102 protein-coding genes and 1 tRNA gene (2 of these 103 cut by a window edge) are annotated in these 114,911 nt (G+C 71.7%); 51 read left to right on the plus strand and 52 right to left on the minus strand.

The genetic code is table 11. The features are described from left to right. From J3486_RS11205 to J3486_RS11285, 17 genes are all read left to right on the plus strand, one after another. Nucleotides 1–484, plus strand: partial view of an aldehyde dehydrogenase gene (locus tag J3486_RS11205; protein WP_207820059.1) — the 3' end only. The gene continues 1,001 nt to the left of window position 1, outside the view; 484 of the gene's 1,485 nt are visible here — the last part of the coding sequence; its start codon lies off the left edge, out of view; its stop codon occupies nt 482–484. 22 nt (nt 485–506) lie between these two features. Further along, entirely contained in the window at nt 507–1,433 is a 927-nt protein-coding gene (locus J3486_RS11210; protein ID WP_207820060.1) for a VOC family protein, read from the plus strand. Beyond that, nucleotides 1,430–2,227, plus strand: a complete 798-nt coding sequence (locus J3486_RS11215; RefSeq protein WP_207820061.1) for an aspartate dehydrogenase domain-containing protein — start codon at nt 1,430–1,432, stop codon at nt 2,225–2,227. The genes J3486_RS11210 and J3486_RS11215 overlap by 4 nt, the downstream gene beginning before the upstream one ends. Beyond that, complete coding sequence (locus J3486_RS11220; RefSeq protein WP_307804777.1) at nt 2,224–3,048, plus strand: alpha/beta fold hydrolase; 825 nt, start codon at nt 2,224–2,226, stop codon at nt 3,046–3,048. The genes J3486_RS11215 and J3486_RS11220 overlap by 4 nt, the downstream gene beginning before the upstream one ends. A 5-nt stretch (nt 3,049–3,053) precedes the next feature. Further along, nucleotides 3,054–3,575 (plus strand): cupin domain-containing protein, encoded by a 522-nt coding sequence (locus tag J3486_RS11225; RefSeq protein WP_207820062.1) that lies wholly within the window; start codon nt 3,054–3,056, stop codon nt 3,573–3,575. Continuing rightward, entirely contained in the window at nt 3,568–4,323 is a 756-nt protein-coding gene (locus tag J3486_RS11230; RefSeq protein WP_207820063.1) for a 3-oxoacyl-ACP reductase family protein, read from the plus strand. Before J3486_RS11225 ends, J3486_RS11230 begins: the two co-directional genes overlap by 8 nt. Before the next feature lie 19 nt (nt 4,324–4,342). Next, nucleotides 4,343–5,119: an SDR family oxidoreductase gene (locus J3486_RS11235; RefSeq protein WP_207820064.1), complete on the plus strand. Its 777-nt coding sequence runs from the start codon at nt 4,343–4,345 to the stop codon at nt 5,117–5,119. 9 nt (nt 5,120–5,128) lie between these two features. Next, the gene (locus tag J3486_RS11240) at nt 5,129–6,745 is read left to right on the plus strand and encodes a thiamine pyrophosphate-binding protein (RefSeq protein ID WP_207820065.1); all 1,617 of its coding nucleotides are present in this window, start codon (nt 5,129–5,131) and stop codon (nt 6,743–6,745) included. 12 nt (nt 6,746–6,757) lie between these two features. Then, entirely contained in the window at nt 6,758–7,702 is a 945-nt protein-coding gene (locus tag J3486_RS11245; RefSeq protein ID WP_207820066.1) for a PDR/VanB family oxidoreductase, read from the plus strand. 15 nt (nt 7,703–7,717) lie between these two features. Beyond that, on the plus strand, nt 7,718–7,948 hold the full coding sequence (locus J3486_RS11250; protein WP_207820067.1) for a recombinase-like helix-turn-helix domain-containing protein: 231 nt from the start codon (nt 7,718–7,720) through the stop codon (nt 7,946–7,948). 7 nt (nt 7,949–7,955) lie between these two features. After that, entirely contained in the window at nt 7,956–8,954 is a 999-nt protein-coding gene (locus J3486_RS11255) for an aromatic ring-hydroxylating dioxygenase subunit alpha (protein WP_207820068.1), read from the plus strand. After that, nucleotides 8,951–10,204 (plus strand): MFS transporter, encoded by a 1,254-nt coding sequence (locus J3486_RS11260; RefSeq protein WP_207820069.1) that lies wholly within the window; start codon nt 8,951–8,953, stop codon nt 10,202–10,204. Before J3486_RS11255 ends, J3486_RS11260 begins: the two co-directional genes overlap by 4 nt. Before the next feature lie 151 nt (nt 10,205–10,355). Further along, the gene (locus J3486_RS11265; RefSeq protein ID WP_207820070.1) at nt 10,356–13,316 is read left to right on the plus strand and encodes a hypothetical protein; all 2,961 of its coding nucleotides are present in this window, start codon (nt 10,356–10,358) and stop codon (nt 13,314–13,316) included. A 56-nt stretch (nt 13,317–13,372) separates the two neighbouring features. Beyond that, nucleotides 13,373–14,044, plus strand: coding sequence for a FadR/GntR family transcriptional regulator (locus J3486_RS11270; protein ID WP_207820071.1), 672 nt, complete (start codon nt 13,373–13,375; stop codon nt 14,042–14,044). Between the two features lie 143 nt (nt 14,045–14,187). Beyond that, nucleotides 14,188–15,159: a PAC2 family protein gene (locus tag J3486_RS11275; RefSeq protein ID WP_207820072.1), complete on the plus strand. Its 972-nt coding sequence runs from the start codon at nt 14,188–14,190 to the stop codon at nt 15,157–15,159. Between the two features lie 316 nt (nt 15,160–15,475). Continuing rightward, complete coding sequence (locus tag J3486_RS11280; RefSeq protein WP_207820073.1) at nt 15,476–17,215, plus strand: S8 family peptidase; 1,740 nt, start codon at nt 15,476–15,478, stop codon at nt 17,213–17,215. Nucleotides 17,216–17,253: 38 nt separating this feature from the next. Next, the gene (locus tag J3486_RS11285) at nt 17,254–17,883 is read left to right on the plus strand and encodes a hypothetical protein (RefSeq protein ID WP_207820074.1); all 630 of its coding nucleotides are present in this window, start codon (nt 17,254–17,256) and stop codon (nt 17,881–17,883) included. A gap of 125 nt (nt 17,884–18,008) precedes the next feature. On the opposite strand, the gene mshC is transcribed toward J3486_RS11285, so the two are convergent. The 5 genes from mshC to J3486_RS11310 form a co-directional block, all read right to left on the minus strand. Next, nucleotides 18,009–19,238, minus strand: a complete 1,230-nt coding sequence (gene mshC, locus J3486_RS11290) for a cysteine--1-D-myo-inosityl 2-amino-2-deoxy-alpha-D-glucopyranoside ligase (RefSeq protein ID WP_207820075.1) — start codon at nt 19,236–19,238, stop codon at nt 18,009–18,011. A 104-nt stretch (nt 19,239–19,342) separates the two neighbouring features. Then, the gene (locus J3486_RS11295; protein WP_207820076.1) at nt 19,343–19,780 is read right to left on the minus strand and encodes an SRPBCC domain-containing protein; all 438 of its coding nucleotides are present in this window, start codon (nt 19,778–19,780) and stop codon (nt 19,343–19,345) included. 69 nt (nt 19,781–19,849) lie between these two features. Then, the gene (locus tag J3486_RS11300) at nt 19,850–20,689 is read right to left on the minus strand and encodes an SCO1664 family protein (protein ID WP_207820077.1); all 840 of its coding nucleotides are present in this window, start codon (nt 20,687–20,689) and stop codon (nt 19,850–19,852) included. Continuing rightward, nucleotides 20,653–21,243, minus strand: a complete 591-nt coding sequence (locus J3486_RS11305; RefSeq protein ID WP_207820078.1) for a DUF3090 domain-containing protein — start codon at nt 21,241–21,243, stop codon at nt 20,653–20,655. Before J3486_RS11305 ends, J3486_RS11300 begins: the two co-directional genes overlap by 37 nt. A 108-nt stretch (nt 21,244–21,351) precedes the next feature. Continuing rightward, nucleotides 21,352–22,038, minus strand: coding sequence for a histidine phosphatase family protein (locus J3486_RS11310; RefSeq protein ID WP_207820079.1), 687 nt, complete (start codon nt 22,036–22,038; stop codon nt 21,352–21,354). Nucleotides 22,039–22,100: 62 nt separating this feature from the next. Between J3486_RS11310 and corA the strand changes: the two genes are divergently transcribed. Further along, the gene (gene corA, locus J3486_RS11315; RefSeq protein ID WP_207820285.1) at nt 22,101–23,108 is read left to right on the plus strand and encodes a magnesium/cobalt transporter CorA; all 1,008 of its coding nucleotides are present in this window, start codon (nt 22,101–22,103) and stop codon (nt 23,106–23,108) included. A 16-nt stretch (nt 23,109–23,124) separates the two neighbouring features. On the opposite strand, the gene J3486_RS11320 is transcribed toward corA, so the two are convergent. Together J3486_RS11320 and J3486_RS11325 are read right to left on the minus strand one after the other, a co-directional pair. After that, nucleotides 23,125–23,913, minus strand: a complete 789-nt coding sequence (locus J3486_RS11320; protein ID WP_207820286.1) for a ferritin-like domain-containing protein — start codon at nt 23,911–23,913, stop codon at nt 23,125–23,127. A 282-nt stretch (nt 23,914–24,195) separates the two neighbouring features. After that, nucleotides 24,196–25,260, minus strand: coding sequence for an LLM class F420-dependent oxidoreductase (locus tag J3486_RS11325; RefSeq protein WP_207820080.1), 1,065 nt, complete (start codon nt 25,258–25,260; stop codon nt 24,196–24,198). A gap of 144 nt (nt 25,261–25,404) precedes the next feature. On the opposite strand from J3486_RS11325, the gene J3486_RS11330 reads away from it, so the two are divergent. Then, nucleotides 25,405–26,388, plus strand: a complete 984-nt coding sequence (locus J3486_RS11330) for an aldo/keto reductase (protein WP_207820081.1) — start codon at nt 25,405–25,407, stop codon at nt 26,386–26,388. Further along, entirely contained in the window at nt 26,385–28,595 is a 2,211-nt protein-coding gene (locus J3486_RS11335) for an ATP-dependent RecD-like DNA helicase (RefSeq protein WP_307804778.1), read from the plus strand. Before J3486_RS11330 ends, J3486_RS11335 begins: the two co-directional genes overlap by 4 nt. 414 nt (nt 28,596–29,009) lie before the next feature. On the opposite strand, the gene J3486_RS11340 is transcribed toward J3486_RS11335, so the two are convergent. Beyond that, nucleotides 29,010–29,687 carry a hypothetical protein gene (locus J3486_RS11340; protein ID WP_207820082.1) on the minus strand — a complete coding sequence of 226 codons (678 nt, stop codon included), beginning with the start codon at nt 29,685–29,687 and terminating at the stop codon, nt 29,010–29,012. A gap of 47 nt (nt 29,688–29,734) precedes the next feature. Here J3486_RS11340 and J3486_RS11345 point away from each other — a divergent pair, with 47 nt between their 5' ends. Continuing rightward, nucleotides 29,735–29,923, plus strand: a complete 189-nt coding sequence (locus J3486_RS11345; RefSeq protein WP_207820083.1) for a DUF5703 family protein — start codon at nt 29,735–29,737, stop codon at nt 29,921–29,923. Nucleotides 29,924–30,031: 108 nt separating this feature from the next. Here the strand turns inward: J3486_RS11345 and J3486_RS11350 are convergent, their stop codons facing one another. From J3486_RS11350 to J3486_RS11360, 3 genes are all read right to left on the minus strand, one after another. Beyond that, nucleotides 30,032–30,805 (minus strand): chaplin, encoded by a 774-nt coding sequence (locus J3486_RS11350; protein ID WP_207820084.1) that lies wholly within the window; start codon nt 30,803–30,805, stop codon nt 30,032–30,034. Nucleotides 30,806–30,981: 176 nt separating this feature from the next. Next, a complete protein-coding gene (locus J3486_RS11355; RefSeq protein WP_207820085.1) occupies nt 30,982–31,215 on the minus strand; it encodes a chaplin in 234 nt (77 codons plus the stop codon). A gap of 199 nt (nt 31,216–31,414) precedes the next feature. Beyond that, on the minus strand, nt 31,415–32,740 hold the full coding sequence (locus J3486_RS11360) for a M20/M25/M40 family metallo-hydrolase (protein ID WP_207820086.1): 1,326 nt from the start codon (nt 32,738–32,740) through the stop codon (nt 31,415–31,417). Nucleotides 32,741–32,936: 196 nt separating this feature from the next. Between J3486_RS11360 and J3486_RS11365 the strand changes: the two genes are divergently transcribed. Then, nucleotides 32,937–33,021: transfer RNA gene (locus tag J3486_RS11365), tRNA-Leu, on the plus strand. Nucleotides 33,022–33,092: 71 nt separating this feature from the next. Here the strand turns inward: J3486_RS11365 and J3486_RS11370 are convergent. The 17 genes from J3486_RS11370 to tkt all read right to left on the minus strand — a co-directional run bounded on the left by J3486_RS11370 (nt 33,093) and on the right by tkt (nt 55,294). After that, nucleotides 33,093–34,268 (minus strand): MFS transporter, encoded by a 1,176-nt coding sequence (locus J3486_RS11370; protein ID WP_207820087.1) that lies wholly within the window; start codon nt 34,266–34,268, stop codon nt 33,093–33,095. 289 nt (nt 34,269–34,557) lie between these two features. Continuing rightward, a complete protein-coding gene (locus J3486_RS11375) occupies nt 34,558–35,721 on the minus strand; it encodes an ROK family transcriptional regulator (RefSeq protein WP_207820088.1) in 1,164 nt (387 codons plus the stop codon). Beyond that, nucleotides 35,718–36,722: an ABC transporter ATP-binding protein gene (locus tag J3486_RS11380; RefSeq protein ID WP_207820089.1), complete on the minus strand. Its 1,005-nt coding sequence runs from the start codon at nt 36,720–36,722 to the stop codon at nt 35,718–35,720. Before J3486_RS11380 ends, J3486_RS11375 begins: the two co-directional genes overlap by 4 nt. Further along, nucleotides 36,719–37,690: an ABC transporter ATP-binding protein gene (locus tag J3486_RS11385; protein WP_207820090.1), complete on the minus strand. Its 972-nt coding sequence runs from the start codon at nt 37,688–37,690 to the stop codon at nt 36,719–36,721. The genes J3486_RS11380 and J3486_RS11385 overlap by 4 nt, the downstream gene beginning before the upstream one ends. Further along, complete coding sequence (locus tag J3486_RS11390) at nt 37,683–38,564, minus strand: ABC transporter permease (RefSeq protein WP_207820091.1); 882 nt, start codon at nt 38,562–38,564, stop codon at nt 37,683–37,685. Before J3486_RS11390 ends, J3486_RS11385 begins: the two co-directional genes overlap by 8 nt. After that, on the minus strand, nt 38,561–39,544 hold the full coding sequence (locus J3486_RS11395) for an ABC transporter permease (RefSeq protein ID WP_207820092.1): 984 nt from the start codon (nt 39,542–39,544) through the stop codon (nt 38,561–38,563). The genes J3486_RS11390 and J3486_RS11395 overlap by 4 nt, the downstream gene beginning before the upstream one ends. Nucleotides 39,545–39,554: 10 nt before the next feature. After that, entirely contained in the window at nt 39,555–41,255 is a 1,701-nt protein-coding gene (locus J3486_RS11400; RefSeq protein ID WP_229377831.1) for an ABC transporter substrate-binding protein, read from the minus strand. Between the two features lie 132 nt (nt 41,256–41,387). Beyond that, nucleotides 41,388–43,088 carry a fibronectin type III domain-containing protein gene (locus tag J3486_RS11405; protein WP_307804779.1) on the minus strand — a complete coding sequence of 567 codons (1,701 nt, stop codon included), beginning with the start codon at nt 43,086–43,088 and terminating at the stop codon, nt 41,388–41,390. Between the two features lie 174 nt (nt 43,089–43,262). After that, nucleotides 43,263–44,963 carry a methyltransferase gene (locus J3486_RS11410; protein ID WP_207820093.1) on the minus strand — a complete coding sequence of 567 codons (1,701 nt, stop codon included), beginning with the start codon at nt 44,961–44,963 and terminating at the stop codon, nt 43,263–43,265. A 66-nt stretch (nt 44,964–45,029) separates the two neighbouring features. Then, nucleotides 45,030–46,247, minus strand: a complete 1,218-nt coding sequence (locus J3486_RS11415; RefSeq protein ID WP_307804780.1) for a 4-hydroxybenzoate 3-monooxygenase — start codon at nt 46,245–46,247, stop codon at nt 45,030–45,032. Between the two features lie 85 nt (nt 46,248–46,332). Further along, nucleotides 46,333–46,914, minus strand: coding sequence for a histidine phosphatase family protein (locus J3486_RS11420; RefSeq protein ID WP_207820094.1), 582 nt, complete (start codon nt 46,912–46,914; stop codon nt 46,333–46,335). Nucleotides 46,915–46,988: 74 nt separating this feature from the next. After that, entirely contained in the window at nt 46,989–47,867 is an 879-nt protein-coding gene (gene gnd, locus J3486_RS11425) for a phosphogluconate dehydrogenase (NAD(+)-dependent, decarboxylating) (protein ID WP_207820095.1), read from the minus strand. Nucleotides 47,868–47,910: 43 nt separating this feature from the next. Then, nucleotides 47,911–49,560 (minus strand): glucose-6-phosphate isomerase, encoded by a 1,650-nt coding sequence (gene pgi / locus J3486_RS11430; protein WP_207820096.1) that lies wholly within the window; start codon nt 49,558–49,560, stop codon nt 47,911–47,913. After that, complete coding sequence (opcA, locus tag J3486_RS11435; protein ID WP_207820097.1) at nt 49,553–50,494, minus strand: glucose-6-phosphate dehydrogenase assembly protein OpcA; 942 nt, start codon at nt 50,492–50,494, stop codon at nt 49,553–49,555. Before opcA ends, pgi begins: the two co-directional genes overlap by 8 nt. Beyond that, complete coding sequence (gene zwf, locus J3486_RS11440) at nt 50,491–52,023, minus strand: glucose-6-phosphate dehydrogenase (RefSeq protein WP_207820098.1); 1,533 nt, start codon at nt 52,021–52,023, stop codon at nt 50,491–50,493. Before zwf ends, opcA begins: the two co-directional genes overlap by 4 nt. Beyond that, a complete protein-coding gene (gene tal / locus J3486_RS11445) occupies nt 52,020–53,168 on the minus strand; it encodes a transaldolase (RefSeq protein ID WP_207820099.1) in 1,149 nt (382 codons plus the stop codon). Before tal ends, zwf begins: the two co-directional genes overlap by 4 nt. Nucleotides 53,169–53,197: 29 nt before the next feature. Beyond that, the gene (gene tkt / locus J3486_RS11450) at nt 53,198–55,294 is read right to left on the minus strand and encodes a transketolase (protein WP_207820100.1); all 2,097 of its coding nucleotides are present in this window, start codon (nt 55,292–55,294) and stop codon (nt 53,198–53,200) included. 183 nt (nt 55,295–55,477) lie between these two features. On the opposite strand from tkt, the gene J3486_RS11455 reads away from it, so the two are divergent. Beyond that, the gene (locus J3486_RS11455) at nt 55,478–56,404 is read left to right on the plus strand and encodes an AraC family transcriptional regulator (RefSeq protein WP_229377832.1); all 927 of its coding nucleotides are present in this window, start codon (nt 55,478–55,480) and stop codon (nt 56,402–56,404) included. 126 nt (nt 56,405–56,530) lie between these two features. On the opposite strand, the gene J3486_RS11460 is transcribed toward J3486_RS11455, so the two are convergent. After that, entirely contained in the window at nt 56,531–57,304 is a 774-nt protein-coding gene (locus J3486_RS11460) for a FadR/GntR family transcriptional regulator (protein ID WP_207820101.1), read from the minus strand. Nucleotides 57,305–57,400: 96 nt separating this feature from the next. On the opposite strand from J3486_RS11460, the gene J3486_RS11465 reads away from it, so the two are divergent. Continuing rightward, nucleotides 57,401–58,225 (plus strand): gamma-glutamyl-gamma-aminobutyrate hydrolase family protein, encoded by an 825-nt coding sequence (locus tag J3486_RS11465; RefSeq protein ID WP_207820102.1) that lies wholly within the window; start codon nt 57,401–57,403, stop codon nt 58,223–58,225. Nucleotides 58,226–58,234: 9 nt separating this feature from the next. Next, nucleotides 58,235–58,615: a YchJ family protein gene (locus tag J3486_RS11470; RefSeq protein WP_207820103.1), complete on the plus strand. Its 381-nt coding sequence runs from the start codon at nt 58,235–58,237 to the stop codon at nt 58,613–58,615. Nucleotides 58,616–58,637: 22 nt separating this feature from the next. Here J3486_RS11470 and J3486_RS11475 read toward each other — a convergent pair whose 3' ends face one another. Beyond that, nucleotides 58,638–59,339, minus strand: a complete 702-nt coding sequence (locus tag J3486_RS11475) for a FadR/GntR family transcriptional regulator (RefSeq protein ID WP_207820104.1) — start codon at nt 59,337–59,339, stop codon at nt 58,638–58,640. 124 nt (nt 59,340–59,463) lie between these two features. Here J3486_RS11475 and J3486_RS11480 point away from each other — a divergent pair, with 124 nt between their 5' ends. The 3 genes from J3486_RS11480 (at nt 59,464) to J3486_RS11490 (ending at nt 62,565) form a co-directional block, all read left to right on the plus strand. Next, nucleotides 59,464–59,988 carry a gluconokinase gene (locus J3486_RS11480; RefSeq protein WP_207820105.1) on the plus strand — a complete coding sequence of 175 codons (525 nt, stop codon included), beginning with the start codon at nt 59,464–59,466 and terminating at the stop codon, nt 59,986–59,988. 67 nt (nt 59,989–60,055) lie between these two features. Beyond that, on the plus strand, nt 60,056–61,462 hold the full coding sequence (locus J3486_RS11485; protein ID WP_207820106.1) for a gluconate:H+ symporter: 1,407 nt from the start codon (nt 60,056–60,058) through the stop codon (nt 61,460–61,462). Nucleotides 61,463–61,557: 95 nt separating this feature from the next. Continuing rightward, on the plus strand, nt 61,558–62,565 hold the full coding sequence (locus J3486_RS11490; RefSeq protein WP_207820107.1) for an aldo/keto reductase: 1,008 nt from the start codon (nt 61,558–61,560) through the stop codon (nt 62,563–62,565). 12 nt (nt 62,566–62,577) lie between these two features. Here the strand turns inward: J3486_RS11490 and J3486_RS11495 are convergent, their stop codons facing one another. The 4 genes from J3486_RS11495 to J3486_RS11510 form a co-directional block, all read right to left on the minus strand. Beyond that, nucleotides 62,578–63,198: a cytochrome b/b6 domain-containing protein gene (locus tag J3486_RS11495; RefSeq protein WP_207820108.1), complete on the minus strand. Its 621-nt coding sequence runs from the start codon at nt 63,196–63,198 to the stop codon at nt 62,578–62,580. Beyond that, nucleotides 63,182–63,835 carry a molybdopterin-dependent oxidoreductase gene (locus tag J3486_RS11500; protein WP_229377926.1) on the minus strand — a complete coding sequence of 218 codons (654 nt, stop codon included), beginning with the start codon at nt 63,833–63,835 and terminating at the stop codon, nt 63,182–63,184. The genes J3486_RS11495 and J3486_RS11500 overlap by 17 nt, the downstream gene beginning before the upstream one ends. Nucleotides 63,836–63,996: 161 nt before the next feature. Then, nucleotides 63,997–65,538 carry an APC family permease gene (locus tag J3486_RS11505; RefSeq protein ID WP_207820110.1) on the minus strand — a complete coding sequence of 514 codons (1,542 nt, stop codon included), beginning with the start codon at nt 65,536–65,538 and terminating at the stop codon, nt 63,997–63,999. Between the two features lie 47 nt (nt 65,539–65,585). Next, the gene (locus tag J3486_RS11510; protein WP_207820111.1) at nt 65,586–66,563 is read right to left on the minus strand and encodes a hypothetical protein; all 978 of its coding nucleotides are present in this window, start codon (nt 66,561–66,563) and stop codon (nt 65,586–65,588) included. A gap of 328 nt (nt 66,564–66,891) precedes the next feature. On the opposite strand from J3486_RS11510, the gene J3486_RS11515 reads away from it, so the two are divergent. From J3486_RS11515 to J3486_RS11530, 4 genes are all read left to right on the plus strand, one after another. Next, on the plus strand, nt 66,892–67,782 hold the full coding sequence (locus J3486_RS11515; RefSeq protein ID WP_207820112.1) for a DMT family transporter: 891 nt from the start codon (nt 66,892–66,894) through the stop codon (nt 67,780–67,782). Nucleotides 67,783–68,038: 256 nt separating this feature from the next. Continuing rightward, the gene (locus J3486_RS11520; protein WP_207820113.1) at nt 68,039–68,551 is read left to right on the plus strand and encodes an NUDIX hydrolase; all 513 of its coding nucleotides are present in this window, start codon (nt 68,039–68,041) and stop codon (nt 68,549–68,551) included. A gap of 21 nt (nt 68,552–68,572) precedes the next feature. Next, nucleotides 68,573–68,965: a DUF202 domain-containing protein gene (locus tag J3486_RS11525; RefSeq protein WP_207820114.1), complete on the plus strand. Its 393-nt coding sequence runs from the start codon at nt 68,573–68,575 to the stop codon at nt 68,963–68,965. A gap of 6 nt (nt 68,966–68,971) precedes the next feature. Next, nucleotides 68,972–69,289 (plus strand): DUF202 domain-containing protein, encoded by a 318-nt coding sequence (locus tag J3486_RS11530; RefSeq protein WP_207820115.1) that lies wholly within the window; start codon nt 68,972–68,974, stop codon nt 69,287–69,289. Between the two features lie 240 nt (nt 69,290–69,529). Here the strand turns inward: J3486_RS11530 and J3486_RS11535 are convergent, their stop codons facing one another. Then, a complete protein-coding gene (locus J3486_RS11535) occupies nt 69,530–70,465 on the minus strand; it encodes an NADP-dependent oxidoreductase (RefSeq protein ID WP_207820116.1) in 936 nt (311 codons plus the stop codon). 135 nt (nt 70,466–70,600) lie between these two features. Here J3486_RS11535 and J3486_RS11540 point away from each other — a divergent pair, with 135 nt between their 5' ends. From J3486_RS11540 to J3486_RS11550, 3 genes are all read left to right on the plus strand, one after another. Next, the gene (locus J3486_RS11540; protein ID WP_207820117.1) at nt 70,601–70,897 is read left to right on the plus strand and encodes a hypothetical protein; all 297 of its coding nucleotides are present in this window, start codon (nt 70,601–70,603) and stop codon (nt 70,895–70,897) included. Nucleotides 70,898–71,073: 176 nt separating this feature from the next. Then, the gene (locus J3486_RS11545) at nt 71,074–72,108 is read left to right on the plus strand and encodes a phosphotransferase family protein (protein ID WP_207820118.1); all 1,035 of its coding nucleotides are present in this window, start codon (nt 71,074–71,076) and stop codon (nt 72,106–72,108) included. 8 nt (nt 72,109–72,116) lie between these two features. Then, nucleotides 72,117–73,340, plus strand: a complete 1,224-nt coding sequence (locus J3486_RS11550; protein ID WP_207820119.1) for an acyl-CoA dehydrogenase family protein — start codon at nt 72,117–72,119, stop codon at nt 73,338–73,340. 82 nt (nt 73,341–73,422) lie between these two features. On the opposite strand, the gene J3486_RS11555 is transcribed toward J3486_RS11550, so the two are convergent. Further along, entirely contained in the window at nt 73,423–73,569 is a 147-nt protein-coding gene (locus J3486_RS11555) for a hypothetical protein (RefSeq protein WP_207820120.1), read from the minus strand. 75 nt (nt 73,570–73,644) lie between these two features. Here J3486_RS11555 and J3486_RS11560 point away from each other — a divergent pair, with 75 nt between their 5' ends. Further along, nucleotides 73,645–74,529, plus strand: a complete 885-nt coding sequence (locus J3486_RS11560) for a LysR family transcriptional regulator (protein ID WP_207820121.1) — start codon at nt 73,645–73,647, stop codon at nt 74,527–74,529. A 71-nt stretch (nt 74,530–74,600) separates the two neighbouring features. Here the strand turns inward: J3486_RS11560 and J3486_RS11565 are convergent, their stop codons facing one another. From J3486_RS11565 to J3486_RS11575, 3 genes are read right to left on the minus strand one after another with little or no spacing between them, the layout of a single operon-like run. Continuing rightward, nucleotides 74,601–75,200 (minus strand): TetR/AcrR family transcriptional regulator, encoded by a 600-nt coding sequence (locus tag J3486_RS11565; protein ID WP_207820122.1) that lies wholly within the window; start codon nt 75,198–75,200, stop codon nt 74,601–74,603. A gap of 30 nt (nt 75,201–75,230) precedes the next feature. Next, the gene (locus J3486_RS11570) at nt 75,231–76,901 is read right to left on the minus strand and encodes a class I adenylate-forming enzyme family protein (protein WP_207820123.1); all 1,671 of its coding nucleotides are present in this window, start codon (nt 76,899–76,901) and stop codon (nt 75,231–75,233) included. After that, on the minus strand, nt 76,898–77,683 hold the full coding sequence (locus tag J3486_RS11575; RefSeq protein ID WP_207820124.1) for an SDR family oxidoreductase: 786 nt from the start codon (nt 77,681–77,683) through the stop codon (nt 76,898–76,900). The genes J3486_RS11570 and J3486_RS11575 overlap by 4 nt, the downstream gene beginning before the upstream one ends. 165 nt (nt 77,684–77,848) lie before the next feature. Between J3486_RS11575 and J3486_RS11580 the strand changes: the two genes are divergently transcribed. The 3 genes from J3486_RS11580 (at nt 77,849) to J3486_RS11590 (ending at nt 81,876) form a co-directional block, all read left to right on the plus strand. Continuing rightward, entirely contained in the window at nt 77,849–79,090 is a 1,242-nt protein-coding gene (locus J3486_RS11580; protein WP_207820125.1) for an exo-beta-N-acetylmuramidase NamZ domain-containing protein, read from the plus strand. A 163-nt stretch (nt 79,091–79,253) separates the two neighbouring features. Continuing rightward, the gene (locus J3486_RS11585) at nt 79,254–80,507 is read left to right on the plus strand and encodes an MFS transporter (protein WP_207820292.1); all 1,254 of its coding nucleotides are present in this window, start codon (nt 79,254–79,256) and stop codon (nt 80,505–80,507) included. 91 nt (nt 80,508–80,598) lie between these two features. Further along, complete coding sequence (locus J3486_RS11590; RefSeq protein ID WP_207820126.1) at nt 80,599–81,876, plus strand: serine-threonine protein kinase; 1,278 nt, start codon at nt 80,599–80,601, stop codon at nt 81,874–81,876. A gap of 9 nt (nt 81,877–81,885) precedes the next feature. Here J3486_RS11590 and J3486_RS11595 read toward each other — a convergent pair whose 3' ends face one another. Beyond that, nucleotides 81,886–84,756: a penicillin acylase family protein gene (locus J3486_RS11595; RefSeq protein ID WP_207820127.1), complete on the minus strand. Its 2,871-nt coding sequence runs from the start codon at nt 84,754–84,756 to the stop codon at nt 81,886–81,888. 277 nt (nt 84,757–85,033) lie between these two features. Here J3486_RS11595 and J3486_RS11600 point away from each other — a divergent pair, with 277 nt between their 5' ends. After that, entirely contained in the window at nt 85,034–85,636 is a 603-nt protein-coding gene (locus tag J3486_RS11600; RefSeq protein WP_207820128.1) for a hypothetical protein, read from the plus strand. Nucleotides 85,637–85,700: 64 nt separating this feature from the next. Here J3486_RS11600 and J3486_RS11605 read toward each other — a convergent pair whose 3' ends face one another. From J3486_RS11605 to J3486_RS11620, 4 genes are read right to left on the minus strand one after another with little or no spacing between them, the layout of a single operon-like run. Next, entirely contained in the window at nt 85,701–87,449 is a 1,749-nt protein-coding gene (locus J3486_RS11605) for an immunity 49 family protein (RefSeq protein WP_207820129.1), read from the minus strand. Beyond that, the gene (locus J3486_RS11610) at nt 87,446–87,829 is read right to left on the minus strand and encodes a DUF4180 domain-containing protein (RefSeq protein WP_207820130.1); all 384 of its coding nucleotides are present in this window, start codon (nt 87,827–87,829) and stop codon (nt 87,446–87,448) included. The genes J3486_RS11605 and J3486_RS11610 overlap by 4 nt, the downstream gene beginning before the upstream one ends. Next, a complete protein-coding gene (locus J3486_RS11615) occupies nt 87,826–88,251 on the minus strand; it encodes a helix-turn-helix domain-containing protein (protein ID WP_207820131.1) in 426 nt (141 codons plus the stop codon). Before J3486_RS11615 ends, J3486_RS11610 begins: the two co-directional genes overlap by 4 nt. A gap of 59 nt (nt 88,252–88,310) precedes the next feature. Next, nucleotides 88,311–88,823, minus strand: coding sequence for a hypothetical protein (locus J3486_RS11620; protein WP_207820132.1), 513 nt, complete (start codon nt 88,821–88,823; stop codon nt 88,311–88,313). Nucleotides 88,824–88,871: 48 nt separating this feature from the next. On the opposite strand from J3486_RS11620, the gene J3486_RS11625 reads away from it, so the two are divergent. Then, nucleotides 88,872–89,606, plus strand: coding sequence for a 3-keto-5-aminohexanoate cleavage protein (locus J3486_RS11625; RefSeq protein ID WP_207820133.1), 735 nt, complete (start codon nt 88,872–88,874; stop codon nt 89,604–89,606). On the opposite strand, the gene J3486_RS11630 is transcribed toward J3486_RS11625, so the two are convergent. Next, nucleotides 89,552–90,346: a hypothetical protein gene (locus J3486_RS11630; protein WP_207820134.1), complete on the minus strand. Its 795-nt coding sequence runs from the start codon at nt 90,344–90,346 to the stop codon at nt 89,552–89,554. The two genes, J3486_RS11625 and J3486_RS11630, sit on opposite strands and share 55 nt — an antisense overlap. 101 nt (nt 90,347–90,447) lie before the next feature. Between J3486_RS11630 and J3486_RS11635 the strand changes: the two genes are divergently transcribed. Then, entirely contained in the window at nt 90,448–91,515 is a 1,068-nt protein-coding gene (locus J3486_RS11635) for an RNA ligase (ATP) (protein ID WP_207820135.1), read from the plus strand. Nucleotides 91,516–91,617: 102 nt separating this feature from the next. Here J3486_RS11635 and soxR read toward each other — a convergent pair whose 3' ends face one another. Further along, on the minus strand, nt 91,618–92,091 hold the full coding sequence (soxR, locus tag J3486_RS11640) for a redox-sensitive transcriptional activator SoxR (RefSeq protein ID WP_207820136.1): 474 nt from the start codon (nt 92,089–92,091) through the stop codon (nt 91,618–91,620). A 102-nt stretch (nt 92,092–92,193) separates the two neighbouring features. Between soxR and J3486_RS11645 the strand changes: the two genes are divergently transcribed. Next, nucleotides 92,194–92,655, plus strand: coding sequence for a MaoC family dehydratase (locus tag J3486_RS11645; RefSeq protein ID WP_207820137.1), 462 nt, complete (start codon nt 92,194–92,196; stop codon nt 92,653–92,655). Between the two features lie 3 nt (nt 92,656–92,658). On the opposite strand, the gene J3486_RS11650 is transcribed toward J3486_RS11645, so the two are convergent. The 3 genes from J3486_RS11650 to J3486_RS11660 all read right to left on the minus strand — a co-directional run bounded on the left by J3486_RS11650 (nt 92,659) and on the right by J3486_RS11660 (nt 94,906). Continuing rightward, a complete protein-coding gene (locus tag J3486_RS11650; RefSeq protein WP_207820138.1) occupies nt 92,659–93,300 on the minus strand; it encodes a TetR/AcrR family transcriptional regulator in 642 nt (213 codons plus the stop codon). A gap of 63 nt (nt 93,301–93,363) precedes the next feature. Further along, nucleotides 93,364–93,654, minus strand: coding sequence for a YiaA/YiaB family inner membrane protein (locus tag J3486_RS11655; RefSeq protein ID WP_267878182.1), 291 nt, complete (start codon nt 93,652–93,654; stop codon nt 93,364–93,366). Between the two features lie 94 nt (nt 93,655–93,748). Then, entirely contained in the window at nt 93,749–94,906 is a 1,158-nt protein-coding gene (locus J3486_RS11660; RefSeq protein ID WP_207820140.1) for an acyl-CoA dehydrogenase family protein, read from the minus strand. A gap of 83 nt (nt 94,907–94,989) precedes the next feature. Between J3486_RS11660 and J3486_RS11665 the strand changes: the two genes are divergently transcribed. The 3 genes from J3486_RS11665 (at nt 94,990) to J3486_RS11675 (ending at nt 97,490) form a co-directional block, all read left to right on the plus strand. Beyond that, nucleotides 94,990–95,649 carry a TetR/AcrR family transcriptional regulator gene (locus tag J3486_RS11665; protein ID WP_207820141.1) on the plus strand — a complete coding sequence of 220 codons (660 nt, stop codon included), beginning with the start codon at nt 94,990–94,992 and terminating at the stop codon, nt 95,647–95,649. A 43-nt stretch (nt 95,650–95,692) separates the two neighbouring features. Continuing rightward, on the plus strand, nt 95,693–96,394 hold the full coding sequence (locus J3486_RS11670; protein WP_207820142.1) for a helix-turn-helix transcriptional regulator: 702 nt from the start codon (nt 95,693–95,695) through the stop codon (nt 96,392–96,394). Between the two features lie 238 nt (nt 96,395–96,632). After that, nucleotides 96,633–97,490: an urea transporter gene (locus J3486_RS11675; RefSeq protein WP_229377835.1), complete on the plus strand. Its 858-nt coding sequence runs from the start codon at nt 96,633–96,635 to the stop codon at nt 97,488–97,490. A 49-nt stretch (nt 97,491–97,539) separates the two neighbouring features. Here the strand turns inward: J3486_RS11675 and J3486_RS11680 are convergent, their stop codons facing one another. The 3 genes from J3486_RS11680 to J3486_RS11690 all read right to left on the minus strand — a co-directional run bounded on the left by J3486_RS11680 (nt 97,540) and on the right by J3486_RS11690 (nt 100,639). After that, complete coding sequence (locus J3486_RS11680; protein WP_207820144.1) at nt 97,540–98,043, minus strand: VOC family protein; 504 nt, start codon at nt 98,041–98,043, stop codon at nt 97,540–97,542. A 101-nt stretch (nt 98,044–98,144) separates the two neighbouring features. After that, nucleotides 98,145–99,227: a Zn-dependent alcohol dehydrogenase gene (locus J3486_RS11685; RefSeq protein ID WP_207820145.1), complete on the minus strand. Its 1,083-nt coding sequence runs from the start codon at nt 99,225–99,227 to the stop codon at nt 98,145–98,147. Nucleotides 99,228–99,250: 23 nt separating this feature from the next. Next, entirely contained in the window at nt 99,251–100,639 is a 1,389-nt protein-coding gene (locus J3486_RS11690) for an aldehyde dehydrogenase family protein (RefSeq protein ID WP_207820146.1), read from the minus strand. Between the two features lie 179 nt (nt 100,640–100,818). Between J3486_RS11690 and J3486_RS11695 the strand changes: the two genes are divergently transcribed. The 5 genes from J3486_RS11695 to J3486_RS11715 all read left to right on the plus strand — a co-directional run. Continuing rightward, nucleotides 100,819–103,395: a S8 family serine peptidase gene (locus tag J3486_RS11695; RefSeq protein WP_207820147.1), complete on the plus strand. Its 2,577-nt coding sequence runs from the start codon at nt 100,819–100,821 to the stop codon at nt 103,393–103,395. Next, the gene (locus J3486_RS11700; protein WP_207820148.1) at nt 103,395–106,349 is read left to right on the plus strand and encodes an FG-GAP-like repeat-containing protein; all 2,955 of its coding nucleotides are present in this window, start codon (nt 103,395–103,397) and stop codon (nt 106,347–106,349) included. The genes J3486_RS11695 and J3486_RS11700 overlap by 1 nt, the downstream gene beginning before the upstream one ends. A 166-nt stretch (nt 106,350–106,515) precedes the next feature. Beyond that, nucleotides 106,516–109,113 carry a S8 family serine peptidase gene (locus J3486_RS11705; protein ID WP_207820149.1) on the plus strand — a complete coding sequence of 866 codons (2,598 nt, stop codon included), beginning with the start codon at nt 106,516–106,518 and terminating at the stop codon, nt 109,111–109,113. Next, the gene (locus tag J3486_RS11710; protein ID WP_207820150.1) at nt 109,113–112,052 is read left to right on the plus strand and encodes an FG-GAP-like repeat-containing protein; all 2,940 of its coding nucleotides are present in this window, start codon (nt 109,113–109,115) and stop codon (nt 112,050–112,052) included. The genes J3486_RS11705 and J3486_RS11710 overlap by 1 nt, the downstream gene beginning before the upstream one ends. A gap of 111 nt (nt 112,053–112,163) precedes the next feature. Then, nucleotides 112,164–114,911 carry the 5' portion of an AAA family ATPase gene (locus J3486_RS11715; protein WP_207820151.1) on the plus strand. 540 nt of this gene lie beyond the right edge of the window, so only the first 2,748 of its 3,288 coding nucleotides appear in the window; it begins with the start codon at nt 112,164–112,166; the stop codon falls past the right edge of the window.

The following is a 114,911-nucleotide window of genomic DNA, read 5'->3' on the forward strand; positions in this document are numbered from 1 at the left end:
GCACCGGGACTCGGTCGCCGCGTACGTGGACCTGGCCCGCTCGGAGGGCGCCGAGGTGCTGTGCGGCGGCTCCTCGCCCGACGGACCCGGGTACGCGGACGGCGCGTACTACCTGCCGACCGTCCTCACCGGCCTGCCGAACTCCTCGCGCACCTGCCAGGAGGAGATCTTCGGCCCGGTCCTGGTCACCCTGCCGTACGACGACGAGGACGACCTGGTCGAGCAGGCCAACGACTCCGTGTACGGCCTTGCCTGCGGGATCTGGACCCGTGACCACCGGGCGGCCTGGCGTCTTGCCCGCCGGATCGACGCGGGCACCGTCTGGATCAACACGTACAAGCAGTTCAGCGCGTCCACCCCGTTCAGCGGGATGAAGGACAGCGGGCTCGGCACGGAGAAGGGCCGGGACGCCATCCGCGCCTACCAGCGCCAGAAGTCCCTCTACTGGGGCACCTCAGATTCCCCGCTTCCCTGGGCCAACTGACCACCCACTCAACGGAGTTGTGATGTCCCACCCCTCCCCTGCGTCGACGACCGCGCCGATCGCCCGGCTGCGCGCGCTGCGCTCCGTCGAACTGCTCACGCCGTCCTTCGCCGAGGCGACCGACTTCTACGAGGACGCGTGGGGCCTGGAGATCGTCGAGTCCGAGCACAGCGCGAGCTGGCTGCGCGGCACCGGCGACGAGCACCACGCCCTGCAGCTGACCCGCTCCGAGCGCACCGGCCTCGGCCGGCTGGTCTTCGCCGTCGCCACGCCCGCCGAGATCGACGAGGCGGCCCGCCGGCTCGAAGCGCGCGGCATCGTGCCCCTGGCGGGCCCGGGACCGCTCGACCAGGTCGGCGGCGGCTACGGCCTGAGGTTCCACGACCACGAGGGCCGCCTCATCGAGCTCTCCGCGGACACCTGGGCGGTCGCGCCGCGCGGCCGGGACGCCGCCGTGCCCGTCGGCGTCACCCACACCGTGCTCAACACCCCCAACATCGACGCCGCGGTCGCCTTCTACTGCGACGTCCTCGGCCTGCGCGTCTCCGACTGGTCCGAGCACCAGATGGCGTTCCTGCGCTGCAACGCCGACCACCACTGCATCGCGTTCAACCAGGCCGAGTGGGTCTCCCTCAACCACGTGGCGTACGAGATGAGTTCGGCCGACCACTTCATGCGGGGCCTGGGCCGGCTGCGCCACCACGGCGTCGTGCCGCAGTGGGGCCCGGGGCGGCACGGCCCCGGCAACAACACCTTCTCCTACTTCACCGACCCGACCGGCCTGGTCTGCGAGTACACCTCCGAGATCGCGCAGGTCGTCGAGGACCGGTGGATCGCCAAGGTGTGGCGGCGGGTGCCCGAGCTGTCCGACCTGTGGGGCACGGCGGGGCCGCCGTCGAAGGAGATCCGCTGTCACATGGCCGGCAACCCGGAAGGACCCCTCTCATGAGCAGCACGCTGAAGGTCGGACTCGTCGGCTGGGGCGCCATCGGCCGCGTCGTCGGCACCGCCCTCGCCCAGGGCGACGTCCAGGGCGCCGAGCTGACGTGCATCGTCGACAACCGCCCGCTCGGCGAGGCGTCGCCCGCCCCGCAGGTCGCCTTCGAGGAGGCGATCGAGCGCTGCGACCTGGTCGTGGAGGCAGCGGGCCAGGGTGTCGTACGGGAATGGGGCGAGCGCGTCCTGGCCGCGGGCACCGATCTGCTCGTGGCGTCGACCGGGGCGCTCACCGACGAGGAGCTGGCGAAGCGACTGCTCACGGCCGGGCCCGGCCGGGTGTACTTCACCGGCGGCGCGGTCGGCGGCCTCGATCTGCTCCAGGCCGTGCGCGCCCTGGGCCCGCTCGACGAGGTGCGCCTCACCACCACCAAGCTGCCGTCCACCCTCGAACAGCCGTGGATGGACGAGGAGTTGCTGGAGCGGATGCGTGCGGCGTCCGGTCCGGTGGAGGTGATGAGCGGCACGGCGCGCGACGTGCCGGTGAAGTTCCCCAAGTCGACGAACGTCGCGGCCTCGGTCGCCCTCGCCGTCGGCGACCTGGACGCTGTGCGGGTCCGGGTCGTCGCGGATCCCGGGGCCACCCTCACCCGGCATGTCGTCGAGGCGTCCGGGGAGCACGGCGCGTACCGCTTCGAGGTCGCCCACCGCCCCGACCCGGGCAACCCGGCGACCAGCCAGGTCGTCCCGTACGCGGTGCTGCGTTCGCTCGCGGCGCTCGCCGGACGGTCGGGGCAGATCCTGTGAGCCGCCTCGAAGCGGCCGCAGGTCCCGCCATCCATGTGGAGACGGCCGGACGGGAGGGCCGCCCCCTGCTGCTCTGCCTGCACGGCATCGGCTCCTCGTCGGCGGCCTTCGCACCGCAGCTCGCCGGGCTCTCGGAGCATGTGCGGGTCGTGGCGTGGGACGCGCCGGGGTACGCCGATTCGGCTGATCCGGACGGCCCGTTGGACCTCGACGGGTTCGCCGACGCGGCCGCCGACGTGATCCGCGCGCACGGGACGTCGGCGCACGTGCTCGGCGTCTCCTGGGGCGGCGTGATCGCGCTGCGGCTCGCCACCCGCCACCCGGAGCTCGTCGACTCCCTGATCGTCGCGGACTCCAGCGTCGGTTCCGGCACCGACGAGGCGAAGGCGGCCGGGATGCGGGCGCGCGCCACGGAGCTGGCCGAGCTCGGGCCGCGGGCCTTCGCCGAGAAGCGCGGCCCGCGCCTCGTCTCGGACCTCGCGGACCCGGCGCTGGTCCAGCGGGTCGTCGACACCATGGCCGGCTCGGTCCGGCTGCCCGGCTACGGGTACGCCGCCGAGGCCATGGCCGGCGCCGATCTGCGCCCCGAACTGGCCGCCGTCGCCGCGCCCACGCTCGTCGTGTGCGGCGACCGCGACACGGTCACCGGCGCCGAGGCCTCCCAGGTCATCGCCGGGGGCCTGCACAAGACCGCCTACGTGATCGTCAAGGACGCCGGTCACCTGGCCAACCAGGAACAGCCCGAGCGGTTCAACGCCTGGGTCCTGTCCCATCTGCACATCGTCACCAACTCCCGCACGCAGCGGGCACGGAAGGGCTGATCACCATGCCTCTGACCACCACCGAGTACGACAACGGCGGCGACCTCGGCGCGTACACCGACTCGCTCATCGCCACGAAGGAATCGCGCGTCGCCGACTTCGACACGCTCTCCTTCCAGGAGAAGGCGGGCCCGCAGTACCGCCGCGGCCAGATCCGCTACGTCGGCTCCGGCGCCACCGGCAACCACGAGGGCGACAAGCGGATCATCCCGTCCGGCGGCTTCACGTTCTCCAACATGCTGCTGCAGCCCGGCGCCGAGGGCCCGGCCCACACCCACCACGACGTCGAGGAGGCCTTCTTCGTCCTGGAGGGCCAGGTCCGCGTGGGCATCCACCGCGGCCCCGACGAGGTCGAGTACCGCACCCTCGGCTACCGCGACATGATCGTGGTGCCCGCCGGTGTGACCCGCTCGCTGAAGAACGAGGGCGACACGGACGCCCTGTTCTGCGTCGTCATCGGCACGCAGAAGCCGCAGGTCCCGTCGTACCCCGAGTACTCGCCGATGCACGGCGTCACCCGTGACTGACGCGTCCCCCGATGACGTGCGCACGGTCGTCGTGACCGGGGCGGGCCGTGGCCTGGGACGGGCCATGGCCCGCCGGGCCGGCGCCGACGGCTTCCGGGTCGTCGTCGCCGAGCTCGACACCGGGCGCGGCGCACGGGCGGCCGAGGAGCTGCGGGCCGAGGGGATCGACGCGCACTTCGTGCGCTGCGACGTCGCGGACCCGGCCTCGGTCGACGAACTCGCGGCGTTCGTCCGGGACTTGGGGCCGCTGTACGGCCTCGTGAACAACGCGGCCCTCGCCAACGGCGTCGGCGGCAGGGAGTTCCAGGACATCGACATCGAGGTCTGGGACCGGCTGATGACCGTCAACGCGCGCGGCCCGTGGCTCGTCGCGAAGGCGCTGCACCCGCTGTTCGGCCCGGCCGGCCGGATCGTGAACATCGCCTCCGACGCGGCCCTGTACGGCTCTCCGCGGCTCGCGCACTACATCGCCTCCAAGGGCGCCGTGATCGCGCTGACCCGGGCCATGGCCCGCGAGCTGGGCGAGCGCGGCATCACCGTGAACGCGCTGGCGCCCGGCCTGACCGAGTGCGAGGCGACCGAGACGGTGCCCGAGGAGCGGCACGGCCTGTACGCCGCGAACCGGGCGATCTCCCGGCCGCAGCAGCCCGACGACCTCGTCGGCCTCGCCGCCTTCCTCCTCTCGGAGGAGTCCCGCTATCTGACCGGACAGGTGATCGCCGTCAACGGCGGCTTCACCATGAACTGACCTTCTGGAGTAGTGAGTTATGGATCTGGGCCTCGCCGACCGGACCTATGTGGTCACCGGAGGCAGCTCGGGCGTCGGCCTGGCCACGGTCCGCGCCCTGCTCGACGAGGGCGCGAACGTCGCCACCTGCGGACGTGACGCCGAACGCCTCGACCGCATCGGCGCGCACGACCGTCTCTTCACCGCCGTGTGCGACGTCCGCGACGCGGCCGCCGTGCGCGATTTCGTCGGCGCCGGTGCCGAGCGGTTCGGCGGGCGCCTCGACGGGCTCGTCAACAACGCCGGACAGTCCCGGATGAAGCGGCTCGACGAGACGACCGAGGACGACTGGCGCGACGAGCTGGAGCTGAAGTTCGCGGGCGTGCTCGGCCCGGTGCAGGCCGCGCGGAAGTACCTGAGCGCGTCCGACGCGGCGTCGGTCGTGAACGTCAACGCGGTCCTCGCCAAGCAGCCCGAGCCGCGGCTCATCACCACGAGCGCCGCCCGCGCGGGCATCCTCAACCTGTCCAAGTCCCTGGCCACCGAACTGGCTTCGGACGGCATCCGCGTCAACTCGGTGTGCCTCGGGCTCATCGACACCGGGCAGTGGACGCGCCGGCACGCCGCCGCCGACTCGGGCCTGTCCTACGACGACTGGCAGGCGGAGCTCGCCGCCGACCGTGGCGTCGCGCTCGGCCGGCTCGGCCGGGCCGAGGAGGTCGCCTACGCGATCCTCGCGCTGCTCGCGCCACGCGCCTCGTACATCACTGGAACCAGCATCGACGTCTGCGGCGGAGTCGGCCGCGGCATCCTCTGAGGAGTTCGCATGCAGTACGCCAATGGAGGCGACCTGCTCGTCGCCGTCCTGAAGGAACTGGGCGTCGACACGGTCTTCGGGATCGTCTCCGTACACAATCTGCCGCTGGTCGAGGCGGTCGACCGCGAGCTGCGGTTCGTGCCCGTACGGCACGAGGCGAGCGCCGTGAACGCCGCCGACGCCTACGGGCGGGCCCGCGGCTCCCTCGGCTGCGCGCTCACCTCGACCGGGACGGGCGCGGGCAACGCGGCCGGCTCGCTCATCGAGGCGCTCGCGTCGGGCACGTCCGTGCTGCACGTCACCGGACAGGTCGAGAGCCAGTTCCTGGGCAGCGGGCGGGGGTTCATCCACGAGACCAAGGACCAGCTCGGGATGCTGACCGCCGTCTCCTGCCACGCGGCCACGGTGCCGTCCGCCGACGCGGCGGGCCGGGTGCTGCGCGAGGCGGCCCGCGCGGCGCTGGCCGCGCCGGGCGGGCCGGCGAGCGTGGAATGGCCGATCGACCTTCAGTACGCGGCCCAGACGGACACGCCGGCCGAGGCACCGGAGGCCGTCGTGACGGCACCCGAACTCGGCGGCGCAGCAGCCCTATTGAGTGCCGCGGAGCGCCCCCTGATCTGGGCCGGAGGCGGCGCCACCAAAGCTCGTACCGAACTCGCGGCGCTCGTCGAGGCGACCGGCGCCGGGCTCATCACCTCCAACTCCGGGCGTGGCGCGGTACCCGAGGACCACCCGCAGGTCATCGGCAACTTCGCCACCACCCCCGCGGTGCGCGCCCTCCTCGCGGACGCCGATCTGCTGCTCACGGTCGGCACCCACTTCCGGTCGAACGAGACCGCCGACTACGGGCTCGAACTCCCCGCAGCCCACCTGCAGATCGACATCGACGCGGCCGCGCTGGGCCGCGTCTACCCGGCCGTGCACGCCCTGCACGGCGACGCCGCCGCCACGCTCGGCGCCCTCCTCCCGCACGCCCGTGAGGCCGACCCGGAGTGGACGCGCCGCGTCACCCAGGTCCGTACGGACGTCCGCGCCACGCTGCACGACACCATCGGCCCGCAGGCCGCGATCTGCGACGCGCTGCGCGCCGCGCTCCCCCGGGACGCGGTCGTCGCCCGTGACGTGACGATCGCCTCCAGCAGCTGGGGCAACCGGCTCCTGGAGATGTACGACCCGAAGGCCAACGTGTTCCCGCGCGGCGGCGGCATCGGGCAGGGCCTCGGCATGGGCATCGGCGCCGCGCTCGCCGACCCCGGGCGGCCCACGGTCGTCATCGCGGGCGACGGCGGGCTCGCCGTGCACCTCGGCGAGCTGCTCACCGTCGCCCAGGAGCGGCCCTGGCTCACCCTGCTGGTCTTCAACGACGGCGGCTACGGGGTGCTGCGCAACATGCAGGACCGGTACGGGGAGCGCCGCTCCGGCGTCGACCTGACCACGCCCGACTTCGAACTCCTCGCCCGTGCCTGCCGGTTGCCGTACCTGCGGATCGCGGACGCCGAGCACGCCGCGCCGGTCATCAACGAGGCCGTCGCCTCCGACGGGCCCGTGCTCGTCGAGGTGGACCTGGCGGCGCTCGGCCCGATGAAGAACCCGTTCACCCCGCCCGTCAAGATCCCCGCCGCGTAGGGAGGCCCCACCATGACCGAGTCGGAGCGCCGACTGGAGCTGCTGGTCAGGCGGATGACCTGGGAGGCCGACGGCGTCCTGTCCGTCGAGCTCACCCATCCCGACGGCAAGCCGCTGCCGGCCTGGGCGCCGGGCGCCCACATCGACGTCCACGTGGGCGGGCAGATCCGCCAGTACAGCCTGTGCGGCGACCCGGCGACCCCGTGCACGTACCGCATCGGTGTCCTCAACGAGCCGTCGTCGCGCGGCGGTTCGCGCCATGTGCACACCGCCCTGCGCCCCGGGCAGCGGATCACCGTGTCCGAGCCGCGCAACCACTTCGCCCTGGAGCAGTCCGCGGCGTACGTGTTCGTCGCGGGCGGCATCGGCATCACGCCGATCCTCGCGATGGCCCGTGAGGCCGCCCGGAGCGGGGCGCGCTGGCGCCTGGTGTACGGCGGACGCGGGCGGGCCTCCATGGCCTTCACCGACGAACTGGCCGCGCTGGGCGGCGACGTGACGCTCGTACCGCAGGACGAGCTGGGCCACATCGACCTCGCGGCGGCCCTCGAAGGACTGTCCGACGACACCCTCGTGTACTGCTGCGGGCCCGAGCCGCTGCTCGCCGCCGTGGAGGCCGCGTGCCCCGGCGACCGCCTGCGGGTGGAGCGGTTCGCCGCGCCGGTCGTCGAACGGGCCGACGACGACGGGGAGTTCGAGGTCGAATGCCGCACCTCCGGGCTCACCCTCACCGTCGGCGCCGACACCTCGATCCTGGAGGCCGCCGAGCAGGCGGGCCTGACCGTCTCCAGCTCCTGCCGCGACGGCATCTGCGGCTCCTGCGAGACCCGGGTCGTCGACGGCACCCCCGACCACCGCGACTTCCTGCTCTCGGAAGCCGAGCACACCGCGAACGCCTCGATGATGATCTGCGTCTCGCGCTGCGCCGCCGGCTCCCGGCTCGTCCTCGACCTGTAACCCCTGGAGACACACATGAGCACCGAGACCGACTGGCCGTACCTGGAGATCCACCAGTCCCGGACGCGCGAGCCGTCGCCGTACGAGCTCAAGCTGGCCGCCACCCTCGAAGAGGTCTTCACCGAGGAAGGCCACGAACTGGCCGACGTCGTACGGGGGCTGAACACCCGTCAGGTCCACGCGCCGGACGGTGCCGCCTGGACCGAGGACTCCTTCCGCGCCGAGATGCACCGACTGGGAGCGTGACACCACCATGACCCTGACCGCTGACGAGATCTACGCGACCGGCCTGCGCGGCCAGTGGCACCCGGTCGTCCCGTCCTCGTTCGTCGCGCCCGGCGCGATGCGCAAGGTCACCGTCCTCGGCGAGCAGTGGCTGCTGCTGCGCCGCTCCGACGGCACCCTCAGCATGCTCGCCGACCGCTGCCCGCACCGCGGCGCCCCGCTCTCGCTGGGCAAGCACCTGGGCGACCGGGTGGCCTGCTGGTACCACGGCGTCGAGGTCGAGACGGACGGCACGGTCTCCTCCGTGCCCGGGCTGCCCGGCTGCAACCTGGAGGGCAAGCAGCTCGTCACCTCGCTGCCCGTGCGGGAGGTGTCCGGCGGCGTCCTCGCCTACTTCCCGTCCGAACAGGCCCCGAAGCCGGTCGAGCTGACCCTCCCCGAGCCGCTCACCGACCCCGACGTCGAGGCGATCCTCTGCTACGCCGAGTGGAACGTGCCGTGGCGGTACGCCGTCGAGAACCTCCTCGACCCGATGCACGGCGCGTTCCTGCACCACGACTCGCACACGATGTTCGACGGTGACACCACCGCCAAGTTCCGCATCCGCGAGACCGACCGCGGCTACTTCTTCGAGAAGACCGACCAGCGGGGCGTCAACTTCGACTGGGTCGAGCTGTGCCGCACGGGCGTCGACTGGGTCGACCTGTCCATCCCGTACCCGCCGTCCGCCGGCCCCGGTGGCCCGTTCGGCATCGTCGGCATGGTCCGCCCGGTCGACGGCGAGAAGTGCGCCGTCTTCTTCTGGCGCTACCGCCGCGTCCAGGGCTGGCAGCGCGACACCTGGCGGTTCCTCTACAGGACGCTGATCGAGAAGCGGCACTGGGAGGTCCTGGAGCAGGACCGGGTGATGCTGGAGGCGATGCCGTCCGACGCCGACCAGAAGGAGAACCTGTACCAGCACGACCTGGGCGTGGTCCGGCTGCGCCGCCTGTACCGCGCGGGCGCCGAGGAGCAGGCCACCGCATGAAGGCCCGCTGGGCAGGCGTCATCAGCCTGCTGGTCATCGTCCTGATCAGCTACGTGGACCGGGTGAACGTCTCCGTCCTCATCACCGACGAGGCGTTCACCGACCACTTCGGCATCACCGGCGACCGGGTCGCGCAGGGCGCCCTGTCGACGGTGTTCCTCGTCGGCTACGGCATCGCCGCGTTCTTCCTCACCCCGCTCTACGAGACGCGACTCGGCGCGCGGCGCGGCCTGTTCCTCAGCGTCGCCCTGTGGTCGGTGATGACGCTGCTGTCCCCGTACGCGCTGGGCGCGCTCACCCTCACGGTGCTGCGCGCCCTGCTCGGCGGCGCCGAGGGGCCGCTGTTCTCCCTCAAGACGATGTACGTGCGCGAGCACTTCGCCCCGCACGAAGCGGGCCGCCCCAACGCGGTCAGCTCGATGGGCGTCTCGCTGGGCACCGCCGCCGGTCTGCCGCTCATCACGTACCTCGTCTACCACTACGACTGGCACACGTCGTTCCTCGCGCTGGCCGCGCTGAACGCGGTGGTCGGTCTTCCGCTGATCGCCCTGTTCGTACGAGGACGTGGTGGGGCCGCGCGCGAGCGCACCGGCTTCGGCACGACACTCAAGGGCGCCCTGCGGATGCCGCGTCTGGCACCGATCCTCCTCGTCGAGATCGCCACCCTGGCGTATCTGTGGGGTTCGAGCGCCTGGCTGCCGTCGTTCCTGCTCCAGGAGCGGCACTTCTCGCTGACGGCGATGGGCGCGGTGTCCTCGATGCCGTTCCTGATGTCGCTGGTCTCCGGGTTCCTCGGCGGCTTCCTGCTGGACCGGCTGCCGCGACGGCTGCTCGCGCTGCCGTTCGTGGTGGGCTCCGCGGGCACCGCGGTCTGCGTGCTCGTGGTGGCGGGCGCGCACAGCGACGTGACGGTCGCGGTCGGCCTGATCCTCGCCGGCGGCTTCTGGGGCCTTCAGGGTCCGGCGATCCCCACGCTCGTCCAGCACTGCGCGCCGGCCCGGTTCGTGGGCAGCGCGTACGGCGTGGTCAACGGGGTCGGCAACCTCGTCTCCGCGTTCATGCCGACCCTGATGGGCGTCGCCATCGCGGCGAGCGGCGGACACGGCTTCGGCGCCGGGTTCGCGCTCCTCGCGGGGGCGCAGGCCGTGACGCTGGTGTGCGGGGTGTGGCTGCTGGTGCGGCCGGTCCGTGACCTGTCCACGGTCGCGGCGCCGGAGCGGTCGGGGGCGGCGAGCAGCCCGGTCGGCTGACCCCGCCCCGCCCGGCTCCCGTTCACGCCCCGCACCCCGTTCACGTGCGCCGACAGCGCTCCCGTACGCCCCCTCGGCCTGCCCGGTTCCCCGCCGTGCGGGCCGTACGGGCGCTACAACGGGTGACTCGGCACGGCACGGGGAGCACACGATGAGGGCCGGATGGCACACGGCGCGCACGCGCCGACGGCTGGGTCTCTGCGCGAGCGCGGTGACGCTCGCCATGGTGGCGGCGGTGTTCGGGCCGGGGCTGCTCGGGGGCCCGCCCGCGGCGCGGGCGGCGTTCGTGGTGTCGGCCGTGTCGGCGCTCGTGTCCGTCGCCGGGCTCGTCCTCGACGTACTGCGGGCCGACGCCGACCCGGTGGCGCGGCCCGCGGGGCCCGACCGGCGGCAGGCCGCCGACGCGCTCGCCGAGGCGGTGCGCGAGCAGTGGTCCGCCGAGGCGCTGGTGCACGCGCTGTGGGACCCCGAACCCCTCGACGTACGGTGGCGACCCGCCGAGCGCGCCCTCGCCGACCACCCGGAGAACATCCATCCGGCCGGGCCCATCCCCGGGCCGCACGACGCCGCGGGACGCACCATCGGCGCGGCGTTCGCTGCGCTGCCCCGGCGCCGGCTCGTGGTGCTCGGCGGTCCCGGCTCGGGCAAGAGCGTGCTCGCGCTGCGGTTCACGCTGGAACTGCTCGCGGTGCGCGCGCCCGGGGAACCGGTGCCGGTGATCTTCCCGTTGGCGGGCTGGGACCCCGGGCGCGTCGGGCTGCGGGCGTGGCTGGTGGAGCGGCTCGTCGCCGACCACCGCTCGCTCGCCACGCCCGACCCCATGCACGGCACGCTCGCCGAGGCGCTGATCGCCGCCCATCTGGTGCTGCCCGTCCTGGACGGCTTCGACGAGCTGCCGCCCGCCCTGCACGGGCCCGCGGTGCGCCGGATCAACGCCGAACTCGGCGCCCCCGACGGCCTGTTGCTCACCAGCCGCGGTCACGCGTGGCGGCGCGCGGTGCGCGAGGGCGACGTGCTGACCGCCGCCGAGGTCGTCCGCCTGCTGCCCCTCGACCCCGGCCGGGCCCGGTCGTACCTGGAGCGGACCGCGCCGCCGCTGCCCGGGGGCCGTACCGCGTGGACGCCCGTGCTCGACCGGCTCCGTGCCGAGCCGGCGCCGCCGCTCGCCCAGGCCCTCGACACCCCGCTGATGGTGTCGCTGGCCCGCGCCGTGTACGCGGACCGGCGCCGCGATCCGGCCGAGCTCCTCGACCCCATACGGTTCGCCACGCCGCAGGCCGTCGAGGAGCACCTCCTGGAGCGGTTCGTCCCGGCCGCGTTCGGGGACGACGACGTCGCGGACGGGCGGTGGAGCGGGGCGCAGGCGCGGCGCTGGCTGGGCTGGCTCGCGCGGGAGTCCCGGCGGCGCGGCACGCAGGGCGTCGCCTGGTGGGAGCTCCAGCGGGCGGTGCCACCGGCGGTGCGGGCCGTGGCGTCCGCCGCCCTCGCGCTGCTCGCGGTGTGGGCGGTGACCTCGCCCTCGGTGCTGTTCGACGCGCACGGCAGCGCGAGCGAGTCGCAGGACGCGGCGTCGCACGCGGCGCAGCTCGCCGGGCATGTCCTCGGCCTCGCGTTCGGCCTGGCGTTCGTGCTGCCCCGCACGGCGCGGGACGCCGCGCGGCCCCGCCCGCTGCTGCGGCGCACGGGGGCGGCTCTCGCCGCGAGCGTCGTCCTGGGCGCGGGATTCGCCGCCTCGAACGACCTGCGGTTCGGGCAGCGTACGGGCGACTACTCCGACAGCTGGTTCGCCGATCTGTGCAGCGGTTTCTGGTACACGACGGCGCTCGCCCTGGTCTTCGGCGTGGCGGGCGTCGCCCGGCACCCCGTGCCCCTCGGCCTGCCGTGGTCGGCCAGGACCGGCAACAGGGTCCGGGTGGCGGGCGCCGGGGCTCTGCTGGTCCTGGCGGGGGCGGGGGCGCTCGCCGCGCTCGACGGGGCGCACGCGCTGGACTCCTGGCAGGCGATCGCCGCGACCCTGCTCACACTCTCCGGACCCCCCCTGCTGATGGCGGCGCGGCGCCTCCCGGCCCTGCACGCGCCGGCCGCCGTCGCCGGTTCCCGCGGCCTCGGGCGGCGCTTCGCGCGCGGCCTCGCCGAGGGCCTGGCGGCCTGCACGCTCGCGGGGCTCGTCTGCGGCGGGGTCGCCGGATGCGTGGCGGGTGCGGTCACCGTGGTGCGCGCCGAACAGCCCGGCACGGCGCGGGCCGGCGACCGGTACGGGCCCTGGTACCTCGACGAACGGCGCACCGGCGACGGCCCGGTGCGCACCGCCGTGTCGGTCACACCGGTCGAGGGCCGCCTCCTGGCACCGCGGGACGGCGGTCCCCCGCTGGCGTACCCCGAGGGCGTCACACCGCCCGAATGCGACCTGTGGATCCCGGGCGACGGTGACTGCACCCCGTTCGTCTCCACCCGCACCGCGTTCCGGTCGTCCCACGGCACGGTCTCGCTCACGCTGCGCGCCTCCGGCCGCGACGTGCCGGTGTACGCGGCGAACCTGCGCAGGGACCTGCCGGCCCCGGTCCGCGCCTGGCTCACCCGGGACAGCGCGTGGCCCGCGTTCCGCGGGTGCCTGGCGGGCTTCGCCGGGATCGGGCTCGTGGTCGGCCTCATCGGCGGCTTCACCCGTGCCGTGTACGCGGCCCTGACCACCCCGTCCGACGTGCTGCGCGCGCCCGGTCCTGCCCCGCTGCTGCGCGCCGACCGCACCGCCGCGTTCGCGCGGGCGGGCGTCGTCGCCGTGCTCACCGCGGGCGTCTGCTTCCCGGTGGCCCTGGTCCTCGGCAGCCGCTCCGGTTTCGGGCAGGCCGTCAACCAGCTGTGGATCCCGCTCGCCGCCGCGCCCCTGGTCCTAGGCGCCTGGGGCCGGCTGCTCGTGGCCCGCGCCTGGCTGGCGGTCACCGGGCGGATGCCCTGGCGGCTGATGGCCTTTCTCGACGAGGCCCACCGGCGTGGAGTACTGCGCCAGTCGGGCGGTCGGTACGAATTCCGGCATCTGCGCCTGCGCCGCCGCCTGGCCGCGTTCACGGATACGGACGACCCGGCAGCGACGGCCCCTCCCGTACGCACATAATGGCTCCGAGACATCGGAGGACTGGGCTCTCCGAGGGACGAGCAGAGGGGGCTGCCATGGCCGTCACCGACGAAGCCATCGAGAAGATCAAGGAAATGATCGTCTCCGGCGCGCTGCGACCCGGGGACCGGCTCCCGAAGGAGAGCGAACTGGCCGCCGAGCTCGGTCTGTCGCGCAACTCCCTGCGGGAGGCGGTGCGCGCCCTGTCGCTGATCCGCATCCTCGACGTACGGCAGGGCGACGGCACGTACGTCACGAGTCTGGACCCGCAACTGCTGCTCGAGGCGCTCAGCTTCGTCGTCGACTTCCACCGCGACGACACGGTCCTGGAGTTCCTCGCCGTTCGCCGCATCCTGGAGCCCGCGGCGACGGCGATGGCCGCGACACGGATCGACGACGACCAACTCGACAAGCTGGCGGCCCAGTTGGCGGATCTGGGGCCCTCGCCGTCGGTGGAGGAGCTGGTCGCGGCCGACCTCGACTTCCACCGCGGCATCGTGAAGGCGGCCGGCAACTCGGTGCTCTGCTCGCTGCTCGACGGCCTGTCCGGGCCGACCACCCGGGCCCGGATCTGGCGCGGCCTGACCCAGGAGGACGCGGTCAGCCGCACCCTCACCGAACACCGGGCGATCCTGGCGGCGCTGCGCGACGGCGACCCGGAGGCGGCCCGGTCCTGGGCGACCGTGCACATCGCGAGCGTGGAGCAGTGGCTGCGCTCGACCTTGTGAACTCCGTGCCGTCGGTGGAGTGCGACCCTCCGAGTCGGGGCAGTGTTCCCGGCAGCCTCCGGGTTCCAGGGGGCTGCGGAAGGTCCCCGCGGACGCCGTAAGGTGGGCAGGTACGCGAGGGCATTGTCGGAAGGAGGCGCTGGGTGATCGAGCTCGAGGGGGTTCCCGAGCTGGTCGACCCGGTCATGGTGGCCGCGTTCGAGGGCTGGAACGATGCCGGCGACGCCGCCTCCACCGCGGTCGCGCATCTCGACAAGGAGTTCAAGGGCGAGGTCTTCGCCGCGCTGGACGCCGAGGACTACTACGACTTCCAGGTCAACCGGCCCACGGTGTGGCTGGACGGCGGCGTCCGCAAGATCACCTGGCCGACGACCCGGCTCTCGGTGGTCAGGATCGGCGGCGAGAAGCCGCGCGACCTGGTCCTGGTGCGGGGCATCGAGCCGTCGATGCGCTGGCGCTCGTTCTGCAACGAGCTGCTCGGTTTCGCGCACGAGCTCGGCGTCGAGATGGTCGTCGTCCTCGGCGCGCTGCTCGGCGACACCCCGCACACGCGTCCCGTTCCGGTCAGCGGCGTCACCTCCGATCCGGATCTCGCTACGCGCATGGACCTGGAGGAGACCAAGTACGAGGGCCCGACGGGCATCGTCGGGATCCTCCAGGAGGCGTGCACGCACGCGGGCGTCCCGGCGGTCTCGCTGTGGGCGGCGGTGCCGCACTACGTGTCGCAGCCGCCGAACCCGAAGGCGACGCTCGCGCTGCTCAACCGCCTGGAGGACCTGATCGACCTGCGGATCCCGCTGGGCGAGCTGCCCGAGGACGCGCGCGCCTGGCAGCTGGGCGTGGACCAGCTGGCGGCGGAGGACAGTGAGGTCGCCGAGTACGTGCAGACCCTTGAGGAGGCCCGGGACACCGCCGAGCTGCCCGAGGCGTCCGGCGAGGCCATCGCCCGCGAGTTCGAGCGGTATCTGCGGCGCCGTGAGCCGGGTGCGCCGCCCGGCGGCCACGCCACGGACGGCGGCGACGGCTCGTCGTACCTGCGGGACAACCCGAGCGGCCGGACCAGGCCGCCGAAGCCGCCGCGCTCCGATTCGGAGGACAAGGACGGCGAGGAGTAACCGTACGCGGGTCATGGTGAGCGCCCCCGGCGCCGGGCAACCGGCACCGGGGGCGCTCTCATGTCTCACCCGCGTCACCCATGTCACCCGCCCCACTCGTGTCACCCACCCCATCCGTCTCTTCCGCCTTTGGCCGGTTTGCGGCGTGACAACCACTTCGATGGGGAATGCAGGGGGTTCCCCTTTCAACTTGTTCTCAAACCCATTTGGAGAACGAGGGGTGGACGTGCGGCCCCGGGCGTAGCAAGGTGTGCCCCGACGAGCGCGGCACAGGCACACCCGTACGACCAGATGTGGCGAGGGGAGCTGTGGACCGATGACCGACCAGCAGGCAGAGCCGGCGCGGGGCCCGGGAGCCGCGGGGCCGGGACCGGACGGAGCCGGTTTCACCTACCGCGGAGCGGAAACGGAACTGATCGTCCTGGCGCGGCCGGAGGCCCGGCTGCGCGCACAGGCGGAGGGCGTCAGGTCCGCCGCGGGCGCCGACGTCTCGGCGCTGAACATGTTCCTGGGCGACGAACAGCTCGCCCTGGAGCCGCTGTTCGGAAGTGAGGAACGACTGCAGAGCCCGTCGGACGCGTCGGCCGCCGGGGCGGACTACCCGGATCTGGCGCTGTTCTACCGGGTGCGCGGCGCCGGCCAGCGGGCCCAGGAGCTGCGCGCGCGGATCGCGGCGCTGCCGGAGATCGACACCGCGTACGTGAAGCCGGGCGCGGTGCCCGCCGCCTACCAGCAGGACTCCGACGAGGCCCGGCGGATGAAGGAGAAGGCCGCGGCGACGCCCGACTTCATGGGCCGCCAGGGCTATTTGGGGCCCGCACCCGAGGGCGTCGACGCGCTCTGGGCGTGGCAGCGGCTCGGCGGCAGCGGCGAGGGCGTCACCGTCATCGACGTGGAGGGCGCCTGGCAGCTCAGCCACGAGGACCTGTCGGCGAAGCTCGCGGGCATCGTCGTCGGGACACCGATCTCGGACGTGGCGTGGCGCAACCACGGCACGGCGGTGCTCGGGGTGATCGGCGGCGACCGCAACGAGCACGGGATCACCGGCATCGCGCCGGAGGCGGTCACCGCGGCGGCCTCCTTCCAGGGCGTGGGCACGGCGGCGGCGATCCACGCGGCGGCCGAACGTCTTGGCCCCGGAGACATCGTGCTGATCGAACTGCACCGGCCGGGACCGCGGTTCGACTTCGAGGCGCGGGACGACCAGCGCGGTTACATCGCCCTGGAGTGGTGGCCCGACGACTACGCGGCGATCAAGTACGCCACCGAGAAGGGCATCGTGATCGTGGGCGCGGCGGGCAACGGCGCCGAGTCGCTCGACGACGCGGTGTACGAGCGGCGCCCGGACGGCTTCCCGGCCTGGTGGCACAACCCGTTCAACCCATCGAACCGCCAGTCCGGCGCGGTGCTCGTGGGCGCGGGCGCCCCGCCGCCGGGCACGCACGGCCGCGACCACGGCCCGGACCGCTCGCGGCTGGCCTTCTCCAACTACGGCGCCCGCGTGGACGCCCAGGGCTGGGGCCGCGAGGTCACCACCACCGGCGGCTTCTGGGACCGGCCCGGCGATCTGCAGGGCGGCTCCGAGGAGATCGCCTGGTACACCGACACTTTCTCCGGCACCTCGTCCGCCTCCCCGGTGGTCGTCGGCGCGCTGGCCGCCCTCCAGGGCATGCTCAAGGCGGGCGGCCAGCGCCCGATGACGTCGCAGCGGGCGCGCGAGGTACTGCGGGCGACCGGCTCACCACAGCAGGACGCCCCCGGCCGGCCCGCTTCGCAGCGGATCGGCAACCGGCCCGACATCAGGGGAGCGGTCACCAACCTCCTCCCCTCGACCGTCGGTTCCGGTCAGGCCGAGCGGTACTGGGACGAGCTGCTCCCGTATCCGCCCGAACTCCCGCCTCGGCTCAGGCTGTTCGTGGCGGGCGCCTGGCGCAATCTGAACAACCCGTCCCCCGACATTCGCCAGGCGGTGCACTCCGCCTTCGCGGGGGGACGGCCCGACGTACGTGTCTGGTTCTCCGACGACGAGGTCGTCGGCCTGGTCGTCACCGGCTGACACAACGCAGCCGACCATTGATGGAAGGTGGCACCCGCATGAGCATCACCCCCCAGATGAGTCAGCAGGGGCAGCAGTTCCCGAGCACGTCGCCCTATCAGCAGTACCAGCAGCAGCCGTTCGGACAGCAGGGCTTCGGCCAGCAGCAGCAGCAGCCGTTCGGGCAGCAGGGCTTCGGCCAGCAGCAGCAGCCGTTCGGGCAGCAGGGCTACGGCCAGCAGCAGCCGATGGGTATGGGCGGCTCGCTCGAGCAGCTGAGCCAGCTCGGCCAGCAGCAGCCGTTCCAGGGCCTGCTCCAGCAGCTCGGACAGCAGCCCATGGGGCAGCAGCAGGGCCAGCAGCAGGGCCAGCAGCAGGTCGAGCAGCAGGTCCAGCAGCACCTCCACCAGATCGCGCAGGTCGCGGTGCAGCACGCCCAGCAGCAGGTCCAGCAACAGGTGCTGCAGGCCGGTATCGCGGACGCCTACATCGACGTGGTGCAGCCGCTGCCCGGTCAGCCCAGCATCATCGCACTGCGCATCCAGGGCCAGTTCCGGATCTTCGCCAACCCCAACTCCCAGACCCACGACCAGGTCCAAGAGGCCTTCGCGTTCGGCCACCAGGTCGTCGGCGTCTGGGACTCGGGCTCACCGCAGGTCCTGCGCAGCATCCAGGTGCGCAAGATCTGATCCACCGGATCCGGCGAGCCGGGTCTCACCGCACCACGTAAGAGAGGGGCGCTTCCTCCGCACGGAGGAAGCGCCCCTTTCCCTTGTCCTGGTGGGTCCTGGTGGGTCCCGGTAGGTCCTGGTGGTTACAGCGCCACGCCCAGCAGGGCGTCCACGGCCCGGGACACGACGCCCGGGGCGCCCTCGTCGGAGCCGCCCTCGGCGGCCTGGAGCTCGGCCCAGCGGTCGACGGCGGCCAGCGCGGTCGGCGCGTCCAGGTCCGCGGAGAGCGCCTCGCGGATCTCCTCCACGAGCGCCTCGGCGGCCGGGCCGTCGGGACGCGAGACGGCGGCGCGCCAGCGGCCGAGCCGGGCCACAGCGTCGGCGAGCACCTGGTCGGTCCACTCCCAGTCGGCCCGGTAGTGGTGCGCGAGCAGCGCGAGCCGGATGGCGGCCGGGTCGACGCCGTCGCGGCGCAGCTGCGACACGAAGACGAGGTTGCCCTTGGACTTGGACATCTTCTCGCCGTCGAGCGCCACCATGCCGGCGTGCACGTACGCCTTGGCCATCGGGAACTCGCCGGTGAGCACCTGGGCGTGCGAGGCGCCCATCTCGTGGTGCGGGAAGGCGAGGTCGGAGCCGCCGCCCTGGACGTCGAAGCCCATGCCGAGGTGGTCGAGGGCGATGGCGACGCACTCGATGTGCCAGCCGGGGCGCCCCTGGCCCAGCGAGCCGCCGTCCCAGCTCGGCTCGCCCTCGCGGGCGGCCATCCAGAGCATCGGGTCGAGCGGGTTCTTCTTGCCCGGGCGGTCCGGGTCGCCGCCGCGCTCGGCGGAGAGCAGCCGCATCGCGGCCGCGTCGAGGTTCGAGACGGAACCGAAGTGCGGGTCGGCCTCGACGGAGAAGTAGATGTCGCCGTCGAGCTCGTAGGCGGCACCCGCGTCACGGAGCCGCTCGACGAGCGGCACGATGCCGGGTATCGCCTCGACGGCGCCTATGTAGTGCTGCGGCGGGAGCATCCGCAGCGCGGTCATGTCCTCCCGGAACAGGGCGGTCTCGCGCTCGGCGAGGCCCTCCCAGTCGATACCGTCGCGCACGGCCCGCTCAAGGAGAGGATCGTCGACGTCCGTCACGTTCTGGACGTAGTGAACCTGCCGCTTGGTGTCGAGCCACACGCGCTGAACGAGGTCGAACGCGTTGTAGGTCGCCGCGTGACCCATGTGGGTCGCGTCGTACGGCGTGATGCCGCAGACGTAGATACGGGCGACGGGACCGGGGTCGAGGGTGACGAGCCCATCGGTCGCGGTGTCGTGGATCCTCAGGTCGCGGCCCTTGCCAGGCAGGGCGGGGACCTCAGAAGCGGGCCAGGCATGCATGTCATGAGCCTAACCGGACGGTGCTTCCGGATACGAACCGGACCGGGGTGTGATGACCGACAAGGCGCTCTTGCGCGATCACTGGACGCACGCTACGCCTCCTGCTACGCGGAAACGGTGGCACGGATGCCGTCGGAGAGACCGAAGTGACGTATCCCGTGCAACAGGTGGGCGCGCAGGGTGCACACGAAGTACGTCCAGCCCTGTGTCTGCCCCGCGGCCCGGGCGGCGCCCTCGACGTCGTCCCCCATGGGCTGTTCCGTGATCGTCAGGGCGGTGCCCCCGCCGGTCTCGGCCAGCTCGATGGTGACCTGCCCGCCGGGCCAGCTCCACGAGACGAACCGATCGGGCTCGATCTCGCCTATCGCCACGTCGAAGGTGGCGTCGACGTGCGGGAAACTCCAGGTCACCGTGGTGCCGGGCACCATCGGGCCGGACGTCGTCGCCACGAAGAAGCTCGACAGGCCCTCGACGGTGACGATGGCCTCGAACACGTCCTTCGCGGGCCGGTCGATGCGGTCCTCGACAATCAGCTTGGTCATGCTCTCGAACGTAGCCCCGGCCACTGACAATCGCCGCTCGACAGAATGAAGCCCCAGGTCAGGGCCGCTTCAGAGGGGAGGCCACGGGATCGCGGGCCACTCCCCGCTCGGCTCCCGGTGCCGGCCGGACTTCAGCAGGCCCGCCACCCGCTCCCGTACGGCGTCCAGCTCGGCCGCGGTGATCAGCTCACCGAGCCGGGCCGCGAGCGCCTCGCCGTCGCGCAGTCGCTCCCTGAGCCCTTCGAGGGCGCCGGTCGCCTCCTCGGTCAGCGGCTCCCCCGCCCAGCCCCACAGCAGGGTGCGCAGCTTGTCCTCGACGTTGAAGGTGACGCCGTGGTCGATGCCGTACAGACGCTGCCCGGCGTCGACGAGGAGATGCCCGCCCTTGCGGTCGCCGTTGTTGATCACCGCGTCGAGCACGGCCAGGCGGCGCAGTCGCTCGTCGTCGGCGTGCACGAGCAGCGCGGTGCGCCCTTCGCCGACCTCGGCGAACCCGATGGCCTTCCAGCCCTCCCCCGGCTCCTCGCCCTCCACGAGCGCGAGCAGCCGGCTGTCGTCGGCCGGCTCCTCGGGGGTGTCGATCCACAGCTGGCACATGCCCTCGCCGTACGGCCCGTCGCGCAGCACGGTCGGCGGCACCAGGCCCCAGCCGAGCGCCTCGGAGACCTCGAACGCGGCCACCTCGCGCTGCGCCAGCGTGCCGTCGGGGAAGTCCCACAGGGGGCGCTCACCGCGTACGGGCTTGTAGACACAGGCCGCCTCGCGGTCCTCGTGCCTGACCGTGCACAGCAGGACGGCGTTCGAGGCGTCCCGGATCTGGCCCTCGACGTGCAGCTCCCCGCGGGTGAGCAGGTCGAGGGCGTCGCGGCCGGTCACGCGCCGCGCCGGTATCCGTTCTGGCGCGGACATACGTGTCCCTCCGGGTCGAGCGGCAGACTGCACAGCGGGCACGGCGGGCGGCCCGCGTTCACGACGTCCAGGGCCCGCTTGGCGAAGGCGCGGGCCTGGCTGCCGGTGAGGCGGACGCGGAGCATCGGCGGACCGTTCTCCTCGTCCTGGAGAAGCCTTTCCTCGGCTTCCGCCAGGTCCTCGTCCGAGTCGGCGTCCAGTTCGACGAGGGCCTGCGCCTCGACGATCATGCGCTGCTCGTCACCGTCCCAGGCCAGGGCCATGGTGCCGACCCGGAACTCCTCCTCGACCGGTGCGTCGAGCGGGGCGGTGTCGGAGATCTCGGAGGGGGCCATGGCGGGCACCGGCGCGTTGCCGCCACTGCGCCGCACCACCTCGTCGAGCAGCTCGTCCATGCGCTCGGCGAGCGCGGCGACCTGGGTCTTCTCCAGGGCGACGCTCGTGACCCGGGTTCCTGCCGAGGCCTGCAGGAAAAAGGTGCGGCGCCCGGGGAGTCCGACCGTACCGGCCACGAAACGCTCCGGAGGGTCGTAGAGGAACACCTGACGGGACACGTCCTGTCTCCATGGGATCTGGGGATCTGCGGGAATCTGTGGGGATCTGCGCTGATCCCTGGGGATCGACTTCTTCTTACGGGAGCTTCACCCTACTGCGGCGGACGATCACGGTGCGCCCGCGCCGCCTCCGACGGGTGCGTCCGGGCTCTGCGGCTCCTCGCGCGGCGCCAGCGACGCGAAGTCCCCTGTGTCGCCGAGGCGTACGAGAAACGGGCGCAGTCGTGTGTAACGGATCGCTGTGACGGAACACGGCTCTACAGAGATGCGCTGAAAGAGGTCCAGATGCAGTCCGAGAGCGTCCGCCACAAGGGACTTGATGATGTCGCCGTGCGAACACATGACATACACGGCGTCGCTGCCGTGATCGCGCTCCACGCGCGCGTTCCACTCCCGCACCGCCTCAGCGGCCCGGTGCTGCATCTGCCGCATGGACTCGCCGCCGGGGAACGCGGCGGCCGTCGGATGCTGCTGCACGACCTGCATGAGCGGTTCGTCGGCGAGTTCGGCAAGCTTGCGGCCGGACCAGTCCCCGTAGTCGCACTCGCCGATCCGGTCGTCGGTGTGCGCGGTCAGTCCGGGCCGCGCGGCGAGCAGCGGCGCGACGGTCTCCTGGCAGCGTTGCAGCGGACTGCTGACGATCTCGGCGATGGGCAGGCCCTCCAGGCGTGCCGGGAGCGTGGCGGCCTGTGCGGTGCCGCGCTCGTCGAGGGCCACGCCGGGGGTCCACCCGGCGAGCAGTCCCGCGGTGTTGGCGGTGGAACGTCCGTGCCGGACGAGGATCAGCGTGGGCATACGAGCCAGCCTAGGCGCACCCGGATGTGCGACCGATCGCTCCCCTGGGAAGAATGTCCGGCATGATCGTCGACTGCGCCGTCTACCGCGACGGGTGCCGCACCCAGGGCCCGGAGGACTTCGCTGACATCTCCGGCGCCCTCGACGAGGCGCGGGCGTCGCACGACGCCTTCGTGTGGATCGGGCTGCACGAGGCCACGGAGACCGAGTTCGACCGGGTCACCCAGGAGTTCGGGCTGCATCCGCTGGCCGTCGAGGACGCTCTCAACGCGCACCAGAGGCCGAAGCTGGAGGTCTACGACGACTCGCTGTTCGTCGTCCTCAAGCCGGTCGTGTACGAGCCGAAGAGCGACCGGGTCTCCTCGGGCGAGGTGATGCTGTTCCTGGGCGACTCGTTCGTGGTGACCGTGCGGCACGGCGAGGGGGCGCCCCTGACAGCCGTACGGCAGCGGCTGGAGAAGGACCCGGAGTTCCTGCGGCACGGGCCCACCGCGGTCCTGTACGCGATCTCGGACGCCGCCGTGGACCACTACCTGGACGTCGCGACCGAGTTGCAGACGGACCTGGAGGAGCTGGAGGCGGAGGTCTTCTCGCCGGACGGCGGGGGTTCGCGGGACACGGCGTCGCGGATCTACAACTTCAAGCGGCAGATCCTGGAGTTCCGGCGCGCCACGGGACCGTTGGCGCTGCCGATGGCCCGGCTGGCGGGGATCGGCCCGTTCCCGGCGGCGGTGCCGTTCGTGGACGGCGACGCCCAGCCGTTCTTCCGCGACGTCCACGACCATCTGACGCGGGTGAACGAGTCGGTGGACGGCCTGGACCGCCTGGTGACGGACATCCTGTCCGCGCATCTCGCGCAGATGAGCGTGCGGCAGAACGACGACATGCGGAAGATCTCCGCGTGGGCCGCCATGGCCGCGGTGCCCACGATGATCGCGGGCGTCTACGGCATGAACTTCGACCACATGCCGGAGCTGCACTGGTTGTGGTCGTACCCGGCGGTGATCGTGCTCATGGCGGTCCTGGAGCTGCTGCTGTACCGGACGTTCAAGCGGCGCGGCTGGCTCTAGGCAGGCTCCCCGGCCGTCACGCGAACTCGACGGAGGTGGTCGCAGGACCGCCGAGCGCGTCGCGCCGCCGGGGCATCTCCAGGGAGACCATCCGCCGCCAACCGCCGAGGCGTTCGTACGCGTACACGGCGTGGATCCCGGCGGCGAGCACGCCCGCCTTCGCCTTCGACCAGCCGAGGATGCGGCCCATGTGGTCCATGACGGCCAGGCTCACGTCCCGGTAGACGGCGATCTCCGCGAGCGCGCACTCCCGCAGGATGCGCTGGATCGTGCGGCCGTGGCCCGCATAGGCGAAGCGGAGCAACTCCTCGTGGCAGTAGGCGAGGTGGTTGTCCTCGTCGTGGGAGATCATCTTGACCGCGCGGCCGATGTCGGGGTGGCCGGAGAAGTGCTTGCGCAGCAGTTCCATCTGCTCGGAGGCGCGCTGTTCGGTGACGCGGCTGTGCGCGAGGTACGTGACGATGTCCCGCACCGAGAGCGGCTCGTCGCGCTTGAGCTGCTCGTGGGCGAGTCCGATGCCGTGCTTCTCCAGGAGCATCGTGTAGTCGGCCTCGTGCGGGACCGGCACCGGTTCCAGGCCGCGCTTCTTCATGAGGGCGTTGAAGATGCGCCCGTGTTTGTCCTCGTCGGCGCCGTGCCGGGCCACCTTCGGCGCGAGCGCGCGCTCGCTCTCGGGGACGAGCGCGGCGATCCGCCCGTTCTCCCAGCCGCCCTGGGACTCGCCGCTGGCCGCGATCGAGCAGAACAGCCGGAACGAATCGTCGTTGTCGAGGATCTCCTGGAAAAGACTCTTGGCCGACAGCATCGGTGGTACCTCCATGCCTCCACGCGCGGGTCCGCGACTCAGGGTTCGCAAAGAACGAGTCAATTGCGGCGCGCGGTGGCGAGCAACAGGTATGACCGACAACTCGGCCGAAAGGAGGATCCGTGCCCCGGAACGGAGGCGTAACCGTGCGCCCGATGGCGCGTTGTTCTCCGTGACGGCCGTGGCGGGGAAGACCCCCCGAGCCCCCACCACGGCCGCAGACTTCCTCAGCTCTCCCGAAGCCTCTCCCGACGCCTCTCGCGTCGCCCCCCCAGCCGGTCCCTACGCCAGTCCGGCCCGCTCCAGGGCCTCGACGCCGGCCCGCAGCGAGGCCAGCCGCTCGTCCAGCGTGAAGCCCGCGGGAGACAGCGTCAGCGTGGTGACACCGGCCTCGGCGTAGGCCTTCATCCGGTCGGCGATACGGTCCACGGAGCCGAGCAGCGTGGTCGAGTCGATGAGCTGGTGCGGGACGGCGGCGGCCGCGCCGTCCTTGTCGCCGGAGAGGTACTTGGCCTGGATCTCGGCGGCCTCCTTCTCGTAGCCCATGCGCTGCGCCAGCTGGTTGTAGAAGTTCTGCTTGGCGCTGCCCATGCCGCCGACGTACAGCGCGGTGTACGGCCGGAAACCGTCGGCGAGCGTGGTGACGTCCTTGTCGCCACTCTTGGGGCCCACGGCGATCGGCACGGTCGGGCAGACGTCGAAGCCCTCCATGGTCTTGCCGGCCTTCTCGCGGCCCGTCCGCAGGTACGAGATCGCGGTGTCCTCGATGTGCTCGGCGGCCGGGAAGATCAGCAGGGCGCCGTCGGCGATCTCACCGGTCTGCTCCAGGTTCTTGGGGCCGATCGCGGCGATGTAGAGCGGAATGTGCTCGCGCTTGGGGTGCACGGTCAGCTTGAGGGACTTGCCCGGCCCTTCGGGGAGCGGCAGGGTCCAGTGCGCGCCTTCGTAGGACACCCGCTCGCGGCTCATCGCCTTGCGGACGATCTCGACGTACTCGCGCGTGCGGGCCAGCGGCTTGTCGAACTTGACGCCGTACCAGCCCTCGGAGACCTGCGGGCCCGAGACACCGAGGCCGAGCCGGAAGCGGCCGCCGGAGAGGGTGTCGAGGGTCGCGGCGGTCATCGCCGTCATCGTGGGCTGGCGGGCCGGGATCTGCATGATGGCCGAGCCGACGTCGATGCGCTCGGTCTGCGCGGCGACGTAGGACAGGACGGTCACCGTGTCGGAACCGTAGGCCTCGGCCGCCCAGCAGACCGCGTAGCCGAGCTGGTCGGCCTCCTTCGCGACGGCGAGGTTGTCGGTGTCCATGCCGAGACCCCAGTAACCGAGATTGATGCCGAGCTTCATTGACCACATCCCCTTGACCGCGTGCGGGAACCGGTGGATTACCCATCGGTAACACCTCTTGCCCGGCACCCTAACGCGGAGGGCCGGGCGAGAGATATCCACAGGGCCCCACATCCTGACCTTCGGCCAGTAATCTCAGCGCCCATGGAGCAGAGGCATCTCGGCCGTACCGGCCTGCGTGTGTCCCGGATCGGGCTCGGCACCCTCACCTGGGGCCGGGACACGGACGAGCACGACGCCGCCGACCTGTTGAAGGTCTTCTGGGAGGCGGGCGGCTCGCTCGTCGACACGGCCGACGTGTACGGGGACGGGGAGTCGGAGTATCTGCTCGGCCGGCTCATCGAGGGCCTGGTCCCGCGCCGGGACCTGGTCATCTCCACGAAGGCGGGCAGCGTGCCCGACCCGGACCGGCGCTTCGACGGCTCGCGCGGCCATCTGCTCTCCGCGCTCGACGCCTCGCTGGCCCGGCTCGGCACCGACTACGTCGACCTGTGGCAGGTGCACGCGTACGACACGCAGACCCCGCTCGACGAGACGCTCCAGGCCCTCGACATCGCCGTCAGCAGCGGACGGGCACGCTATGCGGGCGTCTCGAACTTCTGCGGGTGGCAGCTGGCCAAGGCGGGCACCTGGCAGCTCGCGGCGCCGGGCGCGCGCACCCGTCTCGCCAGTACGCAGATGGAGTACTCGCTGCTCCAGCGCGGCGTGGAGCGGGAGGTGCTGCCCGCCGCCATCGACCTGGGCATCGGGCTGCTGCCGTCGTCACCGCTCGGGCGCGGGGTGCTGACGGGCAAGTACCGCAGCGGCACGCCCGCGGACTCCCGCGGCGGCTCCGACCACATGGCGCCGTTCGTCGCGCCGTACCTGGACGAGGCGGCCGGGCACATCGTGGACGCGGTCTCCATAGCGGCGGACGGGCTCGCGGTGACCCCGCTCCAGGTGGCCCTCGCCTGGGTCAGGGACCGGCCGGGAGTGGCCGCGCCGATCGTCGGCGCGCGCAACGCGCAGCAGCTCACGGCCGCATTGTCAGTGGAGGCCCTTAGTCTTCCTGACGAGATCTGCCAGGCGCTCGACGATGTGTCGGCGCCCGTGCACCGCTATCCCGATCAGGACTGGAGCACGTTGTGAGTACGGAGTCCGCCGCCGCGGAGAACGAGTCAGGGCCGGGCCCCGACGCCGGGCCGGACACGGAGCCGGAGAGCGCGACGGAGACCTCCGTCGAAGCATCCGGCTCCGAGGCGTCCGACGAGGCCGGGGACGGCACGGAAGAGGCCGAGGGCGGCAAGGACGGCGAGGGTGCGGCCGAGCTGTCCGAGGCGGAGGCCGAGCTGGCCGCGCAGCGGGAGCTGCGGGAGCGCATCGCGGAGCGCAAGGCCGCCAAGGAGGGGCCGATCGACGCCGGCGCCAAGCTGAGCGGGACGGCCGCCGATCTGCTCGCCGCCGTACGTGCCGTGGAGAGCGGCGAGAAGCCGGTCGCCGCCGCGTTCGCGGAGCCGGAGCCCGAGCCGCGCCGGGTCGTCACGCCCGAGCCGGTGCGCAGATCACAGCCCGTGGCGCCCGTCGCGGACGCGGGGCCTGACGCCGGGGCGGTGGCCGCGGTGCGGGCCGTGCTCGCCGAGGGCGGGGCACCCGAGACGCTGGCCGGTGCGGCCGCCGCGACGCTGGGCGAGGACGCCGACGACGTGCTGCGCGAGGACCCCTGGCAGCTGCTGCGGGTGAGCGGGGTGCGCCCGGAGCAGGCCGACGGGTTCGCGCGGGCGCTGCTCGGCGCCGAGTGCGGCCCGCAGGACGAGCGGCGGGGCCGCGCGGTCACCGTGTGGCTGCTCGCACAGGCCGCGGTCGCCGGGCACACGGCGCTCGATCTCCCGGTGCTCGCCGAGGCGCTCGGCAAGCGCGGCGTGCCCGATCCGGACGCCGCCGTGCAGAGCGCCGCCGCTGAGGGCGACGCGATCCTGTTCCAGGACGCGCTGGACGACGCGCCCGAGCCGGTGGCGGCGGACGGCGACGAGGGCGACTCCGAGGACGAGGCAGAGGTCGAGCGTCCGGTGCGGGTGCTCGTCGGACTTGAGCAGTACGCACTCGCCGAGGAGAGTCTCGCCGACGGCCTCGCCCGGATCGTCAACTCCGCCCCCAAGGAGGGCGGTGCGGAGGGGGCCGGCTGGGAGGAGGCCGCCGCGTCCGAGAAGGGCACCACGGCCGAGCTGATCCGGGCCGTCGCCGCGCACCGGCTCGTGCTGCACACGGGCGGCGAAGCCGCCCGCGCGGAGCCGATCGCCGTGGCGGCCGCCGGGGCCGGGCTCGGGCTGCGGGTCTGCGTCGCCGCGCACAGTGCGGACGGGCGGCGCCGGGCGGCCGAGGCGCTCGGCGCGGAGGCGCCGGAGACGGCCACCGCCACCGTCGAGGGGCTGCTCACCCAGACGCAGGGGCCCGGCCGGGACACCGACGGGGCGCTCGCGCTGGACCTGCTGGTGGTCCTGGACGCGCCGCAGCTGGACGTGGACGGCGCCGCGATGCTCGTGGAGCTGCTCGCCGATGGCACCGGTCTGCTGCTCAGCGGCGATCCGGGGGTGCTCTGGTCGGCCGGGCCCGGGCGGGTGTTCGCCGATCTGCTGGCCGCCGGGATCTGCCCGCGCGTCGCCTCCCGTACGCCGGACTTCGGGCCGATCGGCGAGCTGGTCTCGGGGATCGGGATCGGGGAGCTGAACCAGGTGGAGGCGCCCGGCAAGGAGGTCGTGATCGTGCCGGTGCGGGACGGCGCCGAGGCGATCCACCGCACCGTGCAGCTCGTCGCGGACTCGGTGCCGCGGGCCATCGGGGTGCCCCCCGAGGACACGCAGGTGATCACTCCGGGGCACGGTGGCGCGGCGGGCACGCGGGCGCTCAACACGGCGCTGAAGGAGCGGCTGAATCCGGGGCCTGGGCGGTTCGGCGGGTTCGATCCCGGGGACCGGGTGGTGCATGTGCCCGCGCCGGGGCGGATCCGGCCCGGGCGGGTCGTCGGGGCCGATGCGGAAGGGCTGCGGCTGGACTGTGCCGGGGAGCCCGTGCTCGTGCCGAAGGAGCAGGTCGAGCGGACCGTGCGGCACGGGTGGGCGGTCACCGGGCATCAGGCCGTCGGGGTGCGGTGGCCCGCGGCGGTCGTGGTGTTGCCCGGCGACGCGGTGGCGGGGTTGAGCCGGCCCTGGGTGTACACGGCGTTCGGGCGTGGGGTGCGGCATCTGTCCGTGGTGCACGGGGTCGATGCGGCGTTGCCGCGGGCCGTGGCGGAGGTGCCGGCGAAGCCACGTACGACGCGCTTGCAGCGACTGGTCCGGGCTCAGGTGCCCGGGGCGTAGGGATGCCCCCGCGCCCCGTCACGGGGCGCGGGAACGCGTCGATCGGCGGCTCCGCCCACGCGGGCACGACCGACGGGCGGCGGTCGTGCCCCGCCAGGGGCGCGAGGAACTGCGCGACCAGCCCCCACCGGAGCCGCACCCGGCCATGACGCGACCGGCCGAGGCCGTGCCCCGCCAGGGGCGCGAGGAACTGCGCGACCAGCCCCCACCGGGCCCGCGCCCGGCAACAAAGCACCCGGGACCGAGCTGGACGCCGGCTTGGAGCGCTCACCCCGCGCCGGGGCGCCGCCTTGCCCACCCTGCCGCCCATGGCGGCAGATTGCCCAAGGCGGCGGTGGCACGCCCAAGGCCGGGGCGGCACGCCCAAGGCCGGGGCGGCGCGCCCATGGCGGCGGATGAGGCGAGGTGGAGGGGTTAGTGGTCGGCTTCTTGCAAGGGGTCGTCGGACGGGTCGGGGTCGTCCTCCAGGTCAAGCTCGTCGTCGAAGACCGCGCTCACGTCGAAGCGGCAGACCACTCTCTGCGGGTCGGCCTGGTCGAACGGTGCCTCCAGCCACTCGCCCGGTTCGGCCGGTTCGTCGGCGGCCGTGACCCAGAGCGTCGAGTCACCCTCCTCCAGGCCGAACTCCTTGTGCCGGGAGGCGATTTCGTCCGGTTCGAACTCACCGAAGAGCACACCGAGGGCGGCGTGCACGCTGCTTCCCGCACCCGCGGCGGAGCCGTTCTCCCCCTCCGGTCCCGCTTCGAGGTCGGCGACCCGGCCCGCCTGGGCGAGCAGCCGCTGCGGCTCCACCACGGCGTAGTCCCGCCGGATCAGCACGCTCAGCGCGTTCGGCTCCTCCGGCCCCGTGTACGGCGGCAGCGAGTCGTCCGCGCCGGGGATCTCGAAGGGGGTGACCTCGTCGTAACGGTCGTAGAGGAGCTCGTCGTACTCCTCCGCCGCCGCGGCGAGTTCGTTGAACGCTTCGTAGACGGCCGGGTCGTCCTCTCCCGACCTGCGCTCGACAGCCGCCAGGTGGCGGTCGAGCGCAGCCTTTACCGCCTCGGCGGCGGCGCGTACCTCGGCAGCGGTGGGCTGCGCAGCATCAGACATAGTGCAGACGCTATCCGTACCGGGCCACTGCCCGCACAATAGATGCGATGCCGGAATACGAATTTGTCGACGTGTACGTGCCGCGCGGGGTCTCCCGCAAGGAGGCGACGCGTCTGCTGACGGACCATGCAGAGTACGGACACTGGGAGTTGGACCGATTGAGCCTGCGCCGCGACGGCAGTCGCCGCGTGCGCCTGCGGAGGCGGATCATCCGCCAGATGCGGGCGACATGGTGACCTGAACCTGATGGGTCCGAGGCCACAACGGAGCGGGCCCCGCTGATGCGGGGCCCGCTCCGTTGTGCGCTGTCTGTACTGTTTCGCACCGGTACACGGTTCACACCGTTACGCGGACGCCTTCGCCCGGCGGTAGAGGACCGCGCCGCCGAGCAGCGCGCCCGCGGCCAGCGCGCCCGTCGCACCGATCGGCATGGAGCTGCCGGTCATCGCGAGCTGGGACTCGCCCTTCGGCTGGGTGACGGTCTGCGTCCCCGGCTGGTTGGGCTTGGTCGTACCCGGGTGGTGCCCGCTCGGCGTCGACGGCTGGCCGGGCGCACCGGGGTGGCCGGGAGTGCCCGGGTGGTGGGGCTGCCCCGGCGTGCTCGGCGGCTGGTGGGAGCCACCGCCGGGCGGCGTGGAGGTGTCCGAGCCACCACCGTTGGAACAGTCGTCGCCCATGGCGGCGTTGCCGACGGAGACGACGCCGACCTGGTTCCCGCAGACGTTGACCGGGACGTCCACCGGCAGCTGCACGGTGTTGCCGGAGCCGACGCCGGGCGAGTCGCTGGTGTGACCGCCGGCCTGCGCGCCGCCACCGGACTCGTGCGAACCACCGGAACCGTGCGAACCGGACCCGTACCCGGACCCGCTGTCGTCCGAGGTGTTGGCGCAGTTGTTGCCCGCCGCCGGGTTGAGCAGCCCGATGACGTTGACGGTGTTGCCGCACACATTGACCGGGATGTTCACCGGCAGCTGCACATTGTTGCCGGAGGCGACGCCGGGCGAGCCCGCCGCGCTTCCGTTCGCACCCGAGTCGGCGTGCGCGTAACCGCCGGTGACGGCGAGCACGCCGGTCGCGGCCGCCACGGTGATCAGGCCCTTGCGCGTGACCTGTCGCATAGCTTTCCCTGCCTTAGCACTTTGAGCGCTTGAAGCACTTTGCCTGGTACTGGGTACCTGTGGAGACGGCGGGAACTGGTGTGCCCCCGCCGTCGAATGCCGGTCGGCCCCGGAGTGCATGGCGCGCACTCCGGGGCCGACGGGCTCAGACCCTCAAGGGGTGAGGCACAACAACGTCAGCTGTTGGCGCAGGTGTTGCCGAAGGTGGGGTTCAGCAGCCCGATCACGGAGACCGTGTTGCCGCAGACGTTCACCGGCACGTGGATCGGCGCCTGGATGACGTTGCCCGACAGGACGCCCGGGGACTTCACGGCGGCACCCTGGGCACCGGCGTCAGCAGCGGCGATGCCCGCGCCGGCGAGCACGAGACCACCAGTGGCAGCCGCAGCAGCGACGACCTTCTTGATCATTATTCCTCCTTGTTGGCAATGCAGTCCCAGCCGCGGACTGCACTGTCTGTAACGAGGAGGAACTGATAGGGCTACGAGCTTATGGTTCCATTCACTCTTTCCAGCCGGATACGCACGGGCGGCCGATTTCCGGGCTCACGCGGTGTTGACGCCCCCTCGCGCCACCCGGCGCTCCGAACGGCCAGATCGGTCAGGAGGGTCAGGACGCGTCGATGAAGCGGTCGAGCACCCGGACACCGAACTTCAGACCGTCGACCGGGACGCGCTCGTCGACCCCGTGGAACATGCCGGCGAAGTCCAGCTCCGGCGGCAGCTGCAGCGGCGCGAAGCCGAAGTTGCGGATGCCCAGCTCCACGAACGACTTGGCGTCCGTACCGCCCGAGAGCATGTACGGGATGGCCTTGCCGATCGGGTCCTCGGCAGCGATCGAGGTCTTCATGGCCTCGACGAGCGCACCGTCGAAGGTCGTCTCGACGGCCTTGTCGGCATGCACGTCCTCGCGCCTGACCAGCGGGCCGAGGATCCGGTCGAGGTCGGCGACGAACTCGTCCTCGTACCCCGGCAGGAACCGGCCGTCGACGTGCGCGGTGGCCTCGCCCGGGATCACGTTCACCTTGTAACCGGCACCCAGCTGCGTCGGGTTGGCGGTGTTGGAGAGCGTGGCGCCGATCAGCTTGGCGATGCCGCCGAGCTTGGCGATGGTCTCCTCCATGTCCTCGGGGTCGAGCTCGGTGCCGAGCGCGTCGCCGAGCTCGTCGAGGAAGTGGCGCAGTGTCTTGGTGACGCGGACCGGGAACTTGTGGCGGCCCAGGCGCGCGACGGCCTCGGACAGCTCGGTGATGGCGTTGTCCCGGTGGATCATCGATCCGTGCCCGGCGGTGCCGGCCACGGTCAGCTTCATCCAGTGCATGCCCTTCTCGGCGGTCTGGACGAGATAGAGCCGCCGCTGCTCGTTCACGGTGAACGAGAAGCCGCCGACCTCGCTGATCGCCTCGGTGACCCCGTCGAAGAGGTCCCGGTGGTTGTCGACGAGGTGGCGGGCGCCCCAGGTGCCACCGGCCTCCTCGTCGGCGAGGAAGGCGAGGACGATGTCGCGCGGGGGCTTGCGGCCGGTGCGCAGCCGGTCGCGGACGACCGCGAGGGTCATCGCGTCCATGTCCTTCATGTCGACGGCGCCGCGGCCCCACACGCATCCGTCGGCGACCTCGCCGGAGAACGGGTGGTGGGTCCAGTCCGCCGCGTTCGCCGGTACGACATCGGTGTGGCCGTGGATGAGCAGCGCGGGCCGCGACGGGTCCTCGCCCTCTATACGGGCCACCGTGGAGGCCCGGCCCGGGTGGGACTCGAAGATCTGGGGCTCGAGGCCGACCTCCGCGAGCTTCTCGGCGACCCATTCGGCGGCCTTGCGCTCACCTGGACCCGAGTGGTCGCCGTAGTTGCTGGTGTCGATCTGGATCAGCTCGCGGCAGAGGTCGACGACCTCGTCCTGCCCGGAGACGGCCCTGCCCGTGCTCGACTCGCTCACGCTTGTTCCTCTCTCCCTGTGGATCCCCCTCATCCTCTCTCCCCGGGCCCTCTCACCCAAGGGCGGGCACCGCTCGTCACGTGTCGTTCACACGGGAAGCGCCGAGGTGGGGGGTGTGATCGGGGCACCGCGAAACCCTGGTAATGTTCTCTGTGTCGCCGCGGGAAACACACCGCGAACAGGCGATAGACACCTTGTCCGGGTGGCGGAATGGCAGACGCGCTAGCTTGAGGTGCTAGTGCCCTTTATCGGGCGTGGGGGTTCAAGTCCCCCCTCGGACACACATCGAATCCCCGCGGTCTTTCAAAGACCGCGGGGATTCTTCGTTCCCGGAGCGGGCCGGGGCACCGCGCTAGGTCCTGTCCGACGCGGTGACGAAGCGCTCGGCGGACAGGACCAGGACCGCGGTGAAGGCGATGAGTCCGCCGACGAGCGCCGAGCCGTCGAGTCCGACGGCGGTCAGCAGCACCCCGCTCAGCGCCGATCCGCCGGCGATCCCGATGTTGAACATGGAGGAACCGATCGCGGACGCGACATCGGGGCTCCGGGGTGCCACCCGCAGGATGCGACTCTGGAGACAGGTGGTCATCGCGGCCATGGAGCCGCCGAGGAGTGCGATGAGGCCCACCACCAGCCACGGTCGGCCCGCCGCGCAGGACAGCCCGAGCGTGGCCGAGGCCAGCAGCCCGGCGGAGACCATGAACGCGGGGCGCGGCCACCGGTCGACGATCATGCCCCCGATCGCGGAACCGGCGATCCCCGCCACCCCGGCACCCAGCAGCGTGGGGCCGATGGCGGAGGCGGGGAGGCCGCCGACATCGGTGACGTAGGCCGTGATGTACGTGTAGACGGTGAAGACCCCGCAGACGAGCAGGGCGATCACGGACATCAGCAGCCAGAAGACCCGGGCGTCCGGCGCGGCGGACCGCTCGGTCTCGGCTCGCGGCGCGAGGTCCGGCAGGGTGACGACCACGACGGCCAGGGCGAGCAGACCCAGTGCGGCCAGCACCACGAAGGGGACACGCCAGCCGAACTCCTGGCCGAGCCAGGTACCGGCCGGAACCCCCGCGACCGTCGCCAGCGACACCCCGGTGAACAGGCCTGCCACCACCCGCCCGCTGACCCGACGGGCGAACAGGGAGGTCGCGGTGGACGCCACGATCGACCAGTAGACGGCGTGCGCCAGCGCGCTGCCCATCCTGGCGGCCAGCAGCGATCCGTAGCCCGGCGCGATCGCGGCCACCAGGGTGGACGCGACGAGCACCGCCAGAGTGGTCATGATCAGGCGCTTCCGGTTCACTCTCCGGACGACGTGGGTGAGCGGCACCGAGGCGATGGTGACGACGGCGCCGTAGGCCGTCACCAGCAGGCCGGCCGCGCGCAGCGAGACGCCGAGGTCCGAGGCGATCATGGGCATCAGCCCCACGGGCAGGCTCTCCACCGTCGACAGCGAGAACAGCCCGAGGGCCAGCGCCGCGACCGTCGCCACCGGGGCCGGGCCCGGCACGCCGGTTCTCTTCAGGAGCATCAGCGGGCGAGCCCTCCCTTCGTCCGCGGCGCGGGCCCGGTCCCATGTCGATGCTTCCGGAAAGTTCTCGGAAACATGCCGCGATGTCAGCCGACACTCAAACAGGCAACTTCGTAAACATCAAGGCGTTATGGGGAGTTGAACTGGGAATCTGGCGTACCGGATCCCCGAAAGTATTTCGCTCAGCCGATCGGTCACCAGTCCGCGAACGCCCCGACCGCGTGGCGCCGCACCGCGTCGTGCCGGCTCTGCCGGGCGCGGCAGCCGTGCTCGTTGCGAGGTCTCTCCCCTACGAGTACTCCGTGCGCCGGTCGAAGACGAGGGGCCTGGCGACCCGCAGGGCCGTGGTGAGCGCGCCGAGCAGGACCGCGTCCTCGCCCGCGCGGCCGGCGGCGACGCGCGGGCGCAGCGGGGTGAGGCGGTGCAGGGCGTCCTCGACGGTGGCCAGCAGGAGGTCGGCGCCCCGGCCCACTCCTCCGCCGATGACGACCAGATCGGGGTCGAGGACGGCGGCGACGGTGGCGACGGCCAGGGCGAGGCGTTCTCCTTCCTGGCGTACGGCGTCGCGTGCGGCCGCGTCGCCTGCGCGGGCGGCGTCGAAGACCCGCTTGGCGGTGAGCGGGCCGGTCATGCCGCGCTCGCGTGCGGCCCGGACGACGGCGGCGGCGGAGACGGCGTCCTCCAGGTTGCCGCGCCGGGCGACCCCGTCCAGGGGGAGGAAGCCGATCTCGCCCGCGGCGCCGTGCGCGCCGAGGAAGAGTTCGCCGTCGGCGACGATGCCCATGCCGAGTCCCGTGCCCACGAGGACGTACACGAACAGGCGGCTGCCGGCGCCCGCGCCGAAGGTGTATTCGCCGAGGGCCGCGAGGTTGGCGTCGTTGTGGACGGAGAGCGGGGTGCCGAGCCGTTCGCGCATCCGCTCGACGAGTCCGGGGCGGCCCCAGCCCGGGAGGTTGACGGCGTAGCGGACGCGGCCGGTGTGGCGGTCGAAGACGCCCGGGGTGCCGACGGCGGTGTGCACGATGTCCGGTGCCGTCAACTCGGCTTCGGCGAGGGCCTGTTGGGCGCAGCCGACGGCGGTGTCGGCGACTCCGGTGGCGCTGCGGCCGCGGTTGCGGACCTCGGTGCGGGCGACGACGGTGCCGGAGAGGTCGGCGACGGCGGTGCGCAGCCGGGCCCGGCCGATGTCGATGCCGAGGACGTGTCCTGCGCGCGGGTCGGGCTCGTACAGGACGGCGATCCGGCCGCGGCTCTGCGCGTGGGTGCCGGCCTCACGGACCAGGCCCGCGCGTTCCAGGGCGGCGAGGGCGGAGGAGACGGTGGGCTTGGACAGGCCGCTGGCGCGGGCGAGCTGGGCCCGGGACGCCGGGCCCGAGGTGCGTAAGCGTTCCAGGAGCAGCCATTCGTTGTTGCTGCGCAGCCGCTGCCGGTTCCAGACCGGGGGCGTCGTCACGCGGTGGCCCCGTCGGCGGCGGGGACCGGGGCGTTCACGTGGCAGGCGGCCGTGTGGCCTGCCGCGACCGGGTTCAGGCGCGGGGTGACGTGCGCGCACACGTCGACCGCGAGGGGGCAGCGGGCGCGGAAGCGGCAGCCCGGGGTGGGGTCGATGACGACGGGCGGGTCGGACTTGGCGGTGGCGGCGTCCACGTCGAGCGGGGCGCGCGGGTCGGGCACGGCGGACAGGAGCAGGTCGGTGTACGGGTGGCGAGGGTGGGCGAGGACCTCCTCGGTGGGTCCTGTCTCCACGATGTGGCCGCCGTACATGACGGCGATCCGGTCGGCGAGGTAGCGGGCGCTCGCGATGTCGTGGGTGATGTAGAGCAGGGAGACGCCCTCGGTCTCGCGCAGTTCCGCCATGACGTTGAGCAGGCCGATGCGGATGGAGACGTCGAGCATGGAGACGGGTTCGTCGGCGAGGATCAGCCGGGGCCGGTGGGCGAGGGCCTGCGCGAAGCCGATGCGCTGGCGCTGGCCGCCGGAGAGCTCGTACGGGTAGCGGCCGAGGACCTCGGGGCCGAGGCCGACCGCCTCGGTGACCCGCTCGGCCTCCGCCTGCCGTTCCGCGCGCCCGAGGCGGGGCTGGTGCAGGGTGATGCCGCGCAGGATGCCGTGCGAGACGCGGTAGGCGGGGTTGAGGGAGGAGAACGGGTCCTGGAAGACCATCGGGACGGCGCCCCGGTAGGCGAGCTTCGCCCTGCGGCCGCGCTGATCGCTCAACGGCCTGCCCTGATAGAGGATATCGCCCTTCGTGGGCCGGTGGACCTGGGCGACAAGGCGGGCCAGCGTCGACTTGCCGCTGCCGCTCTCGCCGACGAGGGCGACGATCTCCCGCGCCCCGATCGACAGATCGACGTCGTCGACGGCGTGCAGGAGGCGCCGGGACAGGCCGGTGCCGACCTTGAAGTGGCGGGTGATGCCGCGCAGTTCGAGCAGCGGGGTGTCGGGCTCGGTCATCGGGTGGCCTCCGCGTGCAGCAGACAGCGGGCCCGCGCGTCCCCGACCTCGTACAGCTCGGGTGCGTGCTCGTGGCACGGCGCGTGGACGAGGGGGCAGCGCGGGGTGAAGCGGCAGCCGGACGGCGGGTCGGCGAGGTCGGGCGGGCTGCCGGGGATGCCGCGCAGCGGGACGCGCGGGCCGCGGATCGACGGGAACGCCTCCAGCAGGCCCCGGCTGTAGGGGTGGGCGGGGTGGTCGAAGACGGTGCGGGTGGGCCCGGTCTCGACGACCTGGCCCGCGTACATGACGAGCAGCCGGTCGGAGAAGTGGCTCACCAGCGACATGTCGTGGGTGACGAACAGGACGGCGAAGCCGAGGAGTTGCTGGAGTTCCTTGATCTGCACCATGAGGGAGCGCTGGGCGACGACGTCCAGGGCGGAGGTGGGTTCGTCCATGACGACGAGGTCGGGGGTGAGCAGCAGCGCCATGGCGATCATGGCGCGCTGGCGCATACCGCCGGAGAGCTGGTGCGGGTAGCTGCGCAGATGGACGGGGTCGATGCCGACGAGGTCGAGGACCTCGGCGGAGCGGGCGCGGATCTCCTCGTCGGTGTACGTGCCGTGGGCGGCCATGGCGTCCTTGTACTGGGCGGCGAGGGTGGCCACCGGGTTGAGGGCGTTCATGGCGCTCTGCAGGACGACGGAGAGCTCGCGCCAGCGCAGCCGGTTCAGTTCGCGCTCGGGGAGCGCGACGAGATCGGTGCCCTTGAAGCGGACCGTGCCGCCCGCGACCCGGGCGGGCGGGTTGAGCAGACCGGTCACGGCGAACAGCAGGGTGGACTTGCCGCAGCCCGACTCGCCGACGACGGCCGTGAACTCGCCCTCTTCTACGGCGAGTTCGACGTGGTCGACGGCGGCGACGGGGCCGCGCTCGGTGTCGTAGACGACGCTCAGGTCACTGACGTCGAGCAACGGGCGCTCAGGCACGCCTCCTCCTTCGCGCAAGGCTGCGGACGGGCCGCAGGGCCGGGTTGCCGATCTCGTCGAAGGCGTAGTTGATCAGGGCGAAGGAGACGCCGAGCAGGGCGACGCACAGCCCGGGGGCGATGGACCACAGCGGGGTGCCGGTCTGCAGGGCCTGCTGGTTCTGGGCCCAGTACAGCATCGTGCCCCAGCTCTGCGAGTTCGGGTCGCCGAGGCCGAGGAACTGCAGGCCGGCCGCGCTCAGCACCGAGTACAGCGCGGCGCCCAGGAAGTTGGCGACGATCAGCGAGGTCATCGTCGGCAGCACTTCGCGGACGATGATGTACGAGCGTCGCTCGCCGCGCACCCGCGCCGATTCGAGGAAGTCGCGGTTGCGCAGGGAGAGGGCCTGGGCGCGCATCTGGTTGGCGCCGTAGGACCAGCCGGTGAGGACGAGGACGGCGAGGATGACGTTGAGGGAGCCCTTGCCCGCGTACTTGGCGAGGATGATCACCAGCGGGAACGCGGGGATGACCAGCACGACGTTCGTGAGCAGCGACAGGAGGTCGTCGGCGAGGCCGCCGAGGTAGGCGGCGGAGACGCCGATGAGGACGGACAGGACAGTGGCGAGGGCTCCGGCGACCACCGCGATGATCAGTGACTCCCGTGTCCCGTAGACGAGTTGGGACCAGATGTCCTGGCCGAGGGCCGTGGTACCGAGGAGGTGCGCGGTGGACGGGTCGAGGCGGGGCTCGTACGTCGTGTCGTCCGGGTGGCGCACCGAGGTGAACAGGCCGGGGAACGCGGCGACGAGCGTGAACACGAACAGGATGACCGTGCCCGCCAGTGCCTTGCGGTTGCCGCGGATCGCGCGTGGGATCCCGCCGCGGCGCGTCACGACCGGGCCCGGGGGTCGAGCCAGACCGTCGCGATGTCGACGGCGAGCAGCGCGACGAGGACCGCCACCGTGAACAGCATGAACAGGGCCTGCATCAGGGGGTAGTCGACGTTCTGCACGGCGTTGTAGAGGAGGTAGCCGACGCCGGGGTAGTTGAAGACGTACTCGATGAGGATGGCGCCGGAGATGACGAAGCCGAGCGACATGGCGAAGCCCGCGAGGTTCGGCAGGATCGCGTTGCGGGCGCCGTACGCGTACATGATGCGGCGCGGGTTGAGGCCCTTGGCCCGTGCCATCCGGACGTAGTCCTCCGCCAGCGTGGTGATCATGTTGTTGCGCATGGTCAGGATCCAGCCCCCGATCGTGGTGATCAGCAGGGTCGCCGCGGGCAGGACCGCGTGGCTGAGGACGCTGCCGACGAAGCCGGGCGAGAAGCCGGGCACGATCGACGTGTCGTAGTTGAAGTTGGCGGGCAGCCAGCCGCCGGTGCCCTGGGAGAAGACCAGGATCAGCAGCAGGCCCACCCAGAAGTACGGCAGCGCCGAGGTGACGACGAAGATCGGCGGGAGGATCGCGTCGAGGGCGCCGCCGCGCCGCCAGCCCGCGACGGTGCCGATGAGCGTGCCGAGCACGAACGCGAGGACCGTGGTGAGGCCGACGAGGCCGAGCGTCCAGGGCAGGGCGCCGCCGATCAGCTTGGTGACCGGCTCGCCCAGCGTCTGGCCGATGGAGCGGCCCCAGTTGCCGGTGAACATGTGGCCCAGGTAGTCGGCGTACTGGACCGCCACGTTCTCGTCGGGCTTGAACCCGAACGACGTCAGCATCTGCTCCAGCGCGTCCCGGGAGACCCGGCCGCGGGTGCGCACGGTGAGCGCGTCGACCGGGTCGCCCGGCATGAAGCGCGGGATGAAGAAGTTCAGGGTGAGGGCCGCCCAGAGCGTGACGAGGAAGAACCCCAGGCGGCGCAGGATGAAGCGCACAGGTCACCGCCTACTGGGCCGACTTGGAGTACAGGTGGGTCAGCACCTGTCCGGTGTCCGGGAAGTTGTAGGCGGACGGCTGGGCGTACGGGTTGTCCTTCGTCGGCCAGCCCGCGATGTCCTTGGTGTTGTACTGGAACCAGTCGACGGCCTCGACGACCGGGATCACCGGCACGTCGTCGAGCATGTACTGGGCGACCTGCTGCACGATCGCCACCTGCTCGCTCTCCCCCGCCGACGCGTAGTCGTTGAGGAGCTGGTCGACCTTCGGGTTCTTGTAGCGCTCCCAGTTGCTGGCGGCGTTCTTGCCGAGCGGGGCGCTGTTCGCCGAGTGCAGGGTCTGGCGCAGTTCGTAGTACGGGGTCGGGCCGGTGGTCTGCTGGGTGTAGTACGCCAGGTCGTAGTCACCGGTGTAGAGGCGGCCGACCATGGTCTGCTGCGCGAGGTCCTGGACGACGAGGTCGATGCCGACGGCCGCCAGGTTCTGCTTGATGACCTTGAGCGAGGCGTCCCAGTCGGTGTAGCCGGTGATCGTGAGGATCTTCAGCTTGAGCGGCTTGGACGGCGAGTAGCCGAGGCCGGCGAGGAGCTTCTTGGCGCGGGCCGGGTCGGGCCCGTCGAAGCCGGCCTTCCGCACGGCGCCCGCGTCGAAGTACTTGTCGAAGGTCGGGGTGACGATGCCGGACTGGTTCGCGGCCGGTTCCTGCCCGCCGACGCCGATCTTCGACACCTTGTCCCGGTCGATGGCCAGCGAGATCGCCTGGCGGACCTTGAGGTTGCTGCTCATCTTGTGGGAGGGGTCGAGATTCGGGTAGATGCTGACGTTCTGGACGGGCGGCGACCAGGTGTGGTTGTCCTGGGACTTGTCCAGGTAGAACTGCTGGATGCCGGGGATGAACTGGCTCCCCCACTGCGCCTTGCCGCTCGCGAGGTCCAGGTTGGCGGGCCCGTTGTCCAGGTAGGCCGGATACTCGACCTTCTGGATGTACGGCTTGCCCTTCTGCCAGTAGTCCGGGTTGGCGGTGTACTGGATGTTGTTGGCCGAGCAGGGGTCGACCTCGAAGGGGCCGGTGCCGACGGGCTTCTTGTCGACCCAGGTGTCCGGCTTCTTCGCCGCGTCGCCGGTGCCGAAGATGTGCTCGGGCACGATGGCGACCTGGTGGGCGAACGCGTAGAAGTACGGCTGCGCGGCCTTCTTGAACTGCAGGCTGACCTGGTCGCCGGAGGTGGTGACGGACTGGAGTCCGGCCGTGGTCCACAGGGCGTACAGGTCGGTCGACGGGGACTTCTTCATCAGGTTGAAGGTGAACGCGACATCCTTCGCCGTGAACGGCTTGCCGTCGTTCCACTTCACGCCGGAGCGGATGGTGAAGTCGATGCGGGTCTTGTCCGCGTTCCACTTGTAGCTCTTGGCGAGCATCGGCGTCTCGGCCTGGTCCTTGAGCGCGTTGACGAAGACGAGGGGCTCGTAGACGAAGCCGATGGAGGTGTTGTAGACGGCCGGGTTGAACGGGTTGAAGTTGCAGGTCCACGTCTGCCCCGCCGTGTTGGCGATGGTGACGGTGCCGCCCTTCTTCTTCGGGCCGCTGCTGTCGGCGGTTCCGGTGCCGCCACCGGAGTCGTCCGAGTTGTTCCTGTGCTCCGTCTCCGAGCAGGCCGTCGCGGCCAGGATCAGCATGAGCGCGACGGCGACGATTCGGGTGTGCCTCATGGCTTCCAGCCCCTACCAGTAAAGTTACGTAACTTAACCGGGCATCGAAAGACTGTACGCGCGGCCGGAGCCGCGCGTAAGTCCCCCTGCACAGAGCTGAATTGACGATCAGTCAGCGATGGCCGGACGCCGTCATCCGGTGAAGCCGGCCGTGATCTTCGTGAACTGCCAGTTGTCCTGGCTGATGCCGGAGCAGTTCTCGGCGACGCCGCCGCCCGCGCACGGCCGGTCGCGGTTGACCGACCAGAAGGCGAGCCGGGCGAGGTGCTTGCTGTTCGCCCAGTCCTTGATCTGGGTCCAGACGGCGGGGGTCGTGGTCTCCTGCTGGTCGCTGAGACCGTTCATCCCGGAGATGCCCATGTGGGCGTACGCCGTGGCGTCGTCCCAGCCGTAGACGGACTTGAGCTTGGTCTTCAGCCCCTCGGCGGCGTTCACGGTGCTGCCGTACATGTCGCTGCCGCCGCCGAAGTCGAACGGCATGATGGTGAAGACGTCGATGTCGGCGCCCAGCGCCTTGGACTGCTCGATGAGCCGGTTGCTGTAGTACGTCGGCCCGGTGGTGGCGGTACCGAAGGTGAGGATGGTCCTCAGGCCGGGGTTGTTCGCCTTGACGATCTTCAGGGCGTTCAGGATCCGGTCCTGCACGGCCGTGTTCTCGAACTCGTCGCTGTTCTCGATGTCGACGTCGATCGCCTTGAGCCCGTACGCGTCGATCACCTTCTGGTACGCGCCCGCGAGCGCTTCCGGTGTCGAGCAGTTGGGGCCGAGCTTGTTGCCGCTCCAGCCGCCGATGGACGGGACGATGTCGCCGCCCGCCGCGCGGATCGCGTTGATCGCGGTCTGGTCCTGGCCGCCGGTGAGCGGTCGTGAGCCGTCCCAGGCCGGGTTGCAGCCGCCGGAGGAGAGGATGAACGCCATCGTGAACCATTTGACGCCGGTCGCGCCCATGACGGTGGCCGGGCTCGGCGGGTCGCCCCAGCCGGTGTAGTAGTACGGGGCCGCCTGCTTGAACCCGGTGCCGCCGCCGGTGCCCGCGGCGGTCGTCACCGAGACGGCGTTCGAGGCGGCCGAGCTGTTGCCCGCCGCGTCGTGCGCCTTGACGGTGAAGCTGTACGCGGTGGAGGGCGAGAGACCGGAGACGGTGGCCGACGTCCCGCTCACGGTCAGGAGTTTGTTGCTGCCGCCGGAGTAGATGTCGTACCCGGTGACGCCGACGTTGTCGCTCGCCGCGCTCCACGAGAGAGAGACGCTGGAGGACGTCTTGGCGGTGGAGGTGAGGTTCATGGGCGCACTCGGCGCCTGGGTGTCGCTGCTGCCGCCGGGGCCGTCGAGGCTGATGTCGTCGGCGTAGTAGGTGCCCTGGCCGTACCAGCCGTGGGTGTAGACAGTGGCGCTGGTCTGCGTGGCGCCGGTGGTGAACTGCACGGTCAGCTGGGCGTACGTGGACGGGGACTGGGTCCACGTGGAGCCGCCGCCGTCGACGCCGAGGTAGACGTAACTGCCGCGCACCCAGCCGGAGAGCGTGTACGTGGTGTTCGGCTGGACGGCGACGACCTGTCCGCACTTGGCGTTGTCGCTCGAACTCGCGGCGCCCGCAAGGGCTTTGGTGCCGCCGTGGACGGGGGTGGAGACCACGGAGCCGAGGTTGCCCGTGCAGGACCACGGGCCGAGCGAGCCGGACTCGAAGCCGGCGTTGGTCAGGATGTTGGCGGCCTGTGCGGTGCCGGGCAGGGCCACGGCGCCGCCGAGGGCGAGGGCGGCGGTGCCGAGCAGGGCGAGTATGCGGGACCGTGCGGAGCGGCGACGGGTCTGCCGTCTTCGGATGGGGGACACGCGAACTCCCTTGGGGGTGAGGGGGGTTGGGGTGTGCGCGAACCGGGTGGTGCTCTGCTGTGGCTGTGGAGCTTTCTGTTCCGCACATAAGTTGGTATGGACCAATGCCGTTGTCAAGACGGCGGTACGTTCGGCTGCGGCGCGGGGCCCCGCCGGGGCCCCGCGCCACCCCTCCTAGCCCTCGGCCGACTTCCTGACGTGCAACACGGTTGCGTCCAGGGGGAGTCGGGCCCGTCCGGTCAGCGTGAGGCCCGCTTCGCGGAAGAGGTGCGCATAGTGGTCGGCGCGGCGTTCACGGCCGCCGACGTTGCACATCATGTGGAGGTCCCAGGCCGCGGCGAGGGACGGGGCGCCGTCGGGCGGCAGGACGCGTTCGACGACGAGCAGATCGGCGTGGGCGGGCATCGCGGCGGCGATGTGGCGCAGGATCTCGCGACAGCGGTCGTCGTCCCAGTCGTGCAGCACGCGGGAGAGCAGATAGACGTCGCCGCCGGTGGGGACGTCGGCGAAGTCCCCGACGCGGTACGTGCAGCGGTCGCCGACACCCGCCGCGGCCAGGGACTGCCGGGCGGCCTCGGCGACGTGTGGGCGTTCCAGGAGGACGCCTTCGAGACGCCGGTGGACGGTGAGGATCCGGGCGAGGAGTGCGCCGTTGCCGCCCGCGACGTCGACCACGGTCGCGGGCTCGGGGGCACGGCTCGCAGCGAGCAGCACCGGGTGGGTGGGCAGCGGCTCGAACATGGCGGCGCCCGCGGCCATGGACCGGTCGAAGAGGCCGGCGAGTTCGGGGTCGCGCGCGAAGTGGTCGAAGTGGTGGGCGCCGAAGAGGTGCTCGAAACCGGGCTCGCCGGTGCGCACGGTGTGGGCGAGTTCGGCGAAGGAGCGGTAGAACGGGCCGCCGTACATCAGGGCCAGCGCGCTCATCGAGTCCGGGGTGCCGGTGCGCAGCAGGGCGCCGAGCGGGGTGAGCCGGTAGTGGTCGTCGTCGCCCGGCTGCCGCGCGACGGCGCCCAGGGTCTCCAGGTACCGCAGCAGCCTGGCGAGGCCGTCCGGGACGGCGCCGGTCGTCCGGGCCAGGTCATCGACGGCGCTCGCCCGTTCCGGGTCCATCGCGTCGGCGATCCCCAGCCGCACGAAGGCGGCGAGGGCCTGGGTGGTCCAGGCGCCGGTGAGCAGGCGCAGCAGTGCCTCGGCGGGCTGCCGCGCCTGGTGGGCGGCGAGGTGGGCGGTGAGGATGTCCCGGTGGTCGCCGGGGGCGTAGAGCTCCAGGCGGCGGTACTCGGTCTTGGTGTCGTCGGGCGCCGTGAAGTAGAAGACCGTGCCGTTCTCGTGCGGGTTGTAGCCGCCGCCGTCGGGGACCGCGCCGAAGCGGCCGAGCGTGACGCACAGGCCGCGCAGGACGAGCGGGTCGGGGGCCTGGACCTCGAAGGCGAGGTGGGCCTCCTGCTGCCGTTCCCGCTCGTGGGCGACCAGGCGGTCGAGGCCGGAGCCGGGCGGCACGGTCAGGGCGAACACCTCGACGGTGCGGTGGGCTCCGTCGCGGCCGGTCACGGCGGGCCGCAGGATGCCGACGGCCAGGTCGGCAGGGTCGCGACGGTGGCGGACGGCGAGCCGTTCGCGGACCACGACGCTGGGCCGGGGCGGGCCGTCGGGGGTGAGGCCCGCGTCGGCGAGGGAGGCCGTCAACTCCCGCTCGTCCTGCGGGAAGACGAGCAGCGCCGCGTGGGCGAAGCGGCAGCGGTCCGCCAGGGCGCGCAGCTCCGGTCCGTCCAGGCCGGGCAGCAGCAGCGGGAGCAGGGTGGCGGTGTCCTGCTCACGGACGAAGTCGGCGGTGGCGCGCAGGCGCGCCGAGTCGCCCGACATCGAGGGGATCATCGGGAACGTTTCCTCGGTTCGATGGCCAGAAATGCTCAGGGGAGGGTGGCGTGCGGGTGCCGGGGTTCAGGGCAGGCGGACGCCGACGTAGTGCTCGGCGAACCAGTCCTGCTGGGCACGGGAGTCGCGCAGCGCGCTGATGCGGGAGCGGCGCAGGGAGTCGTGGAAGCGGGCCGCGCCGTCGGTGCCGGCCGGCCCGTGCAGCAGCCGGATCATCCACTGCGAGAACTCCTGGGCGCGCCAGATGTGGGCCAGGCAGCGCTCGGAGTAGTGGTCGAGCCCGGCGGGGTCGCCGTGGAGGAGGGCGTCGGCCAGCGCACGGGCCAGCAACTCGGCCTCCAGGACGGCCAGGTTGGCGCCCTTGGCGGCGGACGGACTGATGAGGCTGGCGGCGTCACCGGCGAGGAGCAGCGAACCGTGCCGGAGGGGCTCGATGACGTCGGACTCCAGATGAACGATTCCGCACTGGCCGATCGGGCCGCGGCGCAGCGGCCCGTACGCGTCGGTGCGCATGCGCAGCGAGAGCTCGTCCCAGATCCGCTCCTCGGGCCAGTCCTCGACCCGGGCGTCGGGGGCGCACTGCAGGTAGTAGCGGGTGACCGTGTCGGTGCGGGCCATGTGTCCGGCGAAGCCGCGGGGGTGCACGGCGTAGCCGACGGCGTCCAGGCTGGGCGGGGCCTCGGCGAGCAGGCCGAGCCAGGTGACGCCGTGGTCGAGGTGGTGGCGGGCGGCGCCGGGCGGCAGCGAGCGGCGGGCCGCGCCGTGCCGGCCGTCGCAGCCCGCGACGTAGCGGGCCCGCCAGCGGGCGGTGCCGCCGTCGGGGGTGCGGACCTCGACCTCGGGCCGGTCGCCGTCGGCGCCGTGCACGGCGAGCGCCTCGGTCTCGAAGCGGATGCGTCCGCCGGCGTCGAGGTAGTGCCTCAACAGGTCGGACACCAGGTCCTGTTGGGGGTAGACGGTGTGCCGTTCGCCGCGGCCGAGGGTGCTGTAGTCGAGGCGGAACCGGCCGTCCTCGGAGCGGAACTCGCAGGTGCTGTGCGGCCGTCCGTGCCGGGTCAGTCCGTCGGCGAGGCCGTGCCGCTGAAGGATCCGTACGGTGTGGGCGGCGAGGAAACCGGCGCGCGCCCTGGTCCTGATGTGCTCGCCGCTGCCCCGCTCCAGGACGACGCAGTCGATGCCGTCGCCCTGGAGGAGATTGCCGAGCAGGAGGCCGGCCGGTCCGGCCCCGAGAATGACAACGTCCGCCCTGTCACTGACTGTTGCCGTGATCTTCCGTTCTGTCACGGACAGTGACTCTAAGCATCTTTTCGCGGACGTCCGCGCCGAATTCCCCCGTATGCACGCAGGGTGTGTCAGGCACGGATGTGCGCTACTCCCCGGGCCGTACGTTCCAGGCCGCGATGACGGGCCGGTCGTGCTCGGTGGAGAGGCGGCTGACCGTGCCGGTGGCCAGCTGGAAGAGCCGGCCCGCGGCGGGGGCGAGGCCGAGGCGGCGAGCGGTGAGCACGCGCAGGAAGTGCGCGTGGGCGACGAGAACGACATCGCCTTCGTCCTCGGTGAGCGCCCGGTCCACGCGGGACAGGACACGGTCGGCGCGCTCGCCGACCTGCTCGGGCGTCTCCCCCTCGGGGACGCCGTCGGTCCACAGGTCCCAGGTGGGACGGGTCCGATGGATCTCGCGGGTGGTGATCCCCTCGTACGCCCCGTAGTCCCACTCGTGCAGGTCGGGGTCGGGGGTGGCCCCCACCAGGCCCGCCAGGTAGGCGGTGCGGACCGCGCGGTCCAGCGGGCTGGTGAGGACCCGGGCGAAGCTCCGTCCGGCGAAGAACGGGGCGAGGGACTTGGCCTGTTCCTCGCCGTTGCGGGTGAGGGGCTTGTCCGTACGGCTGGTGTGCTGTCCGGACAGGCTCCACTCCGTCTCGCCGTGGCGGACCAGCAGGAGGTCGCCCATGGCGTCGATCATCCCTTTCGAGAGAAAGTGACTGCGGTTGTGGTGAGGTGACGAACCCTCGGTGAACGCCGGTGCTACTGCTTCTTCTCGACCGCGTGGCCGCCGAACTGGTTGCGCAGCGCGGCGATCATCTTCATCTGCGGGGAGTCGTCCTGGCGGGACGCGAACCGCGCGAAGAGCGACGCGGTGATCGCGGGCAGCGGGACGGCGTTGTCGATGGCGGCCTCGACGGTCCAGCGGCCCTCGCCGGAGTCCTGCGCGAAGCCGCGCAGGTCGTTCAGGTGCTCGTCCTCGTCCAGGGCGTTGACGGCCAGGTCGAGCAGCCAGGAACGGATGACCGTGCCCTCCTGCCAGGAGCGGAAGACCTCGCGGACGTCGGTCACCGAGTCCACGGCCTCCAGCAGCTCCCAGCCCTCGGCGTAGGCCTGCATCATCGCGTACTCGATGCCGTTGTGGACCATCTTGGAGAAGTGGCCCGCGCCGACCTTGCCCGCGTGGACGTAGCCGTAGTCGCCCTCGGGCTTGAGCGCGTCGAAGACCGGCTGCACCTTGGCGACGTTCTCGGCGGAGCCGCCGACCATCAGGGCGTAGCCGTTCTGCAGGCCCCACACGCCGCCGGAGACACCGGCGTCGACGAAGCCGATGCCCTTGGCGGCGAGCTCCTCGGCGTGCTTCTCGTCGTCCGTCCAGCGGGAGTTGCCACCGTCGACGACGATGTCGCCCTCGGACAGCAGGTCCTTCAGCTCGTCGACGGTCGACTGGGTCGCGGCGCCGGCCGGGACCATCACCCACACCACGCGCGGGCCGTCGAGCTTCTCGACGAGCTCCTCGAGGGAGGCGACGTCGGAGATCTCCGGGTTGCGGTCGTAGCCGATGACATCGTGGCCGGCACGGCGGATGCGCTCGCGCATGTTGCCGCCCATCTTGCCGAGACCGATGAGACCAAGCTGCATGTCAGTTCACTTACTTTCAGCGCTAGTTGACGAGAGGGGATGACTAGTTGCGGCCGCGCAGGGCGCGGTAGGTGGCGACCAGGGCCTGCGTGGAGGCGTCGAGTCCCGCGACCTCCGCGCCTTCGGTGAGGGCGGGCTCGACACGCTTGGCGAGGACCTTGCCCAGCTCGACGCCCCACTGGTCGAAGGAGTCGATGTTCCAGACGGCGCCCTGGACGAAGACCTTCTGCTCGTAGAGCGCGATGAGCTGGCCGAGGACCGACGGGGTCAGCTCCTTGGCGAGGATCGTCGTGGTGGGGTGGTTGCCCTTGAACGTCTTGTGGGCGACCAGTTCCTCGGCGACGCCCTCGGCGCGCACCTCGTCCGGCGTCTTGCCGAAGGCGAGCGCCTGGCCCTGCGCGAACAGGTTGGCCATCAACAGGTCGTGCTGGCCCGCGAGTTCACCGAGCTCCTCGACCGGGTTGGCGAAGCCGATGAGATCCGCGGGGATCAGCTTCGTGCCCTGGTGGATGAGCTGGTAGTAGGCGTGCTGGCCGTTGGTGCCCGGGGTGCCCCAGACGACCGGACCCGTCTGCCACTGCACTGCGCGGCCCTCACGGTCCACGGACTTGCCGTTGGACTCCATGTCGAGCTGCTGGAGGTACGCGGTGAACTTGGACAGGTAGTGCGAGTAGGGCAGCACCGCGTGCGACTGCGCGCCGTGGAAGTTGCCGTACCAGATGCCCAACAGGCCCAGGATCAGCGGGGCGTTGGCCTCGGCGGGGGCCGTGCGGAAGTGCTCGTCGACGAGGTGGAAGCCGTCGAGCAGCGCACGGAAGTGGTCCGGGCCGATGGCGATCATCAGCGACAGGCCGATGGCCGAGTCGAAGGAGTAACGGCCGCCGACCCAGTCCCAGAACTCGAACATGTTGGCCGTGTCGATGCCGAAGTCGGAGACCTTCTCGGCGTTGGTCGACAGGGCGACGAAGTGCTTCGCCACGGCGCTCTCGTCGCCGCCGAGACCGGCCAGCAGCCAGGTGCGGGCCGCGGTCGCGTTGGTGATCGTCTCGATCGTGGTGAACGTCTTCGAGGCGATGATGAACAGCGTCTCGGCCGGGTCGAGGTCACGGACGGCCTCGTGCAGGTCGGCGCCGTCCACGTTCGACACGAAGCGGAACGTCAACTCCCGTGCGGTGTACGGGCGCAGGGCCTCGTACGCCATCGCGGGACCGAGGTCGGAGCCGCCGATGCCGACGTTGACGACGTTCTTGATGCGCTGGCCGGTGTGGCCGGTCCACTCGCCGCCGCGGACCCGGTCCGCGAAGACGGCCATCTTGTCGAGGACCTCGTGCACCTTCGGCACGACGTTCTCGCCGTCGACCTCGACCACGGCGTCGGCCGGGGCGCGCAGCGCGGTGTGCAGCACGGCGCGGTCCTCGGTCGTGTTGATCTTCTCGCCGCGGAACATGGCGTCGCGCTGCCCGAACACGTCGGTGGCCGTGGCCAGTTCCTGGAGGAGGGCGAGCGTCTCGTCCGTGACCAGGTTCTTCGAGTAGTCGATGTGCAGGTCGCCGACCTGGACCGTGTAGCGCTCGGCGCGCTGCGGGTCGGCGGCGAACAGCTCGCGCAGGTGCGTGCCGTTGAACTTGGCGCGGTGGTCCTCCAGGGCGGTCCACTGGGGGCGGCGCGTCAGCAGGGGCTTGCTGTCAGGCATGTTGAACAGACTCCTTCCAGGAGCCGGGCTCCCCGTGCAGCGCGACGGCGTACATCTCGTCGGCGTCGAGGCGGCGGAGCTCTTCGGCGATCAGCTCGGACGTCGTGCGGACCTTCAGGGCGAGGGTGCGCTCCGGCTGGCCGGGCAGGGTGAGCGTGGCGAGGGGGCCGTCGGGCCGGTCGATGACGATGTCACCGTTCGCGGTACCGAGGCGGACGGCCGTGACGACGGGCCCGTCCGTGGTGACCCGGGCGACCGGGACGCGGAGCCGGGCGCCGAGCCAGCGCGCGAGCAGCTCGGCGCTGGGGTTGTCGGCCTCGGACTCGACGGCGGCCGAGACGATCTGCGTGCGGGCCTGGTCCAGGGCGGCGGCCAGCATGGAGCGCCACGGGGTGAGGCGGGTCCAGGCGAGGTCCGTGTCGCCGGGGGCGTAGGACCGGGCGCGGGCCGCGAGGGCGGCGATCGGGTCCTCGACGGCGTACGCGTCGGTGATCCGGCGGGCGGCGAGCGCGCCCAGCGGGTCCTTGGCGGGCTCGTCGGGGGCGTCGACCGGCCACCAGACGACGACCGGCGCGTCCGGGAGCAGCAGCGGCAGGACGACGGAGTCGGCGTGCTTGCCGACCTCGCCGTACATGCGCAGGATCACGGTCTCGCCGGTGCCGGCGTCGGAGCCGACCCGGACCTCCGCGTCGAGGCGGTTGCCCTGCCGGTCGCGCTGCGAGCGCGCGGTGCGCTTGATGACGACCAGGGTGCGCGACGGGTGCTCGTGGGACGCCTCCTGGGCGGCCTTCGTCGCGTCGTACGCGTTCTCCTCGTCCGTGACGATGACCATCGTCAGGACCATGCCCACGGCCGGGGTCCCGATGGCCCGGCGCCCTTGCACGAGCGCCTTGTTGACCTTGCTTGCCGTGGTGTCGGTCAGGTCGATCTTCATGGCCTGCGCCAGCTCCGTCCGTCTCGTGCGAGCATCTCGTCCGCTTCTCCCGGGCCCCAGCTGCCCGAGGCGTACTGGGCGGGCCTGCCGTGGGTGTCCCAGTGCTTCTCGACGGGGTCGAGGATGCGCCAGGACTCCTCCACCTCTTCCGTGCGCGGGAAGAGGTTGGCGTCGCCGAGCAGCACGTCCAGGATCAGACGCTCGTACGCTTCGGGGCTGGACTCCGTGAACGACTCGCCGTACGCGAAGTCCATGGAGACGTCACGGATCTCCATCGAGGTACCCGGGACCTTCGATCCGAAGCGTACGGTCATGCCCTCGTCCGGCTGGACCCGGATGACGACCGCGTTCTGGCCGAGTTCCTCGGTGGAGGTGGAGTCGAACGGGGAGTGCGGCGCGCGCTGGAAGACGACCGCGATCTCGGTGACGCGGCGGCCCAGGCGCTTGCCGGTGCGCAGGTAGAACGGGACGCCCGCCCAGCGGCGGTTGTCGATCTCCAGCTTCACCGCGGCGTAGGTGTCGGTCTTGGAGGCCGGGTCGATGCCGTCTTCCTGCAGGTAGCCGCGGACCTTCTCGCCGCCCTGCCAGCCCTCGGCGTACTGCGCGCGGACCGTGGAGCTCTCCAGGTCGGCGGGCAGCCGCACGGACTTGAGGACCTTCAGCTTCTCGTTGACGAGGGACTCGGCGTCGAACGCGGCCGGTTCCTCCATCGCCGTGAGGGCGAGCAGCTGGAGCAGGTGGTTCTGGATGACGTCACGGGCGGCGCCGATGCCGTCGTAGTAGCCGGCGCGGCCGCCGATGCCGATGTCCTCGGCCATCGTGATCTGCACGTGGTCGACGTACGACCGGTTCCAGATCGGCTCGTACATCTGGTTGGCGAAGCGGAGCGCCAGGATGTTCTGGACGGTCTCCTTGCCGAGGTAGTGGTCGATCCGGAAGACCTGCTCCGGGTCGAACACGTCGTGCACGATCGCGTTGAGCTCGCGCGCCGACTGCATGTCGTGGCCGAACGGCTTCTCGATGACGGCACGCCGCCACGAGCCCTCGGGGGCGTCCGCGAGTCCGTGCTTCTTGAGCTGCTGCACGACCTTCGGGAAGAACTTCGGCGGGACCGACAGGTAGAAGGCGTAGTTGCCGCTGGTGCCGCGCTTCTCGTCCAACTCGTCGACGGAGGCGCGCAGCTGCTTGAACGCGGTGTCGTCGTCGAAGTCGCCGGGGATGAACCGCATGCCCTCGGCGAGCTGCGCCCAGACCTCCTCGCGGAACGGCGTACGGGCGTACTCACGGACCGAGTCGTGGACGACCTGGGCGAAGTCCTGGTCCTCCCACTCGCGGCGGGCGAAGCCGAGGAGCGAGAAGCCCGGCGGCAGCAGGCCGCGGTTGGCGAGGTCGTAGACCGCCGGCATCAGCTTCTTGCGGGACAGGTCGCCGGTGACGCCGAAGATGACGAGCCCGGAGGGGCCCGCGACGCGCGGCAGGCGGCGGTCGCGGGGGTCACTCAGCGGGTTCTGCCAAGCAGTGGTGCTCACTTGACCTGCGCCTCCTTGGCGGACAGGGCGGTCTGGACGGCGGCCAGCAGGTCGTTCCAGGCGATCTCGAACTTGGACACGGCCTCGTCCTCCAGCTGCTGGACGACCTGGTCGTAGGAGATGCCGAGCTTCTCGACGGCGGCGAGCTCCTCGCGGGAGGTCTCGTAGGTGCCCGAGACGGCGTCGCCGTGGATGTCGCCGTGGTCGGCGGTGGCGTTGAGCGTGGCCTCCGGCATCGTGTTGACCGTGCCCGGGGCGGCGAGCTCGTCGACGTACAGGGTGTCCTTGTACGCCTTGTCCTTGACGCCGGTCGAGGCCCACAGCGGGCGCTGCTTGTTGGCGCCCGCGGCCTCCAGCTGGGTGGCGCGCTCGGAGGCGAAGACCAGCTCGTAGGCCTCGTAGGCGAGACGGGCGTTGGCGAGGGCGGCCTTGCCGCGGACGGCCTTGGCCTCGTCGGTGCCGAGGGCGTCGATCCGCTTGTCGATCTCGGTGTCGACGCGGGAGACGAAGAACGAGGCGACGGAGTGGATGGTGGAGAGGTCGAGGCCGCGCTCGTGGGCCTTCTCCAGACCGGCCAGGTAGGCGTCCATGACGGCCTTGTAGCGGTCGAGGGAGAAGATCAGCGTGACGTTGACCGAGATGCCGAGGCCGATGACCTCGGTGATCGCCGGGAGGCCCGCGAGGGTCGCCGGGATCTTGATCATGACGTTCGGGCGGTCGACGAGCCAGGCGAGCTGCTTGGCCTCGGCGATGGTGGCCTCGGTGTGGTGGGCCAGGCGCGGGTCGACCTCGATGGAGACGCGGCCGTCGCGGCCGTTCGTCGCGTCGTACACCGGGCGCAGGATGTCCGCGGCGGCGCGGACGTCGGCCGTCGTCATCATGCGGACGGCCTCGTCGACGGTGACGCCGCGGACGGCGAGGTCGGCGAGCTGGTCCTCGTAGCCCGCGCCCGAGCCGATGGCGGCCTGGAAGATCGACGGGTTCGTGGTGACACCGACGACGTGGGACGTCTCGATGAGCTCGGCGAGGTTGCCGGACTCGATGCGCTGACGGGACAGGTCGTCCAGCCAGATGGAAACGCCTTCGTCGGAAAGGGCCTTGAGGGGCGACGAGGAGGTGCCGGCGTTGCTCATGTTCTTCTTCATCTTCTTTCGCGTACTGAGGTGCGTAGTGATCAAGCGCGGGCGGCGGCCAGAGATTCCCGGGCCTGGGCGGCGACGTTCTCGGCGGTGAAGCCGAACTCCTCGAACAGGACGTTCGCGTCGGCGGAGGCGCCGAAGTGCTCCAGCGAGACGATGCGGCCGGCGTCGCCGACGTAGCGGTACCAGGTGAGGCCGATGCCGGCCTCGACGGCGACGCGGGCCTTGACCGACGGCGGCAGGACGGACGCGCGGTACTCGGCGTCCTGCTCCTCGAACCACTCGACGGACGGCATCGACACGACGCGGGTGGCGACGCCCTCGGCCTCCAGCGTCTCGCGGGCGGCGACGGCGAGCTGCACCTCGGAGCCGGTGGCGATCAGGATGACGTCCGGGGTCTCCTCAGAAGCCTCGACGAGGACGTAACCGCCCTTGGCCGCCTGCTCGTTGGCCTCGTAGGTGGGGACGCCCTGCCGGGTCAGCGCCAGGCCGTGCGGGGCCGGCTTGACCGAGCCGCGGCGCAGGATCTCGCGCCAGGCGATGGCCGTCTCGTTGGCGTCGGCCGGGCGGACGACGTTCAGGCCCGGGATGGCGCGCAGCGAGGCGAGGTGCTCGACCGGCTGGTGCGTCGGGCCGTCCTCGCCGAGGCCGACGGAGTCGTGCGTCCAGACGTAGGTGACGGGCAGCTGCATGAGGGCCGACATCCGGACGGCGTTGCGCATGTAGTCGGAGAACACCAGGAAGGTGCCGCCGTAGATGCGGGTGTTGCCGTGCAGCGCGATGCCGTTCATCTCGGCGGCCATCGAGAACTCGCGGATGCCGAAGTGCACGGTGCGGCCGTACGGGTCGGCCTCCGGCAGCGGGTTGCCGGCCGGCAGGAAGGAGGACGTCTTGTCGATCGTCGTGTTGTTGGAGCCGGCGAGGTCGGCGGAGCCGCCCCACAGCTCGGGGACGACCGGGCCGAGCGCCTGGAGGACCTTGCCGGAGGCGGCGCGGGTGGCGACCTTGGAGCCGGTCTCGAAGGACGGCAGGGCGTCCTCCCAGCCCTCGGGGAGGCGGCCCGCGAGGACGCGGTCGAGGGTCGCGGAGCGCTCCGGCTCGGCGCCCCGCCACTCGGCGAGCTTCTTGTCCCAGGCGGCGTGCGCCTCGGCGCCGCGGTCCAGGGCCTTGCGGGAGTGGGCGATGACCTCGTCCTCGACGATGAAGGACTGCTCCGGGTCGAAGCCGAGGACGCGCTTGGTGGCGGCGATCTCGTCGGCGCCGAGCGCCGAGCCGTGCGAGCCCTCGGTGTTCTGCTTGGTCGGGGCCGGCCAGGCGATGATCGTGCGCATCGCGATGATCGAGGGGCGCCCGGTCTCGGCCTTGGCGGCGGCGAGCGCCTCGTACAGGGCCTTGACGTCGACGTCGCCGTTCTCCTGCGGGGTGATCCGCTGCACGTGCCAGCCGTACGCCTCGTAGCGCTTCAGCACGTCCTCGGAGAAGGCGGTCTCGGTGTCGCCCTCGATGGAGATGTGGTTGTCGTCGTAGACGAAGACGAGGTTGCCGAGCTTCTGGTGTCCGGCGAGGGACGAGGCCTCGGCGGAGACGCCCTCCTCCAGGTCGCCGTCGGAGACGATGGCCCAGATGGTGTGGTCGAACGGGGACTCGCCGGCCGGGGCCTCGGGGTCGAACAGACCGCGCTCGTAGCGGGCGGCCATCGCCATGCCCACGGCGTTGGCGACACCCTGGCCGAGCGGGCCCGTGGTGGTCTCGACACCGGCGGTGTGGCCGTACTCGGGGTGACCGGGCGTCTTGGAGCCCTGCGTGCGGAACGCCTTCAGGTCGTCCAGGCTCAGCTCGTAGCCGGCCAGGAAGAGCTGGGTGTAGAGGGTGAGGCTGGTGTGGCCGGGCGACAGGACGAAGCGGTCGCGGCCCGTCCACTCCGGGTCGGCCGGGTCGTGGCGCATGGCCTTCTGGAAGATCGTGTACGCGGCGGGCGCGAGGCTCATCGCCGTACCCGGGTGACCGTTCCCGACCTTCTGCACGGCATCGGCCGCCAGCAGGCGGGCGGTGTCGACGGCACGCTGGTCGAGCTCGGTCCACTCGAAGGGGCGAGCGAAAGGCTCGAGGCCGTCCGGTGTGTGCGTGCTCATCTGTATGGCTTCCTTCGCATCCGTTGCATGTCCGTCGTGCCATTGGGCACAGTCGCCCGGGACCAAAGTCCCTGGTCGACCCACCTATGAACTTAAAGGTCATACTTTTGGCGAGGTAGGTGCACCCGTGCCACCGTTCGGTGAAAATGGGACACCTGCAGGAAGTGAAGCCAAGGACGGTTGATGACGGAGCAGGGCCCCGCGCAGACGAGCGCACATCTGGGAGCGACCCCCGAGGATCGAGCGCAGATCCGCACGTATCCCTTCGACCCGAGCGCGAGCGTCTCGGGCGTCGGGATACAGATCGGGCCGATGGGCACGGACGGTCCGTGGGCGGGCGGCGTCGGCCTGTCGCGCCGCGTGCATCGCATCGACTTCCACGTCCTGCTGTTCTTCCGCGAGGGCCCCGTGCGCCACATGATCGACTTCACGGAGTACGAGGTCGGGGCGGGCGACATTCTGTGGATCCGCCCGGGGCAGGTGCACGGCTTCTCGGCCACCGAGGAGTACGTGGGCACGGCCCTGACGATGCAGCCCGGCTTCCTGCCGCGCGCGATCGTCGAGGCGACCGGCCTGTACCGCTACGACCGCCCGCCGCTGCTCCACCCCGACGAGGCCCAACTCGCCGCGCTGGACGCCTCGTTGGAGCAGCTGAGCCGCGAGTACCTGGACACCTCGACGCTGCCGCTGAGCCTCCACACGAACGTCCTGCGGCACTCCCTGACGGCCTTCATGCTGCGCGTGGCGCATGTGTCGGCGCAGGCCGCCGCGGACGAGTGCCGGCCGCAGCCGGACACGACGTTCAGCCGGTTCCGGGCGGCGGTGGAGAAGCAGTTCACGACGAACCACAGCGTCAGCGCGTACGCCGACGAACTCGGCTACTCGCGCCGCACCCTGGTCCGCGCGGTCCGCGCGGCGACGGGCCTGACCCCGAAGGCGTTCATCGACCGGCGCGTGGTCCTGGAGGCGAAGCGCCTGCTGGCCCACACAGATCTGCCGGTGGGCCGGATCGGGGCGGCGGTCGGCGTGCCCGACTCGGCGAACTTCTCGAAGTACTTCCAGCAGCACGCCGGGCTGACACCGGCGGCGTTCCGGGCGGAACAGGTCTGACCCGCCCGCGCCCGCGGCAGCGGGCGGCCCGAGCCCCCGCTCCTCGCCACCCTCCGTTTCACCCCGCGCAACGGGGCCCGGAGACCGGTCCGGCATCCGACCGCACGCGGGGCGCCGCGCCGACCGTCACTCCCCCACCGGCGTCTGCCTGCTGAAGAGCAGGCACATGTCGAGCGTGGCCTGCGCGTGGACGCGGAACTCCGCGCGGGCCCGCTCGGCGTCGCCCGCGACGATCGCCCGGGTCAGCGGCTCGTGGAGCCGGCCCGGGGTCGAGCGGGCCTCGGCGCCGCCGGGGTGGGCGGCGAGGAGCAGGGTCAGTTCGTGCTGGATGCCCTGTTCGGCCTCCCACAGGCGCCGGGAGCCGGAGAGTTCGGCGATGGCGAGGTGGAACGCGGCGTCGGCGGTGCGGTAGCCGTCCGCGTCGGGCAGCAACTCATGGGTGCGGGCGGCCAGTTCGCGCAAGCGCCGGTGCCCTTCGGCGTCGGCGCGGCGGGCCGCGCGCGCCGAGGCCTCGCCGGAGACCGCCTGCCGCCAGGCCGTCAGCTCCTCGACCTGGTCGGCGGGGTACGGATGCAGGGCGACGAGCTCCTTCATGCGCGACAGGACGTCCTCGACGACGTACGTGCCGCCCCTGTAGCCGCGCCGCGTCTCGACGAGGCCCTCCTCGCGCAGGACCGCCATGGAGTGCCGCACCGTCATGGGCGCGACGCCGAACATCTCCGCGAGCGCCTTCTCCGAGGGGAAGCGGTCCCCCGCGACGAGCATCCGCGCGCCGATCAGCTCGCCCAGCCGGCGGGCGATCGCCTCCGCGGCGCCACCCGCGCGGACGGGGCGGATGTGCCGGCTCCAGACGTCCGCCTCCGGCACCCCCTCGCCCCGCGCCCCGCTCTCCCCCGCCAACAGCTCTCGGTTCCTTCGCGGTGACCCTTGTTCCCCATGAACTCTCACCTCTAGGTTTCAGCGCGCGACGGTACTTTCCTAGCCCGCGGAGAGCTTATGAGCAGCACCCTTGCGCCCGTCATCGGCATACCGGTCCGGCTGAGCCCGGCGGACGCCCCGGACACCGACCCGCGGGTCGCCGGCGCCAACCGGATCTTCGACGACATCGTGACGCTCGTACGGGAAGCGGGCGCGACGCCGCTGCTGCTGTCCCCCGGCGCGGACCTCGACGCCGCACTCGCGCGCTGTCACGGGTTCGTGGCGCCCGGCGGCGGTGACGTCGACCCGGCGCTGTACGGCGGGCCCGTCGGCCATCCGGCGCTCTACGACGTGAACCGGGAGCAGGACGCCCTCGACCTGGCCGTGATCCGGCACGCGCTCACCGCCGGACTGCCGCTGCTGGGCATCTGCCGCGGCCTGCAACTGCTCAACGTGGCCCGCGGCGGCACCCTGCACGTGGATCTCGCCCCGGGTTCCGTGGTGCACGACCCGCCGACCGGCACCGAGTGGGCGCCGCACGACGTGGAGCTGGAGCGGGGCAGCCGGTGCGCGCGGGCGTACGGGCGTGAGCGGCTGCCCATCGCCTCCGGTCACCACCAGGCCGTGGACCGGGTCGGCCAGGGGCTGCGGGTCGTGGCGCGGGCCGCCGACGGCTGCGTCGAGGGGCTGGAACCGGTGGACGGCGGCGGGGCCTGGCTGGTCGCCGTGCAGTGGCACCCCGAGGCCGATGTACCCGAACCCGCCCTGCGCGCCCCGCTGTTCGAGGCTCTCGCCCGCGCCGCGGCGCCCGCCACGGAACGCGCGCACCGACCGACGGGCGGCCCGGACCCGACAGCCCGGCGCCGCCCCGGGCCCCGCCGGTCAAGCGCCGCGGGGGCTTAGATTGGCCCCATGTCACGCACCGCCCCCACCTGCCCCTGCGGCCTTCCCGCGTCTTACGAGGAGTGCTGCGGCCGGTACCACTCCGGCCGGAGCAACGCGCCGACCGCCGAAGCCCTGATGCGCTCCCGCTACAGCGCCTTCGTCCGCGAGGACGGGCCGTATCTGCTGCGCACCTGGCACCCGGACACCCGGCCGACCGGCATCGACTTCGCCGACGCCCCGGAGTGGACCGGCCTGGAGATCACGGAGACCACCGACGGGTCCGCGTTCCACCAGCGCGGCACCGTCACCTTCCGGGCCCGCTTCAAGGGCGGCGAGCTGCACGAGCGCAGCCGGTTCAGCCGGGTCGACGGGGCCTGGGTGTACGTCGACGGCGACTTCATCGAGTAACTCCCGCTCCCCGTACGGCGGTTCAGGGCGCCAGGATGTCCAGCTCCTGGAGGGCGCCCACCGCGATCTCCCGCGTGAGCGCCTCCGCGCGCTCCGCGTCGCCCTCCCGCACCGCCTCCGCGACCCGTACGTGCAGGGTGACCGCCGCCGGGTCCGGGTCCTCGAACATGACCTGGTGATGGGTGCGGCCCGAGAGCACCTCGGCGACCAGGTCGCCGAGGTGGGCGAACATCTCGTTGCCGGACGCGTTGAGCACCGTCCGGTGGAACTCGATGTCGTGGATCAGGTACTTCTCCAGCTGCTGGCCGCGTGACGTGGCGACCATGCCGAGCGCGCACTCGGTGAGCGCCGCGCACTGTTCCGCCGTGGCGTGCCGGGCCGCGAGGCCCGCGGCGACCGGCTCCACCGCCGAGCGCAGCACCGTGAGCGAGCGCAGCTGGCGCGGGCGGTCCGCGCCGGCCAGGCGCCAGCGGATGACCCGCGGGTCGTAGACGTTCCACTCCGCCCGGGGCAGCACCGTCACGCCGACCCGGCGCCGCGACGCCACCAGGTTCATCGACTCCAGGACCCGTACCGCCTCGCGCATCACCGAACGTGACACCTCGAACCGCTGCGCCAGCTCGTCCGTGCGCAACACGCTGCCCTCGGGGTACTCCCCCGCGGTGATGGCGGGACCGAGGCTGTCGAGTACACGGGCATGCAGCCCACGGTCCTGAGTGGTCATGGGAAAAGACTAGCCCGGGCTCAATAGTCTGACTTTTAGATCACATCCTCTTGAATTTGTCGGACGTATTGGGTTCAGTGTCGTGACACAGCGATGTCGATGAAGACAGCGAGGCAGCACAGCGATGAGCACCCCCCATGTCGTCGTGGTCATGGGCGTGGCAGGTACCGGCAAGACGACGATCGGTCCCCTGCTCGCCGAACGGCTCGGCGTTCCCTACGCCGAGGGCGACGACTTCCACCCCGAGGCCAACATCGCCAAGATGTCGGCCGGCACCCCTTTGACCGACGACGACCGCTGGCCGTGGCTGGACGCCATCGGCGGGTGGGCGCACGGCCGGGCGGGTCTGGGCGGGGTGGTCTCCAGCTCCGCGCTCAAGCGCAGCTACCGCGACCGGCTGCGAGCTGCCGCGCCGGGTGTCGTCTTCGTCCACCTCACCGGTGACCGCAAGCTCATCGAGGACCGGATGAAGGCCCGCCAGAACCACTTCATGCCGACCGCGCTGCTCGACTCGCAGTTCGCCACGCTCCAGCCGCTCGCGGCGGACGAGGCGGGCGTCGACGTCGACGTGGCGGGCTCCCCCGAGGAGATCGCGGACCGGGCCGTCGAGGCCCTGACCGCGCTCGACTCAGCCGCCCCGCAAGGCTAGGCCCTCCACACCCCGCAGTCCCCACCCCCCGCAGTCCCCTCCCCATCCACGTTCAAGGGATAAGACCGTGACCAGTCTCAGCGTCGAGATGCTGGCAGCGGACACCGTCGAGCCGATCACGTCCGCGGGCCATGCCCAGCTCGGGATCGCCGTGCTCGCGGGCATCGCCGTCATCGTCCTGCTCATCACGAAGTTCAAGGTCCACGCCTTCCTGGCGCTGACCATCGGCTCGCTCGCGCTCGGCGCGTTCGCCGGAGCTCCGCTCGACAAGGTGATCACCAGCTTCAGCAGCGGCCTCGGTTCCACCGTCGCCGGTGTCGGTGTCCTGATCGCGCTCGGCGCGATCCTCGGCAAGCTGCTCGCCGACTCCGGCGGCGCCGACCAGATCGTCGACACGATCCTCGCCAAGGCCGGAAAGGCGGGCGGGAAGGCCATGCCGTGGGCGATGGTCCTCATCGCCGCGGTGATCGGCCTGCCGCTCTTCTTCGAGGTCGGCATCGTGCTGCTGATCCCCGTCGTCCTGATGGTCGCCAAGCGCGGCAACTACTCCCTGATGCGCATCGGCATCCCGGCCCTCGCCGGTCTGTCGGTCATGCACGGCCTGATCCCGCCGCACCCCGGCCCGCTCGTCGCGATCGACGCGGTCGGCGCCAACCTCGGCATCACGCTGGCGCTCGGCATCCTCGTCGCGATCCCGACGGTGATCATCGCCGGTCCGGTGTTCTCGAAGTACGCGGCGAAGTGGGTCGACGTCCCGGCGCCCGAGAAGATGATCCCGGCGCGCGCCTCGGAGACGCTGGAGAAGCGCCCGTCCTTCGGCGCCTCGGTCGCCACCATCCTGCTGCCCGTCGTGATGATGCTGTCCAAGGCCCTGGTCGACATCGTCGTGGACAACCCCGACCACACGATCCAGCGCGTCTTCGACGTCGTCGGCTCGCCTCTGATCGCGCTGCTCGCAGCCGTCCTCGTCGGTATGTTCACCCTCGGCCGCGCCGCGGGCTTCACCAAGGGCAAGCTGCAGGAGACCACCGAGAAGTCCCTCGCCCCGATCGCCGGTGTGCTGCTGATCGTCGGCGCGGGCGGCGGCTTCAAGCAGACCCTGATCGACTCCGGCGTCGGCCAGATGGTCCTGGACATCTCCAAGGACTGGTCGATCCCGACGCTGCTGCTGGCCTGGCTGATCGCGGTCGTCATCCGCCTCGCCACCGGCTCGGCCACCGTCGCGACCGTCTCGGCCGCCGGTCTGGTCGCGCCCCTCGCGGCGAACATGACCGACACCCACACGGCCCTGCTCGTGCTGGCGATCGGCGCGGGTTCGCTGTTCTTCAGCCACGTCAACGACGCCGGGTTCTGGCTGGTCAAGGAGTACTTCGGGCTCAGCGTCGGCCAGACCGTGAAGACCTGGTCGGTGATGGAGACGATCATCTCCGTCGTCGCGGGCGGATTCGTGCTCCTGCTGTCGCTGGTCATCTAGCGCGGCTCGTACGACACCCGAAGGGCGGCCCGACTCCGGACGGGCCGCCCTTCGGGCTTGACTTGGAGAGCACTCCAACGTCTTTACTTCCGGCCATGAAGTACACACAGCTCGGACGCACCGGACTCAAGGTCGGCAGGCTCGTGCTCGGCACGATGAACTTCGGCGGGCAGACCGACGAGAAGGACTCCCACGCCCTCATGGACGCCGCGCTCGACGCGGGCGTCAACTTCTTCGACACCGCGAACATCTACGGCACGGCCGAGGAGCGGGGCGCCACCGAGCGCATCCTCGGCGAGTGGTTCGCGCAGGGCGGCGAGCGGCGCGACAAGGTCGTCCTGGCCACCAAGGTCTACGGGAACATGGAGAACGGCACACCGCCCGGCTCGACGGGCTGGCCCAACCACACCCGCCTGAGCGCCCTCAACATCCGCCGCTCCGTGGACGCTTCACTGAAGCGGCTGCAGACCGACCACATCGACATCTACCAGTTCCACCACGTCGACCGGGACACCCCGTTCGACGAGATCTGGCAGGCGATGGACGTCCTGATCCAGCAGGGCAAGATCCTCTACGCCGGGTCGTCGAACTTCCCCGGCTACAAGATCGCGCAGGCCAACGAGCAGGCCCGCGCCCACGGCCGGGTCGGACTCGTCAGCGAGCAGTGCCTCTACAACCTGTTCGAGCGGCGCGCCGAGATGGAGGTCATCCCGGCCGCGCAGGAGTACGGGGTCGGCATCATCCCGTGGTCGCCGCTGCACCAGGGACTGCTCGGCGGGGCCCTGCGCAAGCAGCGCGAGGGCGTCGGTTCGCGCACCCTGATGGGCCGGGCCGCCGACGGAACGGCCGACACGGCGGTGCGGACGAAGATCGAGGCGTACGAGAACGTGGTCGCCGAGCACGGTCTGGAGCCCGGCGAGGTCGCCCTGGCATGGCTGCTGACGCGGCCCGGCGTCACCGGGCCCATCGTCGGACCGCGCACCCGGGAGCAGCTGGACTCGGCGCTGCGGGCCGTCGAACTCACCCTCCCCGAGGAGCTGTTGGCGTCGCTCGACGAGATCTTCCCGGGCCCTGGGCCGTCCCCGGAGGCCTTCGCCTGGTGACCCTGTCAGGGGTCAGGGCAGCCACTCGCCGTGTTCCCGCTCCGCCCAGTCGCGCCGTACGAACCCGGTCCGCATCCCCGCGCGTGCCTCGGGGTCGGCGACGGCCATCCCGATGTGCCCGGCGAGGACGATGCCGAGCGCGAGGGAGAGCCAGTCGTGCACGAAGGTGGAGCCGGTGCGCCAGGACAGCGGGGCGAGGTGGGTGAACCACATCAGCAGGCCGGTGCCGAGCATCACCAGGACGGCGCCGGCCAGCCAGGACGCCCACACCTTCTGCCCGGCGTTGAACTTGCCCGCCCTGCGGCCCTGTTGCCGCCGCACCGCCTTGCGCAGCCACTCCCGGTCGTGCGGGCCGAACCGGTTGAGGCGGCTCAGGTCGGCGCGGAACGCCCGGGACACGAGGCCGACCAGGAACGGGGCGGGCAGCAGCAGCCCGGCCCACTCGTGGACGGTGACGACGAGGGCGCGGCGCCCGACGAGTTCGGCGAGCTGAGGAATGTACAGACAGGCGGCGGTCACGACGCACACGCCCATGAGGGCGGCGGTGGTGCGGTGCACCCAGCGTTCCGCCGCGGTGAACCGCCGTACGCGGTCGGCCGATGGTGCCGGCCGGACCTCAAGTGGTGGGTGCATCGTCCCGCCCGTTCGACCGGCCGACCCAGGCGTCGACGTCGTAGCCGCGTTCCTCCCAGTAGCCGGGCCGCACCTCGTCGGTGACGGTGATCCCGGAGAGCCACTTCGCGGACTTGTAGAAGTACATGGGCGCCACATAGAGGCGGACGGGTCCGCCGTGGCTGTGGCCGAGGTCCTTGTCCTGCATGCGCAGGGCCACCAACACGTCGTCGCGGCGCGCCTGTTGGAGGGTGAGGCTCTCGGTGTACGCGCCGTCGAAGCAGGTCAGGCGGACGGCCCTGGCGGCAGGGCGCACCCCCGCGGCGTCCAGGATCCGCGAGAGCCGCACGCCTTCGAAGGGCGTGCCCGGCACCCGCCAGCCCGTGACGCACTGCACGTCGTGGACGAGACGGGTCTGGGGCAGCGCCCTCAGTTCGGGGAGCGTGTACGTGGCCGGGTGCTCGACGAGACCGTCGACGGTGAGCCGGTAGCTGTGCTCGTCCTTGTGCGGGACGGACGCGGTCACCGAGTAGTACCGGAAGCCGCCCCCGGCGGGCAGCAGTCCGGTGACGCCGGTCGGGTCCTTGGAGGTGACGCTCTCCACGGCGCGCTGCAGCGCGGGCGCGGCCGCGACGCCGAGGGCGCCCGCGCCGAGCATGCCGAGGATCAGGCGGCGGCCCAACGGGGCGCCGCGTTCTTCTGTACCGGGGTCGTCGTGCGGTTCCACGTCGTGATTCGAGCACGTCCGGGTGGAACGGGGCCAGGGGCGGGGCCGGTTCGTCAGACTTCCGTCACATCGTGCGGGCCGCGCGCGGGGCGCTACGCCTCCCTGCGCTTCTCCAGCTGGAACGCCTCGTTGCCGAGGCCGATGCGGGCGTGCGCCTCGGGGTTGCGGGCGCGCAGGACGAGGCTGTACGCGACACCGGCCAGGGCGGCGAGGGCGATGAGGCCGGGCAGGATCCAGTTCAGGGCGGAGTCGGGGCCCGACCCGACGAGCAGGTCGAAGTCCTTGACCGTGTAGCCCGCGATGGCCAGCAGGGCGAGGCCGGAGACCGCGGAGGCGGCGAGGCGCGGGCCCTGGGCCCGTGCGGCGCCGCGCCGCACGAAGAAGACGATGACGGCGAGGGAGGCGGCGGCCATGAGCAGGATGACGCCGAGCGCGCCCACGTTGCCGCCCCAGGTGAACAGGCGCAGCACGGGGGCGGTCGGGTCGCCGGCGGCGCCGGGGTCGGTGACGGCGAAGGCGATCACGACGACCGCGGCGATCCCCGTCTGCAGCAGCGACCCGGCACCGGGCGCGCCGCTCGCGCTGTTGGTGCGGCCGAAGGCGGCCGGGAGGAGTCCTTCGCGGCCCATGGCGAACGCGTACCGGGCGACGACGTTGTGGAAGCTGAGCATCGCCGCGAACATCCCGGTGATGAACAGGACGTGCACCGCGTCGGTGAAGGTGGCGCCGAGCCGGTCCTCGGTCAGCGCGAAGAGCAGCCCGGCCGACTGCTTCCGGGACTGGCCGACGATGGCGGCGGGCCCGGTGGCCACGGTCAGCGCCCAGGAGCTGAGCGCGAAGAAGACGGCGACGCCGCCCACCGCGAGGTACATGACGCGCGGCACGAGGATGTGCGGGCGGCTGGTCTCCTCCGCGTACACCGGCGCCTGCTCGAAGCCCGCGAACGCCGCGATGCAGAAGCACAGGGCGGTGCCGATGCCGACGCCGGAGAGCGTGTCCGGGTTGAACGCGTGCAGCGAGACGCCCTCCTTGCCCGGGTCGCCGAGCGCCGCGACGTCGAAGATCACGACGAGGGCGACCTCGATGAGGAGCAGCACGCCGAGCACCCGCGCGTTGATGTCGATCTTCAGCAGTCCGCACACGGCGACGACCGCGACGGCCGCCAACGCCGGTATCCACCAGGCTATGTGAAGTTCGAGGTGCTCCTGCGCGAGCGAGGAGACCTCGAAGCCGAAGATGCCGAAGATGCCGACCTGGAACGAGCTGTAGGCGACGAGCGCGACCAGGGCCGCGGCGGACCCGGCGGTCGGGCCGAGACCGCGGGTGATGTACGCGTAGAACGCGCCGGCGTTGTGGACGTGCCGGCTCATCTCCGCGTAGCCGACGCTGAACAGGGCGAGGACGACACCGAGCGCGAGGAAGAGCAGCGGCTGCCCGACGGCGCCGACCACGGCGAAGGTGGTGGGCATGACGCCGGCCACCACCATCAGCGGGGCCGTCGCGGCGAGCACGGACAGCAGCAGCCCGGCCGTGCCGAGCCGTCCGGCGCGCAGCGCTCCCTCCTGCCCCTTGAAGGTGCTGATGTCCGGCGTGGATGTCGTGCTGCCGGTGGCTCTCGAACTGCCCGTGGTCATCGCGGGGCCGTCCCTTCCGATGTCTGGTCGGTGTGGTGAGGTGCGGTTCAGACCGCGCCGAGCGCGGCGTCGCGTGCGGTGCGGAACGCCTCGTAGGGGTCCTGGTCGCCGTACGACCAGGGGGCGGTGGTGACGTGCGGTCCGATGCGGTGGAAGAGGGCGGCGGCCTCGGCGGGGCGGCCCTCGCAGTACTTGGCGTGGGCGAGGAAGTTGAGGTCGATACGGGACCGCGGGTGCACGGTGCCGGCCCGGTCGTACGGGTCGCCCCACTCCAGCCACCAGTCGAAGGCCGCCTTCATGACGAGGCGGGCGCGCCGCCCGGTCCAGTGCCCGGAGCGCTTCGGGTCGCCGGGCACCATGCCGGCCCTGGCGAGCACCCGGAACCGCTCGGCGTGCGCGATCACCGGAAGGACCGCCAACGGCGAGTCGGGCGGGGCCTGTTCGGCGGCCCAGGCCGCGAAGTCGTACACCTCGTGCAGCGGGTCCTGCCCGGTGTCGGGGCGCCGTTCGGCGAGCCTCTCCACCATCAGGTGGTGCGCGTGGTGGTGCACGGGATGGCGCAGCCGCACCTCGTCGAAGAGGCGTACGACGTCCTCCTCGCGACCCGACGTCCGCTCCAGCAGGAGCAGCCCGAGCCAGGGGGTGGGGTCGTGCGGCACCCGTTCCGCGCTGTCGAGGCAGGCCGCGCGGGCCTTGTCGGGGCGGGCCTTCCCGGCGACGGCGCGGTGCACGGTGGCGCAGGCGAGCAGCACGGGCGCGTCCGCGGACTCGGGTTCGACGAGCCGCCAGTCGCCGGCCCAGGCGGCGGCCGTGGGCTCCTGCGCGAGGGCCATCATGCGGTGGCCGCGGCGGTCCCAGTCGTCGCCGGTCGCGGCGAGCAGCGCCCGGGCCTCGGTCCAGCGGCCCTGTGCGAGAGCGGTGCGGGCGGCCACGAGCCCGGCGTCGTCGAGTGCGGGGTCGCCGAAGCCCGTGGGGTGCGCGGGCTTCCTGCGGGGACGCCCGAGCGGAGGCGGAGGTGGGGGCACCGCACGGTTCCTCTACGGATCGCTTCGGCTCCGCGCGACGCTGCGCGGCCAGGTCAATGATCACGGACAGCAAAGCGGTAGGGGGCGCTCCGCGTCAAGGGTGATCCAGTGACGGAACTCACCAACTGGCCATGGATCACCAGGAGTTGGCCTTGGACCATATTCAACTTGCATAGTCAGGGCTGGAGTTGCTCCAGTGACACGAGTACGCGACGGGCCGGCATCGATCGCGGAAGGCCGGGCACTCGGGGGGCGGGGGGCGCGGTGGGGCGCTATCGTCTGCCCATACCCACCCCTGCCCGTTCAGTCAGTCCTAGAGGTGCGCAGCGTGTCGGTTCTGGTACTCGTCCTCGCCGTGAGCGCGGCGTTCTGCCTGGGTGTCGGCTTCGTCCTCCAGCAGAACGCGGCGGCGCACGCCCCGCTCGGGGACTTCCTCTCCCCGCGCCTGCTGCTCGACCTGGTGCGGGTGCCGCGCTGGCTCGGCGGGATAGGGCTGATGGTGTGCGGCATGGTGCTCGGGGCGGTCGCGCTCGGGCAGGGCGAGGTCACCCTGGTGGAGCCGCTCCTCGCCACGAACCTGCTCTTCGCGCTGGTGCTCTCGCGCCGGCAGACCAGACAGCCGCTGGGCCGGCAGGGCTGGTCAGGGCTCGTGCTGCTCGCGGGCGGCGTCACCGCGTTCATCGTGGCCGGACAGCCGCGCGGAGGGAGCGCGGTGACGGACCCCCTGCGGCACTGGCTGATCATCGGCGTGATGGTCGGCACGGCGCTGCTGCTCGCGGCGCTCGCCAGGCGCTCGCGGCTCGGCTCGGGCCCCGCGCTGCTCGCGGTGGCGGCGGGGCTGCTGTACGGGGTGCAGGACGCGCTGACGCGGGTGAGCGGGCAGCGCTTCGCGGCCGGCGGCCTGGCGACGCTCTTCACCGGGTGGCAGCCGTACGCGGTGGTCGCGCTCGGGGTGACCGGGCTCGTCCTCGTACAGAGCGCGTTCGAGACGGCGCCGCTGCGGATGTCCCTGCCCGCGCTGACCGCCGCGCAGCCGCTGGCCGGGATCGCGTGCGGCGTGGGCTTCCTCGGCGACCGCCTGCGCACCGACACGGGCGCCCTGGCCTGGGAGGCCGTGGGGCTGACCGGGATCGTGGTGGGCGTCGTGCTGCTGGGCCTGCACCCCGCGATGCCGGGCGCTGCCGCGCGGGGGCGGGATCAGGTGGGGGCCGGGGTTTAGGCCCAGACAGGGCCTCGCGCCTGATCGGGTGCCGGGGGCGTGCGTGCGCGGGTGCGGGTTGCGTCGTGGCTGGTCGCGCCCCGCGGCGGAGCCGCTGATCGACACAGCCCCGCGCCCCTGAAGGCCTGCGGGTTCGCCGCGCCGTCATCGATGAGATGCCGCCCGTCTCGGGGGCGCGGGGAACTGCGCGACCGGACCCCACCGGACCCGCGGCCGGACCCGAGCCGTCGAAGCCGCGGCGCGTAGCCTGACCCCCATGCCTACGTCGCCCTCCGAAGAGATCCTCGACATCGTCGACGAGCACGACCGCGTCGTCGGGCAGGCGCCCCGCGGCGAGGCCTACGCGCGCGGGCTTCGGCACCGCTGCGCGTTCATCCTGGCCCGGAACCCCGCCGGAGAGGTGTTCGTGCACCGGCGCACCACCACCAAGCTCGTCTTTCCCGGGCTGTACGACATGTTCGTCGGCGGTGTCGTCGGCGCGGGCGAGAGCTATGACGAGGCGGCGCTGCGGGAGGCCGAGGAGGAGCTGGGGGTGTCGGGGCTGCCGCAGCCGACGCCGCTGTTCAAGTTCCTCTACGACGGCGGCGAGCGCGGCACCTGGTGGTCGTACGTCTACGAGGTCACCTTCGACCTGCCCGTGAAGCCGCAGGCCGAGGAGATCGACTGGCACGCCTTCCTGACCCCGCAGGAGCTGGAGCGGCGGATCGGCGCGTGGGAGTGGACGCCGGACGGTCTCGCCGCCTACCACCGGTGGAAGGCGCACAGGTGACCCGAAGGTAATGTCCTGCGAGTGATCGATTTCGTGCGCAACATCCGCCTCTGGTTCGCCCCGGAGCGGGTCAGGGACGAGGGTGAGACGCCCGACTACCGCTTCTCGCTCGCCAACGAGCGGACCTTCCTCGCCTGGATCCGGACCGCGCTGGCGCTGATCGGCGGCGGTTTCGCGGTCGACCAGTTCCTGCCCGACCTGCGCTGGGGCTGGCGCGTGGGCCTCGCCCTCGCGCTGCTCGCCGCCGGTGTGCTGTGCTCGCTGCGGGCCGTGAGCCACTGGGTGCGGTGCGAGCGGGCGATGCGGCGCGGCGAGGATCTGCCGGTCTCCCGGTTCCCGGCCGTGCTCAGTCTGGTCGTGGCGCTGGTCGCCGTGGCCATGGTCGTCGTGGTGATCGTGGGCTGGGAAGGGTGAGCCGCGATGAGTGACGCCGTGCGCGACCCCGGGCTGCAGCCCGCGCGGACGCGGCTCGCGTGGCGGCGTACGACGTTGTCGTGCACGGTGGCGGCGGTGCTGTCCGTGAAGACGGTGCTGCACGGCTCCGCCGGGGCGCTGGGGTGGGTGTCGGCCGCGCTGATCCTGCTGGTGTGGCTGGGGTTTCTCGGGGTGGCGCACCGGCGGATCACGGGGCTGGCACTGAACGAGGCCGCGCCGCCGGTGCTCACGGTCCGGGGGGCTGTGGTGGCGGCGTTGTGCGCGGTGGCGTTGGCCGTGTTCGCGGTGGCGCTGGTGGTTTAGGCGGGGCGCCTTCTCGCCTGCCGGGATCGCTTGTCAGACGGGTGCGGGTCGTCCGTGGCCGGTCGCGCGGTTCCCCGCACCCCGGGAGATGCGCACTGCGTGCGCATCTCCCTCGGGGAAGGCTGCGCGTCAGCGCATGCCTTCAGGGGCGCGGGGCCGTGTCCGTCAGCGGTTCCGCCACGGGGCGCGACCGGCCCCCACCGAACCCGCACCCGACGTGACGTCTCGGCCCCCGAATGCCTAGTCCTCCCACGGCACCGTCACCACCACCTTCCCCCGCACCTTCCCCTCCGCGCTCAGGCGGTGCGCGTCCGCCGCCGCCTCCAGGGGGAACGTCCGCTCGACGTTCACCGTCACCACGTCCTGCTCCGCGAGATCCGCGAGACGGGCCAGGTCGGCGGCGTCCGGGCGGACGAAGCAGTAGCGGCCGCCCAGGGAGATCACCTCGCCGTCGGCGATGGAGGCGAGTCGGCCGCCGGGGGCCAGCAGGTCCGCGGAGACGCGGAGCGTGTCGCCGCCGACGGTGTCGAACGCCGCGTCCACGCCCTCGGGGACCAGCGCACGGACCCGGTCCGCGAGTCCGTCGCCGTACTCGACGGGCTCGGCGCCCAGTTCACGTACGTACGCGTGATTGCGTTCGCTCGCCGTGCCGATGACCCGCGCGCCGAGGTGCCGGGCGATCTGGACGGCGAGGGAACCGACACCGCCCGCCGCCGCGTGCACCAGGACCACGTCGCCCTCCGTGACCTCCAGCGCCCGGGTCAGCACCTGGAGCGCGGTGAGCCCGGTCAGCGGCAGGCCCGCGGCCTCCTCGAAGGTGAGATTGCGGGGCTTGCGGGCCAGCGTGCGCACGGGCGCGGCCACGTACTCGGCGAAGGTGCCGCGGGAGAGGAAGTCCTCGCGCACGTACCCGATGACCTCGTCACCGGTGGCGAACTCCGTGACGGCGGCGCCGGGTTGGACCACCACACCGGACACGTCCCAGCCGGGGATCACCGGGAAGACGGGGTCGAGGATGCCGTCGAGATACCCCTCGCGGCACTTCCAGTCGACCGGGTTCACCGATGCCGCCCTGACCTTGACCAGGACGGAGTCGGGGCCGACCTTCGGGTCGCGCACCTCTCCGTACTCGAGAACGTCCGGGCCGCCGTACGCGCGGTATGTGATCGCCTTCATGGCCGGAGGTTCCCACAACCGGGTCTTCGCGGCATTTCGGACTAGCCCGGTCTAGCCTGAGAGGGCATTACCGGCACGCTCGTCATTCTCAGCATTCTCGATCTTCCTGCCCATGCGTCTCCGAAGGTGAGCACCATGACCACCCTCCACCAGGAGCACCCCGTCCACGCGCACACCCACGGCCCCTCGTGCGGCCACCCGGCGGTGCCGCACGGCGACCACGTCGACTACGCGCACGACGGGCATCTGCACGCCGAGCACGACGGCCACTGGGACGAGTGCGAGCCGGGCGGCCACGTCGCGCACGAGGGACACGAGCACCGGCACGGCGAGGGCTGCGGGCACGAGGCCGTCACGCACGGGGACCATGTCGACTACGTCCACGACAGCCACCGGCACGCGGAGCACGACGGACACTGGGACGACCACTGACCCTCCCGCACCGCGAACGGGCCCGGCGCACTCGGCGCCGGGCCCTTTCGTTCGCCGGGCGGACAGGGCACGGTGGGTGCCGTAAGAACGATCACGTTTCGGTCAGCCACTGGACGGCATACCGACTGGTCGGCATGATGAGTTCCGTTGTTCATCTCGACGCGTGGAGGACCACGATGAGTCACCCCCCAGGTCTCGACCTCGACCAGCTGCGCGCCCACCTCGACCGTGAGCGCCCCGGCCTGGTCGGCGGACCACTGACCGGGCGGCTCATCGAGGGCGGACGCTCCAACCTCACGTACGAGGTCGGGGACGGGACGTCGAAGTGGGTGGTGCGGCGCCCGCCGCTCGGGCACGTGCTGGCCACCGCGCACGACATGAAGCGCGAGCACCGGGTCATCGCGGCGCTGCACGACACGCCCGTGCCGGTGCCGAAGGCGCTACTGCTGTGCGAGGACGACAGTGTCGTCGGGGCGCCGTTCTACGTCATGGAGTTCGTCGAGGGCACGCCGTACCGGACCGCCGGGCAGCTCGCCCCGCTCGGCGCCGAGCGGACCCGGGCCGCCGTGCTCGGGCTCGTGGACACGCTCGTCGATCTGCACGCGGTCGATCCGGCCGCGGTGGGCCTCGCCGACTTCGGGCGGCCCGAGGGCTTCCTCGACCGTCAACTGCGGCGCTGGGGCAAGCAGTTGGATGCCTCCCGCAACCGCGACCTGCCCGGCATCGACGAGCTGCACGCCGCGCTCGGCCGTGCGCTGCCCGACTCTCCCACGCCGACGATCGTGCACGGCGACTACCGGCTCGACAATGTCCTCGTCCGTCAGGACGCCGACGGTGTGGACCGGATCAAGGCCGTGCTCGACTGGGAGATGTCGACGCTCGGCGACCCGCTCACCGACCTCGGGCTCCTCGTCATGTACAGCGCCCGGCTCGAACTGCCCGACTCCCCCATCTCCACGACCGCTTCGGCCGCGGGCCACCCGTCGCCCGACGAGCTGATCGAACGGTACGCCGCGCGCTCGGGGCGCGACGTGTCGGCGGTCGCCTGGTACACGGCGTTCGCCTGGTTCAAGCTCGCCGTGATCCTTGAGGGCATCCACTACCGCTACACGCTCGGCCAGACGGTCGGCGCCGGGTTCGACCGGATCGGCGAGCTCGTCCCCGTCTTCATCGCGCGCGGCACCGACACCCTCCAGTCCCAGAAAGGCTGACCCCCGTCATGGACTTCGCATTCGACGCCCGTACCGAAGAGCTGCGCGGCAAGCTCCTCGCCTTCATGGACGAGCACGTCCACCCGGCGGAGGCCGTCGCCGCCGAGCAGCGCGCCGCGCTGGACTCGCCGTGGGAGACCCCGGCCGTGGTCGAGGAGCTCAAGGCCGAGGCGCGCCGGCAGGGACTGTGGAACCTGTTCCTGCCGGACGCCGAGCACGGGGCCGGGCTCACCAACCTCCAGTACGCGCCGCTCGCCGAGATCACCGGCCGTTCCCCGCAGTTGGCGCCGACCGCGCTGAACTGCGCGGCGCCCGACACCGGGAACATGGAGGTGCTCGCCCAGTTCGGTGACGACGCGCAGAAGAAGCAGTGGCTGGAGCCGCTGCTCGCCGGGGAGATCCGGTCCGCGTTCGCGATGACCGAGCCGGAGGTAGCCTCCTCGGACGCCACGAACATCACGACGCACATCGAGCGGGCCTCCGACGGGTCGGGCGACTACGTCATCACGGGCCGGAAGTTCTACATCTCCGGCGCCATGAACCCGAACTGCCGCATCTTCATCGTCATGGGCAAGACCGACCCCGACGGTCCCGACATCCGCCGGCAGCAGTCGATGGTGCTCGTGCCGCGCGACACCCCGGGCGTCGAGGTGCGCCGGGCGATGACCGTGTACGGGTACGAGGACCACTGGCACGGCGGGCACGCCGAGATCGTCTTCGATCACGTGCGCGTTCCCGCGGCGAACCTCATCGGCGAGGAGGGCGGCGGATTCGGCATCGCCCAGGCGCGGCTCGGTCCGGGCCGGATCCACCACTGCATGCGGCTGATCGGCATGGCCGAGCGGGCGATCGACCTGATGTGTCAGCGGGCCGTAACCCGGACGGCCTTCGGCAAGCCGCTCGCGCAGCAGGGTGTGGTGCAGGAGTGGATCGCGGACGCGCGGGTCGCGGTGGAGCAGTTGCGGCTGCTCGTGCTGAAGACCGCGTGGCTGATGGACACCGTCGGCAACCGCGGCGCCCACACCGAGATCCAGGCCATCAAGATCGCGACGCCGCGCACGGTCGTCGACATCATCGACCAGGCGGTGCAGCTGCACGGTGCCGGTGGTGTCTCGCAGGACTATCCGCTGGCGGAGCTGTGGGCCGGAGCGCGGACGCTCCGCTTGGCCGACGGGCCCGACGAGGTGCACCAGCGATCGCTGGCCCGGCGGGAGCTGAAGCGGTTCGCCTAGTCCGTTGCCGGGTGCGGGTCACCTGGTGGCTGCTCGCGCCCCCACCGAACCCGCAGCCGGATCCGTTTTTCCGCAGGGGCGGTCAATAGCCGCCGCCCACCGTGTGGTCCAGCAGCGCCAGTCGCCGCGCGAAGCACCGTACGCGCAGCAGGGCGCGGGACAGGACGCGGACGGCGGCCGGGACGCGGGGAGCGTAGGAGGAGGTCCAGAGGGCGGGTACGTGGTCCATGGGCTCCACACTCGCCGCGCCCGTCTCCCCCGTCCAACAGATCGTTTCGCTCGGTCGCATCCATAGAATCGATGGGTGGAGATACGTCAGCTGCGCCACTTCGTGGCGGTCGTGAACGAGGGCAGTTTCACCGCGGCGGCCCGCGCCGAGCTCATCGTGCAGTCCGCGCTCAGCACCTCCGTGCGCAACCTCGAACGGGAGCTGGGCGCGGAGCTGTTCGACCGGACGGGCCGCCGCGTCGTGCTCACCGAGGCGGGCCGCGCGCTGCTGCCGCAGGCCCGGCAGCTGCTCGCCGGGGCCGTCGCGGCGAAGGAGGCCGTGGCACAGGTGTCCGGGCTCGGTACCGGGCGGCTGGCGATCGGCACCATCCAGACCCTGACCTGTGTGGATCTGGCGGCCGAACTGGCCGCGTTCCACCGGGAGTTCCCCGGCATCCAGGTGTCCGTGCGGGAGGCGCCCGTGGCGGAGCTGATGGACGGGCTGCGGGCCGGCGAGCTCGATCTGGCCTTCCTGGCGCCCGACGCGCGTCAACTCCCGGACGGGATGGCCGCGTTCGGGACCTGGCGGGAGGATCTCGTGCTGATCACCGCGCCGGGGCATCCGCTCGCCTCGGCCGGGCGCACGCTGATCAGGGATCTCTCGGACGAGCCGTTCATCGACTTCAAGGCCGGTACGGGTCTGGAGTCCGCGGTGCGCCGGCTTGCCGCGCACTGCGGTCTGGAGCGGCGCATCACGTGCGACGTGACGCAGATCGGGCTGCTGGTGGATCTGGTGCGGGCCGGGATCGGCGTGGCGATCGTGCCGCGGCGGATCGGGGAGGCGGCCGGCCTGCCGTGCGTGACCATCCGGCAGCCGGAGCCGGGCCGCACCGTGGTGCTCGCGGGGCGTGCGCCCCGGCCGCGCAATCCGGCGGCCGAGGCGCTGCTGGGCAGACTCTCGCGGCTCGGAGCCTGTGCCTGAACCCCCGTCGTCCGTCCGAAGGGCGGGCGCGGCGGTGTCCGGTGCGCAGACGGGGGTCCAGGCACGTGCTCTTACGGGCGCAGCGCCCGCAGCAGCAGATCCGCCAGCTGGTCGGCGAGCTCCTGCGGGGTGAGCGGCCCGTCGGGCCGGTACCAGGTGGACAGGTGGTGGATCGAGCCGAAGTGGTAGTCGACCACCAGGTCCGCGGAGGTCGCCGTCGAGAAGACGCCGGTCTTCTGCCCCTCTTCGATCAGCGCCCGGAACCGCTCGTGGTAGCGGCGCCGCTCGGCCCGTACCTGCTTGTTCTTCTCGGGGCTGAGGTGGTGCATGGACCGGAAGAAGATCGACGCGTCGTCGAGGTTCTCGATGGTCGTGACGACCACGTCGGCCGCCGCCTCGCGCAGCCGCCGCTCGACGGGCTCGTCGCGGTCCGCGAGCGCGTCGAGCCGCTCCTGCTGGAGGCGGAGCAGCCGCGCGTACACCTCGTGCAGCAGATCGTCCTTGGAGCCGAAGTAGTGGTAGAGGGCACCCTTGGTGACCCCCGCCGCCTCCACGATCTCCTGCACCGACGTGCGGTCGTAGCCCTGCTCGGCGAAGAGCCGGGTGGCGGCCGCGATCAGGCGCCTGGGAACGGGCGTGCCGTCGCCGCCGTCCTTCGTCGTCCTGGCCACTGCCGCCACCTGCCTTTCACTTCTGCTGATCTACTGACCGTTGGTTGAGGGGGAACGCAGTTCCCGTCGGAGGATCTTCCCACTTGCCGTCTTGGGCAGCTCGCGCAGGACCTCCACCTCCCGCGGATATTTGTACGCGGCGAGCCGGTCCTTGCAGTACGCGGAGAGCTCGTCGGGGCTCGCCTCCGCGCCGGGACGCAGGCTGACGTACGCCTTCACGCTCTCGCCGCGGTAGGCGTCAGGGATGCCGACGACGGCCGCCTCGCGGACCGCGGGGTGCGTGTACAGGACGTCCTCGACCTCGCGCGGCCACACCTTGAAGCCGGACGCGTTGATCATGTCCTTCTTGCGGTCGACGACGTACAGCCAGCCGTTCTCGTCCATGAAGCCGATGTCGCCGGTGCGCAACTCCCCGTCGGGGAACGCCTCTTGGGTCGCTTCGGGCCTGCGCCAGTAGCCGGGCACGACCTGCGGGCCGCGCACCGCGATCTCGCCCTGCTCCCCGAAGGGGACGTCGCGGCCGAGGTCGTCGACGATGCGGACGACCGAGTCGGGGCCGGGGACGCCGACGGCGAGGGTGCCGGAGACCGGGTCGACCGGGGCCTCGACGCCCGGCGGCACGGACGCGCAGGGCGCGGTGCACTCGGTGAGCCCGTAACCGTTGTGGATGTACGGGCCGAAGGCGTCGCGGAACTTCTCCACCAGCGCGGGCGGCACCGGGGCACCGCCCGAGGAGATCGACGCGAAGGACGCGAAGTGCTCGCGGGTCGCCTGCGGCTGGGCGCCGAGCGCCATGAAGGCGGTGGACGGGCCGACGGTGTAGGCGGGCCGGTGCTCGGCGAACGCGTCGAGGACGACGCCGGGCTCGAAGCGGTAGGCGAGCGCGAGGGTGCCCGCGTTGGCGAAGGACGCCACCAGCTCGCACACCATGCCGGTGATGTGGAAGAGCGGCGCGAGCGCGAAGTACGTGGCCCCTTCGGGAAGACCGAGGCCGGTGCGCTGGCGCTCCGCGTTGTAGGTGATGTTGCGCTGCAGGTTCGTGGCGCCCTTCGGGGTGCCGCTGGTGCCCGACGTGTAGCTGATCAGCGCGATGTCGTCGCCGGTCAGCTCCCGGTCCGCGGGCGCCTTGTGGCCGGCGCGGGCCACGGTGACGAGGTCGTCGGCGTCGGTCGCGGCCGGGGTGACGCGCGCGAAGTTCAGGACCCGCTCGTCGTTCCGCGTCTGCAGGTCCAGCTCGCAGGCGGTCAGCACGATCCGTACCGGAGAGTCGGCGGCGGTGTCGCGCAGATACGCCTCCCAGGCGCGGTCCGAGCAGATCAGGCCGGTCACCTCGGCGTCGTGCAGGACGTGGCCGACCTCTCCCGACTTGTACATCGGGTTGACCGGGACGACGACCGCGCCCGCCTTGAAGGCGCCGAGCAGCGCGAGCACGAAGTGCGGCGAGTTCTGCAGCATGATCGCGACGCGGTCGCCGCGGGCCAGTCCGCGCTCGGCGAGGTGTCCGGCGACCGAGTCGGACAGGGCGTCCACCTCGGCGTACGTCAGGCGCCCGTCGAAGTAGGCGAGGGCCGTGGTGTCGGGGGCGCGGCGCACCGCGTCGGCGAAGGCGTGCGCGACGGTGGCGGCCGGGGTGACGGGGGCTTTCTGCGCGTCGTTGAGGACGCCGAGCCAGGGCCGGGCCGCGTAGGGCGAGGTGGTCACTGGGCGGCCTCCCACTTCTGCTGGATGTGGTTCATGTTGGTCAGCCAGGCGTCGGGCTTGGCGGCGCGGGCCGCGTAGTACCCGGCGACCTCGGGGTGCGGCAGGATCAGGAAGCGGTCGTCGGCCATCCCGGCGAACAGTGCGTCGGCGACGTCGTCCGGCTCGATGGCGGTCGGCGCGAGGACCAGGTCACCGGCCGATCCCGACGCGGTGAGCATGTCGGTGCGCACGCCCTGCGGACAGATCGCGTGGACCTTCAGGCCGCGGTGCCGGTACGTGAGCGAGAGCCACTCGGCGAAGGCGTACGCGCCGTGCTTGGTGACGCTGTACGGGGCCGCGCCGACCATGCTGAGCAGGCCGGCCGCGGAGACGGTGGAGACGAAGCGGCCGCTGCCGCGCTCCAGCCAGTCCGGCAGCAGGGCGTGCGCGGCGCGGACGTGCGCCATCACGTTCACGTCCCAGGCCGCGGCCCACACCTCCTCGGGGGCGGCCTCGGTGCCGCCGGAGGCCAGGCCCGCGTTGGCGCAGTAGACGTCCACGGTGCCGCCGAGGGCGTCGCGGGCCTGCTCGACGATGGTGGAGGCGTCGCCGGGGACCGCGGTCGCGCCGATCTCCTCGGCGACCGCCGCGACCTTCCCGGCGTCGACGTCGTTGACGACGACGCGGGCTCCCGCGGCGGCGAACCGGCGGGCGAGCGCGGCGCCGATCCCGCCGCCCGCGCCGGTCACGACGACTGCCTGACCGCGCAGTTCCTGGGGCAGTCCCTGTGGGGTTTCCACCATCGGTCTCCTTCGACACAGCTGTGGTTGCCCGAGCAGACTAACCAGTCGGTATGGAGCCGGGGAAGGGGTTCAGGACGGTGATCCTTGCGCGGTTCGTTCCCGCCGGACGGATCACGCATTAGCGTGCATGGACATGCCGGTTCCGGTGATCACGGAGGTCTTTGCATGAACGTGTCGAGACGGGTGCTGCTCGCGGCGGGCGCGGGGGTCGGAGCGACGGGCGCGCTGGGTGCGGCGAGTCCCGCGTCCGCCGCACCGGGGAAGCTGCGCACCGGCTTCGAGCGGCTCGCGGGTGACGGGTACGCGCTCCTCGACGGCCAGAAGGTCGGCGTCGTCACCAATCCGACCGGTGTCACGCGCGACGTGCGGCACATCGTCGATGTGATGCACGGCGACGAACGCGTGGACCTGAAGGCGGTGTTCGGGCCCGAGCACGGCTTCCGGGGCACCGCGCAGGCGGGTGGTTCGGAGGGCCGCTACGACGACCCGGCGACCGGACTCCCGGTCTACGACACGTACTTGAAGAGCGGTCAGCCGCTCGCGGACGTCTTCACCGCGTCCGGCGTCGACACGGTCGTCTTCGACATCCAGGACGTGGGCGCCCGCTTCTACACCTACATCTGGACGCTGTACGACTGCATGGAGGCGGCGCAGCTCGCGGGCAAGAAGTTCGTGGTCCTCGACCGGCCGAACCCGATCACCGGGCGGGGCGCCTACGGCCCGGTCCTGCACAAGGAGTTCGCGACCTTCGTGGGCCGCAGGGAGATCTCCCAGGCGCACGGCCTGACGGTCACGGAGCTGGCCCGCCTCTTCAACGGCGAGTACCTGTCCTCCCCCGTCGAGCTGGCCACGGTCCCCATGACCGGCTGGAAGCGCCGCGACTTCTACGACGCGTCGGGCCTGCCCTGGGTGCCGCCGAGCCCCAACATGCCGACGCCCGACACCGCGCTCGTCTACTCGGGCACCTGCATGTTCGAGGGCACGAACCTCTCCGAGGGCCGCGGCACGACGCGCCCCTTCGAGCTGCTCGGCGCCGACGGCATCGACCACAAGTGGGCCGCCGCCGCCAATGAACTCGCCCTGCCCGGCGTGCACTTCAGGGAGGCGTACTTCGCGCCGACGTTCTCCAAGTTCCAGGGCAGGACGATCGGCGGCGTGCAGCTCCATGTCGACGACCGGGAGTCCTTCGACCCGATCCGCACGGGCATCGCGCTGCTCGTCACCGCGAAGCAGGTGTGGAGCGGCTTCGCCTGGCGCTCGGACAACTGGATCGACAAGCTCACCGGCTCGACCCAGGTACGCACGATGATCGACGCGGGCGCCTCCACCGACGAGGTCGTGGGGGCCTGGCAGCAGGAGTTGGCGGCGTTCCGGGACGTACGGCGCACGTACCTCACGTACAAGTAGCGGCCGAACGGCGGGTCTCGGATTCTGGGACAGCCGTCCCAGAATATTGACTGGACCGTACACGGACAATCACAGTCGGCTCGTGCTCAAAGACGACTCACTCAGGGAAGACGCGGCGTCGGCCGCCGCGGCGCAGGAATCCGGACCGTCCGAACCGGAGAGCCTGCGCCGCGTCGCGGTCGCCAGTTTCATCGGGACCGCGATCGAGTTCTACGACTTCTACGTCTACGGAACGGCCGCGGCGCTCGTGCTCAACGACGCGTTCTTCCCGAACCTCTCCGACCTCAACGGCACCCTGGCCTCCTTCTCGACGTACGCGGTCGCGTTCGCCGCCCGGCCGATCGGCTCGCTGGTCTTCGGACACTTCGGCGACCGCGTGGGCCGCAAGTCCGTCCTCGTGGCGTCGCTGCTGCTGATGGGCCTGTCGACGGCGTGCGTCGGACTGCTGCCCGGCTACGGCACGCTCGGCGTGTGGGCGCCGATCCTGCTCGTACTGCTGCGCTTCCTCCAGGGCGTCGGGCTCGGCGGCGAGTGGGGCGGCGCCGCGCTGCTCGCGGTGGAGCACGCGCCGCGCGGCAGACGCGGACTGTTCGCCGCGTTCCCCCAACTCGGCCCGTCCGTCGGCTTCTTCGCGGCGACCGGCATCTTCTGGCTGCTCTCGGAATCGCTGTCCGACGACGCGTTCAAGGCGTGGGGCTGGCGGGTGCCGTTCCTGCTCTCGTTCCTGCTCGTCGCCGTCGGCCTGTTCGTCCGCCTGAAGATCAGCGAGACGCCGGTCTTCCAGAAGGTGATGGACGATCAGGAGGCCAGCAGGGCACCGGCCCTGGAGGTGTTCAAGCGGCACCCGAAGGAGATCCTGCTCGGCGCGGGCGGCATGATCATCGCCTACGGGCTCTTCTACACGGCCACGACCTACTGCCTCGCCTACGGCACGAAGACGCTCGGTATCGGGCGCGGCACGATGCTCACCACCCAGCTCGTGGCCTGTCTCTTCCTGGCCGCCGGCACCTGGCTGGCGGCGACCCGGTCGGACGCGGGCGGCCGCCGCAAGACGGTGCTGATCGGCTCCGGGATCGCGGTCGCGTGGGGCCTGGCCCTGTTCCCGCTGATGGACTCCGGGCAGCCGGTGCTGATCGCGCTCGCGCTCGGCGGCGCCCTGTTCTGCATGGGCGTGGTGTACGGCCCGATGGGCGCCTACCTGCCGGAGCTGTTCTCGGTGCGGGTGCGCTACTCGGGCGCCTCCTTCGCGTACAACCTGGGCGGTGTGCTCGGCGGCGCGGTGGCCCCGCTGGTGGCGACACGGCTGCAGGGCTCGTTCGGATCCGCGTCGGTGGGCTGGTACGTCAGCGCGATGGCCGTCGTCTCGCTGCTGTGCGTACTGGCGCTGCCGGAGACACGGGAGCGTGAACTCGCCTAGTTCCGGCTGGCGTTGACGCGCGTATGGCCAACCCCCGTGCGCGGCGGGACGATGCGGCACACCGCACGGACCACTGCCACGGGGGTTGGCCATGGCTGCACAGGGAGCACCCGAAGTTCACGTACGTCCTTACTGGGAGCTGACGTTCGACGCCGACGGGGATCCGAACCCGGCGCAACGGGACACACTGCTGCGTGAGGTGCGCGAGCGCGGGGTGCGCGATCTCGTGTTCCTCGCGCACGGCTGGAACAACGACCACGACATCGCGACCCGCCTCTACGACCGCTTCTTCGCTCCGTTCCCCTCGCTCGCGCCGCACGCGCACCTCGGGTACGTCGGGGTGGTGTGGCCGTCGATGCGGTTCACGGACGAGACGATCCCGAACTTCGACCCGTCGGCGGCCGCCGCACCGGCCCCGGCGCCGGGCGTGTCACTGGACGCGGCGACCCGGCGGGCCCTCGGCGCGACCTTCCCCGGCAACGAGCCGTTGATCGACCGGATCACCGGACTGCTCGACCGGCAGCCCCCGGACTCCTTCGACGAGTTCGGCGGCCTGGTACGGCAGTTGACCGGGGTCCGGTCCGACGGGATCGCGGCCGACACGGTGGAGGAGCTGTCGGCGCACAGCGCGCTGACCATGTTCCAGAAGGACACCCGGACCGTCTGCCTGCAGTTCGCCGACGCCCTGGCGGCCACGGCGCACGACGTCGCCTCGTTCACCCTGCCCGGCGGAGTGACCCGCGCGTGGCACGGCGCGCGCGAACTCCTGCGCCAGGCCACGTACTTCGCCATGAAGAAGCGTGCGGGCACGGTCGGGCAGAAGGGTCTCGGTCCGGCGCTCGGACGGCTGGCCACCGAGGCGAAGGACGTCCGGGTGCATCTGGTGGGGCACAGCTTCGGTGCGCGGCTCGTGTCGTTCGCGCTGGCCGGGCTCCCCGCGGGCACGCGGAACGTGAAGTCGGTGACGCTCCTCGAAGGGGCCTTCTCCCATTACGCGTTCGCCCGCCGCGGGGTGCTCAACGGGCGGCAGAGCCGGATCGACGGCCCGTTGGTGAGCTGCTACTCCAGCTTCGACACCGCGTTGAGCGTGCTCTACCCGATGGCGTCCCGGCTCTCGGACGACGACCGGGGCCTCGTCGACCTGGGCGTGCGCTGGGGTGCCACGGGACACGACGGGATCTTGGAGGTGGACGGGGCGGTCCGGAAGTCGCTGGCCGAGGTGTTGCGGGGCGGGGTGCCCGGCACCGGGTGCGTCAGCGTGGACGCGGCGCAGGTGGTGCGCAACGGGCCGCCGCCTTCCGGCGCCCACAGCGACATCTGCCACGAGGAACTGGCACGCGTCGTGCTGAGCGCCGGAAGGGTCGGGTGACGGGGCGCGCTACCGGTGCGCCGGGAACTCCACCACCTGCTGGTAGGTGGGCCGGTTCTGCCACTGCATCGAGCGGTGCGTGATGCCGCCGAGCGCCCGGTGCACGATGGTGTCCGCGCACCACTGGTCCCCGGCCTTGCAGGTGTCGTCGCCGGGGTAGACCTCGGTGGCGGGCTCGGCCGCGGCCGTCGCGAGGGACTTCAGGAGCACGTCCCGGCAGGCGGAGAGGTCACCGGCGCCGCAGTAGGTGGCGCCGAGCCTGCCCCGCACCGGTGACCCGAGCACCGTGCGCAGGTCCTTGTCGACATAGCCCCACCAGCCGTACTGGAACGCGGACCCGGCGTGCGAGCCGGTGGGCCCGTGCCCGGCGGACGGGGACTCGTCGACGGAGAGCTCGCCGGTGAGCGCCGTGTACAGGTCGTCGCCGAGCCCCGGCCTGAACTCGGCCTCGACCAGCTTCGGCCACCACGCGTCCATGATCCGTACGGCGTCGGGGTGGGCGTACGTCCTGGACCCGGCCGCGGTCTGGTTGCGCTGGGCGCCTGCCTTCAGCCAGGCCTCCAACTGCGCGACGGCCTTGGCCAGTTGCGGGTCGTCCACGGGCTTGCTGCGGATCACCTTCAGGATCTCCGGGAGCACCTGCTCGCCGCGCAGATCGGTGACGGCCGCCTCCTCCATGGCCCGGGTGAGCGAGGCCCGGGTGACACCGCCCGCCTCGGTCAGCTTCTTCACGCGGCCGTCGAGCAGATCGGCGCGGTGCACCGCGCCGAGGCTGAAGTTCGCCGCGGTGAAGTCCTTGGCCTGCTTGTTGTTCCAGGAGACGTAGTAGTCCTGGTCGACCGAGTTCGGGTGCTGGTCCGGCGGCGTGTACGCGGCCGTGTTGTCCGTCGGGTCGAAGTCCCGCCATTCATAGGCCGGTTCGGCCTTCACGGGCAGCGACATGTCGACGCCGTCCGCGCGCACCGGGTTGGTGCCGCTGTTGTAGTAGGCGATGTCGCGCGCGTCGGCGTAGAACCAGTTGAAGGCGTAGCTGATGTGCTGCGCCGCCTTCTGGAAGGTCGTGGCGTCCTTGACGTACGACGGGTCGTTGAGCATCTGGAAGCCGATGATCGAGTCGGCTTCGTGGCGGTAGGTGGAGCGCAGCGAGGTGTACGCGACGGGTTTGCCGTCGACCGTCGCGCGGTCCGTGACGATGCCGTACTTCGTGCGGAACACCTGCATGCGGTAGGAGCCCGCGGCCGTGGAGTCGGCGACGGTCGGCGACCAGGCGTTCTTCTTCTCCAGCCGCTCCATCGGCGTACAGGTGCCGTGGTAGAGGTACGCCGTGGACCGCTTGGTCGGCGCGGAGCCGTCCGGCTCGCACAGCTGGACCGCGTAGGTGTCCGTGATGTCCTGTCCCGCCGAGGTCGCCGACCAGGCGTAGTCCTGGCCACGGCCGAGCTGGATGTACATGCCGACGCCGGCGAAGGAGACGCCGCGCGCGCTGATGCCGGGGCCCTGCAGCTCCTGCATCATCAGCAGCTGCGGCGCGAAGTAGCCGGTCTGCGGGCCGAAGACGGCGACCGGGTGGCCGGACGCGGTGTGGGCGCCGGAGACGAGCAGGGCGTTCGACATGCCCTTGCGGGTGCCGGACGCGGCGCCGGAGAACAGGTCGGCGGGGAGCACCCCGTCGTCGTACATGCCCTGCAGCGGCTTGAGCCTCTTCGGCGCCTTCACCGGGTCCTCGGCGACGGTGCCGCTCTTGACGGACTCGGTCGCGGCCGAGCCGGTGCGGTCGTAGACCAGTTGTTCGGGCTCGACGGATCCCTTGTCGGGGAGGGCCTGGCCGCGGGCGTCCGCGGGCTTGGCGCCGTACGGGAAGCTCGTGCCGTCGTGGACGGTGGTGACGGCCTCGGGGTCGTTGCGGCCGCGGAACGACTCCCAGACCTGGGTGCCCTTCTCGACGCCGTACTTCTCCTGCGCCTTCATCAGGGAGAGGGCCTGGCCGACCTCGCCTCCGCCGCCGTTGCCGAACAGGCCGCCGACGACCGAGGCGAGCGCGATCATGTCGGTCACCTTGAACGGCTGGATCTCGCCCACGTTGGTGATGGCGTCGATCTTGCCGGTGAGCACGTACTCGCCGGGGAAGTAGCGGCCGTTCTTGGACTTCACGCGGTAGGCGTTGAGGCCGTCGATGTAGGCCTGCGCGTCCTCCATCGCCTGCTTGCCGCGGTCGCCGCCCCGGCTCTTGATGAAGTCGACCTGCTTTTGCAGGTCCTCCTCGGTGTACGGGGCCTGCGGCCAGAACTCCTGCTCCAGGCCCTGGTTGGCAAGAGCGCCGCCGGCGAAGGACGTCAGCTCGCCGCGGCCGATGTGGCGGAACAGATCGATCAGCCACATACGGTCCTGACCTGCGGCGTAGCCGGCGCCGAATTCGGTTCCGTAGCGCGTGGAACCTTTGATGTGGGGTATTCCGTTCTTCTTGTCACGGGTGATCGTCACGTCGTCGCGGGGGCGTGTGACGGAAGCGACCTGAGCGTCCGGGACACCGAAGGAGGAGTCGTTGAAGAAGTTCGTGAGTGTGTCGTCCGTCAGGGTCGGATACCCGGACGACAGCGCGTCATAGGGACCGAGTTGATCGTCGGCGTGCGCGGGCTGGGTGCCGAACAGCTTGTTGCCGAGGATCTCGGCGAGCGTGGCGCTGCCGTTCGCTCCGGGCGGCAGGATGTCCGCGCACTGCCCTTCGCAGTAGTCGGTGACCGGTACGGGGTCGTCGGCGGCGCCCGCCGTCGACGCCGTCAGCGGGGAGACAAGTCCCGCGGTGAGCACGAGAGCCGCGGCGGCCGTAAGTCTCCTCAAAGGACTTCTGTGCAGGGTGGTTCGTGGAATGCGTCGTCGCATGCCTGGTCCTCCCGACGATGGATGTGCCGGAGGTTACCGGCGGTTAGCCAACGACAGAAGATGAACATGCGTCACGTTTTCGGAATCACCACAGGGAACACTCGGCAAGTCCCCGGCCCCAGAAGGTGCCGGTGATGGACCCCATCGGAAAACCGATGGGATCCGGCGGCCCGCGAAGGGATCCGAATCGCGTGTCGATACGTCTACTCGGCAGCGCTGCCCATGGCGATTCATGTCTGCGGCGACGCCGACGTACGTGTGACGGAGGTGCAGGGCGATGGCAGGATTCCGGAGTCTGGCAAGACAGGTGCGCGATCCGCAGGGCGATCTGGCACTGCGGCGCTATTCACTGCGTAAGTGCCTGGAGAGATTTGCTCCCTACGGACACCGTGCGACCTGGGACCACTTGAGTTCCCGGGCCGGTTTCGGACCCGAGGACCGCTCCCCCGACCCGGCCCGACTGGTCGCGGCGCTGGAGGAGCTCGAAGAGGCGCGGGCCGTCTGGCTCGCCTACGAAGTCGCCTTCGCGGAGCGCAGGCGCAAGGAGAAGCACGACGGGCTGCGCCGCCCGGGCAGCGTGGACGACTGGCACCGGCTGACCTGGGGCGGCTTCGGAGTCGCCTGGTGCGACGACCCGTCGGTGCACCCCACGGAGCCGCTGGCCGATGTTCTCCGCCGGCTGATCGAGGCGCTGGAGCGCGACCCGGGGGACTGCTGCCCGGTCTGCGCGGACCGTGGGCTCGTCTGGAAGCACGACCTGGCGCACGAACCGTCGTCGGGCCCCGTCTGCACCCACTGCGGCATCGTCGTGCCGCGGCCCGTTCTCACACCCGCAGCCCTGGCCGAGGCCAGGCGCGTGCGGCTGCTGGTCTCGGCATAGCGCGACGGGGGTGCGGGCCGGACCCCACGGCCACCGACGCACCCCCGGTTTCATCCGGGCCCTCTCAGCCGTCCGCGAGCGAACCCGGAATCACTTCGAGGCGCGAGCGGTCGAGCAGATACCGCGGCAGACGGTCGTGGTCGGTGCCGACCGGGAACTCCATGTCGTACGCGAGACAGGCCAGCGCGAGCGGCCCGAGCGCCACCCGGGAGCGCGGCGCCGTGCTGTCCCCCCAGTACCGGGCATGGTCCTCCAGGGCCTGCGCGAGCGCGGCGGAGAACTTGTCGTGCTCCTGTGTGAGCAGCCGGTGGAAGAGCGCGATCGGCTGGTACTCGACGTGGTTGACGAAGTCCTTCGGCGCGAGCGTCGCCTTCTCGGGGTACGAGGCGTCCATCGCGGCGGCGAGCTTCGCCACCACGTCGTCGACGGGCCGGTGCAGCCAGTAGGACTGCAGGGTGTCGACGAAGTGCAGGACATGGTCGTCGACGGGCGTGGCGTCGGGGCCGCTGCCGCGCAGCGCGTCGAGCGGCACCTCGCACAGCGCCTGCGTGCGTGCGCGCTCACGGGTCACGAGGCTGACGTAGAAGGCGTCGAGCCAGGCACGTGCGTCGCCGCGCACCCCGGGCCCGGTGGCGGGCACGGTCACCTCCCGCTCCTCGAACAGCGTGGTGACCTCCTTGGTCCCGGCGAACAGCGCGGTGCCGAGCAGTGCCGCGATCACCCAGGCGTCCCAGCTCTCCAGCAGGCTCGCGCGCGGGTCGTCGGCCGCGCGCGCGTGGGCCAGGGTGACGGCGGAGGCGAAGGCGTCGGGCAGCCGGTCGGGGGCGACGGCCGCCGCGTCGAGCAGTGCGACGGTGGCGTCGGAGAGGCGCGGGACCTCCGTGTCCCGCGCCGCCGTGACGAGCCGCCCGGCCCGGTCGAGGGCGCGCATCGACCGCAGAACGGCGAGGAGTCCGGCGGGAGGCTGCTGGCTGAACGTGCGCGTCTCGTGGTCGATGACGGTGAGCGTGGTCAGCCGTCCGTCGTGCCACCAGTAGACGCGCGGCGACAGCGATCCCGGCCCGTCCTCGTGGGCCTTGACGGCGTACGTGGCAAGGTCGTTGACGGCGTCGACCGCGCTGCCGTCGACGATCGGGTGGAAGGCGAGCAGGTGCCGCGTCGGCACGACCACCAGCGCGCCGGCCATCGGCATCCGCCTGCCGGTGGCCTCGGCGATCAGTTCGGGCAGGATCAGCGCCTTGGTGGAGACGAACGGCGAGTCCCCGTACACGGAGTACAGGACGGGGTGCCCGTCGAGCCGGACCTCTTCGTGCCGCACGGGTTCGCGGACGAGATTGCGCTCGGCGGCGGCCCACAGCGCGTCGGCGCCGGCCCGCTCCACGTCGGCGTCCGTGAGCAGCCGCACCGAGGTGGGCGCGTCGAGGGCGAGCGCGAGGTTCAGTCCCTCGGCGACGCCTCGCAGGTAGGTGTATCCGTCGGCCGCCTCGGCGGGGACCGTGCCGGGCGGGACGAGCCGCAGCACGGTCCGCTCCAGGAGTTCCTCGGCGCTCTCGCCGCCCGCGGACGACCGGGACAGGCGCGCGAAGTGCTCCTCGACCATCGCGGGCCACTCGTCCTCGGGGGTGACGCGGCAGCGCTGCGCCAGGTTGGTCAGCGGGTGGCGGTGCCCCTCGGACAGCGCCGTGTCGCCGACGACGGTGGGCAACGCGCCGGAGCGGGCGCGCAGATCGTCGGTGACCAGGGCGCGCAGGCGGTCGGCCTGAGCGCCGGTGAGCTGGGGCAGATGCGAGTCAGGCGTGTCGTGTGGCGTCACGCCCCCGACTCTACGAGGCGCGCCGCGAACGTTTCGACATCGGGCAGGAACCACAGCTGCGCCCCGCGGTTGCTCTCCCTGACGAAGTCGGCGAGCGCCGCACTGTCGGCGACGTACCCCGAGATGTCGCCCAACACCGCAAGTCCGAGGCGGTAGTTGGCGAACTTCTGCACGATGCCGCCCGCCACCCGGGTGCGCAGCCGAAAGAAGTCGTCGGTGCACCGCTGCACGGGCACGGCGACCCAGCGTGCGCCCTGGTAGCCCGCGTCGCCGATCAGGTCGAGCGCGGCCCGCTCGTCGCCGAGCGGCGGCCCGTCGGGGCCGCAGACGAGAACGGTCACGCCTGCCAACTCGCTTACCGTGAAAGCCGGTTCCGTCATCGGGGGTCCTCCACCAGGGTGTCGACGATCTTCAGCAGCTCGGCGGCGTCGGCGAGTCCGCCGAGCACGACGACCTTCAGCGCGGCGCGCTCCTCGTCGTAGACGGTCTCGACGCGCAGCCGCGCGCCCTCCCTGCGGCCGCCCGCGCTCGCGACGACGGTGTTGGACAGCCGCATCGCCGCCTGCGCGTCGACCCCGTCGACCTGGACGATGACGGACGCCTCGGCGTGCGGCGCCCCGGCGGGGCGCGCGGGCGCGGCCGGAGCGCCGGTGAACGCCTCCAGGTCCTCACGGGTGACGCGGTACCGACGGCCGACCTGGGACGCCTTCAGCCGTCCGTCCCGCACGTAACCGCGCACGGTCCGGACGTGGAGCCCGAGCAGATCGGCCACCTGATCGAGGGAGTAGTACTGTCGCTGCACTCCCTCAACGTACCTCAACCCTACTCATCGAGGTAATTCTAAGTACTTCTAGGGAACCATCAGGGACGGATCACCTCGGTGTGGATCGCCAGCTTGAACTCGGCCATCTGGATCGGCACGGCGATGTTCGTGCCGCCCCGGCGGGCCGAGACCTTCAGGCCCACCGGGGTCCCCGGGTGCACGAACATCTGCCACAGGTAGGAGCGGTACTGGCCGCCGCCGGTGGCCGGGGTGTCGGTGGTGGCCGTGGAGTCGTACCCGGTCGACAGGCCCAGCGGGTCGCGCACGAAGCGGGCCCGGTACTCGGTGGCCCGGTCGTCCGGCTCCCAGAAGACGAGCGCGGACAACATCCCCCAGCCGTCGTGGCTCGGCCAGATCAGGCCGGAGCGGGCGTCCGGGTACGTCGAGGAGCCCCCGCCGCCGGAGGGGTCGTGCATCTTCCAGGGGTCGTACGACTCCTCGGTCGCCTCGTACGGGAACCGCACGAGGTGGTAACCGTCGCTGTCGTAGGTGATCTTCTGCGCGCCCGTGCGGGCGGCCTCGAACTTCAGTGAGCTGACCGCTACTGCCATGTCCTTCCCACTCCCCCGTTGTCAGTGGCTGCTGTCACCATCGGCTGCATGGTGTTCGTACAGGTGTGTCTGAACGGTGCGCGGGGCGCCGCCGACGGAGCGGTGGTGCCGCTGTCGCCCGGCGCGCTGGCGGAGTCCGCCGGAGCGGCGGTCGCGGCCGGTGCGTCGGATGTGCATGTTCACCCCAAGTCCCCTTGTGGACAAGACACGTTGTCGCCGCGTTCGGTTGCGGCGACGCTCGACGCGGTCCGGGCGCGGGTCCCCGTTCCGGTCGGGGTGACGACGGGAGCGTGGGCGGAGCCGGACCCGGTCGCGCGGGTGGCGAGAATCCGCTCCTGGACGACGCTGCCGGACCACGCGTCGGTGAACTGGCACGAGGAGGGCGCGGAGCAGGTGGCCGCGGCGCTGCTGGAGCGCGGCGTGGGCGTGGAGGCGGGGCTGTGGTCGGGCACGGACGGGCCGGAGCGGTTCGCGGCGTCCCCGCTGGCCGGGCGGGTGCTGCGGGTGCTCGCCGAGGTGACGGACACCGATCCGGCGACCGTGGAGGAATCGGCTTCTACGTTGCTGAAGGCGATCGGCGACGCCCACGGCAGACCGGTGCTGCTGCACGGGGAGGACGCCGGGGCCTGGCCGGTGCTGGGTCTGGCGCTGCGCTCGGGGCTCGCGACGCGGATCGGCCTGGAGGACACCCTGTTCCTGCCGACCGGTGAACGGGCGTGCGGGAACGGTCAGTTGGTGGCGGCGGCGCTCTCCCAGTGCGGATCGGCCCAGCGCGCGTCGTAGGGCAGCGCGAGCAGGCCGATCCGGGTGATCAGGTCCTCGTCGGCCCCGCCCGCCCGCAGGCGGGCCGGGGCGTGCTCCACGAGCCAGGTCTGGAACTCGGCGACCGGCTCGGGGCGGTCGAACCACTGCCACCAGAGGAAGACGCTCAGGCCGTAGTCGTCCTCCAGCAGGTCGGTGTCCCAGTGCGCGCAGGCGGACGCGAGCGCCCGGTCGGCGGGGCCGCCCAGCGGGTCCCTGCTCCAGCGCTCCAGGAGCGGTGTGATCGTGCCGCCCATGCAGGCGGCGTACGAGAAGGCGTCGTCGATGTCGTAACGCGCGTCCGGCCCGGCGCTGAGCAGGTCGTCCCACCAGGCGTCGATGAACTCCCGTACGGCGTCGGCCTGTAGGCGCGGCCAGGTCTCGGGCCAGCGGGTACGACCCAGGCCGCAGGGGCCGTATCCGAGGGATCCGGCCTCGCTCCCGTCGGCGAGCCACCGCGTGAACTGGGGCAGCAGGCGGCGCAGGACGGCCGCGTGGTCGTCGAAGTGGTCGGGGACCTCGTGGAAGAAGCTCCGCAGCAGGTCTTCCGGCAGCGGCACGTCCGGCTGCCGCAACAGCGCGATGTCCTCCGGGGCGTAGCAGAACGTGCAACCGGTCTCGTCCGGGGAGGCGGTCATGCCGCCGAAGACCTCGCCGATCCGGTCGAGGGCGGCGGTGAGCCGGGCGGTGCGCGGGGTGGTGCGCGGCGTGGTCGTGTCCATGGCCGGGCGACGGTAGCAGGCGGAAAACCGCTGGCTCCAGGTGTTTGTGGGCGCGGACAGTCGGGGCCGATGTCCGTCCACCGCACGAGGAGCACCGTGGCATGTCCACTCTGCGCGTCACCGCCGAGACCCTGACCGTCCATCCGCACCCGAACGCCGACGCCCTCGAACTGGCGCAGGTCGGCCTGTACCGGGCCGTCGTCGCCAAGGGCGTCTACCGCACCGGGGACACCGCCGTGTACATCCCCGAGCAGTCGGTGCTCCCGGCCGCGCTCATCGAGGAGTTGGGGCTGACGGGCCGCCTGGCCGGCGGGAACGCGGACCGGGTGAAGGCGGTACGGCTGCGCGGGGAGCTGTCGCAGGGGATCGTGTGCCGGCCCGGGGCGCTGGCCGATGTCGATCTGGCGGCCGCCGCGGCCGAGGGCACGGACTTCGCCGAGGCGCTCGGCATCACCAAGTGGGTGCCGCCGATCCCGCCGACGATGAGCGGCGACGTCGAGCCCGCACCGGATCTGCTGCCCTGGGTGGAGATCGAGAACATCAAGCGCTACCCGGACGTCTTCGCGCCCGGTGAGCCGGTCGTCGTCACCGAGAAGCTGCACGGGACCGCGTGCCTGGTCACCCATGTCGCCGCGAGCGGCATGACCCTCGTGTCCTCGAAGGGCTTCGGCGCCAGGTCGCTGGCCCTGAAAGAGGACGCGCGCAATCTGTACTGGCGGGCCGTGCGCGGGTACGGCGTCCCCGACGTCGCGGCCCGGCTGGCCGCCCGGCTCGGCGCGGCGCGCGTCGGCGTCTTCGGCGAGGTGTACGGGGACGGGGTGCAGGACCTGACGTACGGCGCCGACGGCCGCAGGGACACCCTCGGGTACGCGGTCTTCGACGTGGCCGCCGAGATCGACGGGCAGCTGGCCTGGCTGGACCCTGCGGCCCTGCTCGACGGTGAACTGCCTCTGGTGCCGCGGCTGTTCACGGGCCCGTACGACATCGCGCGGATCGAGGAGCTGGCGAGCGGGCGGGAGACGGTGTCCGGCCGCGCCCTGCATCTGCGCGAGGGCGTGGTGATCCGGGCCGCCGCCGAGCGGTACAGCCCGGTCACCGGGGGCCGCGCCGTCGCCAAGGCGGTCAGCCCCGCGTACCTGACGCGCAAGGGCGGTACCGAGTACGAGTGACGTCCCGGTCGGCGTCAGAGCCTGGGCCTGCCCCCTCGTCGTCCGCCCGAAGGGCCGGCGCACCGGACGCCGCTGCGCAGACGGGGGGGCAGACCCAGGCTCTCAGGAGGCGGGGCGCTCCCGGCGCTCCGCCATCAGCCGCGAACCCGTGAGGCGTTCGCCGAAGACGTCGTCCGGGTTGGACAGCACGCAGGTCTGCAGCGAGAGGCAGCCGCAGCCGATGCAGTCGGTGAGGTGGTCGCGCAGTCGGCTCAACTGCGTGATCCGCTCGTCCAGTTCGGAGCGCCAGTTCTCCGAGAGGCGCGCCCAGTCCTCGCGGTTCGGGGTGCGCTCCTCGGGGAGCTCGGCGAGGGCGTCACGGATCGTCGCCAGCGGGATGCCGACGCGCTGCGCGGCGCGGATGAAGGCGACGCGGCGCAGGGTGTCGCGACAGTAGCGGCGCTGGTTGCCGGAGGTGCGGCGGCTGGTGATCAGGCCCTTGGCCTCGTAGAAGTGCAGCGCGGAGACGGCGGCGCCGCTGCGGGCCGAGAGCTGGCCGACGGTGAGCTCGTGGATCTTCTCCGGGATCTGTGGCACCCGGCCGAGCCTAGTCGCAGGACTCCCCCGTTGTTAGCATGCTGAGCAAGCGCTTAGACACATCAGTCTCATGCAGGCATTTCGATGGTGGAGGTTGTGACCATGGCGGAGCCGCGGGTTTTCAAGGACGTCGACGAGCTGAAGGGCGCCGTCGGCGAGCAGCTCGGGTACAGCGACTGGGTCGAGATCGAGCAGAGCCGCGTCGACCGGTTCGCCGAGGCCACGGGCGACCACCAGTGGATCCACGTCGACCCGGAGCGGGCGAAGGACGGGCCGTTCGGCACGACGATCGCGCACGGCTATCTGACGCTGTCGCTGCTGCCGCTGTTCGGCCCGCAGCTGCTCTCGGTCGAGGGCATGAAGATGGGAGTCAACTACGGGACGAACAAGGTGCGCTTCCCCGCGCCGGTCCCGGTCGGCTCCCGGCTGCGGGCCACCGCGAAGATCACGTCCGTGGACGACGTGCCGGGCGGCGTGCAGCTCGCCGTGGCCTTCACGGTCGAGCGGGAGGGCGGCGACAAGCCGGTCTGCGTCGCCGAGTCGGTCTCCCGCTACTACCTCTGAGCGCTACCGCGGGGCACCGGCCCCGACCATTCTGAGGACGAGGTCGGCGTAGAACGCGCCGACCTCGTCGGGCGTCCTGCGGCCCTGGGTGTTGAACCAGCGGGCCACGTCGATGCAGAGCGAGAGGATCGCGACCGTCGTCCCGGCCACGTCGAGGACGTAGAACTCGCCGGTCTTCACGCCGTCGTCGATGATCTCGCGCACCGCGGCGTCGCTCTGCCGGCGCAGCGCCACGATCTCCGGGCGGTGCTCCTCGCCGAGGGAGTCCAGCTCGTACTGGACCACCCGAGCGGTCATGTGGTGTCCCGCGTGCCAGCGGACGAAGGAGCGCACGGCCTCCGCGAGCCGCTCGGTGGCCGTGCCCTCGCCGTCGGCCGCGCGGCGCAGGATCTCCAGCGCCTTCTCGTGGCCGATGCGGCTGATCCGGAGGAGCAGCTCCTCCTTGGTCTTGTAGTGGATGTAGAGCGCGGCCGGGCTCATGCCGGCCCGGCTCGCGATGTCCCGGGTCGTGGTGGCGTGGTATCCGCGTGCGGCGAACGCCTCCACCGCGGCGACGAGCAGCCGCCGGGCGGCGTCGGGAGTGACCTCGGCCCAGGGCATCTCGTCGTCGGGCTGCTGGTCGGTGACCCGCTCGTCCTGCGTCATCGCTGCGCTCGCATCCTGTCGGTGAGGCTCGGCCTCACCATACCCTCCGGGGTGAGCGGGCGCTTAGGCGACGGGTTTGAACGGATCGTGCTCCGCGAGGATCTTCTCGATGCGGGCCTGGTCGACCCGGCTGACGATCTGCCCCACCTCCTGGCGGTCCCGGATCACCTTGGCGAGGGTGAACGCCGACGTCGTCAGATAGAGGACGGAGATGGCCAGGAAGGCCCTGATCCAGCCGCTCGCGTCGAGGCTGTAGATCCCGACGGAGACCGCGGCGAGCGCGACGGCGAAGGACGCGACGGCCTGCCCGTAGAAGGCCGCGGTGTTGCTCTGCTTGACCGGTGTCTCACTCATGCCCGACAGCATGGAGCGGACAGGGCCCGCGCCCTATCCGCTCCGGTACTCATCCACGTACTCAGAAGGTGCTCAGAACACGCTCAGCACGCCCTCAGAACGCCGACACTCCCGTCAGCGCGCGGCCGATGATGAGCTTCTGGATCTGGCTGGTGCCCTCGTAGAGGGTCATGACGCGGGCGTCGCGCAGCAGCTTGCCGACCGGGTACTCGTCGATGTAGCCGTAGCCGCCGAAGACCTGGAGGGCGTTGTTGGCGCAGCGCACCGCGGCTTCGGAGGCGAACAGCTTGGCCTTGGAGGCGGCGACCGTGAAGTCCTCGCCGCGGTCGATGAGGTCGGCGACGCGCCAGGTCAGCAGGCGGGCGGCGTCCACGTCGAGGGCGATGTCGGAGAGCATCTCCTGGACGAGCTGGTAGTGCGCGATGGACTTGCCGAACTGCTCGCGCTCCCCCGCGTAACCGACGGCGGCGTCGAGCGCGGCCTGGGCGATGCCGACGCAGCCCGCGGCGACCGACATCCGGCCCTTGGCGAGCGCGGACATGGCGACGGAGAAGCCCTTGCCCTCCGGCCCCATCATGGCGCTCGCCGGGACCCGTACGTCCTCCAGGACGATCTCGGCCGTGGCCTGGCCGCGCAGACCGAGCTTGCCGTGGATGGTGTTGCGGGTCAGGCCCGGGGTGTCGGTGGGGACCAGGAAGGCGGATATGCCCTTGTGGCCGGGGGTGTCGTTGGTGCGGGCGAAGAGCAGGACGACATCGGCCCAGGTGCCGTTGGTGATGAAGATCTTGGTGCCGTTGACGACGTAGTCGCCGGTGGCGGCGTCGCGCACCGCCCGGGTCTGGAGTTCGGCCGGGTTCGAGCCGTGGCCGGGCTCGGTCAGACCGAAGCAGCCGAGGGCCTCGCCGGAGGTGAGACGCGGCAGCCAGTACCGCTTCTGCTCCTCGCTGCCCCACTGCTGGATCGGCTTGGCGACCAGGCCGAGGGAGACGGAGACGATGCCGCGCACCGACGAGTCGCCGCGCCCCAGCTCCTCGGTGACCAGGCAGTACGAGAGGTGGTCGCCGCCCGAGCCGCCGTACTCCTCGTCGATGGTCAGGCCCAGGAAGCCGACCTCGCCGAGCTTCTTGACGATCGAGCGGTCGACCTCCTCGGCGCGGTCCCACGTCACGACGTTCGGCGCGATCTCGCGGTCCACGAAGTCCTTGGCCAGCCGACGGACGGCCGTCTGCTCCTCGTTCAGCTCCAGATTCACGGACGACTCCCCAGGACGTGCGGCAGGCTTCATCTTTAAATTAGCACTGCTAGTTTTTGGCTGACAGCCCTACTATGTGCGCCATGGCCCGACCGCGCAAGCCCCTCCTCAGCCGAGACCGCATCGTCGACGCGGCCCGCGCCCTCGTCGACGCCGAGGGACTCGCCGCCGTCTCGACGCGACGGCTCGCGGCCGAACTCGGGGTGAGCGGCCCCTCGCTCTACAACCACTTCCGCACGAAGGACCAGATCCTGGAGGCGGTCGCGGACTCGGTGAGCGCGCTGGTGGACCTGTCGATGTTCGAACCCGCGCAGGACGGCACCCCGCGCGACTGGCGCACCGCGCTGCACGACTGGGCCGTCTCCTACCGGGCGGCGCTGCGCGAGCACCCGAACATCGTTCCGGTGCTGGCCCAGGGCCCCGGCCGCCGTCCGGCCGGTCTGCGGCTCGCGGACGCGGTGTTCGGCGCGATGGTCGACGCCGGGTGGCCGCCGGCGCAGGCGACGTCGAACGGCGCGCTCATGCGGTACTTCGTGATGGGGTCGGCGCTCGGCTCGTTCGCGGGCGGCTTCGTGGACGACGAGGCCGCGTACGACCCGGCCGACTACCCGCACCTCGGACAGGCCCACCTCCTCGCCGACCGGCAGGAGCTGATCGACGAGCGGGCCTTCGAGACCGGCCTCACGGCGCTGCTCGACGGGCTCGCCGTGCAGTACGCGCAGGTGGGCGCCGCCACCCGCTGACCGTTCGGCGCCCGACGAAGTGTGCCGGGCGCATGCTGGGGTCATGACCGCCGCCAAAGATCCCCGCGCCCGGCGCCTGGCCGCGCTCGCCGCGCTGGTGTCCGACGAGACCCGCGCCGCGTTCCTGCTCGCCCTCCTCGACGGGCGCGCCTGGACGGCCGGTGAGCTGGCCCGGCACGCCGGGGTCGCCGCGTCCACCACCAGCGAGCACCTGGGGAAGCTGATCGCGGGCGGCCTCCTCGGGGAGGAGCGGCAGGGCCGGCACCGGTACGTACGGCTCGCCGACCCGCAGGTGGCGCAGCTGGTGGAGGACCTCGCAGGGTACGTCGCACCGGAGGACGCGGATCCGCCCCGCACGCTGCGGGCCGCGTCGGCGCGGGACGCGATGGCGCGTGGGCGCACCTGTTACGACCATCTCGCGGGGCGGCTCGGGATCGCGGTGACCGACGGGATGGTCGCGCGCGGGCTGCTGCGCACCGACGCGGGGTTCGCGCTGACCGAGGCGGGCGTGGACTGGTTCCGGGGGCTCGGCGTGGAGTTCGACCGGGGCGGGCGGCGGCCGCCGGCACGCGGGTGCCTGGACTGGACCGAGCGGCGGCTGCACCTCGCCGGGGCCGCGGGGGCCGCGCTGTGCCGCCACGCGCTGGCCGCTGGCTGGGTCGAGCGGATCGGGTCGGAGCGCGCGGTCCGGGTGACCGGGGCCGGGGAGCGGGCCCTTAGGGCGGAGCTCGGCTGGTCGCCCTGAGGCGGCGGAGCCCGCTTCAGGGGCGCGGGGAACCGCGCGGGCAGCCCCCTCCACCCGCCCCCCCCCCCGAGGTCCGGACCCGGCCCGCGCGACCGTGCCCGACTCGTGCCTGTACAGTCCATCCGCCGGACTGGGAAACATCGTCGTAACGCGGGAGCGGCGCATGGCGGAGATGACTGGTGCCTCAATTCACCCTGAAATAGGGCATAGTTGGGCCGCTGATTGCAGACAGTTCGGGATGCGGTTGCTGCGCGGAACGGGGCAAGTGACCTTTCTGCCACGCGCGTCGACGGGTCTGCTCTTCACCGTGGCGCTCTTCGCCGCAGGCTGGCAGTACGGGCTCTACGGCCTCGGCGGCACCGCCGTCGGCACGGCGGGGGCCTGGCTGCTCGGGGTGGACGAGGAGCGGCTCGCGCAGGGCATGGAGGGCTTCAACTCCTGCCTGGTGGGCGTGAGCGGCGCCGTCCTGCTGGGGCCGGACCGGCTGTCGACGGTGCTGGTCGCCCTGCTCGGCTGCGGCGCGGCGACCGTGCTGACGGCCGCGGCGGGCCGGGCGTTCGGGGCGTGGGGGCTGCCCGCGCTGACGCTGCCGTTCTGCACGGTGGCGACGGCGATCACCCTGGCCCGTCCGGCGGGTCCGGTGACGGCTCCCGCGGCGGACGGCGCGGGGCCGGTCCGGCTCGCCGACGCCGCCCGCGGGTTCCTCGTCGGGTTCGGCCAGGTCTTCCTGCTGCCGCACTGGTACGTGGGCGCGTTCGTGCTCGCCGGGCTTCTTGCGGCCGGGGCCCGGGTGGCCGCGGTGGCGTGCCTCGGGAACGCCGCGGGCCTGGCCACCGCCTGGGCGCTCGGGATGTCCGCCGACCGCATCGCCGACGGGCTCGGCGGCTACAACGGGGTGCTGGTGGCCCTCGCGCTCTGCGGGGTGTTCCTGGACGCCCGGTGGCGCACGCTGCCGTACGCGCTGGCCGGAGCGGTGGTGGCGACGGCCGCCGCCCCGGCGTTCGGGGCGACGGCCTTCACCTGGCCGTTCGTGCTGACGACGCTGGTGTTCCTGGCGGCGGCACGGTCGTTCCCGCGGCTGACCGCGGCGCCCTGACGACGTCCTGGCGGAGCCGTGACGGCGCCCTGGCGGCGTCCGGGGCGGATCACGACGCGTCGGCCGCCGCCTCCAGCTCCGCCACGTCGATCTTCTTCATCTTCATCATCGCCGCCATGGCCCGCGACGACCGGCCCGCGTCCGGGTCCCGCAGCAGTTCCGGGAGGCGGCGCGGCACGATCTGCCAGGACAGGCCGTACTTGTCCTTGAGCCAGCCGCACGGGCCCGGCTCGCCGCCGTCGGCCGTCAGGCGGTCCCAGAGGTGGTCGACCTCGGCCTGGTCGGCGCAGTCGACGCTGAAGGACACGGCTTCGTTGAACGTGAACTCGGGGCCGCCGTTCAGGGCCAGGTACTGGGTGCCCGCGAGGCGGAAGTCGATGGTGAGGACCGAGCCGGGCTCACCCGGGCCCTCCTTGCCCCAGCGCTGCACGTCGATGATCTCGGAGTCGTCGAACAGGGACAGATAGAAGTCGACGGCCTCTTCGGCCTTGCCGTCGAACCACAGGCAGGGGCGGATCTTCTGGGCGGCAGGGGTGGCGGAGGTGGCGGTCATGGCGGGCTCCTCGCTCCGTTGCGACGTCGGACGGTCTCTCGATGGTGAGACCGTCCGACGCGCGAGAACTCATCGGCGCACCCGCCCGTGAGCCGGATGACTCAGAAGATCACCAGAGCGCGGCCGCCCTTGCCGGCGACCATGTTGTCGAAGGCCGCCGGGATCCCGTCGAGCGCGATCCGCTCGGTGACCAGCGCGCTCAGGTCGAGGCGGCCCGCGCGCACGTGGTCGGCGAGGACGGGCAGGTCCTTCGCCGGGTCGGAGTTGCCGTAGACGCAGCCCGCGAGGGTGCGGCCCCAGTGGAAGAGTTCCAGGGCGTTGAAGGTGACCTGCTGGTCCTTGCCGCCGATGCCGACGACCGTGGTGCGGCCGCCGCGCCGGGTGGACTCCCAGGCGGTACGGATCGTCACGGCGCGGCCGACGCACTCCACGGCCACGTCGACGCCCTGCTTGCCGGTGAGGCCGCGGATCTCGCGGGCGGTGTTCTCGGAGGCGACCACGTAGTCCGTGGCGCCGGCCCGGCGGGCCAGCTCCTCCTTCTCGGGCGACACGTCGACCGCGACGATCTTCGAGGCGCCCGCGATGCGCGCCGACTGGATCGTGGCGAGGCCGACGCCTCCGACGCCGTACACGGCGACGGTCTCGCCCCCGCGGACGCGCGCCGAGTGGTGCACGGCGCCGTAGCCGGTGAGGACGGCGCAGCCGAGCAGGGCGGCGTCGGTGAGCGGGACGCCGTCCGGGACCGGCAGGACGGTGTTCGCGGCGACGACCGTCTCCTCGGCGAACGCGGCGACGTTCAGCCCCGGGTGGAGGTCGGAGCCGTCGGATGCCCTCTTCGCGTACACGTTCGCCGAACCGGCCAGCGCGTTCGCGCACAGCCACACCTCACCGAGCGAGCACGCATGGCAACTGCCGCACGAGGGAGCCCAGTTGAGGACGACACCGTCACCGGGGGCGACGTGGGTGACGCCCTCGCCGACGGAGACGACGGTGCCGGCGCCCTCGTGGCCGAGGACGGCGGGGAGCGGCACGCGCATGGTGCCGTTGGTCAGGGACAGGTCGGAGTGGCAGACCCCGGCGGCGGCGAGCCGGACGCGGACCTGCCCGGGGCCGGGCTCGGGCAGGTCGATGTCGGTGATCTCCAGCGGGGAGCCGACGGCGGTGCATACAGCGGCGCGGACCATGTGTTCGCGAACTCCCTCGGGAATCAGAACTGCAGGGACTTGGTCTGGAGGTACTCGCTCAGGCCGTGCGTGCCGAGCTCACGGCCGACGCCCGACTGCTTGTAACCGCCGAACGGGGCAAGGGGGTTGAAGCGTCCCCCGTTGATGTCGACCTGGCCGGTGTCCATGCGGCGGGCGAAGGCGACGGCCTCCGTCTCGTCGCCGGCCCAGACCGCGCCCGCGAGCCCGTACACGGTGCCGTTGGCGATGCGCAGGGCGTCGTCCTCGTCCTCGTACCGGATGATCGAGACGACCGGGCCGAAGATCTCCTCTTGCGCGATGGTCATCTCGGGCCTGACGTCGGCGAAGACGGTCGGGGCGACGAAGTAGCCCTTGTCGTGCGGGGTTTCGGTGCCGCCGACGACGAGCCTGGCACCCTCCTCGACGCCCTTCTCGATGTAGCCGCGCACCCGTGCCTGCTGCTTGGCGTTGACGAGCGGGCCGATGCGGTCGCCGTACTTGGCGGCGGCACCCTTCGCGAGCTCCACGGCCTCGTCGTACTGGGAGGTGTGTACGAGCATCCGGGTCCAGGCGCTGCACGTCTGGCCGGAGTTGCCCATGACGTTGGCGATGCCGACGTTGACGGCCTTGGCGAGGTCCGCGCTCGGCAGGATGACGTTCGCCGACTTGCCGCCGAGTTCCAGGGCCACGCGCTTGACGGCCGCGCCCGCCGTCGCGCCGATCTGCTTGCCGACCGCCGTGGAGCCGGTGAAGGAGACGAGGTCGACGTCCGGGTGCTCGGCGAGCGCCTGGCCCGCGACCGTGCCGATCCCGGTGACCAGGTTGAAGACACCGGCGGGGATCCCCGCCTCGTCGACGGCCTCCGCGAACAGCTGGGCGGTCAGCGGGGTGTCCTCGGCCGGCTTGAGGACGACCGTGCAGCCGGCCGCGAGCGCCGGGGCGACCTTCGCGACGATCTGGTGCAGCGGGTAGTTCCAGGGCGTGATGGCGCCGACGACGCCGACCGGCTCGGAGTAGACGGTGGAGTTGCCGACCTTCTCCTCGAAGGGGTGGGAGGCGGCCAGTTCGGCGTAGGAGCCCGCCACCAGGACCGGTACGCCCGCGTGCACCATCTGCGAGAACGGGAGGGGCGCGCCGAGCTCGGCGGTGACCGTCTCGGCGATCTCGTCCTTGCGGGCCACGAGCACGTCGCGCAGGGCGGCGATGCGGGCGGCGCGCTCGGCGGGCGGGGTCGCGGCCCAGGCCGGGAAGGCGGCGCGGGCGGCGCGCACCGCGGTGTCGACGTCCTCGGCGGTGCCCGCGGGGACATGGCCGATCACCGACTCGTCGGCCGGGTTGACGACGGCGATCGTCTCGCTGGTCGCGGCGGCGCGCCACTCGCCGCCGATGTACATCCCCTCGTGGGCCTTCATGGCTCTCCCTCCGGTACCGCGTGTGTGGTGCTGGTCGTTCCGCGCCCCAAACTAGCGGTGATAGTTTTCGGGCGCCAGGGACCGGCCGGAGACCCCCGTCACGCTGCCAGTAATTCCTCAGTAACGGCACCTTTCTAGCGTGCGAACTCCCCCGTACCGTTCCCGGAGGAGTGCCCCCGATGCACCTGCCCCGACCGCCCCGGCGGAGATCCGCCTCTTGGGCGGCGGCCGCGTTCACCGCGACCGCGCTGATCACCGGCGTCATGCCGGCCGTCGCCGCCGACGCCTCGTCCGCCACCACGGACACCGCGAAGATCGACTCGGCGCTCAGCAGCGCCGTCGCCAAGGGCGGCGAGGCGAAGTTCTTCGTCGTCCTCAAGGACCGGGCCGATCTGACGTCCGCCAAGAAGCAGTCCACGCACGCGAAGGCCGCCGCCGCCGCGTACAAGGCGCTGAAGACCAACGCAGCGGACAACCAGAAGTCCCTCGCCGCCTTCCTCGACAAGGAGAAGGTCGGGCACAAGGACTACTGGATCACCAACGCCATCGAGGTCACCGGCGGCAAGAAGCTCGTCGACGAGCTCGCGAAGCGCTCCGACGTGAAGGAACTCGTCAAGGCGCGCACGTACAAGCTCGACGACATCGAGACGTCCGACGCCAAGGTCACCGGCGCGCGCACCACCGCCGACGGCAGCACGGTCAGTGACGCCTCGCCGACGTGGGGTGTCACCGACATCAAGGCCGACCAGGTCTGGGACCAGTACAAGGACCGCGGCGAGGGCATCGTCGTCGCCAGCGTCGACTCGGGTGTGCAGTACGACCACCCGGACCTCGTCGCCAACTATCGCGGCAACAACGGCGACGGCACGTTCTCCAACGACTACAACTTCTACGACCCGTCGGGCACGTGCGCCACCAGCACCACCCCGTGCGACAACGCGGGCCACGGCACCCACACCATGGGCACGATGGTCGGCAAGAACGGCATCGGTGTCGCGCCGAACGCCAAGTGGATCGCCGCCAAGGGCTGCGAGTCCGACTCCTGCGCGGACGAGAACCTGCTCGCCGCGGGCCAGTGGATCCTCGCGCCGACCGACCACAACGGTCTGAACCCGCGCCCGGACCTCGCCCCGAACATCGTCAACAACTCGTGGGGCGGCGGCGTCACGACGTTCTACAAGGACATCGTCGAGGCCTGGAACTCCGCGGGCATCTTCGAGGCGTTCGCCGCCGGCAACGACGGTGACGGCACGACCTGCTCCACCACCCGCGCGCCCGGTGCGCAGGACACGTCCTACGGCGTCGGCGCGTACAACTCCGCCGGCTCGATCACCGACTTCTCCGGCTTCGGCCCCTCCCCGGTCGACGGCTCGGCCAAGCCGAACATCTCGGCGCCGGGCGAGGACATCACCTCGGCGTGGCCGGGCTCCTCGTACAACACCATCAACGGTACGTCGATGGCGACCCCGCACGTCGCGGGCGCCGTGGCCCTGCTGTGGTCGGAGGCCCCCTCGCTGATCGGCAAGATCGACGAGACCCGCGCGCTCCTCAACGAGGGCGCGCGTGACGTCGACGACACCCACTGCGGTGGCACCGCCGGCATGAACAACGTCTGGGGCGAGGGCAAGCTCGACATCCTCACCTCCATCGACAAGGCCCCGCACACCGCGGCCGACGTCACCGGCAAGGTCACCGACAAGGCGACCGGCGCGGGCCTGCCCCACGTCACCGTGACGGCCAACGACGGCGCCGGCACGGTCCGCACCGTCACCACCGGCGCCGACGGCAGCTACCGGCTGACGCTGCCTCCGGCCACGTACACCTTCAGCTTCAGCACCTACGGCTACGCGAACGGCTCGGCGAACGGTGTCACCCTCACCACCGGCCAGGCCCTCACGCAGGACGTGGCGCTGACCGCGGCTCCCTCGCACAAGGTCTCCGGCACCGTCCTCGACGTCACCGGCAAGCCCCTGCCCGGCGCGACGATCGAGCTGAACGGCTCGCCGCTGGACAACACCACCACCGACGCCCAGGGTCAGTACTCCTTCGCCAAGGTCTCCGAGGGCTCCTACAACCTCGTGGTGAAGCCGGCCGCCCCCGTGCTGTGCAACGGCGTCTCCAACGGCTCCGCCACCGTCGGCTCCGCGGACCTGACCAAGAACGTCCAGGTCCCCAACCGCACCGACAACTCGGGCAACTCCTGCGCCCCGGCCACCTACTCGTGGATCAAGGGCTCCAGCAAGGTCTCCCTGACCGGTGACGAGGACTCCGCGAAGGTCACGCTGCCCTTCCCGGTCAAGCACTACGGCGTCTCGTACACCTCGGCCTCCGTCACCACGGACGGCCTGGTCAACTTCCTGTCCTCGCGCACCGGCGACTACAGCAACACCAAGCTGCCGGCGACCGGCGCGAACGGTGTCAAGGGCATCCTCGCCCCGCTGTGGGACGACCTGACGCTGGACAACAAGTCCTCCGTGCAGACCGCCACCACCGGCACCGCAGGCAGCCGCAAGTTCGCCATCGTGTGGAACAACGCCGCCTACGCGAACGGCACGTCGGGCCGCGCCACCTTCGAGGCCGTCTTCGACGAGGCCACCGGCGCCGTGACCTTCCAGTACCAGTCCGTCGCGGACAAGGGCGCGGGCGCCACCGTCGGCATCGAGAACCAGGCGGGCACCGACGCCCTCCAGTACTCCTACAACCAGCCCGTGATCGGCAACGGCACCGCCGTCACCTTCACGCAGGGAGCCAAGTGATGAGAGCCCACCACTCCAAGCGGGCCCTGACGCTCGCCTCCGCCCTGGTGGCGGCGGGTCTGGCCCTGACCTCTGCGCCGCACGCGCTGGCCGCCGACGGTGACGACGCGGTCATGAAGCTGACCAGCAGCCAGGCCGAGAAGCTCGCCGAGCACATGAACGTCGACGTGTACGGCGACCAGACGGCCGCCGGCACGGACACGGACTCCGGTACGGATGCCGCTACCGACTCCGCCACGGACTCCGGGTCCGGTACCTCAGCCACGACCGACGACGCCTCGGTCGCCGGCGTGGGCGCGAAGGTCACTTTCAACGCCAAGTCCACGCTGGAGGGCGTGCGCGGCCTCGCCGACACGGTGGCCGCCGCGAACGGCCAGTACTACACCGTGAACAGCCTCGGCAGCGTCCAGCTGCACAACGCCGACGGCTCCACCGCCTGGGCCCGCACCAACGCCTCGCTGTACACGGACTGGCAGGTCAAGCCGCTGCAGGTGTGGCGGACCGAGCCGTACCCGGCTCACATCGTGATGGGCTACAACGCCGTCAGCCCGTTCTCGCCCGAATCCGACCAGGGCTACGACACCGCGGACCTGACCGGCGACGGAACGCCCGACATCGTCACCTCGGCCGCCGTCGGCTTCCCTCCCACACCCCGGGCGTTCACCTCGCCGGGCTCCTCGCTGAGCCAGGGCACGTTCGTGACCGTCATGGACGGCAAGACCGGCAAGACGCTCTGGTCGAAGCTGTATTCGTACGTCACCAAGGTCAAGGTCGTCGACGGCACGCTGGTCCTCGCGAACTCGCCCCGCTACAACTCGGTCGCCCCGGCCTCCGAGACGGCCACCCTCACGGGCATCCGTTTCGGGTACGCCGACGGCGCCCTGACCCCGTCCTCGACGTGGACGTACGACACCAAGGAGACCCGCGTCGTCAGCTGGGGCGCCCTGGAGAGCACGGGCGACGGAAAGTTCGCCGCGTCCTGGAGCCTGGACAAGACCGCCGATGCGGCCGGGCACGGCACCACCGTCCTCCTGAACGCCGACGACGGCTCCGTGGACTGGACGAGCGACAGCGATCTGTACGGCCGCCAGCTCCACCTGGACGCCGCGCGCGGCCGCCTCGTCGCCCTGGAGCAGCCAGACTCCCGCGACGCGGTCGCCTACTCGATCGTCGCGTACGACCTCAAGAGCGGTGAGCGCACGACGCTGACCAGCCGTGAGAACTCCATCGCCACCGCCCTCACGGTCGGTGACGCGGCGTCCGGCGACGGCGCGGAGTACGCGGTGAGCGAGGCGACGCTCGACGAGAACTACACCATCAACGCCAGCACCATCCGCGTCCTGAAGGGCACGGACGGCTCGACGCTCAAGTGGGCGTACACCTTCAAGCGCGACGCCACCAACCCCGGCGCCGACGGCCCCATCGTCTGGCGCCTGGACACGGCCGGCGGCAAGCTCGTCAGCTCGGCGCGGAACGACAGGGACATCGCCGACGCCGACAACACGGACGAACTGCGCTACGGCGCCCTCACCTTGTTCAACAGCAACGGCGCCGTCGGCTGGCGGCAGGACGGCGTGAGCGCGTCGCCGATGTTCCACGAGCTGTTCAGGTCCGGCGACACCGACCTCGTGCGCACCGTCGACATGGACCAGAACATCCACACCTTCAATCTGGGCAGCGGCAAGGAGAAGGGCCTCACTCCGCTCCAGGGCGACCTGAACTACGGGCAGGCCGTCGACCTGAACGGTGACAAGAAGAAGGATCTCGTCGCCGGCGGCAACTCCGACGGCGTGTGGGCCTGGTCGGGCCCGTCCTTGGTCAACGGTGCGCCGAAGCAGCTGTGGCGGGCGACCGTCCCCGGCGAGGTGCACAACATCGCCACGGGTGACGTCAACGGCGACGGCAAGCCCGAGATCGTCGTCGCCGCCGACACCGCGACCGTCATCCTCGACGGCGCCACCGGCAAGACCCTGACCACCATCGACGGCAACGGCCAGTACGTCCGCTCGGTGACGGTCGCGGACGTGAACGGCGACGGCAAGGACGAGGTCCTCGTCCCGACCGACGCCCTGCGCGTGTACGACGCGCGCGGCTCGGTGCTGTGGTCGTACTCCGCGCCGTCGAGCGCCGGTGACGTCGTCTTCTCCGACACGGTGTTCTCCGACAAGCAGGTGTACACCCAGTACGCCAGCCGGAACGCGCTCAAGCTCACCGACTCCGCCCAGAACGGCCTCGCCCTGAACGGCAAGGACGGCAAGGTCCTCTGGACGGCCGACCCCAAGGCGCCGGCCAAGGCCGTCGACGGCAAGCTGCACGGTGCGGTCCTGGACCACGGCGTCTTCGCGTCGTCGAAGATCCCGTACGCGGACGGGCACGCGGTCGTCTACACCTGGATCGCGATGACCGACCCGACCACGGCCGGCGACCTCAGCAGCGCCACCGCGCACACCGTCGTCGAGATCCGCGACGGACGCACCGGGGAGGTGCTGCACACGAAGGTCACCGGCAGCCCCTGGTCGTTCGGCAACTACTTCATCGACGAGCAGGCGACGGGCACCGCTCCGCTGTACCAGATGGGCTTCGGCGTGTGGTACGGCTTCGACGCCGACGGCAAGGAGACCTACAGCTCGGTGGTCGCGCCGCTGCGCCGGGCGCAGTTCATCACCGGACCCGGTGGACGCAAGCTGGTGGCGGGCGGCACCGAGTCAGGCCTCGGCGTGTGGGACCCGTCCCTGCTGACCACCGGCTACTCGTTCCAGTCCTCCACCGGCGGTGCGAGCCTGATGGGCGGCCGGAGCTACGTCGTCGCCGACCTCGACGGTGACGGCGTCGACGACATGGTGTCGCTGAACTTCGACCACCTGGGCAACAACCGGATGGCCGCCCTGCTGGGCGGCGGCGTCCTGTCCATCGACAACGCCATCCACCAGATGACCACGTACACGCTGTCCTGACCCGCACACAGCGGTAGCCGACGAAACCCCCTGGGCGCCTCGCCCAGGGGGTTTCTCGTGCTCACGGCCGCACCGCCACCCGTCCCCAACTGCCAGTAATTCCCCAGTAACGGCGCCTGCCTACCGTGCCCGCGATCTCGTCCCGACCCGGAGGAGCACACCCCTGATGCATCTGCCTCGACCGCCACGGCGCAGAACCGCTGCCTGGGCGGCAGCCGCGTTCACCGCCACCGCGCTGGTGACCGGCGTGATGCCGGCCGTCGCCGCCGACACCGCGTCCGCAGCCGACACCGCTGCCGCCGCGAAGATCGACTCGGCGCTGAGCAGCGCCGTCGCCAAGGGCGGTGACGCGACGTTCTTCATCACCCTGAAGGACAAGGCCGACCTGTCCGGCGCCAAGAAGCAGAAGACGCACGCGAAGGCCGCCACGGCCGCCTACAAGGAACTGCGCGAGCACGCCGACGCCAGCCAGGCCTCACTGCGCTCCTTCCTCGACAAGAAGAAGGTCGGCCACACCGACTACTGGATCGCCAACACCGTCAAGGTCACCGGCGACCAGGCCCTCGTCGACGAGCTCGCGAAGCGCTCGGACGTGAAGTCGATCGTCAAGCTCGGTTCGTTCAAGCTCGACGCCATGGAGACCTCCGACAAGAAGGTCACCAAGTCCCTTACCGCGTCGGTGAGTTCCGACGCATCCGTCGCCAGTGACGCGACGCCGGAGTGGGGCATCTCCGACGTCAAGGCCAACCAGGTCTGGGACCAGTACCAGGACCGCGGCGAGGGCATCGTCGTCGCCAGCGTCGACTCCGGCGTGCAGTACAACCACCCGGACCTGGTCGCCAACTACCGCGGCAACAACGGCGACGGCACCTTCACGAACGACTACAACTTCTATGACCCGTCGGGGACTTGCGCCACGAGCAGCACCCCGTGCGACAACGCGGGCCACGGCACCCACACCATGGGGACGATGGTCGGCAAGAACGGCATCGGTGTCGCGCCGAACGCGAAGTGGATCGCCGCCAAGGGCTGCGCCAGCGACACGTGTTACGACGACGACCTGCTCGCCGCCGGTCAGTGGATCCTCGCGCCGACCGACCACAACGGTCAGAACCCGCGCCCGGATCTCGCCCCGAACATCGTCAACAACTCGTGGGGCGACAAGTACGGGACCGAGCCGTTCTACCAGGACATCATCGCCGCCTGGGACGCCGCGGGCATCTTCGAGGCCTTCGCCGCGGGCAACGAGGGCAACGGCACGACCTGCGCGACGACCCACCCGCCGGGTTCGCAGGCCGACTCCTACGCCGTGGGTGCCTACGACTCCGCCGGGAAGATCTCCACCTTCTCCAGCTTCGGCCCCTCCCCGATCGACGGCTCGATGAAGCCGAACATCACGGCGCCGGGCACCGCCGTCAAGTCCGCCTGGCCGGGTTCGACGTACAACACCATCTCGGGTACGTCGATGGCGACCCCGCACGTCGCGGGCGCCGTGGCGCTGCTGTGGTCGGCGGCCCCCTCGCTGGTCGGCAACATCCCCGAGACCCAGAAGCTCCTCAACGAGGGCGCGCGGGACGTCGACGACACGCACTGCGGTGGCACCGCCGACGCCAACAACGTCTGGGGCAACGGCAAGCTCGACATCCTCGCCTCCGTCGACAGGTCCCCGCACACCGCCGCGACCGTCACCGGCAAGGTCACCGACAAGGCCACCGGCAAGGCGCTGGCGAACATCACCGTCAAGGCCACGGCAACCGGCTCCGACAGCCGCTCGGTGACCACCGGCGCCGACGGCTCCTACCGGATGCCGCTGGCCGCGGGCACGTACGACTTCACGCTGAGCGGTTACGGCTACGCCGCCAGGACCGTCTCCGGTGTGACCCTGACGAGCGGTCAGCCGCTGACGCAGGACGTCACCCTTGACGCCGTCCCGCACCACAAGGTCTCCGGCACCGTCCTCGACGTCGCCGGCAAGCCCCTCGCCGGTGCGACGGTCGAGCTGACCGGCACGCCCCTGGACGCCGTCACCACCGACACAAGCGGCCGGTACGCCTTCGCCGATGTCGCCGAGGGCTCCTTCAGCCTCAACGTCAAGCCGGCCGCCCCGGTCCTGTGCAACGGCGTCTTCAACGGCTCCGCCACCGTCGGCTCCGCCGACCTGACGAAGAACGTCCAGGTCCCGAACCGCACCGACAACTCGAGCAACTCCTGCGCCCCGGCCGCCTATACGTGGATCGCGGGTTCCCAGAAGGTCGCCCTGTCCGGTGACGAGGACGCGGCCACGGTCGCGCTGCCGTTCCCGGTGAGCCTGTACGGCGTCTCGTACACCTCCGCCTCGGTCTCCACCAACGGCCTGGTCGACTTCCTGTCCCCGCGCGTCGGCGACTACAACAACACCGCGCTGCCGACGACCGGTTACAACAGCGCGAAGGGCTTCGTCGCCCCGCTGTGGGACGACCTGACGCTGGACAAGAAGTCGTCCGTGCAGACGGCCACCACCGGTACCGCCGGCAGCCGCAAGTTCGCCATTGTGTGGAACAACGCCGCCTACGCGAACGGCACTTCGGGCCGCGCCACTTTCGAGGCCGTCTTCGACGAGGCCACCGGCGCCGTGACCTTCCAGTACCAGACGGTCGCCGACAAGGGCGCGGGCGCCACCATCGGCATCGAGAACCAGGCGGGCACCGACGCCCTCCAGTACTCCTACAACCAGCCCGTGCTCCAGAACTCCTCCGCCATCCGCTTCTCCCCTAAGGGCGCGTGATGAACAAGACTTCCCGGAGAGGCCTGCGCCTCGCATCCGCTCTGGTGGCGGCGGGCTTCGTGCTCAGCGCGGCCCCGGCCGTCGCGGTCGCCGACGACGGCAACGGCGTGCTGTCCCTCACCGACTCGCAGGCCGAAGAGCTCAGCCAGCGCCTCCAGCTCGACCCCTACGGTGACACTGCCGCGACGGACGACACGGCCTCCGGAACGGAGGACACCCCGGCCACGGAATGGGGCAGCACGGACTCCGGCACCGCCGACTCGGGAACCTCGGACTCCAGCACTGCCGACGCGGGCACCACCGCCCTGCCGGCCCCGAAGGTCACCGCCACGGGCTTCACCGAGGGCGCGACCGGCATGGCCGCCACCACCCCCGTCGCGGGCACCAATGGCGACTACTTCACCGTCCACGCGGGCGGGAACATCTCCCGGCGTTCCGCCGACGGCAAGGAGACGTGGACGCGGGACAACAACTCCCTCTACAAGGACTGGGACGTCCCCGTCCTGTCCCCGCGCTACTTGAAGGAGCCGTACCCGGCCCGCGTCATCATGGGCTTCAACGCGGTCACCCCCTTCTCCCCGGTGTCCGACCAGGGCTACGACACCGGCGACCTGACCGGCGACGGCGTGCCGGACCTGGTGTTCACCGCCGACGTGGGCACCTACCCCTACCGGCCGTTCACCCACGGCGACAGCACCCTGCACACCGGCACGTTCGTGACCGTCCTCGACGGCGCCTCCGGCAAGACGCTGTGGACCAAGCTGTACGCGGGCGCCTACCAGATCAAGCTCGTCGGCAAGACGCTGCTGGTCGCGAACACGCCGTACTACAACACCTCCGCGTCCAGCAGCTCGACCTCCACGCTGACCGGCATCCGCTTCGACCACGCCGACGGCAAGCTGACCGAGGCGAGCTCGTGGACGTACGACACGGGCCTGTTCACGGGCGCCGCCTGGTCGAGCCTGGAGGATCTGGGAGGCGGCCTGATCGCGGCCTCCTGGAACAAGCGCAAGACCTCCCTCGCCGACACCACGGCCAGCCACACGCTGGTCCTGGACTCGGCCGACGGCAGCGTCAAGTGGCAGTCCACGAACACGCTCTACTCGCGCCAGCTCCACCTGGACGCATCCCGCAAGCGCATTGTCACGCTGGAGATGCCCGACGTGAACGACGCCGTCGGGTACGAGATCGCCTCCTACGACCTCGGCGACGGCAAGCGCACCACCCTGGCCAAGCGGACCAATGTCTTCGCCATGGACCTTGAGGTCGGCGACATCCAGGGCGACAAGAAGCCGGAGTACTCGGTCAGCGAGGACACGCTCGACGAGTACATGAAGGTGAACGCCAACACGGTCCGGGCGCTCAACGGTGACGACGCCTCCGTGCTGTGGCAGCGCACCGTCAAGCGCGACGCCGACAACACCCGGGACGGGGCCACCGCCTGGAACCTGGCGGCGGTCGACGGCACCCTCGTCGCCTCCTACAAGGACGACCAGGACTTCAACCACGCGGTGAACTCCCAAGGGGGCCGGTTCGCCCGGCTCGCCGTGCTCAAGGGCTCCGACGGCTCGGTGAAGTGGGAAAAGCGCGGCATGGTCGCCTCGCAGGCCTGGGCCCAGCCGTTCCCGAAGGACGACGGCTGGCGCCTGCGCACCGTGGACACGGACCAGAACATCCACGTCTACAACCTGAACAGCGGCAAGCAGGACGCGCTCACGCCCATCCAGTCCCAGCTGTGGTCGGCCGTCCTGATGGACGTCAACGGCGACGGCAAGAAGGACATCGTGGCCGGCGGCCAGTCCCAGGGCCTGTACGCCTTCGACGGCCCGTCGATGACCGCGGGCAGGACGAAGCTGCTCTGGAAGACCACCGTCCCCGGCCAGATCCACAAGATCGTCAAGGCCGATCTCGACGGCACGGGCACCGACGAGCTCGTCGTCGCGGCCGACAACGCGACGGCTGTCGTCGACGCCACCACCGGCAAGGTCCGCACGACGATCGACGGCCAGGGCCAGTTCGTGTGGTCGCTCGCCGCCGGTGACCTCGACCACGACGGCAAGGACGAGATCGTCGTCCCGACCGACAAGATCCGCGCCTACGACGACACGGGACGCCAGAAGTGGGCGTACACCGCTCCGGCGGCGAACACCGTCTTCGGTGACATCAGCGTCGTCGGCGGCCAGGTCTACGGCCAGTACGGCAGCCGGGACGCCTTCTACTCCGCGGACCCGAACGCGCCTGCCCCCGGCGGCCGGCCGACCGGGGCCGTCGCCGTGAACGGCGCGAACGGCGCGACCGTCTGGGAGGACGCGGCCCCCAAGCCGCAGGGCACCGCGACGCTGTACGGCACCGCGATGCGAGGCGCCGCCTTCGCCTCGAAGGAGATCCCCTACGCGGACGGCCACGCGGTCGCCGAGACCTGGCTCATCCGGAACACGAACGGAAACATGAGCGCGGTCGTAGAGATCCGCGACGGCCGTACCGGCGAGGTGCTGCACTCCGCCCAGACCGGCGGGCCCTGGACCCAGGGCAACTGGTTCACCGGACCCGAGGGCCTCTACCTGGTCGGCACCAACCGGATCACCCTGTTCGGTCCCGACGGCAAGGACTACGCCGCGTCCGCCAGCGGCACCGTCCAGACCGGTGGCTTCCTCACCGGCCCGAACGGTGTGCGCTACCTGATCGGCGCCGGCGCCACCGGCTTCGACCTGTTGGACCCGGCCGGAGTGAAGTCGGGCTCCCTCTCGCGGATCGCCTACGGCAACGTCTACGGCGGCCGCGAGTACGTCTCCGGTGACCTCAACGGCGACGGCACGGACGAGGTCGTCTCGCTCAACTTCGACGACACCGGCATCTACCGGATGTCGGAACTCGAAGAAGGCGGCTATTTCGTGCCGTACACCGCGGTCCGCCAGCTCACGGTCTTCACCCTGTCCTGACGGCCGGACGGGACCGGCCCTCCTCGCGAGAGCCGGACCCGCTGCATTCTCATGAACCCCCTGGGCCTGGCCCAGGGGGTTCTCAGCCTGCTCGGTTACAGTTGCGCCCTCATGAACGCGCAGCAGACGAACAGCACGATTCCAGCCACACCACTGCTGCGTCTGCACCTTTTCGGCGGCTTCGCGGTGACTCGCGACAGCGGCCCGGCCCCCGCAGAACGCTGGACCCGGCCCAGCGCCCAGACCCTGGTCAAGCTGCTCGCCGTCGTGCCCGACCACCAGCTCCACCGCGAGCAGGCCATGGACATCTGCTGGCCGGACGCCGACCAGCAGTCCGCGACCGGCAGTCTGCGGGTCGCCCTGCACGCCGCGCGCCGCGCCCTGGAACCCGAGCTCGCGCCGCGCGCCAGTTCCTCGTACCTGATATCCGACGGCGCGCTGCTGCGGCTCGATCCGGCCACGGTACGGATCGACGCCGACGAGGCCGAGACGGCGGCGCGGGCCGCGCTCGCCTCCGGGGCGCGGGGTGATCTCGCCGCCGCCCTGGATCTGTTCACCGGGGACCTGCTGCCCGAGGACCGCTACGCGAGCTGGGCCCAGGCCCGCCGCGAGCAGCTCGTGGCGCTGCGCGAGGAGGTGCAGCTCGCACTCGCCGCCGCACACATGGCGCAGGGGTCCCTCACCGAGGCGGCTGCCGCGGCCGAGCTGGTGCTCGCGGGCAGTCCGGCCGAGGAGGCCGCCCACCGGATCCTCATGGAGGCGTATCTGGGGCAGGGGCTGCGGCGGCTCGCGGTGCGCCAGTACCACCTGTGCCGGGAGGCGCTCGACGCCGAACTGGGCGTGCGGCCGGGGCCGGAGACCGAGCGGCTGCACCGGCTCGCCCTCACCGACTCCCCCTCTCCCGCGCCGACCGCGCCCTCGCTGCCCGCCCCGCTGCGCGTGCCGGCGGAGGGCCCGCTGCGCGGCCGTGACAACGTTCTCCGGCGGCTGCTCACCGCCGACCGCCCGCCGGTCACCCTGCTGACCGGTGAGGCCGGCGTCGGCAAGACGACCCTCGCCGCCGAGGTGGCGCGGCGGGCCGCCGCGACCGGGACCGCCGTGCTGTGGGGCGGCGGGCACGACGCCGAGGGACACACGCCGTACGGGGCGTTCGCGGAGGCCCTGGACGGCTGGCTCGCCGAGTGGGACGCCGGGGAGCGGGCCCGGGTGGGCGCCGAGTATCCCGAACTGGCCGCGTTCCTCCCGTCGTTGGGGCGCGTGCGGGCGGACGGCGAGCGCAGCCCCGAGGAGGAACGGGACCGGCTGTTCCGGGCGGCGGGCGCGCTGCTCGGCGAACTCGCCGCCGCCCGCCCGGTGCTGGTCGTCCTCGACGATCTGCACGCCGCAGACGAGGGCTCGTTCCAGCTGCTGAGCCATCTGGCCCGGCGGGTCGGCGCCCACGGCACGGCGCTGCGGTTCCTGGTCACGTACCGGGAGGAGGAGGTGCCGGAGGGCGATCCGCGCCGCTCGGCGCTGGCCGCGCTGCGGCGCGCGCGGCTGATCGTGCGCGAGGACGTGGGACGGCTCGACCGCGACGCCTGCCTGGCCGTGGCGCGCGACGGCGGCGCCCCGGCGCAGCGGCTCGACCGGGTCTGGGAGCTCTCCCTCGGCAATCCGCTGTTCGCGCTGGAACTCGCCCGTGAGCCCGTCGGCGACTTCACCGACGAAGCGCCCGACGGCGTACGGCAGTTGGTGGGCGAGCGGCTCGGTCGGCTCGGACGCGACACCCGTCGGGTCGTGGAGGCCCTTGCCGTCGCGGGCGGCGAGGTCGCACTGAGCGAACTGCTCGACGTCGCCGAGCACGGGCTGCGGCCGCCCATGGACGCGGTGGCCGCCCTGGAGGACGCCATCGGCGCCGCCCTCATCGAGGAGCGGCAGGTCGTGGTCGCGGGCCGGGCCGAGGCGGGCCTCGCCTTCCGGCATCCCCTCGTCCGCCTCACCTGCTACGAACAGCTCACCGTCGTGCGTCGCCGGCAGTTGCACGCCGCGTTCGCGCAGACCGTGCTGCGCCACCGCCCCGACGCGGTCGACGCCCTCGCCTCGCACTTCGCCCGTGCCGACGACCCCCGCGCGGCCGAGTATCTGCGCCGCGCCGCCGAACGGGCCGCCGCCGTCTACGCCAACGACACCGCCGACCGCTACTACCGCGATCTGGTGGCCCGGCTCGACGTCGATGCCGCGCGGGCCCGGCTCGCGCACGCCCAAGTCCTGCGCCGCATGGGGCAGTTCGGGAAGGCGGCGGACGTACTGCGGCTCGCGCTCGCCGAGTTCGCGCGGCGCGGCGACCACGACGACACCGTGCTCGCGGCGGCCCGGCTCGCCGAGACCCTCGTCAAGGCGGAGAACCCGGAGGCGAGCCTCGACGTACTGCGCGCCCACCCGCCGGGCGAGGGGACCCGGCCCGAGCCGGTCGCCTCCCACTACCTGGCGCTGGGCGTCGCCCGCAACGTACAGGGCCGGTACGAGGACGGGTACGCGGCCGCGCGGCAGGCGCTCTCCGCGGCACTGCGCGTGCCCGGCGTCGTCGGACAGGGGCTCGCGGCCCGCTGCCACACCGGGCAGGCCACGAACCTGGCGCTGGCCGGGCGGTTCCGGGAGGCCCGGGAGGCCGCCGGTCTGGCCCTGGCTCCCGCCGAGGCGTACGGCGACTCCGCGCTGCTCGGGTCCGTCCTGTCGGTCCTGCGGGAGAACGCGCGCCGGGAGGGGCGGCTGCGGGAGGCCGTCGACACCGGCGAGCGGGCGCTCGGGCTCGCCGAGGAGTCGGGGGATCCGACGGCGGCCGCGTTCGAGCGGGCCAATCTGGCCGAACTCTGGCTTCAG

It is taken from the genome of Streptomyces sp. VRA16 Mangrove soil, assembly GCF_017377775.1.
GTDB lineage: Bacteria > Actinomycetota > Actinomycetes > Streptomycetales > Streptomycetaceae > Streptomyces.

Coding starts and splice junctions, on each gene's coding strand:
- J3486_RS11280 (WP_207820073.1), top strand. CDS start 15,476: ATGACCGACCAGCAGGCAGAGCCGGCGCGGGGCCCGGGAGCCGCGGGG.
- J3486_RS11475 (WP_207820104.1), bottom strand. CDS start 59,339: ATGACCACTCAGGACCGTGGGCTGCATGCCCGTGTACTCGACAGCCTC.
- J3486_RS11700 (WP_207820148.1), top strand. CDS start 103,395: ATGAGAGCCCACCACTCCAAGCGGGCCCTGACGCTCGCCTCCGCCCTG.
- J3486_RS11225 (WP_207820062.1), top strand. CDS start 3,054: ATGCCTCTGACCACCACCGAGTACGACAACGGCGGCGACCTCGGCGCG.
- J3486_RS11550 (WP_207820119.1), top strand. CDS start 72,117: ATGGACTTCGCATTCGACGCCCGTACCGAAGAGCTGCGCGGCAAGCTC.
- J3486_RS11675 (WP_229377835.1), top strand. CDS start 96,633: ATGCGGTTGCTGCGCGGAACGGGGCAAGTGACCTTTCTGCCACGCGCG.
- J3486_RS11620 (WP_207820132.1), bottom strand. CDS start 88,823: ATGGCAGTAGCGGTCAGCTCACTGAAGTTCGAGGCCGCCCGCACGGGC.
- J3486_RS11320 (WP_207820286.1), bottom strand. CDS start 23,913: ATGCTGTCGGCCAAGAGTCTTTTCCAGGAGATCCTCGACAACGACGAT.
- J3486_RS11455 (WP_229377832.1), top strand. CDS start 55,478: ATGACGGAGCAGGGCCCCGCGCAGACGAGCGCACATCTGGGAGCGACC.
- J3486_RS11420 (WP_207820094.1), bottom strand. CDS start 46,914: ATGGGCGACCTCCTGCTGGTCCGCCACGGCGAGACGGAGTGGAGCCTG.
- J3486_RS11340 (WP_207820082.1), bottom strand. CDS start 29,687: ATGTCTGATGCTGCGCAGCCCACCGCTGCCGAGGTACGCGCCGCCGCC.
- corA (WP_207820285.1), top strand. CDS start 22,101: ATGATCGTCGACTGCGCCGTCTACCGCGACGGGTGCCGCACCCAGGGC.
- J3486_RS11520 (WP_207820113.1), top strand. CDS start 68,039: ATGCCTACGTCGCCCTCCGAAGAGATCCTCGACATCGTCGACGAGCAC.
- J3486_RS11270 (WP_207820071.1), top strand. CDS start 13,373: ATGGCCGTCACCGACGAAGCCATCGAGAAGATCAAGGAAATGATCGTC.
- J3486_RS11495 (WP_207820108.1), bottom strand. CDS start 63,198: ATGCACCCACCACTTGAGGTCCGGCCGGCACCATCGGCCGACCGCGTA.
- J3486_RS11670 (WP_207820142.1), top strand. CDS start 95,693: ATGACCGCCGCCAAAGATCCCCGCGCCCGGCGCCTGGCCGCGCTCGCC.
- J3486_RS11370 (WP_207820087.1), bottom strand. CDS start 34,268: ATGCTCCTGAAGAGAACCGGCGTGCCGGGCCCGGCCCCGGTGGCGACG.
- J3486_RS11330 (WP_207820081.1), top strand. CDS start 25,405: ATGGAGCAGAGGCATCTCGGCCGTACCGGCCTGCGTGTGTCCCGGATC.
- J3486_RS11355 (WP_207820085.1), bottom strand. CDS start 31,215: ATGATCAAGAAGGTCGTCGCTGCTGCGGCTGCCACTGGTGGTCTCGTG.
- opcA (WP_207820097.1), bottom strand. CDS start 50,494: ATGAAGATCGACCTGACCGACACCACGGCAAGCAAGGTCAACAAGGCG.
- J3486_RS11655 (WP_267878182.1), bottom strand. CDS start 93,654: ATGAGTGAGACACCGGTCAAGCAGAGCAACACCGCGGCCTTCTACGGG.
- J3486_RS11600 (WP_207820128.1), top strand. CDS start 85,034: ATGGCAGGATTCCGGAGTCTGGCAAGACAGGTGCGCGATCCGCAGGGC.
- J3486_RS11630 (WP_207820134.1), bottom strand. CDS start 90,346: ATGGACACGACCACGCCGCGCACCACCCCGCGCACCGCCCGGCTCACC.
- J3486_RS11210 (WP_207820060.1), top strand. CDS start 507: ATGTCCCACCCCTCCCCTGCGTCGACGACCGCGCCGATCGCCCGGCTG.
- J3486_RS11255 (WP_207820068.1), top strand. CDS start 7,956: ATGACCCTGACCGCTGACGAGATCTACGCGACCGGCCTGCGCGGCCAG.
- J3486_RS11245 (WP_207820066.1), top strand. CDS start 6,758: ATGACCGAGTCGGAGCGCCGACTGGAGCTGCTGGTCAGGCGGATGACC.
- J3486_RS11535 (WP_207820116.1), bottom strand. CDS start 70,465: ATGAAGGCGATCACATACCGCGCGTACGGCGGCCCGGACGTTCTCGAG.
- J3486_RS11705 (WP_207820149.1), top strand. CDS start 106,516: ATGCATCTGCCTCGACCGCCACGGCGCAGAACCGCTGCCTGGGCGGCA.
- J3486_RS11545 (WP_207820118.1), top strand. CDS start 71,074: ATGAGTCACCCCCCAGGTCTCGACCTCGACCAGCTGCGCGCCCACCTC.
- J3486_RS11300 (WP_207820077.1), bottom strand. CDS start 20,689: ATGTCCGCGCCAGAACGGATACCGGCGCGGCGCGTGACCGGCCGCGAC.
- J3486_RS11345 (WP_207820083.1), top strand. CDS start 29,735: ATGCCGGAATACGAATTTGTCGACGTGTACGTGCCGCGCGGGGTCTCC.
- J3486_RS11410 (WP_207820093.1), bottom strand. CDS start 44,963: ATGATCCCCTCGATGTCGGGCGACTCGGCGCGCCTGCGCGCCACCGCC.
- J3486_RS11260 (WP_207820069.1), top strand. CDS start 8,951: ATGAAGGCCCGCTGGGCAGGCGTCATCAGCCTGCTGGTCATCGTCCTG.
- mshC (WP_207820075.1), bottom strand. CDS start 19,238: ATGCATGCCTGGCCCGCTTCTGAGGTCCCCGCCCTGCCTGGCAAGGGC.
- J3486_RS11350 (WP_207820084.1), bottom strand. CDS start 30,805: ATGCGACAGGTCACGCGCAAGGGCCTGATCACCGTGGCGGCCGCGACC.
- J3486_RS11530 (WP_207820115.1), top strand. CDS start 68,972: ATGAGTGACGCCGTGCGCGACCCCGGGCTGCAGCCCGCGCGGACGCGG.
- J3486_RS11610 (WP_207820130.1), bottom strand. CDS start 87,829: ATGACGGAACCGGCTTTCACGGTAAGCGAGTTGGCAGGCGTGACCGTT.
- J3486_RS11240 (WP_207820065.1), top strand. CDS start 5,129: ATGCAGTACGCCAATGGAGGCGACCTGCTCGTCGCCGTCCTGAAGGAA.
- J3486_RS11595 (WP_207820127.1), bottom strand. CDS start 84,756: ATGCGACGACGCATTCCACGAACCACCCTGCACAGAAGTCCTTTGAGG.
- J3486_RS11285 (WP_207820074.1), top strand. CDS start 17,254: ATGAGCATCACCCCCCAGATGAGTCAGCAGGGGCAGCAGTTCCCGAGC.
- J3486_RS11480 (WP_207820105.1), top strand. CDS start 59,464: ATGAGCACCCCCCATGTCGTCGTGGTCATGGGCGTGGCAGGTACCGGC.
- J3486_RS11215 (WP_207820061.1), top strand. CDS start 1,430: ATGAGCAGCACGCTGAAGGTCGGACTCGTCGGCTGGGGCGCCATCGGC.
- J3486_RS11325 (WP_207820080.1), bottom strand. CDS start 25,260: ATGAAGCTCGGCATCAATCTCGGTTACTGGGGTCTCGGCATGGACACC.
- J3486_RS11380 (WP_207820089.1), bottom strand. CDS start 36,722: ATGACCGAGCCCGACACCCCGCTGCTCGAACTGCGCGGCATCACCCGC.
- J3486_RS11635 (WP_207820135.1), top strand. CDS start 90,448: ATGTCCACTCTGCGCGTCACCGCCGAGACCCTGACCGTCCATCCGCAC.
- J3486_RS11690 (WP_207820146.1), bottom strand. CDS start 100,639: ATGAAGGCCCACGAGGGGATGTACATCGGCGGCGAGTGGCGCGCCGCC.
- J3486_RS11505 (WP_207820110.1), bottom strand. CDS start 65,538: ATGACCACGGGCAGTTCGAGAGCCACCGGCAGCACGACATCCACGCCG.
- J3486_RS11645 (WP_207820137.1), top strand. CDS start 92,194: ATGGCGGAGCCGCGGGTTTTCAAGGACGTCGACGAGCTGAAGGGCGCC.
- J3486_RS11235 (WP_207820064.1), top strand. CDS start 4,343: ATGGATCTGGGCCTCGCCGACCGGACCTATGTGGTCACCGGAGGCAGC.
- J3486_RS11500 (WP_229377926.1), bottom strand. CDS start 63,835: ATGCTCGGCGCGGGCGCCCTCGGCGTCGCGGCCGCGCCCGCGCTGCAG.
- J3486_RS11695 (WP_207820147.1), top strand. CDS start 100,819: ATGCACCTGCCCCGACCGCCCCGGCGGAGATCCGCCTCTTGGGCGGCG.
- J3486_RS11490 (WP_207820107.1), top strand. CDS start 61,558: ATGAAGTACACACAGCTCGGACGCACCGGACTCAAGGTCGGCAGGCTC.
- J3486_RS11555 (WP_207820120.1), bottom strand. CDS start 73,569: ATGGACCACGTACCCGCCCTCTGGACCTCCTCCTACGCTCCCCGCGTC.
- J3486_RS11575 (WP_207820124.1), bottom strand. CDS start 77,683: ATGGTGGAAACCCCACAGGGACTGCCCCAGGAACTGCGCGGTCAGGCA.
- J3486_RS11470 (WP_207820103.1), top strand. CDS start 58,235: ATGTCACGCACCGCCCCCACCTGCCCCTGCGGCCTTCCCGCGTCTTAC.
- J3486_RS11400 (WP_229377831.1), bottom strand. CDS start 41,255: ATGAGGCACACCCGAATCGTCGCCGTCGCGCTCATGCTGATCCTGGCC.
- J3486_RS11310 (WP_207820079.1), bottom strand. CDS start 22,038: ATGCCCACGCTGATCCTCGTCCGGCACGGACGTTCCACCGCCAACACC.
- tal (WP_207820099.1), bottom strand. CDS start 53,168: ATGAAGAAGAACATGAGCAACGCCGGCACCTCCTCGTCGCCCCTCAAG.
- J3486_RS11680 (WP_207820144.1), bottom strand. CDS start 98,043: ATGACCGCCACCTCCGCCACCCCTGCCGCCCAGAAGATCCGCCCCTGC.
- J3486_RS11250 (WP_207820067.1), top strand. CDS start 7,718: ATGAGCACCGAGACCGACTGGCCGTACCTGGAGATCCACCAGTCCCGG.
- J3486_RS11665 (WP_207820141.1), top strand. CDS start 94,990: ATGGCCCGACCGCGCAAGCCCCTCCTCAGCCGAGACCGCATCGTCGAC.
- gnd (WP_207820095.1), bottom strand. CDS start 47,867: ATGCAGCTTGGTCTCATCGGTCTCGGCAAGATGGGCGGCAACATGCGC.
- J3486_RS11685 (WP_207820145.1), bottom strand. CDS start 99,227: ATGGTCCGCGCCGCTGTATGCACCGCCGTCGGCTCCCCGCTGGAGATC.
- J3486_RS11625 (WP_207820133.1), top strand. CDS start 88,872: ATGGTGTTCGTACAGGTGTGTCTGAACGGTGCGCGGGGCGCCGCCGAC.
- pgi (WP_207820096.1), bottom strand. CDS start 49,560: ATGCCTGACAGCAAGCCCCTGCTGACGCGCCGCCCCCAGTGGACCGCC.
- J3486_RS11540 (WP_207820117.1), top strand. CDS start 70,601: ATGACCACCCTCCACCAGGAGCACCCCGTCCACGCGCACACCCACGGC.
- J3486_RS11295 (WP_207820076.1), bottom strand. CDS start 19,780: ATGACCAAGCTGATTGTCGAGGACCGCATCGACCGGCCCGCGAAGGAC.
- J3486_RS11710 (WP_207820150.1), top strand. CDS start 109,113: ATGAACAAGACTTCCCGGAGAGGCCTGCGCCTCGCATCCGCTCTGGTG.
- J3486_RS11590 (WP_207820126.1), top strand. CDS start 80,599: ATGGCTGCACAGGGAGCACCCGAAGTTCACGTACGTCCTTACTGGGAG.
- tkt (WP_207820100.1), bottom strand. CDS start 55,294: ATGAGCACGCACACACCGGACGGCCTCGAGCCTTTCGCTCGCCCCTTC.
- J3486_RS11580 (WP_207820125.1), top strand. CDS start 77,849: ATGAACGTGTCGAGACGGGTGCTGCTCGCGGCGGGCGCGGGGGTCGGA.
- J3486_RS11650 (WP_207820138.1), bottom strand. CDS start 93,300: ATGACGCAGGACGAGCGGGTCACCGACCAGCAGCCCGACGACGAGATG.
- J3486_RS11265 (WP_207820070.1), top strand. CDS start 10,356: ATGAGGGCCGGATGGCACACGGCGCGCACGCGCCGACGGCTGGGTCTC.
- J3486_RS11465 (WP_207820102.1), top strand. CDS start 57,401: ATGAGCAGCACCCTTGCGCCCGTCATCGGCATACCGGTCCGGCTGAGC.